65 protein-coding genes, 4 tRNA genes, 2 rRNA genes and 1 pseudogene are annotated in these 91676 nt (G+C 57.1%); 30 read left to right on the top strand and 42 right to left on the bottom strand.

The annotated features are described in order from the left end of the window. The 10 genes from VEH04_18200 to larE all read right to left on the bottom strand — a co-directional run. Positions 1-1994, bottom strand: a 23S ribosomal RNA gene (locus VEH04_18200); the annotation flags it as partial. 234 nt (positions 1995-2228) lie between these two features. Then, positions 2229-2305, bottom strand: a tRNA-Ile gene (locus VEH04_18195). Positions 2306-2425: 120 nt separating this feature from the next. Continuing rightward, positions 2426-2501 (bottom strand) — tRNA-Ala (locus VEH04_18190). Between the two features lie 190 nt (positions 2502-2691). After that, positions 2692-4244, bottom strand: a 16S ribosomal RNA gene (locus VEH04_18185). A gap of 469 nt (positions 4245-4713) precedes the next feature. Next, positions 4714-5790: a general secretion pathway protein GspK gene (locus VEH04_18180; GenBank protein ID HYG24706.1), complete on the bottom strand. Its 1077-nt coding sequence runs from the start codon at positions 5788-5790 to the stop codon at positions 4714-4716. Beyond that, positions 5787-6458 carry a prepilin-type N-terminal cleavage/methylation domain-containing protein gene (locus VEH04_18175; GenBank protein HYG24705.1) on the bottom strand — a complete coding sequence of 224 codons (672 nt, stop codon included), beginning with the start codon at positions 6456-6458 and terminating at the stop codon, positions 5787-5789. Before VEH04_18175 ends, VEH04_18180 begins: the two co-directional genes overlap by 4 nt. Positions 6459-6463: 5 nt before the next feature. After that, entirely contained in the window at positions 6464-6892 is a 429-nt protein-coding gene (locus tag VEH04_18170; protein ID HYG24704.1) for a hypothetical protein, read from the bottom strand. Then, the gene (locus tag VEH04_18165) at positions 6889-7401 is read right to left on the bottom strand and encodes a type II secretion system protein (protein HYG24703.1); all 513 of its coding nucleotides are present in this window, start codon (positions 7399-7401) and stop codon (positions 6889-6891) included. Before VEH04_18165 ends, VEH04_18170 begins: the two co-directional genes overlap by 4 nt. Continuing rightward, complete coding sequence (locus tag VEH04_18160) at positions 7398-8681, bottom strand: type II secretion system F family protein (GenBank protein HYG24702.1); 1284 nt, start codon at positions 8679-8681, stop codon at positions 7398-7400. Before VEH04_18160 ends, VEH04_18165 begins: the two co-directional genes overlap by 4 nt. Positions 8682-8729: 48 nt before the next feature. Beyond that, positions 8730-9611 carry an ATP-dependent sacrificial sulfur transferase LarE gene (larE, locus tag VEH04_18155; protein ID HYG24701.1) on the bottom strand — a complete coding sequence of 294 codons (882 nt, stop codon included), beginning with the start codon at positions 9609-9611 and terminating at the stop codon, positions 8730-8732. 91 nt (positions 9612-9702) lie between these two features. Here larE and VEH04_18150 point away from each other — a divergent pair, with 91 nt between their 5' ends. Next, a complete protein-coding gene (locus VEH04_18150) occupies positions 9703-10110 on the top strand; it encodes a hypothetical protein (GenBank protein HYG24700.1) in 408 nt (135 codons plus the stop codon). 92 nt (positions 10111-10202) lie between these two features. On the opposite strand, the gene VEH04_18145 is transcribed toward VEH04_18150, so the two are convergent. The 4 genes from VEH04_18145 to VEH04_18130 all read right to left on the bottom strand — a co-directional run bounded on the left by VEH04_18145 (position 10203) and on the right by VEH04_18130 (position 19040). Next, the gene (locus VEH04_18145; GenBank protein ID HYG24699.1) at positions 10203-12113 is read right to left on the bottom strand and encodes an ABC-F family ATP-binding cassette domain-containing protein; all 1911 of its coding nucleotides are present in this window, start codon (positions 12111-12113) and stop codon (positions 10203-10205) included. A 51-nt stretch (positions 12114-12164) separates the two neighbouring features. Beyond that, positions 12165-13202 (bottom strand): ROK family protein, encoded by a 1038-nt coding sequence (locus tag VEH04_18140; protein ID HYG24698.1) that lies wholly within the window; start codon positions 13200-13202, stop codon positions 12165-12167. Positions 13203-13349: 147 nt separating this feature from the next. Next, the gene (locus VEH04_18135) at positions 13350-17108 is read right to left on the bottom strand and encodes an autotransporter-associated beta strand repeat-containing protein (GenBank protein HYG24697.1); all 3759 of its coding nucleotides are present in this window, start codon (positions 17106-17108) and stop codon (positions 13350-13352) included. Positions 17109-17435: 327 nt separating this feature from the next. Beyond that, complete coding sequence (locus VEH04_18130) at positions 17436-19040, bottom strand: peptide chain release factor 3 (GenBank protein ID HYG24696.1); 1605 nt, start codon at positions 19038-19040, stop codon at positions 17436-17438. Between the two features lie 218 nt (positions 19041-19258). On the opposite strand from VEH04_18130, the gene VEH04_18125 reads away from it, so the two are divergent. Continuing rightward, positions 19259-19747: a VOC family protein gene (locus VEH04_18125; GenBank protein HYG24695.1), complete on the top strand. Its 489-nt coding sequence runs from the start codon at positions 19259-19261 to the stop codon at positions 19745-19747. A 22-nt stretch (positions 19748-19769) separates the two neighbouring features. Here VEH04_18125 and VEH04_18120 read toward each other — a convergent pair whose 3' ends face one another. From VEH04_18120 to VEH04_18105, 4 genes are all read right to left on the bottom strand, one after another. Further along, positions 19770-20810: an arabinan endo-1,5-alpha-L-arabinosidase gene (locus VEH04_18120; GenBank protein HYG24694.1), complete on the bottom strand. Its 1041-nt coding sequence runs from the start codon at positions 20808-20810 to the stop codon at positions 19770-19772. Positions 20811-20826: 16 nt separating this feature from the next. Further along, a complete protein-coding gene (locus tag VEH04_18115) occupies positions 20827-21951 on the bottom strand; it encodes a lactonase family protein (GenBank protein HYG24693.1) in 1125 nt (374 codons plus the stop codon). 189 nt (positions 21952-22140) lie between these two features. Then, positions 22141-24165, bottom strand: a complete 2025-nt coding sequence (locus VEH04_18110) for a glycoside hydrolase family 2 TIM barrel-domain containing protein (protein ID HYG24692.1) — start codon at positions 24163-24165, stop codon at positions 22141-22143. A gap of 126 nt (positions 24166-24291) precedes the next feature. Next, the gene (locus VEH04_18105) at positions 24292-25248 is read right to left on the bottom strand and encodes a hypothetical protein (protein ID HYG24691.1); all 957 of its coding nucleotides are present in this window, start codon (positions 25246-25248) and stop codon (positions 24292-24294) included. A 1041-nt stretch (positions 25249-26289) separates the two neighbouring features. Here VEH04_18105 and VEH04_18100 point away from each other — a divergent pair. The 18 genes and pseudogenes from VEH04_18100 (at position 26290) to VEH04_18015 (ending at position 43592) form a co-directional block, all read left to right on the top strand. Beyond that, a pseudogene (locus VEH04_18100) lies at positions 26290-27866 on the top strand (class I SAM-dependent DNA methyltransferase). Beyond that, positions 27856-29094 (top strand): restriction endonuclease subunit S, encoded by a 1239-nt coding sequence (locus tag VEH04_18095; GenBank protein HYG24690.1) that lies wholly within the window; start codon positions 27856-27858, stop codon positions 29092-29094. Before VEH04_18100 ends, VEH04_18095 begins: the two are co-directional and overlap by 11 nt. Continuing rightward, entirely contained in the window at positions 29091-29717 is a 627-nt protein-coding gene (locus VEH04_18090) for a hypothetical protein (GenBank protein HYG24689.1), read from the top strand. The genes VEH04_18095 and VEH04_18090 overlap by 4 nt, the downstream gene beginning before the upstream one ends. A gap of 121 nt (positions 29718-29838) precedes the next feature. Continuing rightward, positions 29839-30015 carry a hypothetical protein gene (locus VEH04_18085; GenBank protein HYG24688.1) on the top strand — a complete coding sequence of 59 codons (177 nt, stop codon included), beginning with the start codon at positions 29839-29841 and terminating at the stop codon, positions 30013-30015. After that, positions 30002-31309, top strand: coding sequence for a nucleotidyltransferase (locus tag VEH04_18080; protein ID HYG24687.1), 1308 nt, complete (start codon positions 30002-30004; stop codon positions 31307-31309). The genes VEH04_18085 and VEH04_18080 overlap by 14 nt, the downstream gene beginning before the upstream one ends. Next, complete coding sequence (locus VEH04_18075) at positions 31306-31908, top strand: SLATT domain-containing protein (protein HYG24686.1); 603 nt, start codon at positions 31306-31308, stop codon at positions 31906-31908. Before VEH04_18080 ends, VEH04_18075 begins: the two co-directional genes overlap by 4 nt. A 115-nt stretch (positions 31909-32023) precedes the next feature. Beyond that, entirely contained in the window at positions 32024-32464 is a 441-nt protein-coding gene (locus VEH04_18070) for a hypothetical protein (protein HYG24685.1), read from the top strand. A gap of 5 nt (positions 32465-32469) precedes the next feature. After that, entirely contained in the window at positions 32470-34068 is a 1599-nt protein-coding gene (locus tag VEH04_18065; protein ID HYG24684.1) for an AAA family ATPase, read from the top strand. Next, positions 34069-34296 carry a hypothetical protein gene (locus VEH04_18060; protein HYG24683.1) on the top strand — a complete coding sequence of 76 codons (228 nt, stop codon included), beginning with the start codon at positions 34069-34071 and terminating at the stop codon, positions 34294-34296. It begins immediately after the preceding gene. A gap of 1 nt (position 34297) precedes the next feature. Continuing rightward, a complete protein-coding gene (locus VEH04_18055) occupies positions 34298-35230 on the top strand; it encodes a hypothetical protein (GenBank protein HYG24682.1) in 933 nt (310 codons plus the stop codon). After that, a complete protein-coding gene (locus VEH04_18050; protein ID HYG24681.1) occupies positions 35227-36198 on the top strand; it encodes a DUF4268 domain-containing protein in 972 nt (323 codons plus the stop codon). Before VEH04_18055 ends, VEH04_18050 begins: the two co-directional genes overlap by 4 nt. Before the next feature lie 90 nt (positions 36199-36288). Then, the gene (locus VEH04_18045) at positions 36289-37473 is read left to right on the top strand and encodes an XRE family transcriptional regulator (GenBank protein ID HYG24680.1); all 1185 of its coding nucleotides are present in this window, start codon (positions 36289-36291) and stop codon (positions 37471-37473) included. Positions 37474-37476: 3 nt separating this feature from the next. Beyond that, on the top strand, positions 37477-37938 hold the full coding sequence (locus tag VEH04_18040) for a DUF4411 family protein (protein HYG24679.1): 462 nt from the start codon (positions 37477-37479) through the stop codon (positions 37936-37938). A gap of 7 nt (positions 37939-37945) precedes the next feature. Next, the gene (locus VEH04_18035) at positions 37946-38374 is read left to right on the top strand and encodes a DUF3037 domain-containing protein (protein HYG24678.1); all 429 of its coding nucleotides are present in this window, start codon (positions 37946-37948) and stop codon (positions 38372-38374) included. Beyond that, positions 38371-38724: a hypothetical protein gene (locus VEH04_18030; GenBank protein ID HYG24677.1), complete on the top strand. Its 354-nt coding sequence runs from the start codon at positions 38371-38373 to the stop codon at positions 38722-38724. Before VEH04_18035 ends, VEH04_18030 begins: the two co-directional genes overlap by 4 nt. After that, positions 38708-39625, top strand: a complete 918-nt coding sequence (locus VEH04_18025) for a hypothetical protein (GenBank protein HYG24676.1) — start codon at positions 38708-38710, stop codon at positions 39623-39625. The genes VEH04_18030 and VEH04_18025 overlap by 17 nt, the downstream gene beginning before the upstream one ends. A gap of 2 nt (positions 39626-39627) precedes the next feature. Then, complete coding sequence (locus VEH04_18020; protein ID HYG24675.1) at positions 39628-40395, top strand: HIRAN domain-containing protein; 768 nt, start codon at positions 39628-39630, stop codon at positions 40393-40395. Positions 40396-40409: 14 nt separating this feature from the next. Next, complete coding sequence (locus VEH04_18015; GenBank protein HYG24674.1) at positions 40410-43592, top strand: type I restriction endonuclease subunit R; 3183 nt, start codon at positions 40410-40412, stop codon at positions 43590-43592. A gap of 111 nt (positions 43593-43703) precedes the next feature. Here the strand turns inward: VEH04_18015 and VEH04_18010 are convergent, their stop codons facing one another. The 5 genes from VEH04_18010 to VEH04_17990 form a co-directional block, all read right to left on the bottom strand. Further along, complete coding sequence (locus tag VEH04_18010; protein HYG24673.1) at positions 43704-44435, bottom strand: hypothetical protein; 732 nt, start codon at positions 44433-44435, stop codon at positions 43704-43706. 801 nt (positions 44436-45236) lie between these two features. Next, positions 45237-46604 carry a DNA recombination protein RmuC gene (locus VEH04_18005; GenBank protein HYG24672.1) on the bottom strand — a complete coding sequence of 456 codons (1368 nt, stop codon included), beginning with the start codon at positions 46602-46604 and terminating at the stop codon, positions 45237-45239. Then, on the bottom strand, positions 46601-47128 hold the full coding sequence (locus VEH04_18000; protein ID HYG24671.1) for a hypothetical protein: 528 nt from the start codon (positions 47126-47128) through the stop codon (positions 46601-46603). The genes VEH04_18005 and VEH04_18000 overlap by 4 nt, the downstream gene beginning before the upstream one ends. Before the next feature lie 44 nt (positions 47129-47172). Then, positions 47173-47556 carry a RidA family protein gene (locus VEH04_17995; GenBank protein HYG24670.1) on the bottom strand — a complete coding sequence of 128 codons (384 nt, stop codon included), beginning with the start codon at positions 47554-47556 and terminating at the stop codon, positions 47173-47175. A 145-nt stretch (positions 47557-47701) separates the two neighbouring features. Then, entirely contained in the window at positions 47702-48127 is a 426-nt protein-coding gene (locus tag VEH04_17990) for a glycogen-binding domain-containing protein (GenBank protein HYG24669.1), read from the bottom strand. A gap of 188 nt (positions 48128-48315) precedes the next feature. Between VEH04_17990 and VEH04_17985 the strand changes: the two genes are divergently transcribed. Together VEH04_17985 and VEH04_17980 are read left to right on the top strand one after the other, a co-directional pair. Further along, entirely contained in the window at positions 48316-49725 is a 1410-nt protein-coding gene (locus VEH04_17985) for a TolC family protein (protein ID HYG24668.1), read from the top strand. 214 nt (positions 49726-49939) lie between these two features. Beyond that, on the top strand, positions 49940-51238 hold the full coding sequence (locus VEH04_17980; protein ID HYG24667.1) for a response regulator: 1299 nt from the start codon (positions 49940-49942) through the stop codon (positions 51236-51238). A gap of 22 nt (positions 51239-51260) precedes the next feature. Here VEH04_17980 and VEH04_17975 read toward each other — a convergent pair whose 3' ends face one another. The 3 genes from VEH04_17975 to VEH04_17965 all read right to left on the bottom strand — a co-directional run bounded on the left by VEH04_17975 (position 51261) and on the right by VEH04_17965 (position 54764). After that, positions 51261-52424, bottom strand: a complete 1164-nt coding sequence (locus tag VEH04_17975) for a DUF4861 family protein (protein ID HYG24666.1) — start codon at positions 52422-52424, stop codon at positions 51261-51263. Between the two features lie 145 nt (positions 52425-52569). Continuing rightward, on the bottom strand, positions 52570-53820 hold the full coding sequence (locus tag VEH04_17970; protein HYG24665.1) for a M48 family metallopeptidase: 1251 nt from the start codon (positions 53818-53820) through the stop codon (positions 52570-52572). 35 nt (positions 53821-53855) lie between these two features. Continuing rightward, positions 53856-54764 carry a rhomboid family intramembrane serine protease gene (locus tag VEH04_17965; GenBank protein HYG24664.1) on the bottom strand — a complete coding sequence of 303 codons (909 nt, stop codon included), beginning with the start codon at positions 54762-54764 and terminating at the stop codon, positions 53856-53858. A 250-nt stretch (positions 54765-55014) separates the two neighbouring features. Between VEH04_17965 and VEH04_17960 the strand changes: the two genes are divergently transcribed. The 3 genes from VEH04_17960 to VEH04_17950 all read left to right on the top strand — a co-directional run bounded on the left by VEH04_17960 (position 55015) and on the right by VEH04_17950 (position 59764). Beyond that, on the top strand, positions 55015-58035 hold the full coding sequence (locus VEH04_17960; protein HYG24663.1) for a two-component regulator propeller domain-containing protein: 3021 nt from the start codon (positions 55015-55017) through the stop codon (positions 58033-58035). A gap of 60 nt (positions 58036-58095) precedes the next feature. Beyond that, positions 58096-58755: a response regulator transcription factor gene (locus tag VEH04_17955; GenBank protein ID HYG24662.1), complete on the top strand. Its 660-nt coding sequence runs from the start codon at positions 58096-58098 to the stop codon at positions 58753-58755. A gap of 190 nt (positions 58756-58945) precedes the next feature. Further along, a complete protein-coding gene (locus tag VEH04_17950; protein ID HYG24661.1) occupies positions 58946-59764 on the top strand; it encodes a prepilin-type N-terminal cleavage/methylation domain-containing protein in 819 nt (272 codons plus the stop codon). Positions 59765-59860: 96 nt separating this feature from the next. On the opposite strand, the gene VEH04_17945 is transcribed toward VEH04_17950, so the two are convergent. Further along, on the bottom strand, positions 59861-60745 hold the full coding sequence (locus VEH04_17945; GenBank protein ID HYG24660.1) for a PEP-CTERM sorting domain-containing protein: 885 nt from the start codon (positions 60743-60745) through the stop codon (positions 59861-59863). A 428-nt stretch (positions 60746-61173) separates the two neighbouring features. On the opposite strand from VEH04_17945, the gene VEH04_17940 reads away from it, so the two are divergent. Further along, complete coding sequence (locus VEH04_17940) at positions 61174-64638, top strand: hypothetical protein (GenBank protein HYG24659.1); 3465 nt, start codon at positions 61174-61176, stop codon at positions 64636-64638. A 98-nt stretch (positions 64639-64736) separates the two neighbouring features. Here the strand turns inward: VEH04_17940 and VEH04_17935 are convergent, their stop codons facing one another. Further along, positions 64737-66263 (bottom strand): YifB family Mg chelatase-like AAA ATPase, encoded by a 1527-nt coding sequence (locus tag VEH04_17935; protein ID HYG24658.1) that lies wholly within the window; start codon positions 66261-66263, stop codon positions 64737-64739. A gap of 168 nt (positions 66264-66431) precedes the next feature. On the opposite strand from VEH04_17935, the gene VEH04_17930 reads away from it, so the two are divergent. Beyond that, on the top strand, positions 66432-66962 hold the full coding sequence (locus VEH04_17930) for a hypothetical protein (protein ID HYG24657.1): 531 nt from the start codon (positions 66432-66434) through the stop codon (positions 66960-66962). Between the two features lie 36 nt (positions 66963-66998). Here the strand turns inward: VEH04_17930 and VEH04_17925 are convergent. Further along, positions 66999-67073: transfer RNA gene (locus VEH04_17925), tRNA-Val, on the bottom strand. Positions 67074-67409: 336 nt separating this feature from the next. Here VEH04_17925 and VEH04_17920 point away from each other — a divergent pair. Beyond that, complete coding sequence (locus tag VEH04_17920; protein ID HYG24656.1) at positions 67410-68378, top strand: DUF4159 domain-containing protein; 969 nt, start codon at positions 67410-67412, stop codon at positions 68376-68378. Between the two features lie 50 nt (positions 68379-68428). Here VEH04_17920 and VEH04_17915 read toward each other — a convergent pair whose 3' ends face one another. From VEH04_17915 to VEH04_17905, 3 genes are all read right to left on the bottom strand, one after another. After that, complete coding sequence (locus tag VEH04_17915) at positions 68429-72313, bottom strand: hypothetical protein (protein HYG24655.1); 3885 nt, start codon at positions 72311-72313, stop codon at positions 68429-68431. Positions 72314-72424: 111 nt separating this feature from the next. Next, the gene (locus VEH04_17910; protein HYG24654.1) at positions 72425-77290 is read right to left on the bottom strand and encodes an RHS repeat-associated core domain-containing protein; all 4866 of its coding nucleotides are present in this window, start codon (positions 77288-77290) and stop codon (positions 72425-72427) included. A 139-nt stretch (positions 77291-77429) separates the two neighbouring features. Next, positions 77430-77514: transfer RNA gene (locus VEH04_17905), tRNA-Leu, on the bottom strand. Between the two features lie 135 nt (positions 77515-77649). Between VEH04_17905 and VEH04_17900 the strand changes: the two genes are divergently transcribed. Both VEH04_17900 and ald read left to right on the top strand, forming a co-directional pair. After that, complete coding sequence (locus tag VEH04_17900) at positions 77650-79512, top strand: YihY/virulence factor BrkB family protein (GenBank protein HYG24653.1); 1863 nt, start codon at positions 77650-77652, stop codon at positions 79510-79512. Beyond that, positions 79509-80609, top strand: coding sequence for an alanine dehydrogenase (ald, locus tag VEH04_17895; GenBank protein ID HYG24652.1), 1101 nt, complete (start codon positions 79509-79511; stop codon positions 80607-80609). Before VEH04_17900 ends, ald begins: the two co-directional genes overlap by 4 nt. Positions 80610-80632: 23 nt before the next feature. On the opposite strand, the gene VEH04_17890 is transcribed toward ald, so the two are convergent. From VEH04_17890 to VEH04_17845, 10 genes are all read right to left on the bottom strand, one after another. Beyond that, entirely contained in the window at positions 80633-81379 is a 747-nt protein-coding gene (locus tag VEH04_17890) for a hypothetical protein (GenBank protein ID HYG24651.1), read from the bottom strand. Next, on the bottom strand, positions 81376-83214 hold the full coding sequence (locus VEH04_17885) for a hypothetical protein (GenBank protein HYG24650.1): 1839 nt from the start codon (positions 83212-83214) through the stop codon (positions 81376-81378). Before VEH04_17885 ends, VEH04_17890 begins: the two co-directional genes overlap by 4 nt. Continuing rightward, positions 83211-84194, bottom strand: coding sequence for a hypothetical protein (locus VEH04_17880; GenBank protein HYG24649.1), 984 nt, complete (start codon positions 84192-84194; stop codon positions 83211-83213). Before VEH04_17880 ends, VEH04_17885 begins: the two co-directional genes overlap by 4 nt. Then, on the bottom strand, positions 84191-85204 hold the full coding sequence (locus tag VEH04_17875) for a VWA domain-containing protein (GenBank protein ID HYG24648.1): 1014 nt from the start codon (positions 85202-85204) through the stop codon (positions 84191-84193). The genes VEH04_17880 and VEH04_17875 overlap by 4 nt, the downstream gene beginning before the upstream one ends. Continuing rightward, a complete protein-coding gene (locus VEH04_17870; GenBank protein ID HYG24647.1) occupies positions 85201-86241 on the bottom strand; it encodes a VWA domain-containing protein in 1041 nt (346 codons plus the stop codon). Before VEH04_17870 ends, VEH04_17875 begins: the two co-directional genes overlap by 4 nt. Further along, complete coding sequence (locus VEH04_17865; protein HYG24646.1) at positions 86238-86843, bottom strand: DUF4381 family protein; 606 nt, start codon at positions 86841-86843, stop codon at positions 86238-86240. The genes VEH04_17870 and VEH04_17865 overlap by 4 nt, the downstream gene beginning before the upstream one ends. Beyond that, positions 86840-87775, bottom strand: coding sequence for a DUF58 domain-containing protein (locus tag VEH04_17860; GenBank protein HYG24645.1), 936 nt, complete (start codon positions 87773-87775; stop codon positions 86840-86842). Before VEH04_17860 ends, VEH04_17865 begins: the two co-directional genes overlap by 4 nt. Before the next feature lie 79 nt (positions 87776-87854). After that, positions 87855-90176: a beta-galactosidase gene (locus tag VEH04_17855; protein ID HYG24644.1), complete on the bottom strand. Its 2322-nt coding sequence runs from the start codon at positions 90174-90176 to the stop codon at positions 87855-87857. A gap of 44 nt (positions 90177-90220) precedes the next feature. Next, positions 90221-91201, bottom strand: coding sequence for a MoxR family ATPase (locus tag VEH04_17850; protein ID HYG24643.1), 981 nt, complete (start codon positions 91199-91201; stop codon positions 90221-90223). A gap of 86 nt (positions 91202-91287) precedes the next feature. Then, a complete protein-coding gene (locus VEH04_17845; GenBank protein HYG24642.1) occupies positions 91288-91551 on the bottom strand; it encodes an acyltransferase family protein in 264 nt (87 codons plus the stop codon). Positions 91552-91676 lie beyond the last annotated feature (125 nt).

Genomic DNA, 91676 nt, shown 5'->3' with positions numbered 1-91676 from the left:
CACCGCCGTTACAGTTTCGCCGAGATCCTCTCCGAGACAGTCGTTCAGTCGTTACACGATTCGTGCAGGTCGGAACTTACCCGACAAGGAATTTCGCTACCTTAGGACCGTTATAGTTACGGCCGACATTCACGGGGACTTGGCTACCGAGCTTCGCCTTGCGGCTAACCCAATAGTTTGATCTTTCCGCATTGGTCACGTGTCACACCCTATACGTCGTCTTGACGACTTTGCAGAGTGCTGTGTTTTTGTTAAACAGTCGCTAAACGCAATTTACTGAGACCCACCGAAGTGGGCACCTCTTCTCCCGAAGTTACGAGGCTAATGTGCCGAGTTCCTTAGAGAGGTCTCTCTCGCGCGCCTGAGTGCGCTTACACTCACCCACCTGTGTCGGTTTACGGTACGGGCCAGCAGGGGAACAACTGCAAGCTTTTCTCGGCACAGGAACCCACCAATACGCTTCGGGTTGCCCCTAGGCTCGACATTCGATTGTCTAATTGATGTCTTCCCATGCGTCACTCGCAGCCTTAACCCTGCCGGGCGCAGGAATATTTAACCTGCTGTGCATCGATTACGCCTTACGGCCTCATCTTAGCTCCCGGCTAACCCTGGGAGGACGAACCTGGCCCAGGAAACCTTGGGTTTACGGCGACCAGAATTCTCATCTGGTTTATCGCTACTCGTGTCTGCATTCTCACTAATCAGCGCTCCACAGTCCGTTTCCGTTCTGCTTCGCAGCACTGATTACGCTCTCCTACCACTGAATCCCGACGAATCGGAACTCAATCCATAGCTTCGGTATGTGATTTAATCGCCAATCATTTTCGGCGCGACATCGCTCGATGAGTCAGCTATTACGCACTGTTTAAATGATGGCTGCCTCTAAGCCAACATCCTCACTGTCTAAGCAACGTCACATCCTTTCCACTTAATCACATTTAGGCACCTTAGCTGATGGTCTGGGCTGTTGCCCTCTCGGCCATGGATCTTATCACTCATAGCCTGATTGCTGAGATAATGGGACCGGCGGAATTCGGAGTTTGATTGGTTTTGGCAGCCTGGTGGGGCCCCTAAGCCATTCAGTGCTCTACCTCCGCTGGGTACTTGCTCAACACTCGCCCTCAAGCGATTTCGGAGAGAACCAGCTATCACGGGGTTTGATTAGTCTTTCGCTCCTACTCTCAAGTCATCTCAGGATTTTTCAACATCCACGAGTTCGGTCCTCCACTGCATGTTACTGCAGCTTCAACCTGCTCAAGAGTAGATCACCTCCGCTTCGGGTCTATTGCCAGCGACTTGGTCGCGCTATTGGCACTCGGTTTCCCTTCGCCTCCGTTGCAAAACAACTTAGGCTGGCCACTGACAATAACTCGCAGACTCATTATGCAAAAGGCAAGCTGTCACCACTTGCGTGGCTCCAACACATTGTAGGCATATGGTTTCAGGAACTATTTCACTCCCCTAACAGGGGTTCTTTTCACCTTTCCCTCGCGGTACTAGTTCACTATCGGTTGCCAAGGAGTATTTAGCCTTATCCCGTGGTCGGGACAGATTCATGCAGAGTTTCACGTGCACCGCATTACTTGGGATGCCTCTAGACGGCTTTGAGTTTTCGCATACCCGGCTGTCACGGTCTATGGCCGAACTTTCCAGATCGTTCTGCTAACTCTCCACCTGTCACATTGAGGTCCCACAACCCCGGCAGGACAAGTCCTCCCGGTTTAGGCTTTTCCGCTTTCGCTCGCCACTACTTACGGAATCATTTCATTTTCTTTTCCTGCGGTTACTGAGATGTTTCACTTCACCGCGTGTCGCTTCGCCGGACTATGAATTCATCCGGTCGATAACCAGTGGTTAAACTGGCTGGGTTGTCCCATTCGGAGATCCACGGATCAAAGCCTGCTTGCGGCTCCCCGTGGCTTATCGCAACTTACTACGTCCTTCATCGCCTCTTGGCACCAAGGCATTCACCATAAGCCCTTAGTAGCTTGATCACAAAAGTTTACCTGTCATCCCTTCCGGAATGAACAGAAACTCAGCGAACTGTATTTGCCCTAGAATTTACCTATGTGTAGATGTCAAAGAACTTCCCGAATTGGAAAGGCAGGCTTTCACCCGCGTTTGCCATTCCGGTAAAATTGAATCATTTCGAATCGGAATCGAAATCGGCTCCGAATCTACTATGAATGGCTTGTTCTGCAAGTGGTGTCGAATCGATTTCGACGAAGTGGTGGGCGTGACTGGATTTGAACCAGTGACCCTGCGCTTATCAAGCGCATGCTCTAACCAACTGAGCTACACGCCCGGAAAATCCGGCTGGCCGAGCCGTAGCCCGCAGCCGTTTACTTCGGTGTGTGCTCAACCGTCCTCCGCCGCATTTGCGCCGGTGTGACAGCATCGCTCTTGCTTCGCTGCGAGCGAAGGCTGGTGGAGCTGAGGAGATTCGAACTCCTGACCTATAGCTTGCAAAGCTACCGCTCTACCAACTGAGCTACAGCCCCGCCATCGAATTTCAGTTGTGATCTGAAATTCCAAATTAACGGTCGAGTTCGATCTCTACCACTTGCCAAAGAGCATGACTGCTCATCGGAAAACTGAACTGTGCGATAAGGTATTGAACCTATCCGATTCTTTCGAATCGTTCGACCTCGGAAGTCTCGTTATGATCCGAGACCCGTGGTTTCTCCTTAGAAAGGAGGTGATCCAGCCGCAGGTTCCCCTACGGCTACCTTGTTACGACTTCATCCCAATCACCATCCATACCTTCGGCACCTTTTGAGGGGCGACTTCGGGTACAAACGGCTTTCATGATGTGACGGGCGGTGTGTACAAGGCCTGGGAACGTATTCACGGCGCCGTAGCTGATGCGCCATTACTAGCGATTCCAGCTTCATGCTGTCGAGTTGCAGACAGCAATCTGAACTGGGCCCGGTTTTTGGGGATTTGCTCCACCTTGCGGTCTTGCTTCCCTTTGTGCCGGGCATTGTAGTACGTGTGCAGCCCTGGCCGTAAGGGCCATACTGACTTGACGTCATCCCCACCTTCCTCCTCGTTGAAGCGAGGCAGTCTGTCCAGAGTGCTCCCAATTAAGGGGTGGCAACAGGACACAGGGGTTGCGCTCGTTGCGGGACTTAACCCAACATCTCACGACACGAGCTGACGACAGCCATGCAGCACCTGTGCAAGCTGGTATTGCTACCTCGTCCCACTTTCATGGTTCTACTACTTGCATGTCAAGGCCAGGTAAGGTTCTTCGCGTTGCATCGAATTAAGCCACATACTCCACCGCTTGTGCAGGCCCCCGTCAATTTCTTTGAGTTTTAATCTTGCGACCGTACTTCCCAGGCGGCATATTTAACGCGTTTGCTACGCCACAAAAGGGGTCGATTCCTTTTACAGCAAATATGCACCGTTTACAGCTAGGACTACCAGGGTATCTAATCCTGTTTGCTCCCCTAGCTTTCGTGCCTCAGTGTCAGGAATTGTCCAGGGACTCGCCTTCGCCACTGGTGTTCCACTTGATATCTACGCATTTCACTGCTACACCAAGTATTCCAGTCCCCCCTCCAATCCTCCAGCCGAATAGTATCCAATGCCATTTCCGAGTTGAGCTCGGAGATTTCACATCAGACTTACCCGACCACCTACGCACCCTTTACGCCCAGTGAATCCGAACAACGCTTGGGACCTCTGTATTACCGCGGCTGCTGGCACAGAGTTAGCCGTCCCTTCCTCTTTCGCTACTATCAACTCACGACATGTTAGGTCGTAAGCATTGTTCGCAAATGACAGGGGTTTACGGGCCGAAGCCATTCATCCCCCACGCGGCGTCGCTCCATCAGGGTTTCCCCCATTGTGAAAAATTCTCGACTGCTGCCACCCGTAGGTGTCTGGACCGTGTCTCAGTTCCAGTGTGGCTGGTCGTCCTCTCAGACCAGCTACCCGTCTTAGCCTTGGTGAGCCGTTACCTCACCAACTAGCTGATAGGCCGCGGGTTCATCGTGAAGCGTTAGGCCTTGCGGTCCCCAACTTTGAAAATCGGAAGATGCCCCCCAATTTTCACATCCGGCATTAGCTCGCCTTTCAGCAAGTTATTCCAGACTTCACGGCAGATTGCCCACGTGTTACGCACCCTTGCGCCACTCCGACCACAGAATATTGCTACCCTGTGATCAGCGTTCGACTTGCATGTCTTATCCACGCCGCCAGCGTTCGTTCTGAGCCAGAATCAAACTCTCCGTTGAAAAACGTTAGTTTAATTCCTGTCCGATGATTAATCGGACGAATTACAATTTTAAAACTCCTCACTGTGAGTTACTAACAACTCCCAGTGAAGGGGCTCTCACTTATCGCACAATTCAATTTTCAATGAGCAGCGAGTGTTTCCACTCAAAATCTGCGAGCGTTTCGCTCAAATTCCCCATCCTGGGGACAAAAAACCTGAGAGCCGGTTATTTTCTCTTTTCAACTCGGCCTCTCAGACCTTCGTTTATTGCGGCTTTAGATTACTTCAGCCGCCGCAACTGTCAACGAGTTTTTTCGAACTTTTTGTTCTTTCGAACCTTCGTTCGCTTCGCTGTCGCTCACTCGTTTCCGTTGCGAAGAACGGCAACACAATACCTGACCTCCGAACGGGTGCAAGCGATTTTTAAAAAATTCCGGGAGATTTTTTGCGCAGTGTAAAACCCCAATAAATACTGGCCTTTTTTACGACTACTCCCATCGAAAACTCAGGATCTGAACGTCGCGCGGTGGCGTCCGGGCAAGTGTTGCATGAAAGGTTTTCCGATAGTTTCCGAGCGTTGCTTCAACGACCACCTCGAACACACTGCTGCGGACTGTTCCAAATTGGGTGCATTGTTGCGCCACGGCCTGGTTCACAATCATTCCGGCCTCACCCGGACTGCGAAATGGCAAGTCGTCCTCGGTCCCATCCACGCCATCAGGTCCGGCTCTTTGCTGAACAATCTGCGCCGCACCGCTTTCATCGACCAACGGAATGATCTGCAAGGTCTGCGCAGAAGCTGTGTTCACGTTAATGCGACCGTTCGAAAGGGGCGTGAACACATCAACAAAACCCATCGGATAAACCGGCGCCTCCATCGGGCGGCCCCAGCGGTCCACCGGTTGAAATGCAGCCACAATATGATTTGATGAGGCTGATCCCCAGTACATGTCCAGGGTGACGCCCCGCACCAGAAGCAATTCAGAGAGGTCATCCATCGGACGATTCTTGGCAGAATACGGAGGCACCAGGCTTTCGTAGTGATCGCTTTCCGCACCATTCACGTGCGTGACGTCGTCGGGATCAATCCAGTCAATGATCGAAGCAGTGATTGCGGGAATTTCGCCAGCATCAACGCCAACGGCCGTTAATACCCGCTGCAAGATCTGTTCGTTCGCCTGGTTGATATTGAATTTCCTCTCATTATCCGTGATCCGTATCGAGACTGTTCCGTCACCGATCTGATAATTTTGAAGAGAAACCGCAGCGAGTGGACTGTTCGATGCAGCGAGCGTTCCCGTCCCGCCCGCCCATTTTTGATTCAATGCATCATACGGCTCGCCCGGGACCGCGGTTTGCTGGACCAACACCCAGCGGGCGAACTCAACGCCGGAACGTCCCAACCATATCAGGTCTGACTCCTGATTCGCGTTCATCGCGAGCTTCGTCTCCACCTTCATGCTGTAGGCGAAAGCTCCGATCAGAACGGACAAAACGAATATCGCCACCATCACGATGATCAGGGCAATCCCCCGTCGCGATTGGCTTCCTCGCTGCGATTTCATTGTATGGGTTGTTGCTGTGGTCCCGGCCGTTGCCAGTTGGGGGGAACCGCGATCGATGGAAGCGACACAATTCGGGTCAATGGTTCAGAACGCTTGCCATTCTTACTGAATTCGAGGGTAATCCGAACCATGGCCGGCAACTGGTTTGTTTGCGTCCATTCCTCGAGCCACTCGCCATTACGCCGATCCCAGAATGCAAATTCGAGTGCATGAACGGATTTTGCGAGGATCACGGGATGGTTCTCCTCGTCGATATCCATCTCCATTAATGGCGGGGTTTGCCGCAGGACAAGCTGCCGTTCGGAATCGGGCGCAGCTTCAAGGCCAAAGCTGACGCGCCTCACTGTGAAATCTCCAAATTTGGAACCCCGCGGGAACGAATACGGCACACTCGCCACGAAACTGAGGTAAGCTTTGTTGCCGCCCTGGCCCTCAAAAGCATACGCCTGGGCGTCTGCCGTAAACATGCGGGCGGAACTCAACGCGTCCTCGATCGTGCGCAACGCTATTCGGGAGCGCTGCACTTCCGCCGCCGCCTGCAATCCGACCCTGGAACCTTTCACCACCGCATTCCAACTCGAGTAAACCGACGCAATCACCAGAGTCAAAAGGAACAAAGACACCATCACTTCCAGCAGCGTGAACCCGCTGTATTTTCGTGAAGCCAAGTGTTTCATCGACGCGGCGCCCCCCCTGCCGGTGTCATCGTGGATTCGGGGCGGTAAAGGAGGATTGTCATTCGCGATTCCGGCGTGTTGCCGCTGCGGCGGAAGACACTCAGGTCGACCGCAAAAAGCCCGTTGGTTTCTGCAAGGAATGTTTCGGTGCGCCAGTTCAAGTCGCGGTAGTTGTCTCCCAAATCACGAAAATCCCCACTATCGACGCCTTCCGTCAGCTTGTTCGTCAGCGACAATTGCGCCGCGAGCATCGATGCATCTGCTCTCACTTTTTGAAGTGCGCGTGCATTCCGCAATGTGTTCGCAAGAAGTCCAAGCACGGCGAAGAGACAGACGAAGAGAATTCCTGACGCAATCATCACCTCGAGCAACGTAAAAGCGCGGGTGCCGGCGCTTGAAGCCGAATGATGCGTCACGGTATTCATCGCCATTTATTTGGATCGCTGTCGACTGAAACCATTGCAGTCGTAAGCTCGACGGAGATCTTTCTCCACTGGTGCTCGTCCGATTGCAGGATCAAGGTCAGTTCGTCGCTTGTGCCGTTTGGATAAAAGCGGACCCGAGCAACCTCAGCATCACGGTATTCCCGCAGGTTAATGTCCAGCATTTCGATCCGCGCCGCCTCAATCCGCGCACTGCGAGATGTGCCTCCTCCGACAACATGACAGGTTCCCTCCTGCGGATGAAACACCACTTCGGTCATGCGGCTTTGGAGAATCGCCTGGCGTCGCGCAGACTCACACACCTCCTGGATATCGCTGACCGTTTTGCGAAAGCCTTCCTTCCGCAGTGCGTTGTAGAACGTCGGAACGCCCGCCGCCATAATCATGCCGATGATCGCGACGACCACCATGATCTCGATCAAAGTGAACGCCTTGTAAGGACCACCGATCCGTTGCGCCACGGAAGTGCCGATATGGTGACGCAGGTTCATCGGCCGGCGCTTTCGCTGATGCTGGAGATCAGCTTGAACATGGGTAAAAGCACGCTGATCAGGAGGAACCCAACGACGACCGCCATCAGGATGATCAACACCGGTTCGATGAGGTTTGTCATGGCACGAAGGCTGACTTGCAGTTCGCTTTCGTAGGTATCAGCGATGTTCGACAAGGCGCCCGGCACATCGCCTGTCTCCTCCCCAATTTTCACCAGGTCGACCATGAGCTGAGGAAAAATGCGGCTTCGCGCCAGCGGTTGAGCCAAGGTCTTTCCGTCCGTTACCTCTTCTCGAGCTTTCGCCACGGCCTCCTTGATGATGTGATTGGGCATCACTTGTTCCGTGATCCGCAAAGCCGTCAGCACTGGAACGCCGTTGTGCAGCAGCGTTGAGAGGGTGCGGGCGAATTGGCCGAACAAATTCAGGCGAACCACCTTGCCGAATACCGGCAGCTTCATCTTCCACTCGTCTATTTTGCGCTTTCCGGACGCGCTGTTCCGGAACTTGCCTATCATGATCGCCAACGCGGCCGAGCCGAGCAGGACGAGCCACCAGAAGGTTGTGACCGCGTGACTGAAGCCAATCAGCATTCGAGTGGGCAACGGCAGTTCGACCTCAAACCCCTCGAACATTTCCATGAACCGCGGAAGCATGAAAACAACAAAAAATCCGATCATCAGAATTCCCACCCCGCAAACAAGCGCAGGGTAGATCATCGCCGAAAGGAACTTCGATTGAACCTCCGCGAACTGTTGAAAGTGCGCTGCCATCCGGCGCAATACATCGACCAGCGCGCCACTCGATTCTCCGGCCCGCACCATGTTGATATAGAGGTCGGAAAAGATAACAGGCTGCTTCGCCATAGCATCGGAAAGGCCGCGTCCCTCCATGACCTCCTGCCGCAAATCCTTGCTCACCGACTTGGGAATGCCTTTCGATTCCAGGTGGCTCATGCTGTGGAGAGCCACCGTCAATGGCATTCCCGAATTGAGCAGATTCGCCATCTGTTGAGTGAAGGTCGCCAACTCCTGAAGCTTCGGCTTTCGTTGCCGCGTTAGCGAATCCCTCATCGAGGCGGGGAGAAGCGACGAGAGATTGATCCGCGCTCCGCTCTTTGAAGCCATGTGCCCTGGGGTTCCCTTCGCGGTCTCAATGGCGATCGGAAACAACCCAAGCCGCTCGATCTGCATCACCGCAGCGGGCCGATCGACGACGTCCAAGACGCCCTCAACCATTTCGCCCGACCGCCGTCGGGCCTTGTAAGAGAACTGGGGCATAGCAATCCTGATTAAACGCTCACGTTGGAATAAAGTTGCGCTGCAACGTCACTTGGCAGCCGATTTCAGTTCCGCGGCCGCCGGCAATTGTTGGTTCAAACTTCCGCGGCGATACCCTTGCAGGTCCAGCGTCACGTGAGCGTAACCCAACTCCATGAGCTTGGCCGCGACGATCGATGCCTGTCCCTGCAGGAATTTAGCCAGCTCCGCCTGCCCGACTTCAATGCGCGCGAGATACATGGCTTTTTTCGGTGCCTGCACTGCTGGCGCACCAGAGATATTCGGAGACGGAAGTTCGTGATGTCTTACCCTGACGTCGTAAAATCCGAGATCCCGGAGCACGTTTTCGGCGGCCTCAATCATGTGCAGCTTCTCAGGCGTCACCACCTGACCGTAGGGGATGCGGGAGCTGAGGCAAGCCATTTGCGGCTTGTCCGCGGTGGGCAGTCCGAGCTGGGCCGAAAATTCGCGAATTTCAGTTTTCGTCAAACCTGCTTCTTTCAACGGCGCGCGAATCTCAAACTCCTTGGCAGCCTGCGCGCCGGGGCGATAATCCCCAACGTCGCTGGCGTTCTCCCCGTATGCGATCACAGCAAAATTTTCTGTTCGGGCGAGTGGAACAAGCTCCGTGAATAACTCGTGTTTGCAGAAGTAACACCGGTTGTCGGGATTCGCGGTATAACTGGGATTCTCAAACTCGTTGGTTCGGATTACTCGGACGGGGAAGTCAAAACGGATTCCCAACTCAAGAGCTTCCTGCAATTCCCGGCGCGGGAGACTGGGCGAGTCTGCAATGGCAGCAAGCGATTTGTCGCCCAGCACCTCGCGAGCGACCTTCGCCAGAAACACGGAGTCCACACCGCCGGAGTACGCTACCAGGCAGGATCCGTACGACCGCAACAAGGCGCGAAGTTGTTCAAGTTTTTCCACAGAATTAAAATGGCATCTGCCACGGGGAATGTCGAGCCGCCGGAGGCATCTATCCACTTGACGCACTTCTGGGATGTGTTTGCATGCACGCATGAATATTCGATTTCTCGCGGGCGTCTTGGGCGCAGCAATCATCGCAACAGGTTGCGTGGAAACCGTGACTGGCCGAAAAACAGCCGCGGTTCCTTTTGTGAAAGACCGCATTGAGTCGCGATACGAGCGGCCCGCCGACCAGGTATTTCAGGCCGCAAAGGAAGTCGTTGCCTACAACGGGACCCTTGTGAACGAAGGCATCGTTTACGGTCAAACCAACGCCATTGGCAATATCATCCGCACGGTTGAAGGCAAGGTAAACCAGCGGACGGTTTGGGTGCGCATCGAGCAGGTGGAACCCCAGGTCACCGGCCTGGCTGTCCAAACCCGCACATCAAGCGGCGGCTCGGATATTGAACTTGCGGCTGAAATCGACAAGCAAATCGCGCTGCGACTGGTTCGCTGACGGCCAGCGGCAGTCAGCTTTTCTACAGATCGACCGCCGGTCGAATGCACGCGCGAAGGGTCCTCAACCACAGGCAACGGATTTGATTCCTTTCAGTCCCCATTGGCGGTCCAGGCTGCCCTGACCGCCTCCAACTCCTGCCAGCGGCCGTATAACTGATTCAGCTTCTCCTTGTTGGCCGCCAGCTCCGCGAGCAGCCGCGGTGTTTCCGCTGCATGAGTGCGGTGGAATTCCGGAGAGGCGAAGAGGGTTTCTATCCGCTTGATGTCTTCCTCCGCGGCGAGAACCCGGGATTCCATCTGCTCCAACTCGCGACTTTCCTTGAATGAGAGCTTTCGAGGTCGTGATGCCTTGCCAGACGCCGCGGCCGCGCTCGCAGTCGTCTTGTTGGTCGAAATAATTGCCGCGCTTTGACGCCCCGCTGAAGCTTGCGCGCGCTTCTTCTTTTCAGCGTAGTAATCGTAATCTCCCACGCTGTGGCAAATTCGCTCATCTCCTTCAAAGGCGAGAATGTCGGTGCAGACGCGATTCAGAAAATAACGGTCGTGACTGACAACACAGACAACTCCCGGGAAAGCGATCAGCGCTTCCTCGAGCACCCGCAATGTCGGCAGGTCGAGATCGTTGGTCGGTTCATCCAGGATCAAAAAGTTGCCGCCGCTCTTCAAAATTCGCGCGAGCAATAATCTGCTGCGTTCTCCTCCGCTCAGATGCTTCACCTGCATGCTGATCCGGTCATCAGCAAAGAGAAAGCGCTTCAAGTACGCGCGGAGCGATAGTTTCGACTCACCCCATTGAACAAACTCGCTCCCGTCGGCGAGCTCATCCAGCACGGTGCGCTCGTCATTCAACTGCAATCGGCCCTGGTCCACATAATTGAACCGCGTCAACTGGCCGATCTTTACGGTTCCTTCAGTAGGTTGAAGCTGGCCGATGATGATTCTCAGAAGCGTCGTCTTACCCAGCCCATTGCGTCCACAGACCCCGATTCGCTGCCCATTCTCAAACGTGAAATTAAACCCGCTGAACAACCGTCGTTCGCCAAGAGTCATGCCAAGGTTTGACAACTCGACGGTGCGATTCCCCAGTGGCGGGGGTGGCGGAATTACCAGTTCAACTTCTTCGTCAGCCGCAGGCCCGCCCTGCGCAGCCACCTCGTAATAGCGCTCGAAACGATTCTTCGCCTTGGAACGCTGCGCTCGCGGGCCAGTGCGCACCCACTCGAGCTCCTTCTTCAGAAACATCTGCCGCTTGTGCTCCAGCGTTGCGTCTGCCGCCTGACGCTCCGCTTTGGCGAGCAGATAATCGGTATAATTTCCCTCGTGCCAAAAGAATCTGCCGTCGCTCAGCTCCACCATGCGGTTGACCACCTCGTCCAGAAAGTAACGATCATGGGTCACGACGAGAAATGTCCCGGAAAACCCTTCCAGAAATTCCGCCACCCATTCGATCGACTCCGGATCCAGATGGTTCGTCGGCTCGTCAAGGATGAGGAAATCAGGGCGCGAAACGATTGCCCGCGCGAGGGCCACCCGCCTTTTTTCACCACCCGAAAGAGATGAAATAGAGCGCTCGCCGTCAGGGCAGTTCAAGTGCGCGAGCGCAGTTTCGATGCGAGAATCGAGGGTCCACCCTTCCAGCGCGTGAATGCGATGTTCCAGCTGCTCATGACGGCTGGAATCCGCCGGAAGCGACTCGAATTCATCTATCAAATCCAAGACGTGGCGAGCACCGGACCGTACGTTTCCGCGGACATCGAGCGCAGGATCCAATGTGAAATCCTGGGAAAGGTAACTGATAACGAGATCGCGTCGGCGGCTCACTTCGCCGGAATCGGGTTCAAGCAAACCGGCAAGAAGCTTCAGGAACGTTGTCTTTCCCGATCCATTTCGACCAACCAGGCCGATGCGCTCACCCTCTTGGATTCCCAGTGTCGCACCATTGAGCACGGCACGGTCGTGGTAACGAACAACAATATCTGTGGCAGAAATGACCTGGGACATTCCGGATAGCCTAGCTTGCCGCGCGCGCGACGCAAATCGGGACTGGGTTTATCACGGCTTTTCCCGATACAAAGCCACCAACGCAGCCCCGATAGCTTGCGACAAATCCCCCAATACAGCCGGCACAATCCGAAGGGTCTTTCGTTGCTGTGCCCAGATGTATGGCTCCGCGGCCTCGCGCATCTTGCGCAGGTATCGTTCGCGAAAATCCGGCGTCGTCGCCTCGGGATCCATCAGTCCGCCGCCGATAACAACAATTCCGGGATCGAGAGCCATCGCAAGATTGGCGATGTGGAGACCCATTGCCCGTGCCTGAAAATCAAAAATGTCGAGGGCGAGCGGATCGCCCTTCTGTGCCCTGCTGCGAAGCGACAGCGCTTTTTCCTTGGCGGTTCCCGGAGCAGTTGCGAGTTCGTGACTCGGATGCGCTGGCAATTTCTCGGCGAGAAGTTGAGGCAACCCGGAGATCGTTGTGTAGGCTTCGATACAACCCCAATCCTTGCCGCAACCGCACGTGAATGGCTTGACGCCCAACAAGTGCAGCGGCGCAGGCATGTGGCCAGCCTCCATGCCCGCCAGGGTATCGCCGTCGAGCGGGAGGCCATTCTGATCAATGTAAGCGCAGCCCAAGCCTGAACCCGGCATCAGCATCAGGACTGACGCCCTCGAATCGCCACGCGCATAACGCGCCTCCCCCACTCCGCCGAAGTTTCCGTCGTTGCCAACGATCAGCGGCACATCGCGTCCCGCGGCTTGCGCGAGCGCCTTGCTGTAAGCCGTGTGAACGTCCCACCCGGCAAAGCTCGCTGGCAGGTTCGCGGATTTGTCCAGAATGCCGTACCCGAGGTACGGCCCCGGAATGGCCAGCCCCGCCCCGCGCACCTGATCCCAACTCAGCCCATTCTGTTGCAGAAAAATGCCGATGGATTCAATCCAGCTCGCGATGACAGCATCGGGCCCGTTCTGTGAATTGGTGGGCCGTTGGAGCAGTTTAGTCGAGATTGCCTCACCGTTTTCCCAGACGCCATTCACCTTGGATGTCGTAGCGCCGCCGTCGGTGCCAATATAGATAGGTTTGCTAGTGCTCATGCATGTGAGTCGTTGAATCGCCGCGGGATTGTGTTTTGCGCAACCGCAAAAGGGAAGCCGGGAAATTTCGTTCCGGTGGTTCAACGCCTCGCTGGAAACAAAAAACCGCCGCAGTTTGCCTGCGGCGGTTGTGAGTTCGAAGCACGATTACGGAGCGCGGAGCCGAAAAAAGGCGGCAGGCGCGGCGGGGTCGATCACAATGTTGGTCGACGTCATCGCGGCGCTGCCCGCGACATCGACCCAATTCGTCGCCAACCCCGTGCTCAAGCTGTTGGTTTGAGCCTGCAGTATCCAGCCTGCGTATTCAGCCGGCCAGTTGAGCATCAGGCTGTTGCCCATCCGGCTGAAGCCCAGGGTGGTGGGAATAGTCGGAACTGGGTTCGCGACCTGAATGACGCCCGTGCCGCCAACGAACGGGCCGCTGTTCGCACTGCTGTAGAACCCAACCGGCTGGCTCACACCGTTCAACACGAGCGCAGCCACCCGGTTCGTTCCGACATAATCCAATTGCAACACTGCGCCACTGTTCACAGTGACGGTCGATCGTGGAGCATTCAACGTGTTCGTACTTGTAAGCGTGAGATTTCCTGACGCGATCGTCAGGTTCAACCTGCGTGCTCCGTCTCGAACTGAACCGGTGAAGGTCGATTGATTCGGAGTCGCGTAGGTCAACGTGGAATCCGCAACCAGGCTGCTGTTGGTGATCGCCACACCCGCGCTGAGACCTGCAATCGCTTGGTTGAAGCCTGCAAGGTCGAATCGCGAATTGTCGGTGATCACGGACGCCGTCGGCAACGCGTTGTTCGCTCCCAATCGCAGGGTGCCGTTCACGATGCGGCTGGTGCCCCAAGTGTTGCCTGTCGAGGCGATGACCCACGTGGCACCGTCGTCCACCTGGATCTGGCCTTCGGGTGCCAGGGCAACAGTTCCAGATAGGATGCCGGTGCCCGTGCCGTTCCCTCGAATGTTAATCTTTCCAGGGAAGCTTGCGTCCGCTGTGACGTTCCCACTGATCACAAAGGTCGAGTTCGCATCAACTCCAAAGCCGACCTGGTTGCCTGGGTCGGAATCGCCAGTCAAGGTGATGGGCCCGCTCCAGACATTCGTCACGCCAGCGCCCGTGCCGACGAGTGCCGAACGAACGGTTCCGGAACCGGAAGACGGCAACGTGAGCGACTTCGTTGCGGGAATGGTCACGCCGCCGGACAGAGTGACGCGCGTGCCGCTAAGGCCCGGGCCGCCCGTCGTGCTCGTGAGCGTTACCTGCGAGTTGCCGAGCGCATTATTATTGGCAAGGATCAACGTCCCGGAGTTGATGGAAAGACCGCCACTGAACGTGTTCGAGCCCGCCAGCGTAAGGGTTCCACTTACATTTTTGATCAGAGCGCCAGGGCCGCTGACCTGGTTCGAGAACACCATTGTGGAACCGCCGTCGACCTGGACGGCAGTGTCACTGTTCAACGCGACGGTGCCATTGATCGTAAAGACCTGATTTCCACCGTTGCGCAGTGCCATGGTGGTTGTGTCCGCTGGATTGAGGACAATGTTTTCATCGATCGCGCGCGCATTAAAGGCATTCAATTGGCCGCTCCCTTGCACAATCGTGGCGCCATTCGTTGCGCCAAGCGCTGCGTTGTGCGCCACCTGGACCGAACCGCCGCTGATCACCGTGACGCCCGTGTAACTGTTGCTTCCGGACAATACCGTGCTTCCAGCAAAGTTCGAGAGACTGCCCGAACCGACGATTGAATTGGTGATCGTCAGGGTGCCGACGCGGTTGATAGCCAGCAGCGCATTGTTTGTCACAGGCCCGCGGCCCAGTGTTCCTGCCGCACCCGCATACATTCCCGCGGGATCGCCGAGTTGCAGGATGCCGCCATTGATCACCGTGGCGCCGGTATAGGAATTTGTGTTATCCAGGACGAGTGTTCCCGTTCCGCTCTTTGTCAGGCTGCCGGTCAGCAGGCCGCCACCCGTGAACGTATAGTTTTGCGAGCTGTTCACCACGACCGACGACGGTGAGAGATCCCCGGCCAGGTTGACCGGCGGAACGCCGGACCCCGTATTGTCAAACGTCACCGCGTCCCCAGTAAAGAACGGCTGCGGAGTTCCATTCAGTCGAAAGTTAGGGGTAATCCCGAGGTCCCACACGTTTGCAGTTCCGTCACCCTGCCAGGTCAGTGCCTGGGGCACATGGGTCACGACGAGTTCAATAGTTCCCGCTGCGACGTTGTTATTTAGCGCGAAACCAGGCGGCACCGTCAGATTGGCCAGGTTTCCAGAGAACGTTCCGTAATCAAATAACGTGTAAGTGCCCACAGCCGGGGTGCCGATAACATTCACGGTGGCTGGACCCGCGGCATTCAACTGGCCGGAAACTGTTACGAGGTCATTAACGCCGGCGCCTGGTGTGGTGGCGCCGCTCAGTTGAAAATTCACGGTTCCGCCGTTCAACGTGAGATTTCCATTTACAGCGAGCGTCCCGATTCCCGCTCCAGGATCGATTGTGGCACCTGCGCTGTCGGAAACAGTTCCGTTGACAGTCCCGCCGCCAGTGAGGACCTGGCCGCTGTTCAGAAGCAGGCCGCTCCCGCCCACGTTCAACACCGCGTTGGATGCGATGTTAACAACCGGGCTGCTGATGAAGACGTTCCCGATCAGGGACAGAACACCTTCGTTCACGAACGTGCTGCCGCCGTAGAACGCTCCGCCGTTGATAGCCAGAGTGCCGGGACCTTGCTTCGTGAGGCTGCGCAAGCCGCCATCATCAGTGATGGCGCCGACTGTGAGTGTCTGGTTCGATACCGTCACCGCGACATTGGCGTTCAGGGCGGCACCTCCGGTCCCCATGTCGAGGTTGCGAGTTCCAACAAAGGAGAAGTTACCGGTCCATGTTTGCGGATTGTTGTTAACCAGCGTTATGTCTCCGCCGCTGGCATTGTCCAAAAGCGCACCAGCGTTCAACGTGAGCGTTCCGAAACCGAGGGCCGTTGGACTTTGAAGGTTGAGCCGCCCTGCGGAAACCGTCACCCCGCCAAAGAACTCGTTGTTCGCGCCGGAAAGCGCCAGCGTTCCATTGCCCGTCTTCGTTAACCCACCAAAGCCCGAAAGGGGGCTGGATATGGTGAGAACCGAAACAGTATTCGTGTCGGGGTTGCTCACATTGATCGTGCCGCTGGCTCCGACATTGAGCCCGCGATTGGCGTCATCGATGGTGAATGTATTGGTGGTGCTGAGAATGCCGCCTTCGAACGCAAGTTGGTTCGGCACGAGCGTTGACGGGTTGCCGCCGAGATTCTCTTCTGCAATCACACTCAGCTTTCCAATGAGCGTGATCACGCCTGTGTAACCAGAGTTGTTCCCGCGCAGGTTCACGAATCGCGCCCCTGTTTCAGCAGGAGCATCGGTGGCTGGAATGGTCAGAGGGCCTGCGCCAGTGATGGGCGCCAGCACGAGAAGATCACCCTGCTTTGCCCACAACTCACCGCCATTGGGAGTGATGGTCAAGGTTCCCGCGAGCTGGAAGAGATCGGTGACCCCGTTCAGGTGATAAATCTGTCCCCCATCGAGCACCCAGTTTGCCGTAAGGACGCCGTTCGTTCCCAATCCTTTGTATCCTATCCCAGCCGAAGCGTCGGCCGCAGGAGTATTGTTAGCGGCGAGCGAATTGCCACCGAACGTGTAACTATTTCCATCCGCGGGGGTGCGCATGCGGAAGTTGCCGGTGAAGTAATCATTTCCAGGACTGGGAGGCGCGGCATTCTGCCATGTCCCCGATGTGTTGAAGGACGACTCTCCAAATGGGTCGTTCGCCGTCAGAGAGATGTCCGCCGCGGGCGCTGTCGCCACGCCGGCGCCGATGATTGCGCTTAGAAAGCCAAACCGTTTCAAGTGTGAACTGTTCATAAATGTTTTAAGGAGCGATGCCGAAATACAGGAAGCCTCGACCCGGAATGGACGAGCCCGAGTGAAGGAAGAACGGCACCACCGACCAGCCGCGAAGGAAGTTCCCTCCACAAACCGCGAATGAAACCGGCCCAACTCTCAGCAACACCATCGTTTCAGCACGAATCAGCCTGACACTCTAACACCCGCAACCATGGGGTCAATTGACTCAAATGGGTATTCAAGGTCGAGTTGAAGCCGACGAAACACTCGGCGAAGAAAATCGTGATTCGAAATGCGATTCCGATACCCCCGATTCTGCCAACCGTGGGTCACCCTCTCCGATGGTCAACTCTCGCGTGCGGTCTGCACCGGCTGTGCCGAAAGCTCAACCCCCTTGTTCGTATCGCTAAAATAATTCGCGGACCAGTCATTTTGAAACAGCACCACTGGATTTTTGCCCATGTCGTACGCCAGTCGCGCCCCAGTCGGCAGTGACAGTTGATCGAGTCGCTCCTCGTTGATATCCGTGGGCAGCCATCGCACAACCGTCCAGGGGGCGGATTCTAACCGCGATTCGGCCCCGTATTCGCTTTCCAGCCGATACTGCACCACCTCGAATTGCAAAGGTCCGACGGCGGCGAGGAGCGGGATTTTTTGGCCCGAGTCACGCACGTACAGGGCCTGGATCACGCCCTCCTGAAGCAGTTGCTCAAGGCCCTGTCGAAACTGTTTGTATTTGGCTGTGTTGGGATTGTGCAGATAGGCAAACGCCTCGGGAGTAAACCGCGGAATCTCCTTGTAGCTGATGCTCGGATCCGTTGTCAGCGTGTCGCCGATGCCAAAGCTGTCATGGCCGACGAGACCAATTACATCGCCGGGAAATGCCTCATCCACGGTTTCCCGTTCGTTGCCGAAAATCTTGTGCGAACTCGAAAGGCGAACCTTCTTCTCGGAACGCGAATGATGCACGGTCATGTCGCGTTCAAATTTGCCGGAACAAACGCGAATGAACGCAATGCGATCCCTGTGACGCGGATCCATGTTTGCCTGGATCTTGAAGATAAAACCGGAGAAGGCGGGATTTTCCGGTGAAACTTCGATACCCGCCATGACACGCGGCTTGGGCGGTGGCGAATGCTTTAAGAATCCATCCAGCAACAGCTGCACACCAAAGTTGTTGACGCCGCTGCCGAAGAACACGGGCGTTGTTTTCCCAGCCAGCACGGCAGCTTCGTCAAATCCGTGTCCCGCCATTTCGAGCATCTCGAGCTCCTCAACGGTTTTGCGAAAGGTTTCGTCGCTCAATCGATCGCGGATTTCCGCGTCTTCAATGCCGCCCACTGAAACGGGCGCACGATGCATTCCTCCAACCGTTCGTTCGAACAGGTGAAACTGCTTTGTTTGCCGATCATAAATGCCCTGAAATTCAAAGCCGTTCCCGATTGGCCAGTTTACCGGAAATGCGCCAATCCCCAGCACCCGCTCGAGTTCATCGATCAGCTCAAGGGGGTTCTTCATCGGGCGATCACACTTGTTCATGAACGTGAAGATCGGCACTCCGCGCTGGCGGCAGACCTCGAAGAGCTTGCGTGTCTGCGGTTCGATGCCTTTCGCGGAATCAATCACCATCACCACCGAATCCACTGCCGTCAGCACGCGGTACGTGTCCTCGGAAAAATCTTTGTGTCCGGGGGTATCGAGAAGGTTGATGCGATACCCGTTGTATTCGAACTGCAGGACCGTGGAGCTGATTGAAATGCCGCGCTTCTTTTCGAGTTCCATCCAGTCGGACGTCGTGGCGCGCTGATTCTTGCGCGCGGTCACGGAACCCGCCAACTGCACCGCGCCGCCGTACAACAGCAACTTCTCCGTCAGCGTGGTCTTGCCGGCATCAGGATGTGAGATGATGGCGAACGTGCGTCGTTTCTGAATTTCTTTGGCGATATCCACAAGGGGGCGGAAGGTAGCACAACCTGCCAAAGCAGTTCAAAGGGCAAAGTTCGGCCGCGGGCAATGCGGAATATTCCGGGTGATGAGCAGAATTCCGCAATGAGCCTACGGCGTAAACTTTTGTCCACGGCGAATCAGCCGTTTTGCATCGCTTGACGACCCCGGCAAACATGACGAGGATTCGACATTCCACTCGCCAACGTATGAATGAGCATCCTATGCAATCGAAACCAAATCCTATTCCCAAGGGCTTTCACTCTGTCACTCCATACCTTGCGATCAAGGGCGCCTCCGAAGCCATTGAGTTCTACAAACGGGCGCTCGGCGCCACCGAACGGTTCCGATTACCTGGACCGGACGGCAAAACTGTCGGCCACGCCGAACTCGTCATTGGCGATTCCATAATCATGGTAGCGGACGAGTTCCCTGGGATGAATACATCGCCCACAACCGTGAAGGCCACCACCGTGTGCTTTGCGGTTTACGTTGAGAATGTCGATCAGGCTTTTGAGAAGGCCATCAAGGCAGGAGGAACCGTGAGATACCCTGTCGAAAATAAATTCTGGGGCGATCGCGCGGGAACATTTGAAGATCCGTTTGGGCATCAATGGTCGCTGATGACCCACGTCGAGGACGTGCCTCCGCACGAAATGGAACGCCGCATGAAGGAAGAATGCGGCAAGATGGCTGAGATGTCCAAGGGTTGAACCCCGCCCGCGCGCGGACGAATCAACGGCTGGCCGCCTTCGGCCAGCCGTTTTCCCAGACAACGGTTGAGATCTGCAGGCGCGACTGACCGTTGGTGCGATTGTAGGCATGGAACACCAGGTAATCCTTGCCCTTGTCACTAAAGAACGTTTGGTGTCCCGCCCCGGCCCACTTTTCCGATTGGGCTTCGATCACAGGCGTGCCGCCATCGTCAGCCAGACGCCTGCCGTCGCGATCCACGTAGGGTCCCGTCACCTTGCGCGAGCGGCCAACCTTCACGTTGTAAGTGCTGTTGGTTCCGCGACAGCAGAAATCGTACGACGCAAACAAGTACCAGAAACCGCCGCGCTTGATGATAGTAGGCGACTCGATTGCGCCCTCCACCGGCGGCGTCTTGTGTTCTTCGACGCGCGGGCGGCTCGCCAGGACGTAAAGATTGGTATTGCTCGATGACGCCTTCCCCGTCTTTGGATCGATCTCGCGCATCATAATGCCGCCCCAAAAACTTCCCCAGCAGAGCCATGCACGTCGTCCATCAAGAACCAGGTTTGGATCAATCGCATTGAAATCAGTGACCCCGGGCCGTGAACGGATGACAAGTCCCTGATCGATCCATCGGTAGCGTGGGTCGTTGCGATCAAGCGTCTGGTTCACCGCCAGACCGATTGCAGATTCGTTCACACCGAAGCTCGAGAGCGAATAATAAAGATGATATTTCCCGTTGTAGAAGGAGATGTCAGGGGCCCAGGAGCCGCGCGCGCGCGCGATTTCGTTCGTCGCCCATTCGGGCAACCTTTCAAAAACGCTGCCGCAGCGTTCCCAATGGAGCAGGTTCGTTGAGCACCGAATCGGAATGATGTCCCCGCGCGGTCCGCCTCCCGTCGAGAACAGAAAATATTGATCCTTCTCGCGAATGAGGACGGGGTCATGCACGGCCCGGTCGCCAGTCAATGGAAGCAGGATTGGCGCTTCACCCCTGGCGCCGTCACGCGGCGATTGGCAGCCATTATTCAGGCAAACAGCGCCGCAGAGAATCAATGCGGGGAGGAACTTTTTGTTCATAAAGGTTTCATCTGGATTATTCGCAACGAACGAACACCGCGCAAACCGGAGAGGCGACTGCCATTGAATTGCTCGAACGTTTCAACGTTCCCGTCGCCAGATCAATCCCGAACACCACAACCGAATTCCCAGACTGATTTTCCACCAGCATCCAATGCCCGGTCGGATCGACCACAAAATGTCGCGGCGTTCGAATTCCGGCCGTTTGATGCGCAACGAATCGCAGCTTGCCTGCAGGCTCAACCGCGAATACGGCGATGCTGTCGTGCCCGCGGTTGGATGCATACACAAATTTCCCGGATGGATGAACCGCGATTCCAGCCGCTGTGCTCTCGCTTGTGAACGATTCCGGAAGGCTGGAGATGCTTTGCACTTCAGACATCGCCCCGTTGGATGAATCGTAATGGAAAACTGACACCGTGTTATTCAGTTCGTTGATCACATAGACGCACTTCCCGTCCGGGGAAAACGCGAGATGACGCGGTCCTGCGCCCGGTTTCGTTCTCGCCCTTTGGACAGCGGTAGAGGACAGTTGAATGGGATCGCTGTTCGACGCAGCCCGGAAGCTGTATGACACGATTTGATCCAGACCCAGGTCACAGACGTGCGCAAATCGATCATCTGGCGAGGCTGTGATGAAATGCGCGTGTGCAGCCGCTTGGCGGGAATGCACACTCGATCCATTATGCTGAATCGTCGAACTGGCGGGTGCGATGGTTCCGTCGGGGCGCAGCGGCAACAACGAAATGCTGCCTCCGCCGTAGTTTGCGACGAGAGCCGCCGTCCCTGCATGATTGATGGAAACATGACACGGCCCTCTTCCGCCCGAACTCTCCTGATTGAGCCGCGTCAAGGCGCCCGACGTGGCGTTCACTGAAAAGGCGGTGACCGACCCGCCGGAGTCGAGCTCTCCCGCTGCATACAGGGTTTTCGCGGACGGATGCATTGCAAGAAAACTTGGATTCTGAATCTCTGCCGCGAGCTCCGGCGATGTCAGGGTGCCTTCCTTGGAATCGAATCGTGAGCGGTAGATGCCGCGGCTTTCTCCCCTGGTGTAGGTGCCGAAATAAACATGGAACTCCTCAGCCGCTGCAGAAAAACCGCAGGCAAGAAGCAGGAGGAAACTGAAAAACCGATTCATAGGTGGATTTTGGGAATCAGGCGTTCGCCATCCAGAGCGGGATTCTGCGGCCGTGGTTACGGATGGTGCGCTGCACTGTCTCATGCATCAGCGGAACAAACGGTGATCCATTTTCGCTCGCTCGCAGATCCCACGGATCGAACGGACTCATGCCGCGCCGGAATCGGCAACAGGGCGTTGCGACTGGCGCTACGGTGCCTGCAGGTTCCAGCTCACTTCATCCTGCACTCCCGCGCCCCGGGCCTGAATCCGATTCTCACCCGGATTCAACTGGACTGCCTTCCACACGAATACAGCATTCGTCGCGTCCGAGCGGTTTCCGGCGGCGCGGCCATTGACCAGCAACTCCACCGATCTCGCGTTTGAATAGACCTTAACGTCAGTGACCGCATTCGTGCGTTCCGTGAAACGGCGGCTCGTGATATAGACCATCGGCTCCTCCGTCCAGTTCGCCTTGTAAAAGTAAAACGCGTCTTTCTTAACCTTGCGGTCGCCAGTCACGAGACCCTTGTCATTCCTGCCTAAAACCCCGCCCTCCTTTCGCCAGTAGCTCGTGAAGTCGAACATCGCCCATACGAACGTTCCCCACACGTACGGACGCGCCTTCAACTCCGCCCATGCGTGTTCGTGGAAGACGTTCTGGTATTCTTCTGGATGCCATTGTCCGTTCGCGATCGGAGGTTTTGGATTCTGTTCGTGCTGTTCCACGTTGGCGCCTGCGCCGTACTCGCTCATGCAGAAACTCCCCTCCCGCGCCGTCCAACGACGATCATCGATCACCTTGCCGAAAAGCTCCAGCGGCTCCCAATCCTGGTACCAGCCGGGATAAATGTTCCAACCCAGCCAATCCGTGATGGTGTTCATCTGAGGCAGCCGTTCCGTGCAAGTCGCGGCAATCGTTGGCCGGGTCGGATCCTCAGCCTTTGCAAAATGATGCAGATCCTGCAGCAATCGGTGCGGATCGGGATTGTTCGGCCGGAGTTCGTTGTAAAGGCTCCAGGCGAAGATCGATGGATGGTTGATGTTTTGACGTATGAGATCGGTGAGTTGATTGCGCGAGGTTTCCGGAAAGCGCGGATCGGTGCCAATGCGGTCGACCTGCGGGATTTCCGCCCACACCAGCAATCCTGCCTTGTCACACAAACTGTAAAAACTTTCACTGTGCTGGTAATGCGCGCAACGAACCACATTCGCGCCCAGTTCCAGGATGAGTCCGAGATCCTCCTTCTCATCCTCAACCGACAATGCCCAACCTTTGTTGAACCGATCCTGATGCCGGTTGACGCCATGAAGGTGATAGGGCTTGCCGTTGAGGAAGAAGCCCTTGTCCTTGTCGAGCGAGTAATGCCGCAACCCGAGCGGTTGTTCCACGGAATCAACTACTCCGTCGGAGGAACGGAGTTCGATTATTGCGCGGTAAAGGTAAGGGTCCTTGACGCCATTCCACAGGTGCGGGTTTGGAACGTTCACGCGGATCGACAACGGAACCGTGACGCCCGGGACAAGCGTCACTTGCTTTTCCGCAGCCGCAACACGTTTTCCATTGTGATCGAGAACGATTGCGGAAAATGTGATCGGCCGGTTGTTGCGAGTTCCATTTGAGACCTGCGCAGTGACATCGAGAATCGCTTCGTCGCCGCCGACCTTGGTTTGCAGCCACGCCACCCCCGGCGACCCGTGGTCCGTGGGCGTCACATTCACATCGGAAGTTTCGATCAGGTTCGCGCCGCGATAAAGACCGCCGAACACGCAAAAATCGCCGCTCAAAGGGGCTATATCGTGCTCGACGGCATTGCTTACGCGAACTGCGAGAATGTTCGGGCCGCTGTTGGTCAAGGCTCGCGTGATCTCAAAACAAAACGAACCGAACGCGCCGCGGTGATGACCAAGGTGGCGTCCGTTCAGGTACACGTCCGCAACGGAACCTGCGGCGCCGAAACGAACAAAGTAGCGTTTGCCTCGCGCTGGAACGATGTCGAGGAATCGGCGATACCATCCCGGAGCGCGATAATAGTTGGATCCCCGTTGTGCCTCCTCCCAACCCCATGAGTGCGGAAGCGAGACCTTCTGCCATGATGAAGTCTCCAGGGCGGGCTGCTGGGCGTTATCAATTTCGCCTTTTTGGAAAAGCCAGTTCTCGTTCAGGCTGGTGACTTCCCGCGCCGATGCAATGCAGCAAGCCAGCGACAGCACAACGAAAAGAAAATTTCGCATTGACCCATGATGCAACCCCAACGCGAACTGACAAGCACCCCGATTGGGTGAGAGCGGTTATCCCCTATCCTTTCGTCCTTTAGGCCAATGCCCTCATGCACCCTATCGCCCTGCATCCTCCCCGGATCACGGGGTTGCATCCAGCGTCGGGTCGAAATCTGCAACGCCGGAGTTAATTCCGGACGGCCAACCGATGTACATCTGGCTCTCAACACCGAAACTAAAACTGCTCCCATAAACAGTGCCGCTGCCTGGCAGGTGATCCTGACGAAGATAGTGCCGCGCCCGTTTGTTGAAATCGGCTCCATACACTCCCAGTCCTTGCAGGATTTGCGGCATCAGGCTCGGCGGATCATCGGTGCGATGCCGCGCGCGCAGGGACTTCTTTTCTCCGAAGTACCAGCGCACCCCCACCAGCCAGTGATCATAATCGTGCTCACCCAATGCGAACTCGCCGGTCAACGTTAACCCTGAAACCGGGGTTTGATATTCGACCTCCGCTTTTCCAAGGTGATTATGCAGCACGGTGGAGTAGGAAACGCCGGCGCGCAGATCTTCCAGCAGATAATAGCTCGCGCCCAGCGTGCCCGCAAAACGCATGGGATCGGAGTCAATGAATGGCACCGGGAATTCATAGGTGAGCGCTCCAATGCCGGCAAATCCGCGCAAGGTCAGGCGCTTCCAATAGTATTCGACTTCCGCTCCCGCGTGATACGTCTCAACACCCTCCCGAAACAGATATCCGCCCGTGATGCCAATCAGTCCAAGGTCCGGCTTTCGCCAGAAAACGTGTCCGGCACCGCCGTAAAAGTCGTCGCCATCGATGTTGGAATACAAACCGTCGGCCTGGAATCCGAACCGTTCGCCTACAGGAATCGAAACGCTGCCGTCCACATTGTGACTTTCAAACGACTCCATCGAGCCGCCGGAATACGCCAGCTTGCCGTTGATGCTGGAAACCGCAGGAAGATCCAGGAACGAACCGCCTGAAGCGGGTTCCGCGCTGTGGAGGGTGTCCGTGATCGCACAAATAGCGAAAAATGTCGCTGCCTTGCCCAAGTGGAGAATGGTGATCCTTGTCACGCGAACGTTTTAAATGAGCAGCCGGGGAATTGTCACTCATAATCTTCAAGGGAAAACACGGACGAAGCCATCAATTCCGCGATGACCACGATGTTGCGCTGGTCGGGCAGTAGCGGATGTTTGCCACAGGAGCGCGGCTCTGTGAGCCGCAGCACTCCGAATTACCCACAGCTTCCGGAGTTTCCGAGGTGTCCTCACGATTCACATTGCTGCGGGTCGCAGACCCGCGCTCCTTATCGGAAAAGAATTTTCTAAACTGTTGGGGAACACCACGCGGCCGCTTGCGACTTTCAGCAACTCCCGCAAATGTTAGCCCGCGACCTTTTCCGAGGTGAAGCAGTCCCAGTCTGGAAACGAAGCCATCAATGAAATCTGTTGGCTGCGATGCGCTTCGTCCGCGATGACCACGATGTTGCGCCGGTCGGACAGCAGCGGATGTTGCCACAGGAGCGCGGCTCTGTGAGCCCAAGCACTCCGAATTACCCGCAGCGTCCGGAGTTTCCGAAGCGTCCCCACCTTTCACATTGCTGCGGGTCGCAGACCCGCAGCAACATGACAGGTAAGGACGCGATCGAATATTCCGAATCAACGGACAACACGGGAAGCTGCGGCTCACAGAGCCGCGCTCCGTCCGCTGCGTGAATGACGTGTCACGCATGCAGGAAGGCAACATAAAACGGAGCGGCAACTGAGCTTCATTGTCCGCGACAAGGAATAGCTCGCTTTCGTTCGGATCAAACACGGCCTGAAAGTTCAACGCAGTTGATTGTCGTTGGAACGGATGGATGAACGGATGACGCGACGGACATTGGTCGATGTGACACTGAAAGGCTTCGTCGTTCGTTTCAGGAAACTTGCATCTTGAAACTCCGCAATAGTTCCTTACCGTGAACGCCAATTCCGTTGGCAGGATCTGAACCCTTTGCAGCAGACCACGTGTGACGTGTTCAATCCTTCCAGCCTGGGAACCGAACCTGACGAGACTCTGTGAAAAAAGGAAAAGGAAACGGCTCTAAGAAAGCTTCTTCAAACGATTCCGGTATGAATTTCGAAGCCCAGCTTTGGGCCGCCGCAGACAAGATGCGCGGCCACATGGACGCCTCGGAATACAAGCATGTCTGCCTTGGCCTCATCTTTCTGAAATACATCTCCGACGCCTTCGAGGAAAAGCGCGAGCAACTCCTCTTCGGCTTCTCCGATCCCAAGAGCGATTCCTTCATCAAGGACGAAGCGCAACGTGACACCGCCGCCAACGAACGCGACGAATACCTTGCCGCAAACGTCTTCTGGCTGCCGCCCGAAGCCCGCTGGCACAACATCAACGCCAAGGCCAAGTCTCCGGAGATCGGCAAGGTGATTGACGACGCGATGGGCGCGATCGAGCGCGAGAACCCCACCCTTAAAGGCGTGCTGCCCCGCGATTACGCCCGGCCCAGCCTAGACAAAGTCCGGCTCGGCGGCCTCGTGGACATCATCAGCAACATCGGCTTCAACCAATCCGCTGCGAAATCCAAGGACGTCCTCGGGCGCGTCTATGAATACTTCCTCGGCAAATTCGCCAGCGCCGAAGGCAAGGGTGGCGGTGAATTCTACACCCCGCAATGCATCGTGCAGGTGCTCGTCGAGATGCTCGAACCTTTCAAAGGTCGCGTCTATGACCCCGCGTGCGGCTCGGGCGGCATGTTCGTCTCCTCGGAAAAATTCGTCGAGGAACACGGCGGCCGCATCGGCGACATCGCCGTCTATGGACAAGAGTCGAATTTTACGACCTGGAAACTGGCACGAATGAACCTGGCAATCCGGGGAATCGACGCCAACCTCGGCCCGCGCAACGCCGACAGCTTCCGCACCGACCTGCATCCCGACCTCAAGGCCGATTTCATCCTCGCCAATCGCCATTCAACATGAGCGATTGGGGCGGCGAACATCTGCGGCAGGACGTGCGCTGGAAATTCGGGATGCCGCCCGTGAACAACGCCAACTACGCGTGGATACAACATTTCATCCATCACCTCGCGCCCGTAGGCGTGGCCGGCTTTGTTATGGCCAACGGCTCGATGTCCACGCAGACCTCGAACGAGGGCGAAATTCGCAAAGCCATCCTCGAAGCCGACCTCGTGGATTGCATCGTCGCGCTGCCCAGCCAGTTGTTTTACACCACGCAAATCCCCGTCTGCCTCTGGTTTCTTGCTCGTGATAAAAAGAACCACAAACACCGCGACCGCCGGGGAAACACCCTGTTCATTGACGCGCGAAAAATGGGTGTGCTCGTGGATCGCATCCACCGCGAACTCACGCCGGAAGAAATCAAAAAGATTTCAGACAGTTACCATTCTTGGAGAACTGAAAACTCGAAACTGAAAACTAAAGACTCCACGGCTGCGTATGCAGACGTGGCGGGCTTTTGCAAATCCGTGGCGCTCGAAGAAATCCGCAAACACGATTACGTGCTCACGCCCGGCCGCTACGTGGGCGCGGCGGAAGTGGAAGAAGATTCCGAACCCTTCGAGCAAAAGATGAAACGCCTCACCGCCACGCTCGAAGAACAATTCGTCGAATCGGCAAAGCTGGAGAAGGCGATTCGGGCAAATCTGACAAAGCTCGGCTATGAAAGTTGACGAGCTTCCATTCTCTGAACTCCTCAGCGATGTGGTGGACAACCGAGGAAAGACTTGCCCCACCGCAGAAAAAGGAATTCCGCTCATTGCGACAAATTGTATTCGGAACGAATTGCTCTACCCGACTTACGAGAAGGCACGATATGTGTCGCAGGAAACCTACGACACATGGTTTCGCGGGCATCCGCGACCGGGCGACATACTTTTTGTAAACAAGGCGACGCCTGGAAGGGTTTGCCTCGTTCCCGACCCTGTAGATTTCTGCATTGCTCAAGACATGGTCGCAATTCGAGCGGACGAGAAGAAAGTTTATCCCAAATTCCTTTTCGCTGTGCTGCGCTCGCCCGCTGTTCAATCACAGATTGAACAAATGCACGTTGGCACGCTCATCCCTCACTTTAAGAAAGGTGATTTCGACAAACTGTTGCTCCAAATCCCCGAGCGCAAGGTGCAGGAGTTCATCGGCGATTTGTATTTCACGCTGTCCGCAAAGATTGAGTTGAACCGGCGGATGAACGAGACGCTGGAGGCGCTGGCCCAGACCCTGTTCAAATCCTGGTTCGTGCCTGCCGGCCGTAGCCTTGGCGAAGGCGGGGACGCCACTCAATCCGCCCTCCCCAAAGGCTGGCGCGAAACAACTCTCGGAGAAGTTGCAGAGAATGCTTCAAATACATTCGATTTCTCGGAAGTGTCAGACGTTGTTTTTGTGAATACCGGCGACGTGCTGTGCGGTGACTTTTTGCACTCTAACCGCAGTTCGAAGATCGGTCTGCCGGGACAGGCGAAGAAAGCCATCCGCAGGAACGATATTTTGTTTAGTGAGATTCGCCCCGGCAATCGCCGATACGCGTATGTGGATTTTGATCCGGTTGATTACGTCGTATCCACGAAGTTCATGGTGGTTCGCGCTTTTGAAACGATTGAGCCGAGAATTCTGTATCAGCTTTTGACTTCGGCGGAGGCGTTGAAGGAATTTCAAATTGAAGCTGAGTCTCGCTCGGGAACATTCCCGCAAATCACGTTCGATTCCATCAAACGGTTCAAAATCACCCTGCCGCCGATTGAGTTCCAAAGAAGATTTGTCAGCCAAGTGACGCCACTGGATGAGCGCATCAAGGCGAACAAAGAAGAATCCCGCACCCTCGCCGCGTTGCGGGACGCGCTGCTGCCCAAGCTGCTCTCGGGCGAGTTGCGCGTGCCTGCTGAACTTGTTGAGACTACCGCATGAACGAGGGCAATGAGATGCATGTTGGTCACCCGCTCTGGGACGAGTTGCGGAACGGATTGCTCTGGCATCGCACAAGCCCGGAACATTGGCGCAAGATTCAAAGTGAAAGCTTCGTCAAACCGAATGATGGATGGCTCAATCGTTGGGGCGGCCGATACGCTTGTCAGCAACTCGGGGGCATTTCCCTATTCGATTTCACATCTCAATCAGAAGAACGCGCCTTGGGGGAGGCTCACAAGTGGCAACAGTTCCTTGGCGACTCTAGTCCGATCACGATTTTGTTGGGATTCGAACGCAAGAGCCTGCGGGGAAAACTTGTTCCCTATCCCGATAACGCGGAAGGAACAGCCGGCAATGTGATTCCGTGGGTCGAAGTCTGCCACTGTGGAGCAATCTCCACCGCAGCAATTGTTGCTCATCTATTGATCTGCGCAGTGGATTATCGTCAGTTCAGGAAAGTGAAAACCCTGAATGAGCAAGCATTGGATGATGCAGAGCAGGCGTTCAGCAAATTCATTGAACAAGACCGCACACGGCAAGCCGCTCTTAACGAAAGTATTCGCGCGATCAACGAATCGCAGGAGTTCAAAGAAGCCAAGCGCAAAGCAAATGAAATGATGTGACGGAAATGAAACAACTCCACCACCGACTTTCATTTTGTGATGCTAGGCTACCGGAGCCACGCAAGCTCCTCTCGGGCGAGTTGCGCGTTCCGACGGCCGCAAAATTCACGGAGGTCACAGCATGAGGGAGCACCGCATTTACGTTTACAAATGTGCCGTCGATAATGGCGGAGCGCGTTGCGTTGATGACGGGCTGCTCCCGTTGGCCATCGCCACGCTGCGGGACGCGCTGCTGCCCAAGCTGCTCTCAGGCGAGTTGCGGGCGCGCGAAACGAAGGAGGGTTATGTCCGTAGCTGACATGTTTAGTGTTTTTCTCGGCAACCTCGTAATCCAGAACACGGAGACGATCAGTCTTCGCTACGGCGAGCTAACAGCCGCGCTCAATAAAAAGTTCCGAGACACGGAATCCAAAACAGCGAACGTCCTTCAAGTTGGTTCATTCGGAAGGAATACAGGTATTGATGGCATCTCTGACTTGGACATGCTTTACATCATGCCGAAAGGAGAGTGGAACACTTACAAGGACGGGCGGCAGCTAAAGCTTTTGCAGGACGTAAAAGCTGCGGTAGTCACCCGGTATCCCGCAACAGATGTTCGTGTGGACCGCTTGGTCGTGACGGTTACATACGCAGACTTCCATGTCGAAATTCAGCCGGTGTTTGAACAGGACGACGGAAGCTATAAATATCCGGACACGAAAGACGAAGGTAGTTGGAAAATAACCAAGCCGCGCGAAGAAATGGAGGCCGTTACCAAGCTGGATAACGCCAAGAATTTGAATTTGAAGCGGCTCTGCAAAATGGCGCGAGCATGGAAGAATAAACACGGCTTGGGAATGAGCGGCCTTTTAATCGATACACTAGCCTACAATTTTCTGGAAAGCACAAAAGATTACGACGGTCGCAGCTACCTTTACTACGACTTGCTTAGCCGAGATTTTTTTAAGTATTTGGGTGAGCAGCCGGAACAGGATCGTTACGCAGCGCCGGGCAGTGGCCAGCATGTAAAGGTCAGGAAGAAGTTTCAACGAAAGGCAAGAAAGGCGCATCGCCTCTGCCTTGCAGCGATTGAAGCGCAGGACAAGAAACAGAAAAATGTTAATGAAAAGTGGAAAAAAGTCTATGGGCGGCAGTTCCCGGCTGCTGCCGAGGCAGTTGAGGAGGCCAAAACGGCAATGGCATCCGCCACCTGGCGAAATACTGAGGAATTCATTGAAGACCTTTTTCCCGTCGACATTCGCTACACGCTGAAACTTGACTGTGATGTGAAACAAAGGGGATTTCTTGAGCGTCGGCTTCGAGAAATGATTGCGTATCATATTCCATTGCTGGCGAACAAGGATCTGAATTTCAGTGTTGTCCAAAACACTGTGCCTCCACCTTATGAGCTTAAATGGAAAGTGCTCAATCGAGGCGAAGAGGCACAAAAAAGAGACTGCATTCGAGGCGAAATTGTTGATGACAAGGGCCATCAACAAAAAACCGAAACGACAAACTTTAAGGGTGATCATGTCGTTGAATGTTACGCCATCAAAAACGGAGTCGTTGTTGCGAAGGATCGCATACACGTCCCAATTACTACTAACACATGACAAAGCCAGATTTGTTGAAGCATATCGCTGACACCGCTTACAATGTTGGGTTCGGTGCGAAGAAACATTTTGCCACATACGACATTACAGACAAAGTGCCAGCAGTCATTGGCTTTGCTTCAACTGCAATCGGCATTTTTTCGCTTTTCGTTGATTGGCTAGCAACGAAGGTTTTTTCAGCGGCGTTCATCGTGCTGGGTGTTTTGGGAATCAGCATTGCGCTATACGACCACAAAAAGGCGGAGTATGCGGAGGTTGGCCAGAAGCTGACTCAACTTTTTAACAAACTGAAGGCGCTCTACTTCAATGTCAAAGCAGCCAAAGATGCAGATTTGCCCGAATTGGAGCGGCAGTTGGCGGCACTCGAAGAGGAATACGGTAAAACCGGAATCAGCGATCAGATTCTTTTCAGCGGTTGGTTCGCTCACTACAAATTCTTTTGGGAACACCAGATTGACTGGATTAACGAACAAAAGCATTTTAAGTTCTTTCGGGACAAACTTCCCCTCAGCTTCACATTGAGTGTTGGAGTTATTGTCGCAGCGGTGATTGTTCTCCTCGTTATCTGTTGGCTTCGAACGCCAGTCGTGACTCCATGAGCAGTTTTAATCAGATTGCAACATTTCCCGCAACCCTCGTTGCACTGCGCGACGCGCTGCTGCCCAAGCCGCTCTCGGGCGAGTTGCGCGTGCCAACAAATAAACCCTTCAACTGATGTCTGCACGCCGCCTCAATGTTTCGCTTCCCACGGAAGATGCAATGCACGTGACGCGTTTGAGTCTCGGGAAGGAACGGTTGGTTTATGTGATCAAAGCAAACAAGAAGCTCAAATATGGAAGCGAACGTTCAAAGATTGCCTATATCGGAACGACCAAGAAGGGGCTCTCACGAATCGCTTCAAGTGTCGCATACCGAGCAAATAAGATTCTCAATCTTCACGGCGTAAAAAGTTTTACCGTCGCGATTGTCAGCTGCAAGGGACGTAAGCACGTGCGGACGTGGTTTCGATTGGAGCGCGCCTTGTTGGTAAAGTTCTGTGAAATGTTTGGCAGCGTGCCGGTTTGCAACGGAAAGGGCCATAAGATGAAACACAAAGGAGTTTGGAATCTGTTCCGGGAAAACCGGATCAAGACCATCATCGAAGACCTTTCATAATGAGTATGAACAACCCTTCCATTCGCTATGTTCCCATGCCACCAACGGTCAAGCATCCGAACGGGCACATCCTACCTCTAAAAGACCGTGTGCTCGTCGTTGTTGGAGCGAATGGGTCTGGTAAAACACGTTTTGGAGCTTGGCTCGATTCCAGAGATGCGAAATTGCATCACCGCGTCGGGGCACATCGATCTCTGGTTTTTCCTGAGCGAGTCCAGCCTAGAGATTATCAGGAAGCAGAACTCAGGTTGTTTTCGGGCCATCACTCCATTACGGACTTCGCGCATCATCGCCTCCACACCAGATGGCAAAACAAACCAGCGACGGCTTTACTCGCCGACTTCGAACCTTTGGTTACGCTCATGGTTTCCGAAAGTTTTACGGTCAGCGACAAATATCGCGTCACGATGCAGGCGGAAAACCAATATGTTGCTCCTCCAGTGACGAGGTTGGATGTGGTAAAAAAGATCTGGGAGACAATCCTGCCTTCGCGCGAGTTGATTATTACTGGCACCCGAATCGAAGCACGAAACCGGAAAGACTCCAAATCCTATCACGCCAAGGAAATGAGCGACGGGGAACGGGGAATTTTTCATTTAATTGGCGAGGCTTTAAGCGCGCCGAAGAATGGTGTCTTTATTGTAGATGAGCCGGAGTTGCACCTTCACCGAGCGATTCAATCGCGGCTTTGGGACGCTGTCGAGGTTGCCAGAGCGGATTGCACATTTGTTTACATCACTCACGATCTTGGCTTCGCCGCGTCACGAAAAGACGCAACAAAAGTTTGGCTGCGTGAATACACAAATGACAAATGGGATTGGGAAGAAGTCCCTGAAACAGACGCGTTTCCCGAATCGATGCTTCTGGAAGTAATGGGAAGCCGCCGCCCAGTTCTTTTCGTTGAAGGAGAGCGTGACAACCTGGACTACTTCATCTACGGCAAAGTCTTTCCTCAATACACAGTTGTGCCATGCGGCTCGTGCGAGGTTGTCATACACTCAACGCGGAGTTTTGCTGCAATGGCGGAACTGCATCACAATACTTGCGGCGGCCTAGTTGATAATGATGGTCGTTCGGAGGCTGACATCCAGATGCTTAATAAGCTCGGTGTAGCGGTGCTTCCTGTCGCGCTCGTCGAAAACCTGTTTCTCGTTGAGCCTGTTCTAAGGCTTGCCGCGACTAAGCTTGGTCGAAACCCAGACGAGACAGCGGCACAGGTTAAATCCCGTGTGCTGGAATCACTGAAAAGAAACAGTGTCCAAGTCATTTCAAACTTAACCCGACAAGAAATGGAGATGAAGCTCCGGCGCATTGGTAAAGGTGAGGATGGGGCAGAAGCGTTAGCAACTGCTTTTACGAGCGCATGCGCCGCCATCAATCCAACCGAGATTTACAAAAGGTGGGAAACCGAGATTGGCCGTGTGAGTACAGACAATGATTTCAGCGCGGCTCTCCGCTATTACAAAATTAAAGGTTTGGCCTCAGAAGCAGGCGCAGTCTTCGCGCTCAAATATTCTGACCAGATTATGCGATGGCTTCGGAGCGAGAACGCACAAGAATTCATTGAAGCTTTGCAAACAGTAGTTCCAAAGCCCGCCATCTAAATGACTAAACTGACGGAAACCATCGTCGAACAAGCCACCCGCGACTGGCTCACTGGACTGGGCTATGAGGTTTTGTCCGGCCTGACCATCGCGCCGGGCGAAGCAGCGGCGGAGCGCACGGACTACAAGCAGGTTTTTCTTTTCGAACGGCTGCAATCCAAGCTGGCGGCTTTGAACCCGAAAATCCCGCTGGCGGCGTTTCCGGTTGTGCTCGGATTCGAACAATAACATGAGCCATCCACAATTCCGCGGCGGTCCAACTGGAATGTTGATCGAACTGGATAAGAGTACCTCCAATCTGTGGGGATCTGGCAATCCAGGCTGCGCGTCCCTTTACTGGCAGGTTCCACTGTCAATTTCGTTTCAACGCGATTCACACAAGCGTTATGTCTTCCGAACGGCTGAAGCGCAGCTTCGATTTCCAAAAACAACGAGAATCGCCGAGGCAAGGACTGAATATGTTAACCGTTTGATGAAGCCTGAAGATGGTAGAGTTTCGACCCATCTGACGTTGGATTTCGGTTTAGACGTTCAGCAAATTTACGCTTTGGAGCAGTATCGAGAAGGAGGCTCGGTAAAACTGGACCTCTGGATTGACCTACATATCGACGAACATCGTCCTGTAATTGTGGCAAGTGAGGCGGCATGGGAACTCGAAAATCTTTTTCTGGCCAGACTGCAGGAAGGAATTGAAATCTCACAATCAGATTGGATCGAGCATGTCCTGCCTGGGATCGGATACGGCAAAATTCATATCGTAGAGTTTCCGGCGGTTCCGTTGGAATCCTGCCAGGCTCTCGATCACTCCTTTCAATCATTAAAGCAGGCAGAGGAGAAGCATCGTCTCGGCTATTATGACGATGCCGTCGGGAAATGCCGGATGGCCTTGGAAAAGTTTTTTGATCTTGTCTCTGTTGATCCAAGTCACACCGAATCCCGTAAAATTCCTGTCCTGAAGAAAAGTTGGGAGAAGAAGATGGGAAAGGCGACATACGATTGGCTGAACAGCACCCTTGGCGCAATAAAGGACGCTTCGAATCCGCCGCACCACTCTCCCAACCCGCATTACGACCAGCTCGAATCGCAGATGATTCTGGCCATTACGACTGCTGTGGTCGCGTACGTGGCACGGGCGTCTGAAACCGAAGAGCCAGATTCATGAACACTAAAAGTCTAGGTCGTTTACAGAAGATTGATCTCCGGGAGGTGTGGCTTTCGGAATCCGGCCAATTCACACCCTGGCTGGCCGAGCCTGAGAACCTTAAGCTGCTCGGCGAAACCATCGGCATCGAACTGGAATGTGAGGCACAGGAAAAGGAAGTGGGGCCATTTCGCGCCGACATTCTCTGCAAAGACACGGCATCCGATGCCTGGGTATTGATCGAGAATCAACTGGAGCGCACCGATCACTGTCATTTAGGCCAGTTGCTCACATACGCCGCGGGGCTGGAAGCCGTGACTATTGTTTGGGTGGCAGAACGGTTCACGGAGGAACATCGGGCGGCATTGGATTGGTTAAACGAACGCACTGATGAGAAGATCACCTTCTTCGGCTTGGAAGTAGAATTGTGGCGAATCGGAGATTCGCCGATCGCTCCGAAGTTTAACATTGTCAGCAAACCCAACGACTGGACGCGGTCGGTGCAGCAGGCGGCGCAAGGCGAGATGTCTGCACATAATCAGTTCCAATTAAGGTTCTGGACCGCATTCAAGGATTACATGGAGAAGAGACAGAGTTCAGTGAAGTGCCAGAAACCATTTCCACAGCACTGGATGAATCACGCGCTGGGTCGTGCGGGATTGCATCTCACATCCATCATATCGACGGTAAACTCTGAGCCGGGCGGACTAGGTCCCGAAATTCGAGCTGAGCTATATTTGGAAGGAAACACGGCAAAACAGGATTTCGCAGCACTTGAAAAACGCAAATCCCAGATTGAGAGCGACCTTGGGTTTGCCTTGCGCTGGCGCAACATCGAAGGAAAAAAAGCATGTCGGCTGGCAGTGCGTCAGGATGCAGACTTTCTTAACGAAAGATTATGGTCGGAACAGTTCGATTGGCTGCGGCAGAAACTTGAGACGATGCAACGAGTATTTGCTCCAATTGTTAAGAATCTTAGGAATGATTGATCCAGAAAAATGATTCCGTTAGAACACCTGGGGCACCGCGTGCCTTCCAACGGAATTGCCTAAACCGGGGATAACAGCTTAAATTCATTCGTGCCGCGAAGCATTCCAGCATTGGTCAAGCCGGCCCTCCTCGTTTGGGCGAGGGAACGCGCCGGTTTTGCCATCGAAGACGCGGCGACCAAGGCTGACATCGGGGTGGAAACTCTACGCGCGTGGGAAGCGGGTGAAAGCCAGCCTTCGATTCCCCAGCTTCGGAAGCTGGGAGAAATCTACAAAAGGCCCTTGGCGGTTTTCTTTCTGTCCGAGCCGCCCAAAGATTTCGATGCGCAGCGGGAATTCCGCCGGCTTCCAGGCCTATTGCCGCAGAAAGAGACGCCAGAATTGCGTTTGGCCTTGCGCACGGCTTTGTTTCGCCGCGAGATTGCGCGCGAATTATACGAACGGTTGCAGGAAGACATCCCGCACACGACCGCGGTGGTTCATCCCGACGAAGACGAGGAAGCGGTGGCGCAACGTGTTCGTGAGTTGTTGGGGATTTCCTGGGCCAAACAATTATCCTGGAATGGGCCCTATGCTGCGTTGGATGCGTGGCGAAGCGCAATCGAACGGCAGGGCGTGCTTGTGTTCCAAACCGGAATGATCAGCGTGGACGAAATGCGCGGCATCAGCATGCCCGATGGGCCGCTGCCCGTCATCGTCCTGAACAATGCTGATGCACCGCACGGGCGCATTTTCACGCTGCTGCACGAGTTCATTCACATCCTGCTGAACAACGGCGGGCATCGAACCAGCAAACTGGAAGGGCAGAAACTTCCGGAAGATCAAATTTTGGAGCGGGTCGGAAACCGATTTGCCGCCGCGGTCCTCATGCCCAAAAAGGAATTCCTAGCGGAAGCGGCCAATAATCCTGCCGCCATGATGGGCGATGAGTCGGCGCTGAAACGTTTTGCGAACCGGATCAAAGCCAGCCCGGAAGCAATCCTGCGGCGCTTGGTGGCGTTGCATCGTGTTGCCCCATCGGTCTATCGCCAAAAGCGGCGCGGTTGGCAGAAGCAATCGTGGTATTCACCACAGCAAGGCGAAGGCGGACCGCCAATCGAGGTGAGGGTCGTTTCGGCAATCGGAAGGCCGTTCACGTCATTGGTGTTGGAAGGGTACCAGCGCAATGCCGTGAGCAGCGCCGATATCGTGGATTATCTGGGTGTTCAATCGAAGCATCTACAGAAAATTACACAGCAGCTTCTTCCCGGACCAGGCATGGAGGCAATCGCGTAAGCTATGCCCTACTGCGTGGATACCAGCGGCTGGCTGGATGGCTGGCAACGCCATTATCCACCGGATGTGTTTCCCACGCTGTGGGCGAAGATCGACGCGCTGATAGCGTCCGGCGAAATCATTTCCAGCGAGGAGGTATATTTAGAGTTGGAGCGGAAATCGGACGATCTCCAGGATTGGATCAAGGCTCGAAAGCAGATGTTGGTTGCGCTGGATGAGCCGATACAACTTCGAGCGGTCGCATTGTTGAGCGAATACCCGCGTCTTGTAGACACGCTTCGCGGCCGTTCCAAAGCTGATCCGTTCGTAATCGCAACCGCGATAGAACGAAACGCGGTCGTGGTGCCCGGCGAAATTATCAGCGGCAATCTCGAAAAACCGCGCGTTCCTGACGTCTGTCAGGTGAAGGCGATTCGGTGCATCAACTTTCTCCAAATGATCCGGGAATTGAAACTGACTTTTTGAACTCGCCGTGAAAACAGCTTATAGCACCATCACCTTCCGATACGTCCACGACGTCGTCACAGGTGAGTTTGCGAATATCGGCGTCGTGCTCCACGCGCCGGAACAACGTTACCTCGGGGCGCGCTTTTCGTCTTCGTGCGATCGCATAAAGAGAATGTTCAATCAGGTTGACGAAATTCACTATCTCGCCGCGTTAGAGCATTTGCAGGCTAGGTTTTCAGAAGTCGCGGCCAATATGCAAACTACCACAGCGCCTATTCCTGCAGGCTGGTTGCTTGAGATCGTGCAACAGGTGTTGCCATCAGATGATAGCAGCCTGCAGTGGTCGAGTGCTTTCGTCGGATTCACTGACGATCCGGAGAAAACTTTGCAACAAGTTTACACCCGCCTGGTGGAACGGTACGCACCACCCGCCCGTAATGCGGCGCTAACATGAACAACGGCATCTCCGAGTCGGTTGTTGAACAATGTTCTCTCGATTGGCTCGGTGAACTGGGCTACCAGGTTTTGTCCGGCCTGACCATCGCGCCGGGCGAAGCAGCGGCTGAGCGCACTGACTACAAACAGGTTTTCCTGTTCGACCGGCTGCAATTCAAACTGGCAGCGCTGAACCCCAAAATTCCTGCCGAAGGTTTGCAGGAGGCGTTGCGCAAGGTTTGGTTGTTCAGTCATCCCACGCTCATCGGAAAGAATTTGGAATCCTACACGCTGGACGCGCTGCTGCCCAAACTGCCCTCGGGCGAGTTGCGCGTGCCCATGCCATCTGAGCATGTTTCCCATCCGTAAAGTTGATCAAGGCCAAGCCGAGGATATCGAATACCTCGGAACGAAACGGAAGTTTTGGTTCTCTTCTGGCGGACAGCGGTATCTTTTCAAGGCGGAAGAACGCGGCACGGGTGAAGATTGGGCAGAGAAAATCGTTTGCGAACTGTGCCGACGGCTGGGCATTCCGCACGTCGAATACGATCTGGCCTATGAGTTCGATGGACAGAAACCGATACAGCCCGGTGTGATTTGTCCCAGCTTTGCTCCCCGTCCGTTGTCGTTGATCCTGGGTAATCAGCTTTTGGTTCAGCGCGATCCGGCTTATCCGGCTGGAGAGGAAAGAAAATACGGTATTCGGGAATACACGGTGGACGCCGTAGCTGACGTGGTCGCAGCTTTGCATCCGCCGTCGCCCGAATGGATGCGCGGCACACCGACGGAAATCACAACGGCGCTGGGAGTGTTCATTGGTTACATGATGCTGGACGCCTGGGTGGCAAATCAGGACCGGCACCATCAGAACTGGGGCGCGGTTTTGAACGCGGGAATGTTGCGGCTGTCACCTACGTTTGATCATGGCGCATCGTTGGCGCGGAACCTGACAGATCAAGACCGCAAGTCGCGCATTGAGACACGGGACAAGAACCGGACCGTCGAGCATTTTGCCGGGAAAGCGCGATCGGGTTTTTATGCCACAGCCAAAAACGAGAAAACCATGCTTGCGCTGGACGTATTTCGTAAATTCACCGAACGTGACAGTGCGGCGGCAAGAATCTGGCTGGGCAGACTGAGCGGAATCAGTCACAGTGCGATGGACGCGATTCTGGCGGAAGTTCCACCGGAACGGATGTCGCCGGTGACGAGAGAATTCACTTTGGAATTGTTGATGATCAACCAGCGCCGATTGGTAGAAAGCTTTTGACCATGAACGCACTACTTGTTGCCTCACGTTCCGCTGATTCAAGCACGGGCGGTTGGAGTCCGATTGGACGTCTGGAGTTCAAGGACGGAACATATCGGTTTGCCTATACCAATGGCGCGCGAACGGCGGCGGGGTTCACTCCGTTCAGCGGCATGGAAAACCTCGAAGAGATTTACGAGTCCAATGACTTGTTTCCCGTATTCGCCAATCGCCTTCTGCCCAAGTCACGCCCGGAATACGAAGCCTATTTGCAGTGGAGCGGTTTTGACCCCGCAAGCCAGCCTGATCCTATCGCGGTTCTCGGAGTCACAGAGGGAATTCGCCGGACGGACATGATTGAATTGTTTCCGTGTCCTGCGCCCGACGAACAAGGTTGCTATTTGAGCAAGTTCTTCCTGCATGGGCTGCGCTACATGCCGGACTCGGCGAAAGCCCGCGTGCTATCCTTGCAACAAGACGAACCACTTTATCCAATGCTAGACCTCTGCAACCCGGCTGACCGGAATGCGGTGGCATTGCGAACTGTCAATTCCGACCGCTTGATGCTTGGTTATGTTCCGCGCTACCTCGCACACGATGTCTGGAAGCTTTTTCAAGGATGCGAACCTGAGTTTATTAAAATCTTTGTTCATCGTGTGAACCGGGATGCACCGCTCCAACAGCGTTTGCTCTGCCGGATGCACGCGTGCTGGCCGGAAGATTTTCAGCCATGCAGTGGCGAGGAGTTTCAGCCCATCCCCAAGGGGATTCCAGACCAGTGCGGTGCGTAACATGGAGGAATGTTTTGCCTGCAAACCTGGTTGAAAACGATGTCGAGCTTGCCTCACTGGATTGGCTACAAAAGCTGAGCTACGTCACCGTTTATGGGCCTCACCTAGCGCCTCGCGAACCCTCGGCAGAACGTGAGAGCTTCACGCACGTTCTTCTGCTCGGTCGACTGCAAGGGAAACTGCCGTCTCTCAATCCGAAAATTCCCGCCGATGGTTTGCAGGAAGCATTGCGCAAAGTTCGGTTGTTCAGTCATCCCACGCTGATTGAAAACAATCGCGCGTTTCATCGGCTGCTGGTGGAAGGCGTGGATGTGGAGTTTCGGAACAAGGCAGGCGAGATCGTTCACGACAAGGTGTGGCTGATTGATTTCGCGAATCCCGAGGCCAATGAATTTCTCGCCGTCAATCAGTTCACGGTGGAGGAAGGACACTTCAACCGGCGCGCGGACGTGGTCGTGTTCATCAACGGCCTGCCGCTGGCGATGCTGGAACTGAAGAACATCACGGACGCGCAGGCCACGATTCGCCATGCGTTCAACCAGTTTCAAACTTACAAGGCGCAAATCCCGTCGCTGTTCAACACGAACGCGCTTCTGGTGATTTCCGACGGACACGAAGCGCGACTCGGCACGATCACGTCGGACTGGGAACGCTTCATGGCGTGGCGCACCGTCACGGGCATGGAGCTTGTCCCGCCCGGTTCGCTGCAACTGGAAACGCTGCTCAAAGGCGTGTTTGAGAAGTCACGCCTGCTGGACTTGATCCGTAACTTCATCGTGTTCGAAGATGACGGGCAAAAGGTGGTGAAGAAGTTGGCGGGCTATCATCAATTCCACGCGGTGAACAAAGCGGTGGAGTCCACTGTCAGGGCGGCGGGTCTTCAGCGTAGCGCGGCCGTCCCGGCTGCGAGTTCGAGCGGCGTCTCGCCGCGCGAAGGAACACCGGGCGAGACGCCCGGTAAACTCGCAGGCGAGGACGCCTGCGCTACAGGCGACCGGCGCGCCGGTGTCATCTGGCACACGCAAGGCAGCGGCAAAAGTCTTTCGATGGTGTTCTACGCCGGGAAGATCATTCAGCACCCGGCGATGGAGAATCCAACGCTCGTCGTCCTCACGGATCGCAACGATCTGGACAATCAACTTTGCGACACGTTCTCTGCCTGCGCGGATTTGCTACGGCAGAAGCCGGTGCAAGCTGAGAGCCGGGAACATTTGCGTGAGTTGCTTAAAGTGGCGAGCGGCGGCGTGGTGTTCACCACCATTCAGAAATTCTTTCCCGATGAGAAGAGCGGCAAGCATCTGCTGCTATCCGACCGGCGCAACATCGTGGTCATTGCCGACGAAGCGCACCGCAGCCAATACGATTTCATTGATGGCTTCGCCAAGCACATGCGGGATGCGCTGCCCAAGGCTTCGTTTATCGGCTTCACCGGCACGCCCATCGAGAAGGGCGACAAGAACACGCAGGCCGTGTTTGGCGATTACATTGACGTTTACGACATTCTCCAGGCGAAGGAAGATCACGCGACCGTGCCGATCTATTACGAGGCGCGGCTGGCGAAGATTGATTTGAAGCCGGAGGAACGCCCGAAGATTGACCCGAACTTCGCGGAGGTGACCGAAGACGCCGAGGAATCCACCAAGGAAAGTCTGCGCCGGAAATGGGCGCAACTGGAGGCGATGGTCGGCACGGAAAAGCGCATCGGTCTGGTGGCCGAAGATTTGGTAAAGCATTGGGAGGCGCGCCTCGGCGCCATGGATGGCAAGGCGATGGTCGTCTGCATGAGCCGCCGCATCTGCGTGGATCTTTACGATGCCATTCGAAAGCTCCGCCCACAATGGCATGACGATGACGACGCCAAAGGCACGATGAAGATCGTCATGTCCGGCTCGGCTTCGGACAAATTGGAATGGCAGCAGCACATCCGGAACAAACCGCGCCGCGAGGAACTGGCGAAGAATTTCAAGAACGCGAAGCATCCGTTCAAGATTGTCATTGTGCGCGACATGTGGCTCACCGGCTTTGACGCGCCGTGTCTGCACACGATGTATGCGGACAAGCCGATGAAAGGCCACGGCCTCATGCAAGCCATCGCGCGCGTGAATCGCGTTTTTAAAGACAAGCCCGGTGGATTGGTGGTGGATTATCTCGGGCTCGCGGAAGAACTGAAACTGGCGCTGGTTGATTACACCAACAGCAAAGGCAAAGGCGAAATCAAGCTGGACCAGGAGGAAGCCGTGGCCGTAATGCTGGAGAAATACGAGAAGGTCTGCGCCATTCTCCATGGTTTCGACTTTCAGTCCGCTGCTGAGGCTTCGCCTGCAAAGCGAATGCCGCTCATCGCGCAAGCCGTCGAGCATGTGCTGCAACAGACGGATGGGAAGCCGCGATACTTGCAAGCGGTCATGGAACTCTCCAAGGCGTTCGCCTTGTCTGTTCCGCACGAGAAGGCTTTGGAGATTCGTGATGAAGTCGGTTTCTTTCAGGAAGTTCGCGCCGTGTTGTCGAAGCCCATCGACGGTGGTGATGGGAAGAAGTCAGCGGAGGAATACGAGACCGCAGTCCGGCAGATCGTTTCCCGAGCGATTTCGTCCGACAAGGTCATAGACATCTTCGATGCCGCCGGATTGAAGAAACCGGATATTTCTATTTTGTCGGATGAATTTCTCGCCGAAGTCCAACACCTCCCCCAGCGCAACCTCGCGGTCGAGTTGTTGCAGAAGTTGCTGAACAACGAGCTGAAAATCCGGTCTGCGAAGTATCTGGTTCAGTCCCGTTCATTTGCTGAGATGCTCGAAGCCACCATCCGAAAATATCAGAATCGCACCATCGAAGCCGCACAAGTCATCGCCGAATTGATCGAACTGGCGAAGAAGATGCGTGAAGGCCATCAACGCGGCGAGAAGCTTGGACTGACGGATGATGAAGTAGCGTTTTACGATGCGTTGGAAGTCAACGACAGCGCGGTGAAAGTTCTCGGCGAACCCACGTTGAAAGACATCGCGCGGGAGTTGGTCACACAAGTCCGCAAGAGCGTAACCATTGACTGGACGCTCCGCGAAGCCGCGCAGGCCCAAATCCGTGTCATAGTCCGCCGTATCCTGCGCAAATACGGTTATCCGCCGGACAAGCAAGAAAAGGCGACACAAACCGTGTTGGAGCAGGCCAAGCTACTCTGCGCTGGATGGGCGGTATGAAATGAAGGTTCCGCCCACGATTCACCCAGATATGGGATGTCAGTATAAAAAGTTCGAAAACGAACAGGCGCTTTGGAATCAAAGCGCCTGTCACATGATTCCCCTGCATTTCTATCCAGCCCTCAGTTGGCGCGAAGGATTCAATCCGAACGCGAGACGCACGGTTCGGTTCGATTCATCTCCGTGCGGCCATTCCGCAGCAGCCGCGGCCTGGATCGTGAAGCGTTGATCGTTGACGGTCCTTATTGCCGCCGCTAACTCATCGCGGTCATGTGCAACCGCCGCCGTCGCGTGCGCCACGGCATCGCAGGCCGCAACCCATTCCTCCCGGACTTTCTGGAAGCCCTTGAGCCTGGCATTGATTCCCGGCAGCGTATCGGTAGAAGCGACGCCCAGGACAGTTTGCGAAGCCTGGGCAAGGCTCGCGTTGGTGCGTTCCCACTTGGTGCCGATGAGGTAGTCGTCCAGCCTGGGACGGTTGGTGCGCGCGTACTTTTGTTTTGCGGCCATCTGCACCTGTTTCACTACCGCAGCGAGCGCATCCCATGCGCGGCGTTCGTTTATAATCGCCACCCGGCGCACCGTGACGCTAACAAGCAATGCGGTAGCCTGTTCGCGCACGCCTTCGACCAGTTTCCGGAACTTGCGCGTAAACTCCGGGCTGATGTCCCGCCCGGCCAATGCCAGCGCGTAATCCGCATTCTGCGCTGCACCGCCGACCATGTCGGCCACGTTGAGCGCTTCCATCTGCGCCCGGTTCAAAGGCCCGAGCGGCTTGTTGTGGACTGTCGGTTTCAATTCCGGCGGCGTTTCAACCGCCGCCGATGTGTTTTCAGTTTCCATAGGATTTCCTTTCTAACCTTCGCTTTTTGGCTCCAGTTAGTTGTTATCATCAGCATCAGCAATGCCAGACCCATTTCTTATAAGTTTGCCTCGCAGTGGAATTTGCGGCGCTTCTGATATGCACAGCTTGGGATTCGACTGTTACGCGCAAATCGATGGTTATAAGTTTATGAAGTTGCCCTGTTCAACCACGACCGGTTGTTGCCACGAAAAAGGCGGAATACTTTAGGTTGCGAATTGCGAAGCCGGATCTTCGATGGGGTGTCAAGTTCATCAAACCGCTCGTGATAATTGCCTGACCATAAGTAACCTGCCTGGATCGGGTGTGTTCCTGGCAACGAAGCGTGGCATCACTGGCCATTCCCTGGGGGAGAAATCATCCACTCCTGAGACACAAGAAGCGGAATTCAGCTTCAGCTTGGAGCCTTCAATCGGTTACCCACACGCTGCGTCCCATCCATCAAAGGCTCTGCTGATTCGTGTGAATTCGTACCACCATAGTATTCGGGAGCCCGCCCTTGGGATTTCGTTGACTGGACCAGCGAGTACTGTGCGCTGCGCCACGATTCCGTCCTTAAACTTACGGTTTAGCCGCTTGAACCTGAGATTTCGGGCACGGGACTTAAGATTCGGTCCTCCATCCTACAATTCGGCCGCTCCGCCTTACGATTCGTGCGGTCTGCTCTATGATTGGGGGGCGTTGCCCTACGGTTTTGTTGCCTTGACGTGCGATTTCGGAGCGTTGCCCCAAGTCTTTTGGCCGTGCGGTACGATTTGTTCCTGATAGTTGAATTTTTCGCATCAGGAAGCAGGCGGCAGCCGAAGATTTGCTTCCAGTGGGACGATTTCCGCCAGCTCTTTCTGGGTCGCGCCGCCACGCAGCTTCTGGATGCGATCGCCCGCCGGTCGCACCATGCGCTCGTAACTTCCCACAGCGTCATTGTAGGCGTTGTTGGCGCGGTCCAGGCCCGCGCGGATGCGTTCGAAATGTTCCGTGAACTTGCAAACGCGCGTGAATAAATCCTGCGCCGCCTCGGCGATTGCTGCCGCATTCTCTGTTTCCGCATGTTGCTGCCAGCTCACAGCCACCGACCGAAGCAGCGCAATCAAGGACGCGGGCGTGGCGAGCAGGATCCGCTTCCCTGCCGCCCAGACAATCAATTCCTGATCCCCCTCGAGTGCGGCGCTAAACAGCGATTCAGCGGGAACAAACAAAACGACGTAGTCCAAGGCATGCGGGAATTGGCGCGGATAATCGCGCTCCGCCAGTGACTTGATCGTGGATCGCAGCTTTGCAGCGTGCGATGCAAGGGATGTCGCGCGCTTCACTGGATCCGCCGTTTCCAGCGCAGTCAGGAAATCAAAATCGGGAACCTTGGAATCAACAATGATCAAACGGTTACCCGGAAGGCGCACCATCAGGTCAGGCTTGGAATCCCCCTCCTTGGTCTGCTCGACAAAGTCGCAATGGGCGCTCAATCCGGCCGCCTCGACCACCCGTCGCAAGGTTTCTTCACCCCATCGGCCGCGCGCCTGATTCGAGCGCAGCACCATCCGAAACTGCTGGGTTTCGTTCGCAAGCGATTCACTTTGTTGCGACAACAACTCCAATTGCTTCTTCACCTCGCCGAGGGTCGATGACTGCGCGGCCTCACTCTGCTGAAGGCGCTTCTGATAGGACTCGAGCTGTTGTTTCAACGGTTCAACAAGCGTCTTGATGGATTCCTGTCGTTGCGCCAGATCCCCTTTCGCCGCTTCCTGGAATCGACCAAGACTCTGCTCCGCCAATCGCAGGAACTCCGGGGCGGTTTGCTTCAGGGCATCCGCGCTTAATGCCTTAAAAGCGTCCCGCAAATCGGCAAGCGCCTTCGACTGCGCCTCTTGCAGTGCACCCATGCTGTTCTCGTGAAGCGTCCGCTGTTCCGAAAGCAGGTTTTCAGCGGCGGATCTCTTTGCCTCCGCAGCCGCCCGGGCGTTGGTGGCTTCAACCAGCTGCGCCCGCAGTTGAATCAACTCCGCCTCCCGCTGCGCAACCTGCTGTCGCAACTCGCTTTCCAATCGGTTGTCCGCAGGAACAGCACTTTTGCGGGAACCTATGAGCCAGCCGATGGCAAAGCAAACACCCCCGCCCAGCACAAAACCAATGACGAAATAACCGACAGCAGTCATGCGCGCTTGCCCGACCGCGGCATTGGCTTGCGTGACGATCCGGATGCCCCCAGAAGGCGCTTTCCGCTGACGAGGACATTTGTGAAATCGACGACATACGCGCGCTTGCCGCGCTTTTCTATTTCGTGGCATTCCGCACGCAGACGTTTGCTGACTTCTTCAAGACCCCCGGGATACTTTGGATTCACCTCCCCGCCGTTTTTCAACGTGCGCCAGTAGGGCGTGATTCGTTTCGAACCGAGAGAACTTGCTTCAGCTGCGGCATGCGCGGCAATCCAAGAGAAAATTCCAGTCGTGATGGGGCACGCCATATCCGCTTGGTGACGCGACGCCACGGCGCTGCGAAGTTCATTGATCGTCACAACCCGTCCCTTCGGCACTCGCTTCATGAGGGCGTCCACTTCGCGCGGCGCCGGGATCACCATCATGCCGGCCCCGAACCGCCTGGCCATCTCGCCCGGCACCTGGAAGACCCGCGGCAGGTTTTTGTCATCGGCCAGTTTATCCTTCCAGGATTTCCTCATAAATTCAAACGCGGTTGGAGCAAGGTTTCCGCGCCAGTTGATTGTTAAAAATGTGCGACGACTTCAATCTCCACATTGGCGCCCTTAGGAAGCGCAGCGACCTGAATCGTGGAGCGCGCGGGAAAATCTTTCGTGAAGTACTTCGCGTATACCTCGTTCATCCCCGCGAAATCACCCAGGTTCGTCATGAAAACCGTGCTCTTCACCACGTTCGCAAACGTCAATCCTTGATCTTCGAGAATTGACTTCACGTTCTCCAGCACGCGTTCCGTTTGCACCTGGATGCTGCCCGGAACCAGGCTGCCGTCCTTTGGGTCAATGGGAATCTGGCCGGCGCAAAACAGGAGGTCGCCGACTTTAATGGCGTGATTGTAAGGACCAACAGCGGCGGGGGATTTGGCAGGTTTGATGATCGTTTTGGTAGCCATGGGAATTTGTAAGTTGAACCGAGATTAGAGCCTGGGCGAAATTTCTCAAGCGGCTGTTTTCGAATGGGCGCTCGAAAAAAGCCGTGGGGTTCGCGAAAGCTCGCGAACGTTGCAACCCCGATTGTGGGCGCCCGTGCGGAGCGGGCTATTTCGCCTGGGCGAACAGCATGAACACTCGCGGGCCGCGCTCAGTAATCAACTGATAACGCTGCTCGTCAGGTCCGGCTGGCATCGCAAAACCGTCGGCATTGCGATCATGAACCGGCTGCCCGTCCACGAGGATCATATAATGATGTGTCTTGTTTGCTGGAATCTGGTCGATCGTGGTTTGCCACGAATTGGTGCTGGCATCCCGCTGCATGGAAACCTTTTGCCAGCCGTTGAACGATCCCGCTACTTCAACGACGGACGGCGGTTGTGCATGTCCTTCCGGGAGGCGCCAGCGAAAAACCTTGGCGTAGGTTGGCCGGCTGCCTTGGGAAATGGGTGAACGACTGGGTGAGACTGGCGCAGACGGAGCGGCCTGGGGGGCCTGCCGCTGGCCAAACAACTTATTGATACCACTGAGCATAGTGCGAAGCCGAAGGGTAATGCGCCGGTTTTCCGGTGAGCAAACTTAAACGAAAAATTATCGCTCATTCTCGCATCCCGTATATTCACGATAGACAATCGCATAAGTTTCTGCTGCGTCGAATGGTCCGCTGCCGGTATATAAAAAAGCTCGTCGGCTCCGGCCGCGGTGAAGATATTGTGCGCCTCATGAAAAGGTTCACTCGGGTGATAGCTCTGATTTCGATTGCAGCCAGCGCCGCAATTGCAAGCGCCGCGCCGCGCTTTGACACCGCTCCCGCAGCGCAGGAAACCGCGTGGCTTTCAAAACCTTTGTCCCTGCTGGAGGCCTTGAACATCACGCTGCGCCAGAATGCCAGCATCGCCCGCGCGCGCAGCGACCTGCAGGCCACATACGGCCTTGTCATCCAGACCCGCGCCATTGCGCTTCCCCGCATCCAGACAACCACGTCCCGCGGCCCTTCCTCGTTCGTCAGCACGGATCCCAATCTTACCGAGCCGTTTCCAGTCGGCGGGAGCCCCCAGTTCCCGCATCAAAACTGGGCGGCAGGGGTGCAGCTGGTTCAATCGATTTACGAAGGTGGCCGCGTCAGTTCTGCGCTGCGGGCCGCGCGGCTCACACGCGAACAGGCGCTGCTGGAATACCAAACCGCAGTCGCTGACACTCTCCTCGCCACGCGCATCGCCTACTTCGATGTTCTCGTCGCCGAACAGCAGATCGTCGTGAACGAAGCTTCCGTGAACCTCCTGACCCGCGAACTCGAAGATCAACGCCGTCGATACGACGCTGGAACAGTTCCGCGCTTCAATGTGCTGCGAGCCGAAGTCGCAGTCGCGAACCAGCGGCCGAACTTGATCCGCGCCCGAAACGCTTTTCGCATCGCGAAAAACAACCTGGTGAACCAGCTCGGTTACAATCTGCCGCGCGAGGTGTGGGAGGATATCCCGTTGCAACTGACCGATCGACTCGAGGCCGCGCCCTATGATGTTTCCTTGCCCGATGCCATCCAGCAGGCTTTGAATCGGCGCACTGAGCTGGGTTCCCTGCGCAAAGCAGAACAGCTTCGGCGCGAAAACATCGTTCAAGCGCGGTCTGGCTACAAACCAAGCCTCCAAGGCTTCGCAGGATACGAATGGCGCAGCTCCCAATATATTAGCGATCTGAGCCGCGAGGTCGACGGCTGGGTGGTGGGAGCCCAATTGAACTGGAACATTTTTGACGGCTTTGAAACCCGCGGCAGGGTGATTCAGGCGCGCGCCGAACACGAACGCGCGCAGGTGGATGTCGACGATGCGGGACGCAGGATTGAACTTGAGGTGCGTACGGCTTATTCCACGTTCATCGAAGCAAAGGAAGTCTTGGAATCGCAATCCAAGGTCCAGGAAGAGGCCGACGAAGCACTGCGACTCGCGAAAGCGCGCACCGAAGCGGGATCGGCGACGCAGTTGGACGTGTTGAATGCTGAAACTTCCCTGACGCAGGCCCGGACGACGCAAATCCAGGCGCTGCACGATTACGCCGTGGCCCGCGCCCGCCTCGATCGCGCGGTCGGCCAGGAAGTGGTTCAGGAATCCTTGGGCAGCCGGCCTCAGCGCTGAGGGTCACACCGACAGAAGTGGAGAGCTTTCCTGCGCTTTCTTTGAATTGCCGTCGCAGACGCCGGGCGAGCTTCCTCTTCCGACACTTGAACATTGTTCACGGTGCTGGGTCAAAACCCCATAACGCACTTGGGTAATCCCCACCATAATCGCTCCTAGCATTCGGAAATAAACGCGCTTAGGTCGAAGTTTCCGCTGTGGCGAAGTAACACGTATGATTGCACAGAAGATTCAGGAAAACGGCACCCGAACCTCCCGCCGCTTGCTGCGGGTTTTGCTGATCGAAGATTCCGAAACCGATGCGTTCCTGCTCGAGCGCGCGCTCACCAAAGGCGGGCTTCGCGTTCAATGCCGCCGCCTGGCAACGTCGGAGGAAATGACCGCTGCCCTGGACGAATCGCGCTGGGACGTGATTCTGGCCGATCATTCCATGCCGATGTTCAGCGCCACAGAGGCTTTGAAACTTCTCCAACAGCGCGGTGTCGACGTCCCATTCATTATTGTATCAGGCCACATCGAGGAGGAAACCGCCGTCGCGGCGATGAAATCCGGCGCGCACGATTATATCATGAAGGATCGCCTCGCCCGGCTTGTTCCAGCGGTCGAGCGGGAATTGCGCGAAGCTGAAATGCGACAGGCTCAGCGCGAATGCGAAGCGGCACTGCGGCGCGCGCACGATGAGTTGGAACTTCGCGTTGAACAACGGACTGCGGACCTGCAGGAGGCCAACGTGCGGTTGCAGAGCCTGCTTGAGGAACGCCGCCGCCTCGAAACCGAGCTTCTTGAAATCGCGGAAAATGAACGTCGACGCATCGGCTTTGACATTCATGATGATCTCGGTCAGAAACTGACAGGGCTGCTGCTGCTCGCCCAGGCGGTTCAGCAACGATTGACCAAAGAGAAGCATCCCGCCGCAGAGGATGCCGAACGTGTCGCGGATCTCGTTGATCAAATCATCCACCACACGCACAATCTGGCCCGCCGCTTCAGTTCACTCGATGTTCAGGGGGATGATCTTGCGGAAGTGCTGAAATGCCTCGCGGCCAATGTGGAGAAGATGTTCAACATTCCCTGTTCGCTGGTGATCAAGGGCGAGATCCCGCCTCTAAGCGCGAACACCACGATGCAGTTCTACAAGATCGCGCAGGAAGCCATCAGCAATGCGGTCAAGCACGGCAAGGCCACGCGAGTCTGGATTTCCGCGGCCCAAGTTCCCGATCAACTGGTGCTGACGATCAAGAACGACGGCCTTCCCTTTTCCCTGCCGGAAGGAAAGAAAAACCGCATGGGTCTTCGCATCATGAATTACCGCGCGAACACCGTGGGCGCGACTTTCAATATCGAGCCGAATGCCAAGAACGGCACCATCTGCACCTGCACCCTCCCCAGGCCAGCCGCCTCGCCTGCAAGGAACGGCAGAAGTCACGCTGTGAAAGTCCCTGCCGCTGCGCCTGTCCACGCGGGGTCCGATCTGCCCATGCCAAACGTGGTTTGCGCCACCCTTCAGGCCTGACGACACCGCGTGAGCATCGCGGTTACTTGACAGTGATCGCGATCGGGGAAGCGAGACCCTGGCTGAATTCCTCCACGTAGTTCTTCCACGCATCGGGCGTGGTGAAATGGCCCGCGCGGTCCCAACAGAAACCCGCCCAGTACGAGACTGTGTTCGTGGAAGTCACCTTGAGCAACAAGAGTTGATTCAGGTTGTCGCTTGCGGATTTAACAACGGATGCCGGATCTGCGACCACCGCGAGACCTTGATTTCCGGCATTCTTCTCCACGCGCTCCCATTTCACGATCCATCCGCGCTCGGCGTTGTTCTCGAGTTGCTCACCGGAAACCTTCTTCAACCCTGCCGCCGCAGTGAGCGTTGCCGGCTGATTCGGACGCGTGAACGGCTTGAACGTGCTGACGTAATGATCCAGCTGCTGTCCCGCATCAAGGGAGACGCGTTTCACCTCCGCGACACTGATGCCGTTCACGTTGAATGGCTCATAAACAAGTTCGAACAGGACGCGGATCGGGCCGTTCGCGAGCACTCGCGAGTTGACGAAGTTTCGCGAAACCCAGAGCCGTTCGTCCGCCCAAAGGCCGCTGCCGCCGTTGCCGCGACTCAGGCCTGCCGAATAAAAATCCGCGCCGTCTCCATGATCGGTGTGGTAATCATCGGCGAGATACCAATCGTTCAACACCATCCTGCCGGTGCGCTTCGACCAAATGTCGATCGTGCTGCTCGACAGCGGTTCGCCCTCCCAGGTTTCGAGCGCCTTTCCATACGTGCGATGCGCGATGCGGTCATTTTCCCATGCGAAATCATCGAAGCGTTCACGGTTGAATCGGCCAAACGCCTTGAACTGTTGCAGGCTGTAAACGTGCTTGTTCCCTTGCGTGAGCGTGAACGTTTTAGATTCGCCGGGAGCGAAGTCCGCTTGGAAGATCAGCTGGTCGGGTGTGCGGTACGTGTCGCCGTCGGAATCCACAGCCTGAACCAACAATTCCCCACCTGCAGCATCGCGCACGTGAATCCGTGTTAGGTCGGTGCCGAGCGGCGTAAGATCGCGTCCAGAAACTTCGATCGTCTGGCTGGGCCGGGACAACTGGAGTTTGTTGACGGCGGTAACCGTGAGCTGCGTCGCTGCCGGGGCGAGGGCGGGAACGACAAGGCACAAAGCCAGCGGGAGGAGTTTGGTAGTAATCATAGAGCGCCTGTCCTACCTAGATTTTTCAGCCGCAGGTGTCAAGCGCCACACGGACCAGCTCCCAAATGTCCCGCGGAATCGCACGGTGCGCTTGCGCTGTCCCTGCATATCAGCCCGCCCCCCACGGTTCGCAGCGCGATGTCCCTTACGGTTTCGCAAGCAGTGCCTGCTCGCGTTCCAGCAACGCTGGATGCGAATAATAGAACCCGCTGTAGAGTGGATGCGGCGTGAGGTTGCTCAGATTCTTTTCATTCAACTTGCGCAATGTCCCAATCAGCGCATCCGGGCCTTCCACCGCCTCGCGCGCAAATGCATCTGCCTCATACTCGTGACGACGCGACCACGCGTGCATCAGCGGCGAAAACCAAAACGTGACGACGCCGGAAAGCAGCGCAAACAGCAGCAGCGCGGGGGCGGCGTTGCCGGGCTCAAATCCGAACGCCTGATAAAACCACGCCTGCCTTACAAGCCAGCCCGCAACGAAGAATCCGGCCAGTGACGTGATGGCCGACACGATCAACATCCGCGGAATATGCTTTCTGCGATAATGACCAATCTCATGGGCCAGCACGGCTTCGAGCTCGGGCTCCGACAATTGCTGGATGAGAGTGTCGAATAAAACAATTTTTCGGAAGCCGCCGAGGCCCGTGAAGAATGCGTTGGAATGTCGGGAACGTTTGCTGCCATCCATCACTTCAATGCTCTTCGCCCGAAAGCGTGTGCGATCCGCCAGTTTTAGCAGTCGCTCGCGCAGGCTTCCTTCGGGCAGTGGCGTGAACCTGTTAAACAACGGCAGGATCAGCACGGGCGCGATGATCATCATCACCAGTTGAAAGCCGAGGATAACCGCCCACGCCCAAAGCCACCAATTCGGGCCCGTCCAGTCCACGATCTTTAGCACCAGGACAAGCAGCGGATAACCCAGCACCCCCGCCAGCAATAATCCTTTAAGCCGGTCAAGCCACCAGGTCGCCTGCGTCGTCGTGTTGAAGCCAAAGCGCGATTCCAATCGAAACTGCGCCAGCCATTCCAAGGGCAGGTCGGGAATCGCCAGGCCAGTCCCGACAATGAACAGGAAGGCAGCCATGGCCCAGGCCGACTCTCCCCAGGCGGTTGAAACCAGCTGGAACGCCCACGGCAACACGCCACTGAACAGGATTACCAGAAGAACCGCGGTCCCATACAAACCTTCCAGTTGCGCAAAGCGGCTGCGTGCGAGGGTGTAACGAACTGATTTCGCGTAGGTCGCAGAATCTATAAACCCGCGAAAGGATTCCGGGACCGCATCGGCATGGCGCCGCACGTGCCGCCGATTCAGCCAGGCGAGGCATTGCTCCGTGGACAGGCGCAACAGGATCAGCGCGATGACAATAACGGCGGCAGTGGTCGAATGCATCAACGGCGGCAGTGTAAACCTGCACGCCCCCCGCGTCACTTTGCCATTTTGTTGCGCGCGCGCTCCAGAATGGCGCGTTCGCGATCGGTCAGGCTTTGGATTCCGTGGGCCGAAATTTTATCGAGGATGGGATCAACTTCCTTGCTGATGAACTCCTCCTCAGGGATCTCCGCCGAGATATTCTTCATGGCGGTCCAGTTTGGATTGCGGATGATCGCTGCGCGCACAAGCTGCCGTTTTCGCTCGCGGCGGTTCCACGGACTCAGCCGGGACAACCCCGCGATCCACCGTTCCCACGGAGGAACCACGTAGTCGAGATGCCATCCCACCTTCACCCAGATGACGCCCAACAGCAGTCCGCCCAAATGCGCCGCATGCGCCACGTTTCCAGAAGGCATGACGAGGCCAAAAATCGCAAAACCCAGGCTGATCCAGAGCAGTATCCGGCCAGTCATCGGGACTGGAAAAAAATACAGGAACATCGTGAAGCGGTTCGACCAGTTCATCATGGCAAAGGTGGCGATGAGACCTGACAACCCAGCTGACGCGCCGGCAACCAGCCCGCCAAACCTGGACGGAACGAAGACGCCGAGCAGCATTTGAAGCAGACCGCCCGCGATTCCGCTCAGAAGATAAAGGTGGGTGAACCGCCGTGTTCCCAACATCGATTCAACGGCGCGACCGATAAAGAAAAGGCCCAGCGAATTGAAAATGATGTGGAGCCAGTTGTTGGGATCGTGAAGGAACTGAAAGGTGAGCAACTGCCAGACGAAACCGTGAGCCAATCCCTCCGGGCTCAGGTAAAGGTAATAGGCCCAACGCGGCGGCAACGCTGTGACCTGCAACAGGAAGATAATCCAGTTCACAACCAGCAGCGTCGTTGTCGCCGACCAGTTCAGGCCGCCGGACGATTGCCGCATGTAATAACGATCTGCCAGACCCATGTGCACCGAAAGTAGTCGTGCACACCTTCTTTTTCAACGGATTGTTCGCCCCGTAGAACTTGCCATCGTGCTGATTGTTCCGCACACCTCGCGCGCCGTAGAACGCATTCCTGAAGGACCGCAGCCCTTGTGAGATATCGTGCGGGAACCAGTCATGGCAGGATGCGAACCTCGTTCGCTGGTGCTTGCCTCGCGGTTTCGGGACAGGCACAGTCACCCCGTGATTTTGCGCCGTGAACTCGCCAGGCCCATGCGCCGGGCGGCTACAGCATTGGCAGCCGGGATCGCAATGGTGGAAACCCTGCTCGCCACCTTTTCCTCGCCAGCAGCTGAATCCCCGCATTTTGTTTTCCGTTCCTGGCGCGCCGAGGACGGCCTGCCGCAAAACAAGGTTTCCGCCATCCAACAAACCCGCGATGGCTATCTGTGGGTCGGCACCTACAGCGGACTCGCAAGGTTCGACGGCGTTTCATTCACGGTGTTCCACGACAACAACACGCCCGCGATGCGCAACAGCCGCGTCACAAGTCTTTTCGAAGCGGAGGACGGAACGCTCTGGATTGGCCACGAAAGCGGCGACGTGACCCGCATGAAGGATGGAATCTTCCACGCTGTCCCTCCCCCGGAATGGCTTGCCGGAAAGATCCACACGATTGCCGCCGATGCCGCCGGCGACATCTGGCTGCTCAACGAACTTGGGTTCATCGCCCGTGTCCGGGACCGCCTCGTCCTGAGTCCTCTTGCAGGAAGCGTCGCCAAGATCGTGCAGATGGCTGCGCTTCAGAACGGCGGGATCGCGATTGATCGCGAAGGATTTCTATCCGTGCTTCAGGATGGAACAGTGCGGCTGGTGGAACCCGATGTCGTCACGACAAACAGCTATCTGCAGGGAATTGGTCCAAGCAGGAATGGCGACCTTTGGTTGCTCAGCGACCTGCGGGTGCGGCGATGGAGCCAAGTGACGGGCGTCGAGGACCTAGGCCCGGCTCCATGGGAGGGTTCACCCGTTCACAATCTGTTGGAAACACGCGCAGGACTCCTTGCCGCCGGCACTTCGGACAAGGGGCTTTATCTCGGGAGGCCTGGCGGCGATCACCAGCAGCTTCATCGCGCCACAGGCTTTCCGAGCGATTGGGTCACCGCACTGCACGAGGATCGCGAAGGAAATCTGTGGGTCGGCACAGGGAACAATGGGATCGTTCTCGTGCGCCAGGGAATGGTTCGTACCGTCACTCCACCCGATCAATGGCAAGGCAGCGCCGTTCTTTCAGTCACGAGCGGAGCGGACGGCGCACTCTGGGTCGGCACCGAAGGCGCGGGTTTGTATCACTATGAGGACGATCAATGGAGCAACTACGGCGTGACCGCGGGCTTCGACAATCCCTACGTGTGGTCCGTGGGTGAGGATATTTCCGGGCAGGTATGGGCGGGCACATGGTTCGGCGGATTGCTGATGCGCAGCGGAACTGTGTTTCGAACGGCGGTGCCACTCAGCGATGCCGGCGGACCATTGCTCGCGATTCTGCCTGCGCGCTCGGGAGGCCTGTGGGTCGGGGGTGCGTATGGCCTTCTGCGCCACCGAAATGGAAAATCGATCTGGTATCGCCGCGCAGGCGAAGTGGATCTTCGCGACGTCAACTCAGTCGTTGAAGATCTCGACGGAACTGTCTGGTTCGGAATGGCCAGCGGAGGCATCGGCCAGCTGCGGCACGGGGAAGTTCGCCTGTATCGGCGGCAGCACGGCCTTTCGAGCGATTCGATTCAATGCCTGCACCTCGATTCGGACAGTGTCTTGTGGATCGGAACCTCGGGCGGCGGACTGAATCGCCTGAAGGACGGCAAATTCACCGCGGTGGGCAGGCAGCACGGGCTGGCCAATAGCGTGATTTGCAATGTGCAGGATGACGGCCGAGGCTACTTCTGGCTCAGTTCACACGGCGGTATCATGCGCGTGAGCAAGGCCCAGGTGAACGCGTGCGCGGATGGCATCACCAACAGCCTCGATGTGCTGAATCTCGGACTCAGTGACGGCCTGCCCACGCTCGAATGCACAGGAGGCCTTCAACCCGCCGGATCCCGCACGCCGGATGGACATATTTGGTTTCCAACCACGAAGGGCCTTGTGACATTCAACCCCGAGGCCGTTCGCATCAATACACTGCCGCCGCCTGTGGTGTTTGAGGAAATGCTGACTGACGGGGAAACCGTCAATCTGACGGCCGCGACTCCGATCCAGATCGCGCCAGGAAAGCATCACTTCGAATTCCGTTATGCCGGCCTCAGTTTTGTTGCGCCAGAAAAAGTGCGATTCCGCTGCAAGCTCGAGGGACTGGAAACCACCTGGAACGAAAACGGCACGCTGCGCTCGATCGTTTACAATTATATTCCGCCAGGCCGCTACACGTTTCGCGTGACGGCGTGCAACAACGATGGCGTGTGGAACGACGCCGGCGCGCAGGCTGCCTTCGAAGTGCTGCCATTCTTCTGGCAGACCGGGTGGTTTCGTTCGGTGATCGGCCTTGCCATCGTGGGTGCCGCGAGCGGTGGAGTCTGGTTTGCCACGAGGCGCCGCATGCGGCGCAAGCTTGAGCGCCTCGAACGGCAGCGCTCCGTTGAACGCGAACGATCGCGCATCGCGCGGGACATACACGATGACCTTGGCGCAAGCCTGACTCGAATCACAATGTTAAGCCAACTCAGCCCGGCCACGCGCAATGGCCATTCGGACGGGGACTCAACGGCCGTCCGCAATCTGGACCTGATCTACACCACGGCACGCGAGTTGACTCGCGCAATGGATGAAATTGTTTGGGCCGTCAACCCTAGCCACGACACCCTGGACAGTCTCGCCGCGTATCTTGGCAAATTTGCGCAGGATTATCTGGGCGTCGCTGGCGTTCGCTGCCGGCTGGATGTTCCTCTGCAATTGCCACACTTGGCGCTGACAGCCGAGATCCGCCACAACCTGTTCCTTGCATTCAAGGAGGCATTGCACAATGTGGTGAAACATTCAGGCGCCAGCGAAGTGCGGATCACGCTGTCGCTTTCCGCAGACGCGTTCACGTGGGAAGTCGAGGACAACGGCCGCGGATTCAATCGGGAAGCGCCCGCCACGAACGGGGCTGGCCGAATCAGCAGTGGAAACGGATTGGGGAACATTCAACGGAGGCTGGCCGAGACGGGCGGGGCATGTGAATTGCGAAGCGCGCCCGGCCTTGGGACACAGGTACAATTGACTGTGCCCATCCCGAAGCCAGCAAATGCGGTGTAATGAGAACTATTTACAATTTTGTCATGTCTCCAACGCAGGCCGCATACGATAAATACTGCGATGAGTATTGCGGTTTCCATAGTCGAAGATGACGCGTCCGTCCGGGGAATTCTTTCTGACTGGATCCGGGGAGCGGAAGGCTTCGCCTGTGTCGGCGTTCACGCAAGCGCGGAAAGTGCGATTGCGACGCTGCCGAATGAGAAACCAGCCGTTGTGCTCATGGACATCAATCTCCCAGGAATGAGCGGCATTGAATGCGTTCGGCGCCTGAAGCCTGACATGATGCAGGCGCAGTTCGTGATGCTGACCGTGTATGAGGATTCCGATCACATCTTCAACGCGCTCATGGCGGGTGCGAGTGGTTACCTGTTGAAGCAAACCCCCAGGGAGGAATTGCTTTCTGCGTTGCGCAATGTGCAGGCGGGAGGCTCTCCAATGACCAGCAACATCGCGCGCAAGGTGGTTCAATCGTATCAACGCATCGGCCAGCCGATGCCTGAGACCGAGGAATTAACGGGCCGGGAAAAGGAAGTTCTCGAACTGCTCGCCCGCGGATACCTGTACAAGGAAATCGCCGACACCCTGCACATCCGCGTGCCGACAGTGAACACGTATATCCGGCGCATTTACGACAAACTCCACGTCCGTTCGCGTTCCCAGGCCGTCGCGAAATACACGCATCATCCCGGCGCAGTAGGCGCCAACCGTCCAGGCGCTTAAAATCGAAAACGAGTCTCATCCTTTATCATGCCCAGCGGTAATTATTTTTCATTACAATCGATTCCTTGCCGCTTAATGAGCTGCTATTGTTCTGTTGAACATCAGCACCCAATAGAATGCGCGGATAACCGCAAGGTTTTTAGAAAAACCGCCCCGCTTCAAAATCAGGTCTGAATCTGAACCCGGCCATATGAAACCAAAACAAACAAACCTGTCTGGACAGAATAGCTTCCGCCAGGACGGCTTTACGCTCATTGAGCTGTTGGTGGTGATTGCAATCATCGCCATCCTCGCCGCAATGCTCCTGCCGTCGCTCGCCAAGGCCAAGCAAAAGGCGCATGCCGTCAAATGCATGAACAACCTGAGACAGCTTCAATTGGCGTGGATGATGTACTCGAGCGACAACCGCGATAACATTTGCCCTACGGCGGGAACAGGTAACACCGACGCCCCAAACTGGTGCTACGGGAACATGCAGACGCCGATCGAATCCGTGACCACCAGTTATATCACGCGCGGGTTGCTCTGGGATTACACCAAGTCATTCGCGATCTATAAATGTCCCGCCGATCCGAAAAAAGCGAGCAATGGGGCTCCGACGCTGCGCAGCATGTCCGCCAACGCCTGGCTCAATCCTGCGAGTCCGCCACATAATCAAGGCCTTTCAGCCCCAGGGCGGGTGTTTCGAAAACAGAGTGATATCGGAGGCCGAATCAGCCCCAGCCAGCTCTTTGTTTTTTTGGATGAGAATCACAACACGATAAACGACGGGTGGTTCGTGGTTTCCGCAAGTGCCACTGGTGCCAATGCGTTTACGTGGGTTGATGTCCCTGCCAGCTACCATAACAACGCAGGTGGAATCCTCTATGCCGATGGTCACGCAGAAATCAAAAAATGGCGCGATCCCCGGCTTCTCAAAGCCACCGCGGTCCAAACTCCAGCCGACGCCGCGTCCGGCTACGCTGACCTGCGCTGGTTGCGCGAACGCAGCACTTTTGCGCCACCCTGAATCGGGCGGCATGCTTCGCCCCTACCTGAAACCCCTGCGCACGGAAACAAAAAAGCCCCCGCCTGCACGCAGACGAGGGCTGGTATTGAGGCAAAACTAAGCTTGCTTGCGACGAGCCGCCACAAGACCCACGCCGCCGAGAACAAGAAGCGCGAGCGAACTGGGTTCGGGCACAGGCAACACATCATTCCACGTATCACCAAATCGGATTTCATCAATCGTGCCTGTCGGAGTGCCATCGAACACGAAATTGACGACGCTGCCGAAAGCTGCGAGCCCGAAGTCAAAACCTGTCATTAGAACATTTGCCGATCCGGGTTCAAAGCTGAGGTCCGCAGGATCCATGTATCCATACACAGTGTCCCCTCCCGCTGTATTGGCGAGGTCATATCGCAAGACGAACAGGTGCGTGGTCCCGTCGGCCGCCAATTCGACGTTATTGTCGAAATCCGACTCATCGACCCCGTCCGACCCATTGTTGATGCTCAGGGACAGCGTCGTTCCCAATCCTGTAAAAGTGCTGTAACCGAGTTGCAGTGAACGAGTTCCGTCAGCCCCTGCGAGCGAAGGCGCGTTCCAGGCTTCGACAACGCGGTGGTGCGTGCCGCCGACGCCGAAATTCGCCAGAAAACTGATGTAATAGGTTCCCACAGTATTGTTATCCCAGGGAGTGGCGAGGTTACGCCCACCGCGACCGACTGCACCGGTGGCCAGGGCGCCGCCGCTGCTGAGCAATCCATTATAACTAAGACCCGTTCCAACAATCTGCACGTCATGAGTGGGGTCCCCCTTGAACCATCCACCACTATAGAACGCATCCGTTGACGCTTGCCCGGCGACGTCGCCAGTTGTGTAACCGCCAGCACCGACATTGAATGACTCTGACGATAACAGGGCAGCCTGTGCAGGCAGGACGCCGGCGGCGAGGCAGGCCAGGGCAAGTGCCCGACCTATTCCATCCAGTATGCGGGTTTGTTTCATATGATTGGCGTAGATTATGGGTTGCTTATGAGTTTTAAGGGAATGATGGACGCAGGGATCCTATACGTTCTGATTACCTTGTCATGTCGTAGGAATGTATTACCGCCCACGCCGTAATCCTGTTTCGCAGGCGATTATCCCGTCCGCAACAACAAGTCTGAAGCGAATTGCAGGTCTTCCAAAACGATCCGTAATGCATTTTCGCGACTATTCCGCCCGCAGGAACTTGATACAGTCTGTCCGTCACCGCCCCGGCCCGCCCTCGATTGGCGCATGCATTTCGTCAATCAGCCGGACAGGACATCAAACCACAGAAGAAACCCAACCTCTTCGTAACATCACCTATGATATTGGCATCCCTGTTCCGTTCGCGATGGCTTTGCTGCCAGCGTCAGGCTTGTTCGCATCCGGTTGTCTCTCACAGACTTATGAACACGACCAGACTGCTGTTGCTTTTTTGCACTGTCCTGCACCTTGCGTTTCCGGCCGACGCCCAGTTGTTTGTGCCTGGGGCGGTGAAACGCGAGTATTTCCCCGGCGCCACCCGAGCCCAGGTGAACTCCACCAACCCGCCAACTGCAGCGGCGACGAACTTTTATAGCGCCTGGAACGCCGCTGATGAACGACCCAACTATACTGCGCGATTCTCGGGATTGATCATTCCGACGAACAGCGGTCTGTATGATTTCTATCTGGCCGCCGACGATGACACCGACCTTTATATCAGCACCAATGATAATCCCACGAACAAGTATCTGATCGCGCAGGAGAACACCTGGAGCCCGCCATTGAACTGGACTGTCCCGGGTGCGGCGGGCGGGATCGCTTCCCAGAAAAGCTCGGCCTCCTGGACGAATGGACTGGGCGTCTCGCCGCACGCCGGCGGAATCAACCTGGTCGCAGGGACGCGCTATTACCTGGAAGCCGTTCATCACAACGGCGGCGGGGGTGGCACCTTGGCTGTTACAGCAATACCCCACGGATTTGGAATTGGGGATGGCACGGAAACGGTACTCATGAACGGGTCGCCAGAGTTCATCATCGGAATCGTCATTCCAAATCCCACTCTTCCTGGATTCTCAAGTGCAGGCCAGCCACAAAGCAGGACCGTCGTGGCGGGCACACCCGCGGTTTTTCGCGCCGCGCCGATCTATAGCAGCCAGATTCCCCCTGCTTATCAATGGCAGCGCGGAACCGTGAGCGGCGGGGTCACGAATTACGCGAATATTCCCGGCGCAACAAACGTGAGCTTCGCCACAAATTCCTTTTACACCATCATCGCATCGACCAATGACAACAACGCCAAATTCCGTTGCGTCGTGGCAGTTCCCGGGATCGGAACACCCACACTGGTCCGCACCTCTGGAGTCGCCACATTGACAGTGGTTCCCACCGGCGGACTGACTGTGAGCGGGCGCCTGAAACGGGAACTGTTTGCGAGCGTGACCCAGCCTGCCCCGGGCCATTTTCTGACAAATGTCATCGCACTCGGAAACGTCGGCCCGCCAAACGCGGTGAACACTTTCACTTCGTTTGAAATTCCGTCAGCGGGTGCTCAGTACGGCGAGCGCGTCAGCGGCTTCTTCACGCCGCCAGCCACTGCCAATTATGTGTTCTTCATTGCGGCCGATGACGAAGCGCAACTGTTTGTCAGTACAAACGATCAGCCATCGGGCAAAGTCCTGGTCGCGCAGGAGGATGGGTTCAGTTTGCCGCGGAACTGGATCACGCCCGGCGGTGATGGAAGCATTCCTCAACAAAAGCGGTCTGATCAATGGGTTCCTGATCCGCTGAATCCGCCGCTCGAAGGTCCGCCGCATGCGGCCGGAATTCCCATGGTTGCGGGCAGCAGGTATTACATCGAAGCCATTCATTGGGGAGGCGATCCGAACAACCACCTGGGGGCCACGTTCGCGCGAACGACTGATGTGGAAGCGGGTTTTCCGTTGGACAATGATCCATCGGCGTTCACAGGCAGCCTCATCAGCTACATCACGCGCCCGGTCACAAACTTCCTCATCACTAGCCAGCCGAGCGACGCCGTTCGTTTTGAAGGGCTTCCTTATACATTCCGTGTTTCCGTTCAAACCGACAGCGAGATCACCCCTGCGTTCCAGTGGAGAAAAAACGGCCAGCCGATCACAGGCGCGGTCTCGTCGAACTACACCGCCATCGCGCTGGTGCAGGACAACAACGCGCTCTTTTCAGTGGACATCTCCATTCCGGGCGTTGGCGCGACGAATAGCGCAAACGCGACACTGAATGTGATCCAGGGAACCTTCGCGAGCGGCATTTTGAGGAGGGAGTTTTGGACAAATTCCTCCACCCGTGGCATTACGCGGCCGATCGTCGGTGCCAACGCAGGTGGTTTTCCGGATCCCGACTACACGTTGTTTACCGACACCCTCGACATCAGTGAAGCGCGGGACGACAACTACGTCCAGCGGCTCAGCGGATTCTTTGTGCCGCCGGAAACGACAAACTATGTTTTTTTCCTTTCCTGTGATGATGACAGCGATCTTTTCATCAGCACAGATGAGCAGCCGGCAAACAAATATTTAATCGCGCAGGAAAACGTATGGAGCAGCGCGCGGCAATGGCTGACAGCCAATGGCGGCGGCGACGCCTCATTGAAACGGTCGGATCAATTCAACGGCGGCATTTACGGCGCAGGAATTCCCCTGACGGCCGGCCTGCGCTATTACCTGGAAATTGTTCATCGCGAAGTTGGCGGAGGCGACGTGGTGTCGGCCACCTATAAGTTCATTGGCGAAAACGATCCGCCAAACGGGTCTGCAACGCGCTTAACAGGAAGCTCGCTCGGCACGCCCGTGCCCGCAGCGACAGCGCTTGGAATTGTGACGAACCCCGTCAGCGTATCAACCCATGCCTGGCAGCCTGTATATTTCACTGTTCATTCGACAAACGACAGCATCGTTCCATCCACATACCAGTGGAGGAGAAGCAATGGGGCTGGAGCAATGACGAATATGCCGGGAGTCACTGCAGGAAGCTTCGGGTTCGTGACGTCGCTCAGCGACAACGGTGCTCAGTTCGACTGCGTTGTGCGAGCTCCTGGAACATCACTGGCGCTCACCAGCTCCATCGTTCACCTTGCTGTCTCGGGCATCGGCACCCTCATTCCCAATTCCTTGGCACGCGAGGTTTGGAACATCGGGGTTGGCACCGGCATCGTTGAAAAGGGAGCCCTCGGCCGCAGCGACACAGACGACGTCATTTCGGGAATCGATTTTCCCACCGCAGTATACGCCTCCGCTTCAATGAGAGTGCGGGGTTTTTTCATTCCGCCCGTCACAACGAACTACACGTTCTTCATCTCCTCCGACGACACCGCGGTCCTGTTCCTCAGCCCTGATGATCAACCACGCAACAAGGTTGAGATTGCACGCGAGGAAGGATTCAGCACCGCGCGATCATGGTTGAGCGCAACCAGCGGCGATTCCAACCTGAAACACTCCGATACGTGGACGGCTGATGGCGGTGTGACGCTGCCGTACGGCCAGGGAATCTGGATGACAAACGGCCAACGATATTACCTCGAGGCGATTCACTCCCAAACCGGTGGTGATGAAAACTTCAGCGTGACCTACATGGAAGGAGCCGATCCTGCCGCGTATCCACTTGCAGGCGATCCCTCAATCCTCCTCAACGGCGTGATCGGCTACATGCAGGCACCCGTCATCGCCGCGCGTCCCTTGCTCACCGCAACAAAATCCGGCAGCACGTTGAATGTCTCGTGGACACCAGCAGGCGGCACACTCCAGTCCACGCCCTTGCTATCATCCGGGATCTGGAACGTTGTTGGAACCCAGAACCCCGTCATGATTCCGATCACGACAACCAACCTGTTCTTGCGCGTGGTCCTTCCATAAACTGTCCCGATACAGCACGAAGCCGGATCCAAAAGAGGTCCGGCTTCGTCGTTTAGGATCCATTTTACACCATCACCTCCGTCGTCGCAGAAACGGCCTCAACTCCACAACTGCCTGTCCAGGGATCGAAACTGGATTGCCTCGGAAACGTGCTCAGGTGCCAGGCTTTCCCTCCCGGAGAGATCAGCGATCGTGCGCGCAACCTTCAGGATGCGGTCATACGCCCGCGCGCTGAGATTCAAGTCCGCCATCGCAAACTGCAACAATGCCTTGCCGGCATCGTCCAACTCGCAGAACTCCTTCAGCTCCCGCGTGCCCATCCGGGCGTTGCAGGTGATCCGAGGCTTGCGGCGAAAGCGTTCCTGCTGGCGCTGCCGCGCTTCAATTACCCGGTCGCGAATCGCCGTCGAACTCTCCCCATTCGCCGCCCCCGCGATTTCCTGGAACTTTACCTGCGGCACTTCGATGTGAAGATCGATGCGGTCGAGCAACGGCCCGGAAATGCGCCCGAGGTAATTCTGAATTTCACGTGGCGAACTGCGCGATTCGTGCGGCATTTTGCCGTCCGGGGTTGGATTCATTGCCGCGATCAACATGAACTGGCTGGGAAAAGTCATCGTTCCAGCCGCGCGCGAAATCGTGACGCGGCCTTCCTCGAGTGGTTGCCGCATCGTTTCCAGAACGCTCCTCTTGAATTCCGGCAACTCGTCGAGAAAGAGAACGCCGTTGTGTGAAAGTGATATCTCGCCCGGTGTCGGATTGACGTTCCCACCCAGCAATCCTGCGTCGGAGGCAGTGTGGTGAGGCGACCGAAACGGGCGGCGAGTGACGAGCGCCTGGCCCGGGCTGAGCATGCCAACGATGCTATGAATCTTCGTCGTCTCGAGGGCTTCGTCGAGCGTCAGCGGCGGAAGAATCGTCGCGAGCCGCTTGGCCAGCATCGACTTTCCCGTGCCAGGCGGACCAATCAACAAACAGTTGTGCCCGCCTGCAGCGGCGATTTCCAGCGCGCGCTTCACGTTCTCCTGTCCCTTCACCTCAGAGAAATCCATTTCATCGTCGGGCGGATGATTGAAGAGTGACTGGATGTCCACCTGCACCGGGGGAATGCGAAGGTCGCCTTCCAGGAATGCCGCTGCCTCGCGGAGGTTCTGGATTGGGATCACCTGCAAACCTGCTACCACTGCCGCTTCAGCAGCGTTGTCAACCGGCACCAAAACGCCCGTCTTCCCTTCCGCCCGCGCGCGCAGCGCAATCGGAAGCACACCCTTGACCGCGCGCACGCTGCCCGTCAGCGCCAGCTCGCCAACCAGCACGAAGTGGTCGAGCTGTTTCGTTTCCACCTGCTCGCTCGCGGCAAGCATCCCCACGGCAATCGGCAGATCGAAGCTGGGTCCCTCCTTTTTGACATCAGCCGGCGCCAGGTTGATGGTCGTGCGTCCCATTGGAAATTTGAACCCGGAATTGCTGAGCGCCGTGGTCACCCGATCCCGCGACTCCTTTACAGCAGTGTCTGGCAACCCCACGATGATGATGTTGGTATCCCCCCAGCCCGCATTTACCTCCACTTCGACCGGGTAAGCCTCAATCCCATTTACCGCCGCCGAACAAACCCTTGAGAGCATGCGCAGAGCTAATCAGGACAGATTCCAAACGCAACCGGAAAAGCGCGTGCAAATCTCGTTACCCGCGATCAAAAAAAGGTTGAGCCATTCCTGTCGGGAACACTCACACCGCCAATCCATTGGGAATCCGGTTGTCCGTTCCCGCAGGGGCCGACTAAAGTGAACGACATGAAGATTGAGGCATTGCACATCGGCATGAACGTCCGCCATCCGCAATACGGCGTTGGCGTCGTGAAAACAATTTCCGAAGCAACGTCAGAAATTCACTTTCCTGACGGCAAACGGACGATCGCCCCCGAGCCCGCAGGCCTGATGCCTGCTGAACCCCAGGCGAACGTGAGCGAGTTGGCGGTGCCCTTGAAACAGTTCATCGAACAGACGCTCGAATCGGCTCTCGCCCGCCTGGGCATTGACAAGCCCGATGCCGAGATCGGCAAGCTGGGCGCGCGGTGGCACGGAGGCAAAGCCGTGCTTCATCCCGCCGATCCCGCGCTGCAAACCAAGGAAGTGCCCCTGGAAACCTTCTTCCACAAGATCGTTGGGATGAGGAACCAACTGCGCGTGCTCGAACAGAAAATCAACGCGCACGATAAACTCACTGACGGCGAGAAGATCGAAATGCAGCAGTATATAACACGCTGCTATGGATCGATGACGACGTTCAACGTGCTGTTCAAGGAGAAGGAAGATCAGTTCTGATGTGGAGCAGCGGGGGAATTTCGTGGAGGCGGAGGATGGTGCGCGCTGCAGGTTTCGAACCTGCGACCCCTACCGTGTGAAGGTAATGCTCTACCACTGAGCTAAGCGCGCAACCGCCAAAACAGTAAGTGCGGTGACCGCACCGGGCAAGAATTTTTAGGAAAACCACACTCCAACAGCCGCATGTTCAATGCTTCTTCCCTGCACCGGAAGCGCCGCCTGGAAAGCTCGCCGGCAAAGAAAAAGCCGGACAACAGGTCCGGCCTACACACGGTGACTGCAAAGATACGCAGCGCGAGGATTTCCGCCAGCCCGAACTCGTGTGATTTGCCGCCCGTATTTGCCCCGAAAAACTGCCCTTGATGACCCGCAATGCCACTCGCTGACTCCTCCCTTCAGGTTGCACGCTGCTGCGCGTTAGGGCAGAGTTGCGAGTTTCACCGCTCCATGCACTCGCGCCACAACCTGAACAAGACATGCCTTGCGTGGATTGCTGCCGCGCTCGTCAGTGCGGGAATCTGCGTGGCGCAGTTTCCACCACGTTCCGGGTTCGATGAAAACCGTTCGTCAGGCAATCTTGTGCGCATCGAGGGCGGCGCTGTCGTGGACGAGGACAAGGTGCGCACCGCTCGCGAAACGCTTTCTCACAGCTCCGAAACTCCCGGATGGACCAATGCCCCCGGATTCGAGCGCGACGTGTTCACGTTCACCCGAATGATATTCCAATCCGATGCGCCGCGCGGATCGCGGCGCGGTTTCGGACGCAGGCTCGGTTGGTGGGTTGATTATCCCGATGCGGACCTGAACCTGTCGTACCGCTTGCAGCAACTCACCTCCATCCGCACGGACCCGGATGCTCGAGTGTTAAAGCTCACCGATCCCGACCTTTTCAATCACCCGCTGCTTTACCTAGAGCACGCGGGCTACATGCAATTGAGCGACGATGAAGTGCGTGCGCTTCGGCGATACCTGGCGGCGGGCGGCGCCCTCTTCGTGAACGATTTCTGGAGCGAACCCGAATGGGAAGGCTTCGCCAGCGAAATCCGCCGCGTGGTGCCGGATCAACATTGGATCGACCTCGAGCTGGATCATCCCGTGTTTCATTGTGTCTTCGATTTGCGCGGTCCGATGCATCACCTGCGCGTCCCAACCATTCAGTTCTGGAATCCCGACTTCAATCCGGCCGATGCGCACTCTCCTCCGCACCGCATGTTCCGCGGCCCCGGCAGCGAAGAAATGCATGTCCGCGCGCTGCTGGATGGCGCCGGACGCATCATGATTCTAGCGATCCATAACAGCGACGTGAGCGATGGCTGGGAACGGGAAGGTGAAAACGATCTCTACTTCAGCCGCTTCTCAGAAAAGATCGCCTATCCGCTGGGTATCAACATGGTGTTCTATTTGATGACTCACTGATTGCATTGTGAGAGGCTCGCGCAACAGCCTTGCGGTCTCCGCGCCGATCGTCATGGAAGCACGCGCAGGCGATACAAACGGTTGGTTGGGCCGAGGATCTCCACTTTCTGCGCAAAATTTGTAAGCGCTGTCACGTCTCCCGCAAGTACGTTCCATGGGCCACCCTCCAACGCATCAGAATATTCCAATCGGTACGTTGCGTTCGGCTCGGCCGTCCAATGCAACAAGAGGTTGGTTCCGCTCCGCGATGCGGTGAGCAGCGGGCGCGCAGCACCTGTCAGCACATCTAAAACCCGCACCACAACGGCGTTGGGCGTGTTGCTGACGATCATTGTCACTTCGCCCGAAGGATAGGAAAAGTTCTGGAACGAGCCCTGGCGACTGCTCGCTGCAACAACAGTGAAGGAGTCGCTGACTCCAGGTACAAAGCTATTTGTGAAACTCACGCGCAGTGTCCCGGACAGCGCAATCGGCCCGGTGAACTGAATACGTCCGTGTTGAACGCCGGGAGTGAGCCCGGCTAGGACGCATTCCAATACGGAATTGGTGGTGGAGTTGAAGCCGCCGTTCGGCGCAAGGGTTCCGCTGCGGATTTCCACAACGTTGTAGTTGTTGAAGGGAATGCTGGTGAGTGCTGTTGTCCCGGTGTGCACTGCCTTTCGGAAGGTGCCTGCGTTATCGAATCGTGGAGAACCTCCGTTGTAAGCCAACCCTCCCGAGCCGCGTGTTTCGATGAGCGCTCCGGGCCAATTGGTGATGACCGAGTTATTCATGCTGACAGTGGATCCCGTCCACAACATCGTCCCGGCATTTTCTAGTCTCCGGTTCAGCCCCACTACGTTTGCATTGGCGACGTTCAGGGTGACCCCGGAGGGAATAACGGTGCGGCCGCTCCCGCTCATGCTGCCGCCGGTCCAATTCATCACACCAAGCACAGTCACGACCTGGTTCCCCGTCAAAGTGCCGCCGCCCAGGTTCAGAGTCGCCGGGCTGACGATTCCCGCACCGCTGAAGTTTGCCGTTCCGCCTGCGATGTTCAGCGTGGTGTTGGTGCAGATGAAATGGCCCGTGAAGTTGGCAACGCCGTTGTTCACGGAGTGCGTACCGCGCAGATCCACCAACCCCGCCAGATTCACCGTGCCGCCGCCGATTGTCAGATTTCCGCCGCCTGCAATACTCGATCCAGCGATCGAAGTGTGAGTTCCGTTGGCGAATACGAGTGCCGTCCCAGCAGGAACTTCAATCGACCCGCTGTTAAAACCGCCGCCGTTCAGAGACAGCGTTCCCGTTTGCAGTTCGACGACATTGAAGTTGTTCAATGCGACGCTGGTGAACGCAGTCGTGCCCGCGTGGAGCACCTTTCGAAACACCCCCGCATTGTCGACTCGTGGAGAACCTCCGTTGTAAGCCAAACCGCCGCCTCCGCGGGTTTCAAACAGCGCGCCCGGCCGGTTCGTAATCAGGGAATTGTTCATGCTGATGTTGGCGCCCGTCCACAACAGCGTGCCGCCATTCTCAAGCGTTCGATTCAATGCCACTGCGTTGGCATTGGCGAGGGTCAGGGTCACACCTGATGGAATCACGGTCCGGCCGCTTCCGGTCATGCTGCCGCCAGTCCAGTTCATCGCGCCAAGAACAGTTACGGCCTGATTCCCACTCAGAGTGCCGCCGCCCAGGTTCAGAGTCGCGGGGCTGACGATTCCCGTGCCGCTGAAGTTCGCCGTTCCGCCTGCGATGTTCAGCGTGTTGTTGGTGCAGATGACGTTGCCGGTGAAGTTCGCAACACCGTTGTTCACCGCATGCGTGCCGCGAAGATGAACCAACCCCGCGAGATTCACCGTGCCGCCATTGATCGTCAGGTTTCCATCGCCTGCGATGCCGGATCCCGCGATCGCCGTGTGGGTTCCGCTGGCGTACACCAGGGCCGATCCAGCGGGAACGTGAATCGTGCCTGCGTTGAGACCACCACCGCTCAGGGACAGCGTCCCTGTTTGCAGTTCGACCGTGTTGTAATTATTCAAGGCAACGCTGGTGAGCGCGGTTGTTCCTGTGTGGACCGTTTTTCGAAATGTGCCGGCATTATCGACTCGCGGAGAACCTCCGTTGAAAGCCAAACCGCCGCTTCCGCGGGTTTCAAACAGCGCGCCCGGGCGGTTCGTAATCACGGAATTGTTCATGCTGATGTTGGCACCCGTCCACGACAGCGTGCCGCCATTCTCAAGCGTTCGATTCAATGCCACTGCGTTGGCATTGGCGAGGGTCAGGGTCACACCTGATGGAATCACGGTGCGGCCGCTTCCGCTCATGCTGCCGCCAGTCCAGTTCATCGCACCAAGAACAGTTACGGCCTGATTCCCGCTCAGAGTGCCGCCGCCCAGGTTCAGAATCGCCGGGCTGACGATTCCCGTGCCGCTGAAGTTTGCCGTTCCGCCGGCGATGTTCAGCGTATTGTTGGTGCAGATGAAGTTGCCGGTGAAGTTCGCGACGCCGTTGTTCACGGACTGCGTACCGCGCAGATCCACCAACCCTGCAAGGTTCACCGTGCCGCCACTGATCGTCAGGTTTCCGCCGCCTGTGATACTCGACCCCGCGATTGAAGCCTGCGTCCCGCTTGCGTATACAAGGGCCGAGCCAGCGGGAATGTGAATTGCGCCGCCATTGAAACCGCCTCCAGCGAGTGAGAGCGTGCCCGTTTGCACTTCAACGACGTTGAAGTTGTTGAAGCCGACGCTCGTGAACGCGGTGGTTCCGGTGTGCACTGCTTTTCGAAATGTGCCCGCGTTGTCAAATCGCGGCGTGCCTCCGTTGTAAGCCAGCCCTCCTGAACCTCGCGCCTCAACCAGCCCTCCCGGCCGATTGGTGATCACCGCGTTGTTCATGTTAATATTGGCTCCGGTCCAAAGCAGCGTTCCGCCGATTTCAAGTGTCCGCGACAAGCCCACTGCGCTGCCATTCGCCACCGTGAGTGTGGCTCCAGGAGCCACGATGGTGCGTCCCGCGCCGCTCATCGTTCCCGAAGACCAGGATGAATTCCGATGCAGCAACAAGGTGCCTGCCCCTGCCAAAGTGGGCGACCCCGCGCCTCCCATGACGAGGCTTGACACGGCGGCATCGGAATTGAGCGTGACGACGACGCCGCGCGGAATGCTGACGGTGTCGTTCGAGCCCGGGACGACATTCGGACTCCAATGCGAGGCGACATTCCAATTCCCGCCCGTGTTGTTGGTCCATGCGACATTGTAGGAGCCAAGCAAGGCGAAGATCGTTTTGTTGGAATCCATCTTCAGGCTGATCACCGGCTCCAGCGAATTCGTCGCGCCCGCCCATCCATGGAAGGTGTTGGGAGCAAATGCCGTCGCGGTCAACGTCACCATCTCTCCATTGGTGAAGCCAAAACGGCTTGGACTCACAGTGACGTGCCCCCCATCGCTGATTACCGTCAGCCGGAAAAGAACTGATGCCACATCAGCCGGATTCGTCGCATCGCGGTACTCGTCTCGGTTCGAAACACCGTCGCCATCGAAATCGCCGTCAGAACGCTGTCCAAGTCCGCCAAAGTGATTTTGCTCCCAGGAATCGGGCAGTCCGTCGCGGTCGCCATCGATCAACAAGAGGGCCGGGGCGCTTGTCACGCTTCCCCCACCGTTCACCAACACCACGGAATATGCCCCTTCGTCTTGGTTGGCCGGTGATATCAATAGAGAATCGTTGGTGGCCCCGAGCAACGGCGAGCCGTTGAGTCGCCATTGATACGCCACGCCCCTCGTGTCCGCCACCACCACTGAAAACGAGGAAAGCGCTCCCGGCTGCACGACATGGTCCGTCGGCTGGCGCACAATGTGCGGCGGTTGGTTTTCGACGCCGTCGCGTACCTCGAGATTGCCATTGGGATCGAAAACGAATCGTGCCGGCTGGGCGAGTCCGATGGTGAGCAACTCGCAAAGGAGAATCGCGGCGATGAATCTCGTGAGACCAACTGAGGCGCACCCTTGTGTTCGCAGAGAAAATTCGGATGGGCGCCTGGCGTCTCGCATTGTTCCTCCCGCCTACGGTGTGAACCCCGTGATAAAACTCAGCCACGAACGCGCGGCCTCGAGGGAAATGCCCATGCGTTGCGACAACAAAAGGGCCGCGTCATCAAAGGCCATTCCCACCTCCAGCCACAGATGAGGCGGACCCATGTAAACCGTGGCCCAGTATTCCTTTCCTTTCGCAGCGTAATCCACGCCGAGCTTCATCACGTTGTCGGACGTCCACGGATCCTTGAGGTAATCCTTGAACTGCCGCACGGCTTCTGGAACTCGTTCTCGGATCGCCTGAATCCTTCCCGGCAATAATCTGTCAGCACCGCATTGGACCGCCTGCCAGCCGCGTTGAAGGATCTCGCCTCCACGCCGGACGCGGTCCGCAGCCGCAGCGCCGACGCCTGCAATCTCAGCGCACACGAGCGGATGTTTTAGGCAAAACGCATCAGCCGTTGTAAATGCGAGGCCTTCCGGATCGACGAAGTTAATCGGATTGTTCCCCACGTAAGCATACAAGTTGGGACCTTCGCGGGCTTCGGCCAACTCCATTGGATCACGAGAAAGCCAGCGGCCGATGTCAGGGTCATACGCGCGGAATCGCGTCAGGAACAGGTTTGCCTGCGGAACCCAGAACATTCCAGCGAACCCAAAGGCTGCATCGAGATCACCCGCAATCCGCGTTCGCCGGCCAAAAGGGTCATAGCTATAACGCGCCCGAACATTTCCGCCCGCATCCAGCAGTTCGCGAATGGATCCGAGATGATCCCGCGTGTAATAATAGTTGCCCGCGGCAGCTCCGGTTTCGCGTTTCATTCCCTGGTTGAAAAACCGCGTGACAACGGCCCCGGCGGCATCGCGTTCCTCACAGAGGAAATCTCCGCACCAGACGAAGCGCCGCAAGGAAACCTCCACTCCATTCGTGAGCTGGCGCAAGCTGGCCAAACGGCTGAGGCCGTCGTAGCTGAATTCCGTACGCGCGCTCCCCGTGTTCACCGCCACCAACCGGTCCACTGCATCCCATTCATTCGTGCGACTCGCCCCATGCGCGGTGCTGGTGCTGATCTGGTTCAACGCATTGTAGGTTGCGACCTGATTCAATCCCCCTTCCTGCTCCAGCACCCGGTTGCCAGCTGAATCATACGCGTAAATAAACTCTTTGACCGGCGCTCCGCCGTTGGTGACGGACGCCCTGAGAAGCTGGTTCGCAGCGTCGTAGCCAAACGAATAAATGTCCGGCGCCAACGCTCCGAACCTTTGGCTCCAGGTGGCGACGCGGCCCGCAGGGATGTCGCGCCCATAAATGAATTCCGACACCGCAGTGCTCCCCGCCTTGTGCGTCATTCGCTGAAGCAATCGATCCTGAACCGTGCTCGCATAGTTCAGTTCGGTCGTGATGCCATGCGGCGACGTCTGCAAAACCATCCGATCGGATGTTCCCTCATACGCATATCCAAAAACTCCCAGCGCATTCGTTTCCGCCGCAAGCCTTCCAATCTCATCGAAGGCGATCGAAGTCTGCACCCCACCGATCGACATCGACACGCGTTGTCCAAGTGAGTCATATCCGAAAATGATCGTGTCGTTCGGCAACGGCCCATCCACAGAAGCAATCTCACCCGCGCCGGAAACCGGCTGTGACGCAATGGGCACGTAGGAATACACCGTTGTGCCGATGCCATCAGTCATCGACGTGATCCGCTCATAATCGGGGTCATAGGTGTAAGAGACTCCCGGCGTGGCAATGGCCGCATTCGCGTGAACCACAGACTTGACGGTGTTGTCGCGGTTATAGGTGTACAACGTCACCTGCTGCTTCTCGTCGATAACCTCCCGCAAGCGGCTTGTGGTGTTCTCGTAGGCGTATCGAATCTCCGATCCATCCGGAAATTGTTTTGCGATGGGCCTGCCCTGCACATCGAAGTCCCACTGTGTGATCCGGCCGTTGGCATCGACAACACCACGCAGGCCCCCACAGTTGCACCATTGGTATTGCGTGACACGGCCGAGCGGGTCGGTCCGCTTTGTGAGTTGCCGCATGCTGTCATGCTCGAAAAATGTCTGCCGCCCCGCTGTGTCGCGAAGCCCTGCCGTGTCGAGGCGATTGTACGTGAATTGAAGGTACGTGCTGTCGGGGTGGGTCACACGAGTTATCCGATCCATCGTGTCGTAATCGAAGGTCAGGGTGTACCCCGTGTCGTCCGTTCGGGTGCGGACACGGCCCAGGGCATCGTACGTGGTCCGGAACGTGTCATTCGTGCCGGGCAGCGGGCCATCAGCCGCCACGACATACCCATTGGAATCGTAAGTGAACGTCGAGGTCTCGCCCTTTGGATTGGTGCTCGTCAGCAGCTGTCCCCGCGCGTTGTAAGTGTTGGTGGTTGTCTGACCCGCGGCATCTGTGATCGTCACCGGCAGGTGTTGTGAATTGTATGTTGCCTGAAAGAGCAGCTCGTTGTTCGTCCCGCGAGTCTGCCTGATTTCCAAAAGGTCAATCTGGTTCGTCGCGTAGATATAGGTCAGCTCGCGGCCAATGGGATCAATGGAACTGACCAGCCGCCCGAGGCTGTTGTAAGCATACGAGTCCAGCTGCGTCGTTCCGTCGTCCAGCACCCGGCCGACGCGGATGGGAAGGTCGCTGCTGCCTGTAGTATGATATGGCGCGCCCTGGCCCGGATAGTTGTACCACACACGGCGCTCGAGCGGAGCCTTCACGCTTTCGAGAATCCCGGCGGTCGTCGCAACATTCGGGGAGTGTAGCCAGTGATAAATCGTCGCCTTTGAATAATCCCCATACGCCTGGGCGCAGGCGTTGCGATCCCAGTAATATGTGTTGCGCCCATGCATCCACTGGTTGAACGCGTTGATCCCCTGCGGAACGCTGCCCGCAGGCTCCGAGAACGCAAGGCCATTGGTGTTCTGGTTGTATTCAACACGATCCCGGCTTCCGTCGGGGTAGACAGTTTCCAGGAATCGTGTGGATCCACTCGGCCCGCCGCCCTGCCCTGCGAGAAATGTGCTGGCACCATACGGCGTCGTGAGCCGCGTGATCGTCATGTTGGTGTCGACCGCCGGAGCTCCCGCGTATTCGAAGCGCGATGAAAGTCCCAGCACGTCCGTAATGTTCGTCAATGCAAACACATCGGTCGGGACAGGTGGCGTGTTCGGATTGCCATCATGCTCGAGCAGCAACTCAAAGCTTCCGTAATCAAAACGCGCGGAACGGCCGAACGGGTCGGTCACCTTCGTGATGAGAAGCGATGCCCCGGGCTGCGTGTACTCAAGCGTTGTCACCTGCCCGATCGCATCCGTAAGCGAGACAAGCCGCAGACTGCCATCGTACGTCAATGTGACGGCATTCCCGGCAGGATCGACAACCTGCGTCAGGTAAACGCGATTCGCGCTGCGCAAGGCGAAGATCTTTTTCGAGCCATCACGATAGAGCATCTCGTAGCTGTTGGGACCCGTGCGACGCAGCCGCGTCTGATCGAACTGCTGCAAGGCGAACGTTTGCGTTGCTGCGGCGAAACCCGTAAACGTGCGCGCGCCTCCACCGCCGACAAAATATTTCACCTCGGCAAGCGGATTGGCCGGCGTGTCCCGGATATGACCTGTCCAGTCGTGGCTCCACTTCGGGCCGAGCACGGTGGAGATCTGGCTGGCCGGCTGAAGATAATCCCTATGATTATACCGCACGGTGAATCGCACTGCTGGACCCACGGGCGGGGCGTATCCCACTGGAGTATCCCTGATCTGCAAATTTGCCAGCCCGAGATGAACGCGCGAAATCGCCATTCCCATCTCTTCGATCGGACATTGTCCCGCCTGCAAATCGTCGGGCGTGTAGTTGTCGGGATCGATGCCGCTGGTCACTCCCTTTCCCCAGATGCGATTGCCTTCGCGATTTGAAACATCACGCCATCCCGGCGGAAGCTTTCCCGGCGGCAACAGGAAATACCCGCTCGTTTCAGACTCCAGCGTCTGCCGCGTTGCCCACACCGTATTTCCGAAAGTGGAATCCTCGAGCAAATACCGATCTCCCACCTGCTGGATCATCGCCGCGTAATGGCCAACCTTCCAATGCACGACAGAAGGAACGACAAAGGCCCCACCCTTTCGGCGGAATGCCATCTGATAGTTCAACCCCGCGTCCTTCCCGATTTCTGCCACCTGCGTCAATGAGAAGCCGCGGTGCGCCGACGCAGCGTTGAGAATCGAAGGATCGATGGGCGCGTCAGAATTCAGACTGCGGGCAATGGATTGCAGCGCGAGCGGCCCGCAGCGAAAGGAAATGCCGGGTTGATGCCGCATCATCTGAAGCGCCTCGCGGGCAAGGTTGATGCGTTCGGCCGTCCCGCCGAGAAAGGCGCGATTGGATACCGACTCCAACAGCGCGTGGAGTTCGTCCATGCGGCCGAGCCGCGAATACAATGAAGCGAGCTCGCACACCGCCCGGTCAGCCTGAAACTTCCCCGGGAGATCAGCGGCGTTCCTGCCAAGCGCCCATGCCTCCCGCCATGCGTCCAGCGCGAGCGAGTAATGGGCGCCGTGGTAATACTCGATCCCGAGGCTCGTGAGGAGCGCAGCCCGCCATGGGGAGCGGGGAAACCGCTTCAAGAAGGAAGAGAGACTCGAAAAATCGTCAGGATTCGTCCGTTGGGAAAAGGCAAGCAAAGCGGCTGCGAGGGCCGAATTCTCCGCGGGGCCTGGTTCGCGCCCGACCGGAACAAGCGGCTCATCGAACACCCGGGCGTTCCTGATTTCGTCAGTGGCGGGCTGCTCCGAAAAGCGCAACGGCAGCACACCCGACGAAGGAGCGAGGGGCGCGGGGGAAATATCGGCGCCAGTCGGAGCACCACCGGCCGGCGATACGACAGCAGCCAACAACATCGCGATAAAAGCAAACGTCTTCAAAAGTGCAGCTGGCAGAGTGGATGCGCGATCCTTTCAGTTTTCGCCAATCGAAGTCAAGGTAGGTGGTTTCAGGGGGAGCCCGAAGAGCGATTGCAGGAAACATCCGAAAAAGAAATGGTGCGCATAGCAGGACTTGAACCTGCACGGATTGCTCCACTACCACCTCAAAGTAGCGTGTCTGCCAATTCCACCATATGCGCACGCAGGGCCGGAATAATGAAGCACGACATTCCCCTTCCGCAAGAAAAGAAAATGTCTCCTCCACAGAACTTCCAAGTCGCCGGATCAGGCTGGTGCAATTGACTTGAAGGGGCGCTCTGGTAGCGTCCTCGACAATGCCGAAATCGAAATCCAGGTTCGAGCAATTCCGCGAGCAGGCGGAAAATCTCTGGGACGAAAAGCCGTTTCGCGCCGGGGCTGAATCGACGCGGCTGTACAAGTTCCTCCACTTCTGGGTTCTCGTCGTCAAAAGCTTCATCCGAAATCGCTGCCCCGTTCGTGCCTCCGCACTCTCCTATAGCACGCTGCTCGCAATGATCCCCATGCTCGCCGTCGCGCTCGGCGTCACAAGCAGCCTGCTGAAGGACCAGGGCGAAGACAGCATCGAGCGTTTCATCGAACGCATGGTGGCCAGCCTCATTCCGCCCGCAAACACCGGGACCAATTTTGTCTTCGAGCCCGAGTTCGACGACCTTGTCACGCCGTTGCCCGAAAGGCCGCAATCGGCAGGTGATCCAGCAACCGGGCTGCCCAACCTCACCGTCGTCGTTTCCAATGCAGCACCGCAGGGAACAAACGTGGCGGTCATCACAGCAACGAACCTGAACTCGGCCGACATCACCAACCAAATGGTCATGGCTGCGGCGGCTGCAATCCGCTCGGATGTGCAGGACAACTCCCGCATCTCCTCCGTGCAAAAGACAGCGGCGCGACAAATCAACGATTTCATCCAGCGCACGCGCAGCGGAACGCTCGGAATCACGGGCACGATCCTGTTGATTGTGGTCGCAATCCGAATGCTGAGCCAGATCGAGGAAACGTTTAACGACATCTGGGGCGTGACGTGCGGACGCAGCTGGCCGTTGCGGATCATTATCTATTGGACCAGCATCACACTCGGCCCATTGCTGCTCGCAAGCGCCCTGGGGCTTTCGGGCGGCGCGCATTTTAAGGCGACGCGGGAAGTGCTTGTCGATATGCCGATCGTCGGCGGATTGATCCTTCCAGCCGTCACCCTCGGGATCATCTGGCTGGCGTTCTCGATGTTTTACAAAGCCGTGCCGAACACGAAGGTGCATTTCAACGCGGCATTGGTCGGCGGCATGGTTGCGGGAACACTATGGCATCTAAACAATGTGTTTGCGTTCGTTTACGTGTCCCGCGTGGCCACGAATTTCAACATGTATGGGGGTCTGGCCCTGGTTCCCTTGTTCATGGCCGGACTTTTCATCTCATGGGTGATTCTTCTGTTCGGAGCACAAGTGTCTTACGCGTTTCAGAATCGCGCCCTTTACCTCCAGGAGAAGCTCGCGGAGAACGTCAACCAGCGCGGGCGCGAATTCGTGGCCCTGCGCCTCATGACTGCGGTCGGGCAGCGTTTTCTGCATGGGATGCCGTCGGCCTCGGTGAACGAAATGTCCACGGAACTTGGGATTCCCAGCCGCCTGATCCAGCAAGTCCTGCAAACGCTGATGGCTGCGCACCTTGTCGTGGAACTTTCGGGCGAGGAACCGCGTTACCTTCCCGCGCGGCCGCTCGAGAACATCACAGCGCATCATGTCCTGCAGGCCATGCGCGCCACGCAGGGACAGGAACTTCTCACGCGCGACGAACCTGTCCGCGCTGAGGTCTTCGGGGAATTCGCGCGCATCCAGGAAGCGGAAAAGGATGCCGCGTCTAAGGTTTCCCTGCTCGCTCTGGCATCGCGCGCTGAAGCCCGCCAGCAACTGCAGCCGCCCTCGCCGCACGAGGAAGACATGAAAATCAGCCCTGCTTTGAAACCGAGTGCGATAACTCCGGAATCCACCACGCCCGCCAAGGATCGGGAAGAGACCGTGCAGGCGAGCGCGGCGAAGCCGGACGCAAACGCGCCGATCGCAAAGATTGAAATTCCAACGGCTCAGGAAGAGGCAGCCGCTGCTGCTCACACAGAAGTGGTTGGACCGACCAAGGACGACGAACGAACGTTTCCGCTATGATCATTGGCGTTCCCAAGGAAATTAAAGGCCAGGAATTTCGCGTGGCGCTGCTGCCTTCGGGTGCGTACCAACTCGCGCGGCGCGGGCATCAAGTCGTGGTCGAGCGCAACGCCGGGATCGGCGCAGGTTATCCGGATGCGGAATACGAGACCGCTGGCGCTGCAATGACCGATTCACACGCGAAGGTGTTCGAAACGGCGGACATGATTGTGAAGGTGAAGGAACCGCTCGAACCGGAGCTGAGCCTGATTCGCAAGGGGCAAATCCTGTTCACCTACCTTCATCTCGCCGCCAACCGCGCACTGACAGATTCGCTCATGCAATCCGGAGCGGTCGCAATTGCATATGAAACCGTCGAGATCAATCGCCGCCTGCCGCTGCTTGAACCCATGAGTGAAATCGCCGGGCGCATGTCGGTCCTGGTCGGCGGTTATTTTCTGGCGAAACATTGCGGGGGAAGCGGCGTGTTGCTGGGTGGCGTTCCGGGAGTGCTGCCGGGAAAAGTGGTGGTGCTTGGGGGCGGCACGTCGGGCATCAACGCCGCGCGCATGGCACAGGGACTCGGCGCTGACGTCACCATCCTTGAAGTGGACCTGGAACGGATGCGCTTTCTCGACATCACCCTGCACACCGCGCACACCCTCTATTCGAGTGAATCGCACCTGATGGAAATCCTGCCAGGCGTTGACCTATTGATCGGTGCCGTGTTGGTTCCCGGGGCAAAGGCTCCCAAACTGATTCGCCGTGAAATGCTTCGCCGAATGAGGCCCGGCAGTGTTCTGGTGGATATCGCGATCGATCAGGGCGGTTGCGCGGAAACATCGCGGCCCACGACGCATCACGATCCAACCTTCGTTGAGGAGGGTGTCACGCATTATTGCGTGGCAAACATGCCGGGAGCTTATGCGCGAACCGCAACGCAGGCGCTTGCAAACGTCACGTATCGTTTCATCGAATGCCTTGCAGATCATGGCGTGGCGGAAGCCTGCAATCTGCAGCCAGCGCTCCGCGGAGGCATCAATGTCATCAACGGCAAAGTCACCCACCGGGCGGTCGCCGAAGCGCATGGGCTCGCTTACTCTCCTCCGCCGCTCTAGCCATTCCACGCCGCACGCGCAACTTAACGCGTGATGAATCCGACATCGGAAGTTCGCAACCACCCGGTGGCGCGGCTGCCACGCACGAAGATGAAGTTCCCCCGCGATTCCAGTGATCGGACGGGTTCTCCTGCTGCCAGCACAGTGATGTTCTCCGCCTCGGAGGTTGGCGTCAGCCGCAACGGCGTTTCTGGCTCGAGAACAAAACCGATCTGTGTTCGTGTCGTTGTTCCAATGTGGGCAGGGATGCACACGAGAAAAACGCCGAGGCCTAGCGCCGCGACGGCCTGATGCCAGACGCGCTTGCGCCGGCGCAGGACACCCGGCACGACCAGCACCCCCACGGCCAGCCAGAGACTGGCGCCCGTCAGCCACGCCCATGTGTCAGGGGACAACCACGTGGAAGCCACCTCGTACCACCGCAAATCCGGCGACTCCAGTTGTGCGCTGTCTCGAGCAAATCGCAGGTTTTTCCCCGCTCTGGCTTCGAAAGGATTCAGCCACAGCGATTGTTCCCATGCAATAATCGCCGGCCCGGGGCGTGTGGAATGCCACTCGGCAAGACCGAGGTTGAGCAACGCCCCGGAGGAAGGCCGCTCATTCACAGAGGTGCGGAACGCTGCTGCAGCTTCGACGAAATTCCCGGCGCGATACGCTTCGACGCCGGAAACGAACGAATCCGCTGCCTTCGACACACCTTGCGTTGCCAGCAAACCGGACACGATCAGCATCAACGCATAAATCAGTCGAGCGGGCGTTCTTCCTTTCATAGGCGGGCTTCGAGGTCGTTGAGAATGCGTTCCAACTTCGGATGCCACTGAGCCGGATTTTTTTCAACCTGCGGCGCTGGTGAAAAATGGAATGCGTCGGCCGCGCTGAATAATTGCTGCACGAATTCGCGGCTCCCGGAATCGCCCTCCAAAGCCTGCACGACATCCCGTGCAACAAGCGCGCGGGGTTCCGCCACGTGCTGGGGCGCGGCTGCGACCTGAATGGCGCGGATAGCCTCGTGCAGATATCGTTCGGCATCCCCGCTCGCCCTCGCGCGCTCGACAGCACGGCGGGCCCGCTTCAACGCGCGGCGAGCGCGAAGGCGCACCAGCACGTCCGGATACTGCTCGTAGTAACGGCGCCGGCGATCCCATTGCCAAAGCGCAATGAACGCGGCGAGCGGCGCGATCTGCAGCAGAATAAACCACGGGCGATGTTGCAGAGGTTCAAGGCTTGAAACGGTTCGTCCTGGAACTGTGGCGATCGCGCTCAGTTGCGGCTTCTCCTCGCGCTCGGGTTCCTTCATCAAAACCGCCAGCGCTGCCGGATCAGCGGGACGTTCGCCCGGGATGACAAGAATCGGCACTGGAGGGATCGTCGCATCGACATACGTTCCCGTTTCAGCATCGAAGAAGCTAAACGGGATGGGCGGGGTTTCGGAAACGTTGGTTGTCAGCGCAACGAGCGTGTAGGTGAACGCAACAGCCGCTCCCGGCAAAACGAGCGGGTTGCCGTGCAGGACCGTGGGACCACCACGTTCGGCTTCGAACACCTGCCAGTTTGTGGAGAGAGGCGGCGGTGGTGGCACGAGGCGCGTGAGGCTGCCGTCTCCGGCAAACGCAACAGACAATTTGAGAATGCCGCCGACGGCAATTCGGTTTGTTGACAACTGGGGAGGGCCCGTTCTAAAGCTGCCGATCGCGCCTGTGAAACCGGGGAGCTCGGGTTTCGGAAGCGGCTGCACGCGCAGCGTCAGCGGCTCGGAATCCAGGAACTTGAATTGCGGCGGACCGCCGGGAATCGTGACCTGTCCGCGGATTACAATCGCGCCGCCAAATAGATTTCCGCCCGTGAACCCCTGGGCTGACACAGTGAGCTCGCCGCTGCGCAATGGCGAAAGGCTCGTCTCGTAAACATACGCTGTCGGCGAGCCGTTGCCGGGAACCCCGCTGATCGATTGCCGCGCGTTGGCGAGGTCGACGAGAAAGCCGTCGCCGTTCAGCTTCACCTCCTGCGCGGTTTGAACAAGGTTCGCTGCGGAAGCCGTCAACAGGACGCGAACCTTTACTGGCTGGCCGACGTAGCAATTCGTCGCGTCCACATCGAGCGTGAGGAATTGAGGGGATTGTGCGGGCCCCACTGCGGCCACCTGCAGTTGCGCTTCAGGCACCTGCACGGTGCGGCCGTAGACGCTGATCGAAAAAGCGGGAACGGAAAACACACCTTCCACTTCCGCCGCAATGTGATAGTTGATGCCCGTGAGAGGCTTCAACTTTGCCTCGCCCGGCATCATCGAAAGATTTTGGCCGCGCGCCGTGAAACGCGCGCGGAGTTCCGTGGGAAAGGCTGGCTCAGCCCATTCCACAGAGTCGTTCAGTGCGTTGACCGTGAACCTGTAAACGGACTTGCCACCGGGATTGATCACGGGCGGATCGAAGACAGCGGTCGCCACGAGATTGCTCGTAACGTCAATCGAAGGCTGCGTGATCATCAACTGCAACAAGGGATCCATTGGCGGCCGCGATGGCGGCAGCAATCCTGGTTGCTGCGCGGACACGACGAACCCGCCGGCCAGCAACAATAACGGCGCCAGAATTGTTCCCCAGCGCTTCACCAATCCCGCCCCTTGTTTCTATTCTTCGGATCTGCCGTGTCGCCTGGCCCCATCGGCAGCCGTCGGTCGCTGTCGCCCTGGAACGCTTCCAGCATCCACCCCGCCTGCTCGGGCGAGAGTTCAATTTCGTCGCCCATGCGCCCCGGTTTTTCGTGCTGGCCGGGCTCGGGCTTCGGCGGGTTTTCCCGGCCGTTCTCACCGTCCTCCTCTTCCTCATCTTCGCCCCGCGCTCCCGGAGGCATCATGGAATCAGGTATGCGCCCGCCCAGTTGCTTCATTTGTTCCTGCAATCCCTGGCGGCTTTGTGCCATCTGATTCGCGGCCTGCTGCATCTCTCGAATGCTGTCCACCAGCTTTGCAATTTCGCGTTCAATCACCTCGGCATTTCGCCGCGCGTCTGCGTTGTCCGGGTTCAACTCTGCCGCGCTGCGAAAATCCTTGAGGGCGCGATGCCACTTGCGCAGCGCGGCGCCATGAAGGTCCAGGGCGCGGCGGACTCCTTCCATCGCGGCCTTCAATTCCCGGCGCGCCCCGCGTCCGTTCATATACGCCTCCACCATCTGCTGCAGGTCGTTGCCCGCGAGCACGTCCCGCGCGCGCGCCGCCGCTGCATTCGCGCGCTCGGCCGCGGACCGTCCCTGCGCGGCGCTCGCCCGTCCGTCCTCTGACTTCTTTAAATGTTCCTGACCCTGGGCGAATCGGGTGTGGCCCAGATTGAACAGCGCGGGTGCCTGAAATTTTTCCTTCTGCGATTCCAACACCTTCACCAGCAGGGATTCCGCGTCGCCTAGTTTGCCCGCATGCAGATCGCGGGTTGCGCGATTGAACTGCTCTCGAGGTGTGTGCGGCATCGGCTCGGTTGCAATCCGCGCGCTGTTGGTGAATTCCATGAACACAGGTGCGGCCGCCATTGTGGTGGGCGCATTGAATGCGGCACAGGCAATCACCCAGAACCCAGGATGGAGTGGCGGGATTCTCATGCGTTCAAATGCCGGCGCGTTCCAATTAGGGACTCGGCGACGAGCAATAATAGCACGAGTCCCACGAACCAGTGATACCGATCAATTCCGAGCCGTCGAACGGGCACATTTGCCCCTGACGCTTCGTCCTTCTGCATGGCCAGCTGCACCTTCGCCAGGCCTTCCCCGAGCGCGCCCAGCGGGAAGTAAGCTCCGCGGGTCACGCTGGCAATCCGCTTCAACGTTTGTTCGTCCATGCGGCTGCGAACAGGCTGCCCCTGCGCGTCGCGCACCATCTCGGGCTGGTTCTGTTCGTTCAGCACGCGAATCTCCGCCCCGGCTTCCGTTCCCACGCCGATTGTAAACACCACCACGTTTTCGCGCGCGAGCGCTTCCCCAACACGAATTCCCGACTGTTCCAAATCCTCTCCGTCGGTCAACAGCACCACGGTTTTGCGCCGGCTTTTCTTCTCCATTGCCTGGAACGCTTCCTGGAGCGCACGGCCAAGATCCGTGCCGGGAACCGCAATCGTGCGTTCATCGAGATCGCGCAACGATTCCTCAAAGGCCTCGTGATCGAAGGTCAGCGGGCATTGCAGAAATGCCTGGCCCGCGAACGCCACAAGGCCAATTCGCCCTTCGGGATGGCGGCGCACAAAATCGATTACCGCGAGTTTTCCCCGTTCAAGGCGATTTGGCGAAACGTCCGCGGCCAGCATGCTGCGCGAACAGTCGATGGCGAACACCAGGTCCTCGCCGATTTCCTGGATCGCAAACTCCTGCACACCCCACTGCGGTCGCGCCAGTGCGATGCCCATCAGAATTGCAACGAGAACGAGCAGAATATTTTTAATGGCGCGCCGGCTCCTGCTGTGGGAACGCGTCAGTTCCGGCAGCCTTTGAGCCGAGGCAAGCGTCTGCAACTGGCGCTGCCGGGCCCACGCGGCGTAGCGCATGACCGTCACGAGCAACACAGGAGCAGCCAGCGCAAGCCACAACCATCCGGGTTCGGCAAACTGCATGCCGCTCATGGAATCCTCCTGAAACGCGTGTTCGCCAGCAAAACCTCCAGGCCGAAGAGTCCGAAGGCCGCGACAAGCGGCCATTGAAAAAGCGGCGTGTAGAGCGTGTAGCGCCGGAGCTTCACTTCTGTTTTCTCCAGGCGATCAATCTCGTTGTAGATGTTCTCGAGTTCGCTGCGGTTTTTGGCGCGATACGACTTGGCGCCCGACAGCGCCGACATCCGGCTGAGCACCGAGTAATTGGCGGGCTGCAACACCAGCGTCCACTTCACGTTGCCATTTTCATCCAGCCGCAGCTCACCCGTGGAGGGCTCGAATTCAGGCAGCTGGCACGGCTCCTCGACGCCAATTCCGATCGTGTAAATACGCGCCCCCAACGCGCCCGCCAGCTGGGCTGCGGGAACAGGATCAATCTCGCCGCGGTTGTTGTCGCCGTCCGTGAGCAGGATGATGATGCGACTCTTGCTGTCATGGGCCGATTTCAACCGCTTGGCAGCGGTGGCTGTGGCATCGCCGATCGCGGTTCCCAGCTCGCGAATCATGCCGATGTGCATGCGATCGATATTACCGATCAGCCACTCGTGATTGAGTGTCAGCGGGCTGGCGAGATAGGGAACGGCAGAAAACACGACCAGGCCGATGCGGTCGTTCGGTCGCTTGCGAACGAAGTCCTTCAGCACATCTGCCGCAATATCAAAGCGTGTGACGCGTTCGCCGGCCCCGCTCATGTCGAGGGCCATCATCGACCATGAAAGATCGAGCACGAGCATGATGTCGACGCCGCTTGCCTGGGTTTCGGTTCGGTCATTCGCAAACCGCGGGCCCGCCGCGGCAACGATGCAGAACGCCACGGTGAGCAAGCGTAGGAACAGCAACAGGCGTCCAGGTGCGGTGCGCGCGGGTGTGGCGACGCTTCGCACGACTTCCGTGCTTGAGATCTGCAGTGCGGAATGCCCCCCAAATCGTCCGCGCAGAAATGCATACCACGGCAATAACGCGAGCAGCGCCAGCAACCACGGATACTGGAATTCGAAGTTGCCGTTCATGAATGGATCGGGGGCGCCTTCAAGGACGCCTGCAAAAGCTCGGCCCTCCTGCGCTCGCAATCATTTACAAGTGCCAGTGCCTCCTCCGCGGCAGTGGCAGGCGGCTGCGTTGATGGCGCAAACTTGAGCTCGTCGCACCGCTTGAAAAAGCTGTTCAGACGCGTGGCGAGCTGCGGACCGACGGATTGTTTGCGAAGCAGCGCATCGCTCAGTTCCCGCGTTGTGAACTCCTCCGCGGGCAATTGGAATCGCGCGACCAGATAGGCCCGCAGGACCCGCGAAATGGCACTTAGATTCGCGGACGTGGCGGCCTCCTGGTGAATCCGCTGCAGCTCCTTTCGAGCGATCTCGTCCGGCGATGGAATCCCTGCGCCGCGGGAACGCAATGTGAGCCATAGGACGAGTCCGAACGCGGAAACGATAATGGCCAGCGCCAGGCTGCCCGAGATTACCCAAAGCCAATACTGTTCGAGAAACGTCGCCGGAATTTCAGGATGCGGCGGACTCAACGTCAGCCCTTCCCCGCCAGCGGCTGCGGCCACTTGCCGGGTCAGGAAGAAAACGCTGCCCTCAATGGCCCTGCTCCAAAGCCACCGAATCATCCACGCCTCCTGCCGCGGCGCAGTTCGAAGAATCGCTGAAGAGCATGCGCGAAAGGTTCCGCAGTGTTCAAGCGCACGGTATCCACGCCCGCGTGCAGGAGGGCGCGATCCAGCTGCATGAGCCGCTCGGCATTCGTCGCGGAGTATTGCTGGCGGTTGCGCGCCCGATGCGAATCCACCTCCAGCAGTTCACCCGTTTCTGCATCTTCAAACGTGACGAGTCCCGCGCCTGGAATGGCGCTTTCCAGCGGATCATGCAGATGCACGCAAACGAGGTCATGCCGCGAATTCGTCAATCCCAGTTCCTGAAAGACATCGCGGGTTGTTTTCACCGCGCCAGTGCCAAACAACCCGTCGGTAGCGGCGCCCTGGGTGTGCAGGAAATCGGTGAGAAGGAAAACCAAAGAACGGCGATGCAGAACGTGATTGAGAAACGTGAGCGCTGCGGGAATATCGGTTCCACGACTCCTCGGTTCGAGCGATAATAATTCGCGCAGAATGCGCAAAATATGCCGCCGCCCTTTGCGTGGAGGAACAAACAATTCAACCTCCTGCGAAAACATCAGCAGCGCGACCTTGTCGCTGCTGCGCGCAGCTGAGACGGCGATGGTTGCGGCGACCTCGGCGGCAAACTCGCGTTTTGTGCGATTGCCAGAACCGAACGCCGCCGACCCTGAAACATCCACTGCGAGGACCATTCCCAATTCCCGCTCCTCGCGAAAACGCTTCACGAAGGGGCGTCCCATTCGATTCGTGACGTTCCAATCAATGTCGCGGACGTCATCGCCCGGCATGTATTCGCGGAGTTCCTCGAAATCCATTCCGCGGCCGCGAAACTGGCTGAGATACGCCCCCACCATCGTGTCATTCACCAGGCGATTGGTGCGGACCTCGATGTTGCGGACGGATTCGAGCAGGGCCGAAAGTTCCATGCATTTAGGATTTACAATTTATGATTATGATGCCGGGCTGCAACGGTTGGATACGAACTGGCAGGGCCATGCGCATGCATCAGCGCACAAGTTCATCGCCGACATAAATGCGGTATTCCTTGATGCGGCCGCCGACATTCCCGGCACCCTGGCGGGGAACGTAACGAAAGCCGCCGACGGTGCGCGCGTCGCCCAGGTTCAGGATCAATCGATGCGGGTGCGCGGGCGAGGCATCGCCCCACTGCGTATGCCAGAAATTCGCCGTCTGCCCGTCAATCGCGTTCTCCGCAGTCCCGTCTTCCCGGGTGCGCTCTTCGCTGCTCACATACGACACCGTCCAGCCATCGGTGCTCAGCGCCCTGCCCGATGCGTCGAGAAGCGTCAGTTCCGCAATCGCCGCGAATGCCTTGCCGTCGTGCGCATTGAGGGATTCGATGCAGAAGAAACGGCCGCGGGCCGGCGATGCAAACGTGATTTCCTGCTGGCTCACTCCCTCGGGAAAACTGCCGCTGTGAACCGGTTGGACGCCATCGAAGTTCAATTTGACTTCAGCCCGTTTCGCGCGCGCAAAATCCAGCTCGGGACGCAGCACATCGAGAATCGGCTTTTCGAGCCCCGCTACGACCTGCTTCTGCGGTCCAACGAGGTCGAGGACAATAATTGCGTTCGCGCCAGATTTCAGCCATGGGCCGGGGATGTACATCGTTTGTTGCGGCCCAATGTTCCAATAGCGGCCGAGGTTATGCCCGTTCACCCAGGCAAAACCTTTGCCCCAGGGACGCATGTCGAGAAACGTGTCGCCCGGTTTATCCACGTTCAAGCGCGCGCGATAGAAGGCGGGTTTCGTGTTCGTGGCGCTCTGCGTTTGATTCCGCGCGGGTTGAAACTTCAACGACGCCAGCATCTTCTCATTCAGCGGCAGGTTGAACACCTCCCAACCCGTCAGCTCCTTTCCACCCAACGTGACTGGCGCATGAATCCCTTTGCGATCATGCACCTCAACGCCAAAATTCACCCGCCCCATGGCTTCAACCAGAACGTCGAGGGTCGCAGCATCAGCGCGTTCAGGAAGCCGCACCTTGAAATTCCGGCTGCGTCGATCCGTGAAACCGACGCGCTCGCCGTTCAGGAATACCTGGCCAATGTCGTGAATGGCCCCGGCTTCCAGCGTGGCGGCAGGACCCGCGGGAACCCTCGTTCGGTACACGATGCATCCGTAATCCTGGTCGTAAAGTTCCATGTGCCGCGGACTCGCGTCCTTCACCGAACCCGGAAGATTCGCAAACATCGGCGCTATTTCCTGCACCTGCAGTTCGGGAATGGAAATCACGGGATTGCGCGCAGGGTGTTCGGGAATCGTTTCACCCGGGAGCAGGTAACGCGCAAACAGCTCCCGAGTCCGGAAGAATTTGTCCGTGGTCCAACCGGCTTCGCTGATCGGCGCGTCGTAATCGTAACTGGACGTATCCGGTTTGAACGGCCGGTCAGCCCCGGTCCAGAAACCAAATGTCGTGCCGCCATGCGCCATGTAGATGCTGAACGAGGCGTTGGCCTTGAGCATGTATTCCAGGTCGGCAAGATACGTATTGATCCTGCCCGTGTGATGCGGCGCGCCCCAGGTATCGAACCATCCAGGATAAAACTCCCCGCACATGAGCGGCCCCTGCGGCAGAATCTCGCGCAGCGCCTTGAAGCCGTTCGCAGGATCGGAGCCGAAATTCACGACGGGGAAAAGGTCGGCGCGGTAACCGTTCTTCAACGCGTAAGGCGGATTGCAGGCGAACAGCGGGACATCGAATCCCGCGTCCAGCAGCGCCTGGCGGAGTTCGCCCATGTATTCAGGATCCTTGCCGAAGAAACCGTATTCATTTTCCACCTGAACCATAAGGATGGGCCCGCCTTTCGAAACCTGCAACGGCCCGAGCACGCGGCCTACTTCCTTGAGGTAACGTTTGGCGGCATTCAGGTAGTTCGGATCACGGCTGCGCAACTGGATGTCCTGATGCTTCAGCAGCCACCACGGAAAGCCTCCCATCTCCCATTCCGCGCACGCATATGGCCCCGGCCGCAGCATCACCCACAATCCCTCCTCTTGCGCGATTCTGCAAAACTTCGCCGCATCGGCCTGGCCCGACCAGTTGAATTCGCCCGGGCGCGGCTCGTGCATGTTCCAGAAGAGATAGGCGCAAACCGTGTTCAGCCCCATCGCCTTGATCATTTGAAGCCGATGCCGCCAATACTCCTTCGGCACGCGCGGGGCGTGCATTTCGCCGCAGCGAATCTGCAGACGCTGGCCGTCGAGGAGAAAATCATTCGTGCCAATGGTGAACGTGTGGCGCTCAGCGGCATTCACAAACACCATTCCAGCCAGCAGCAGCGCACAGGTGCGTAGGGCGTTCATACAATTCTCAGGATTAACAATGGGTTTGGATGATCGATCCGGCCTCAGGGAATCGGGACGGTCTTGAAAATCTGGCTCACGATGACATCGCTGGTCACCGCCCGCGCCTCGGCCTCATAGGTCAGGATGATGCGATGGCGCAGCACATCCGGCCCGATGCTCTTCACATCCTCCGGCGTCACATACGAGCGGCCCTGCAAAAGCGCCCATGCCTTCGCCGCGAGCGTCAGGTTGATCGTGGCGCGGGGTGAGGCCCCGAACTGGATGAAGTGCTTCACATCGAGCTTGTAGTTCTCCGGTTTTCGAGTGGCGAACACAACGTGCACAATGTAGTCGCGAATCTTCGCGTCGACATGGATTTGGTCCACGATCTTTCGCGTTTCCAGGATCTGCTCGAGATTGACAACCGGTTTCACGTGCATCTCCGGCGCGGTTGCTGCCATCCGATCCAGGATCAGACGTTCGTCGTCGAACGCAGGATAATCCAGAAGCACCTTGAACATGAAGCGGTCCACCTGCGCCTCGGGCAGCGGATAAGTGCCTTCCTGGTCGATCGGATTCTCGGTGGCCAGGACAAGGAAGGGCGACGGCAGGGGCATCGTTTCGCCGCCCAACGTGACCTGGCGTTCCTGCATAGCTTCCAGCAACGCGGATTGAACCTTCGCGGGCGCGCGGTTGATTTCGTCGGCGAGAACGAAGTTCGCAAAAATCGGCCCGCGCGTTGCGTGGTATTTTCCGTCCTGCGGACTGTAAATCAGCGTCCCCGTGATGTCGGCAGGGAGCAGGTCGGGCGTGAACTGGATTCGACGGAATGTTGCATGAATGGCCGTCGCGAGGGTGCGAACGGACAACGTCTTGGCAAGCCCCGGAACTCCTTCGAGCAGCACATGGCCGTTGGCTAATAGCCCCACGAGCAGGCGATCCACAAGCGGTTCCTGGCCCACGATGACTTTGGAGATTTCCTGCCGAAGGGTTTTGATCCAGGCCGTGGTCGCTTGCACCTGCTCGTTCAACGCTGTGCTCATTCGCCAGAATCTAGGGAGTGCAGTGCATGGAAACAAGCACGCGAACGGGTGCGCGCAGCATTTCGGCGTCGTGCAGTGACGAAGTCTCAGGTTTGGCCGCGGTGGCGCCGGTGCAATCCGTCAACGCCGGAAAACTTCGCCTTAAGCCTGAGACAGGGGCGCTCCAGCAGGTAGTAGGAAAGCAGCGTGGCGGCGATGGTCGCTGGCCAGAATAGCCACAACCGCGGAGAAGCCGATCGTTCAAGAAACCAGAGAATGGGGAAGTGCCAGACGTATATGCCGTAGGAGATCTTCCCGATGAACACAAGGGGCCGCAGGTCCAGGAGCCGATGCAGGGTGCATCTTGACACTGCCCCCACAATGAGTGCGTGAACGGTTCCTCAATCGACGTAAACCCACCAACCAAAGGAACCGGATGAACTCTGAGCATCAGCCACCGCGGTCGCTGCGTGAGATTGAAATGGCCGTGGAAGCT

This window comes from Verrucomicrobiia bacterium (assembly GCA_035629175.1).
GTDB lineage: Bacteria > Verrucomicrobiota > Verrucomicrobiia > Limisphaerales > DASXHY01 > DASXHY01.
The sequence above is the reverse complement of the archived record's forward strand: the minus strand, read 5'-3'. Positions and strand labels throughout refer to the sequence as shown.

What these genes read in the sequence shown, in the direction of transcription:
- VEH04_17995 (HYG24670.1), bottom strand. Translation starts at nt 47,556, where the DNA reads ATGGCTACCAAAACGATCATCAAACCTGCCAAATCCCCCGCCGCTGTT.
- VEH04_17865 (HYG24646.1), bottom strand. Translation starts at nt 86,843, where the DNA reads ATGATTCGGTGGCTTTGGAGCAGGGCCATTGAGGGCAGCGTTTTCTTC.
- VEH04_18025 (HYG24676.1), top strand. Translation starts at nt 38,708, where the DNA reads ATGTTTCCCATCCGTAAAGTTGATCAAGGCCAAGCCGAGGATATCGAA.
- VEH04_17945 (HYG24660.1), bottom strand. Translation starts at nt 60,745, where the DNA reads ATGAAACAAACCCGCATACTGGATGGAATAGGTCGGGCACTTGCCCTG.
- VEH04_17930 (HYG24657.1), top strand. Translation starts at nt 66,432, where the DNA reads ATGAAGATTGAGGCATTGCACATCGGCATGAACGTCCGCCATCCGCAA.
- VEH04_18055 (HYG24682.1), top strand. Translation starts at nt 34,298, where the DNA reads ATGAGCCATCCACAATTCCGCGGCGGTCCAACTGGAATGTTGATCGAA.
- VEH04_18150 (HYG24700.1), top strand. Translation starts at nt 9,703, where the DNA reads ATGAATATTCGATTTCTCGCGGGCGTCTTGGGCGCAGCAATCATCGCA.
- VEH04_18005 (HYG24672.1), bottom strand. Translation starts at nt 46,604, where the DNA reads ATGACTGCTGTCGGTTATTTCGTCATTGGTTTTGTGCTGGGCGGGGGT.
- VEH04_18060 (HYG24683.1), top strand. Translation starts at nt 34,069, where the DNA reads ATGACTAAACTGACGGAAACCATCGTCGAACAAGCCACCCGCGACTGG.
- VEH04_17870 (HYG24647.1), bottom strand. Translation starts at nt 86,241, where the DNA reads ATGAACGGCAACTTCGAATTCCAGTATCCGTGGTTGCTGGCGCTGCTC.
- VEH04_17920 (HYG24656.1), top strand. Translation starts at nt 67,410, where the DNA reads ATGCACTCGCGCCACAACCTGAACAAGACATGCCTTGCGTGGATTGCT.
- VEH04_18090 (HYG24689.1), top strand. Translation starts at nt 29,091, where the DNA reads ATGAACGAGGGCAATGAGATGCATGTTGGTCACCCGCTCTGGGACGAG.
- VEH04_18180 (HYG24706.1), bottom strand. Translation starts at nt 5,790, where the DNA reads ATGAAATCGCAGCGAGGAAGCCAATCGCGACGGGGGATTGCCCTGATC.
- VEH04_18085 (HYG24688.1), top strand. Translation starts at nt 29,839, where the DNA reads ATGAGGGAGCACCGCATTTACGTTTACAAATGTGCCGTCGATAATGGC.
- VEH04_18165 (HYG24703.1), bottom strand. Translation starts at nt 7,401, where the DNA reads ATGAACCTGCGTCACCATATCGGCACTTCCGTGGCGCAACGGATCGGT.
- VEH04_17875 (HYG24648.1), bottom strand. Translation starts at nt 85,204, where the DNA reads ATGAGCGGCATGCAGTTTGCCGAACCCGGATGGTTGTGGCTTGCGCTG.
- VEH04_17980 (HYG24667.1), top strand. Translation starts at nt 49,940, where the DNA reads ATGATTGCACAGAAGATTCAGGAAAACGGCACCCGAACCTCCCGCCGC.
- VEH04_18020 (HYG24675.1), top strand. Translation starts at nt 39,628, where the DNA reads ATGAACGCACTACTTGTTGCCTCACGTTCCGCTGATTCAAGCACGGGC.
- VEH04_18075 (HYG24686.1), top strand. Translation starts at nt 31,306, where the DNA reads ATGACAAAGCCAGATTTGTTGAAGCATATCGCTGACACCGCTTACAAT.
- VEH04_17950 (HYG24661.1), top strand. Translation starts at nt 58,946, where the DNA reads ATGAAACCAAAACAAACAAACCTGTCTGGACAGAATAGCTTCCGCCAG.
- VEH04_18125 (HYG24695.1), top strand. Translation starts at nt 19,259, where the DNA reads ATGCAATCGAAACCAAATCCTATTCCCAAGGGCTTTCACTCTGTCACT.
- VEH04_17990 (HYG24669.1), bottom strand. Translation starts at nt 48,127, where the DNA reads ATGCTCAGTGGTATCAATAAGTTGTTTGGCCAGCGGCAGGCCCCCCAG.
- VEH04_17855 (HYG24644.1), bottom strand. Translation starts at nt 90,176, where the DNA reads ATGAACGCCCTACGCACCTGTGCGCTGCTGCTGGCTGGAATGGTGTTT.
- VEH04_17965 (HYG24664.1), bottom strand. Translation starts at nt 54,764, where the DNA reads ATGGGTCTGGCAGATCGTTATTACATGCGGCAATCGTCCGGCGGCCTG.
- VEH04_17850 (HYG24643.1), bottom strand. Translation starts at nt 91,201, where the DNA reads ATGAGCACAGCGTTGAACGAGCAGGTGCAAGCGACCACGGCCTGGATC.
- VEH04_17880 (HYG24649.1), bottom strand. Translation starts at nt 84,194, where the DNA reads ATGAGAATCCCGCCACTCCATCCTGGGTTCTGGGTGATTGCCTGTGCC.
- VEH04_18010 (HYG24673.1), bottom strand. Translation starts at nt 44,435, where the DNA reads ATGGAAACTGAAAACACATCGGCGGCGGTTGAAACGCCGCCGGAATTG.
- VEH04_17970 (HYG24665.1), bottom strand. Translation starts at nt 53,820, where the DNA reads ATGCATTCGACCACTGCCGCCGTTATTGTCATCGCGCTGATCCTGTTG.
- VEH04_18000 (HYG24671.1), bottom strand. Translation starts at nt 47,128, where the DNA reads ATGAGGAAATCCTGGAAGGATAAACTGGCCGATGACAAAAACCTGCCG.
- VEH04_18160 (HYG24702.1), bottom strand. Translation starts at nt 8,681, where the DNA reads ATGCCCCAGTTCTCTTACAAGGCCCGACGGCGGTCGGGCGAAATGGTT.
- VEH04_17935 (HYG24658.1), bottom strand. Translation starts at nt 66,263, where the DNA reads ATGCTCTCAAGGGTTTGTTCGGCGGCGGTAAATGGGATTGAGGCTTAC.
- VEH04_18145 (HYG24699.1), bottom strand. Translation starts at nt 12,113, where the DNA reads ATGTCCCAGGTCATTTCTGCCACAGATATTGTTGTTCGTTACCACGAC.
- VEH04_17860 (HYG24645.1), bottom strand. Translation starts at nt 87,775, where the DNA reads ATGGAACTTTCGGCCCTGCTCGAATCCGTCCGCAACATCGAGGTCCGC.
- VEH04_18095 (HYG24690.1), top strand. Translation starts at nt 27,856, where the DNA reads ATGAAAGTTGACGAGCTTCCATTCTCTGAACTCCTCAGCGATGTGGTG.
- VEH04_18115 (HYG24693.1), bottom strand. Translation starts at nt 21,951, where the DNA reads ATGAATCGGTTTTTCAGTTTCCTCCTGCTTCTTGCCTGCGGTTTTTCT.
- VEH04_17985 (HYG24668.1), top strand. Translation starts at nt 48,316, where the DNA reads ATGAAAAGGTTCACTCGGGTGATAGCTCTGATTTCGATTGCAGCCAGC.
- VEH04_18050 (HYG24681.1), top strand. Translation starts at nt 35,227, where the DNA reads ATGAACACTAAAAGTCTAGGTCGTTTACAGAAGATTGATCTCCGGGAG.
- VEH04_18110 (HYG24692.1), bottom strand. Translation starts at nt 24,165, where the DNA reads ATGCGAAATTTTCTTTTCGTTGTGCTGTCGCTGGCTTGCTGCATTGCA.
- VEH04_17975 (HYG24666.1), bottom strand. Translation starts at nt 52,424, where the DNA reads ATGATTACTACCAAACTCCTCCCGCTGGCTTTGTGCCTTGTCGTTCCC.
- VEH04_17910 (HYG24654.1), bottom strand. Translation starts at nt 77,290, where the DNA reads ATGTTGTTGGCTGCTGTCGTATCGCCGGCCGGTGGTGCTCCGACTGGC.
- VEH04_17940 (HYG24659.1), top strand. Translation starts at nt 61,174, where the DNA reads ATGAACACGACCAGACTGCTGTTGCTTTTTTGCACTGTCCTGCACCTT.
- VEH04_18080 (HYG24687.1), top strand. Translation starts at nt 30,002, where the DNA reads ATGTCCGTAGCTGACATGTTTAGTGTTTTTCTCGGCAACCTCGTAATC.
- VEH04_18170 (HYG24704.1), bottom strand. Translation starts at nt 6,892, where the DNA reads ATGAATACCGTGACGCATCATTCGGCTTCAAGCGCCGGCACCCGCGCT.
- VEH04_18140 (HYG24698.1), bottom strand. Translation starts at nt 13,202, where the DNA reads ATGAGCACTAGCAAACCTATCTATATTGGCACCGACGGCGGCGCTACG.
- ald (HYG24652.1), top strand. Translation starts at nt 79,509, where the DNA reads ATGATCATTGGCGTTCCCAAGGAAATTAAAGGCCAGGAATTTCGCGTG.
- VEH04_17955 (HYG24662.1), top strand. Translation starts at nt 58,096, where the DNA reads ATGAGTATTGCGGTTTCCATAGTCGAAGATGACGCGTCCGTCCGGGGA.
- VEH04_18040 (HYG24679.1), top strand. Translation starts at nt 37,477, where the DNA reads ATGCCCTACTGCGTGGATACCAGCGGCTGGCTGGATGGCTGGCAACGC.
- VEH04_18120 (HYG24694.1), bottom strand. Translation starts at nt 20,810, where the DNA reads ATGAACAAAAAGTTCCTCCCCGCATTGATTCTCTGCGGCGCTGTTTGC.
- VEH04_18065 (HYG24684.1), top strand. Translation starts at nt 32,470, where the DNA reads ATGAACAACCCTTCCATTCGCTATGTTCCCATGCCACCAACGGTCAAG.
- VEH04_18030 (HYG24677.1), top strand. Translation starts at nt 38,371, where the DNA reads ATGAACAACGGCATCTCCGAGTCGGTTGTTGAACAATGTTCTCTCGAT.
- VEH04_18070 (HYG24685.1), top strand. Translation starts at nt 32,024, where the DNA reads ATGTCTGCACGCCGCCTCAATGTTTCGCTTCCCACGGAAGATGCAATG.
- VEH04_18135 (HYG24697.1), bottom strand. Translation starts at nt 17,108, where the DNA reads ATGAACAGTTCACACTTGAAACGGTTTGGCTTTCTAAGCGCAATCATC.
- VEH04_17890 (HYG24651.1), bottom strand. Translation starts at nt 81,379, where the DNA reads ATGAAAGGAAGAACGCCCGCTCGACTGATTTATGCGTTGATGCTGATC.
- VEH04_17960 (HYG24663.1), top strand. Translation starts at nt 55,015, where the DNA reads ATGCGCCGGGCGGCTACAGCATTGGCAGCCGGGATCGCAATGGTGGAA.
- VEH04_17900 (HYG24653.1), top strand. Translation starts at nt 77,650, where the DNA reads ATGCCGAAATCGAAATCCAGGTTCGAGCAATTCCGCGAGCAGGCGGAA.